The organism is Allobosea sp. 10L417 (assembly GCF_056395485.1).
Genome location: NZ_JBFTJP010000005.1, coordinates 222579 through 337921 on the forward strand (window position 1 = coordinate 222579; position 115343 = coordinate 337921).

At 64.4% G+C, this 115343-nt stretch carries 97 protein-coding genes, 1 tRNA gene and 1 pseudogene (1 of these 99 only partly in view); 50 read left to right on the plus strand and 49 right to left on the minus strand.

Features of this window, described 5'->3' with window-relative positions:
• Window positions 1-42 precede the first annotated feature (42 nt).
• From AC1DE3_RS15185 to AC1DE3_RS15255, 15 genes are all read left to right on the plus strand, one after another.
• Window positions 43-810 carry a DeoR/GlpR family DNA-binding transcription regulator gene (locus AC1DE3_RS15185; RefSeq protein ID WP_476778437.1) on the plus strand — a complete coding sequence of 256 codons (768 nt, stop codon included), beginning with the start codon at window positions 43-45 and terminating at the stop codon, window positions 808-810.
• Window positions 811-926: 116 nt separating this feature from the next.
• Window positions 927-1916: a phosphate/phosphite/phosphonate ABC transporter substrate-binding protein gene (gene phnD / locus AC1DE3_RS15190; protein ID WP_441513181.1), complete on the plus strand. Its 990-nt coding sequence runs from the start codon at window positions 927-929 to the stop codon at window positions 1914-1916.
• Between the two features lie 41 nt (window positions 1917-1957).
• Window positions 1958-2773 carry a phosphonate ABC transporter ATP-binding protein gene (phnC, locus tag AC1DE3_RS15195; protein ID WP_476778768.1) on the plus strand — a complete coding sequence of 272 codons (816 nt, stop codon included), beginning with the start codon at window positions 1958-1960 and terminating at the stop codon, window positions 2771-2773.
• On the plus strand, window positions 2770-3576 hold the full coding sequence (phnE, locus tag AC1DE3_RS15200; protein WP_476778438.1) for a phosphonate ABC transporter, permease protein PhnE: 807 nt from the start codon (window positions 2770-2772) through the stop codon (window positions 3574-3576). The genes phnC and phnE (AC1DE3_RS15200) overlap by 4 nt, the downstream gene beginning before the upstream one ends.
• Window positions 3573-4403 (plus strand): phosphonate ABC transporter, permease protein PhnE, encoded by an 831-nt coding sequence (gene phnE / locus AC1DE3_RS15205; protein ID WP_476778439.1) that lies wholly within the window; start codon window positions 3573-3575, stop codon window positions 4401-4403. The genes phnE (AC1DE3_RS15200) and phnE (AC1DE3_RS15205) overlap by 4 nt, the downstream gene beginning before the upstream one ends.
• On the plus strand, window positions 4381-5361 hold the full coding sequence (locus AC1DE3_RS15210; protein ID WP_476852516.1) for a TIGR01459 family HAD-type hydrolase: 981 nt from the start codon (window positions 4381-4383) through the stop codon (window positions 5359-5361). Before phnE (AC1DE3_RS15205) ends, AC1DE3_RS15210 begins: the two co-directional genes overlap by 23 nt.
• Window positions 5355-6683 (plus strand): ABC transporter substrate-binding protein, encoded by a 1329-nt coding sequence (locus tag AC1DE3_RS15215; RefSeq protein ID WP_476778441.1) that lies wholly within the window; start codon window positions 5355-5357, stop codon window positions 6681-6683. The genes AC1DE3_RS15210 and AC1DE3_RS15215 overlap by 7 nt, the downstream gene beginning before the upstream one ends.
• A gap of 150 nt (window positions 6684-6833) precedes the next feature.
• Window positions 6834-8549, plus strand: coding sequence for an ABC transporter permease (locus AC1DE3_RS15220; RefSeq protein WP_476778442.1), 1716 nt, complete (start codon window positions 6834-6836; stop codon window positions 8547-8549).
• A 2-nt stretch (window positions 8550-8551) separates the two neighbouring features.
• Entirely contained in the window at window positions 8552-9625 is a 1074-nt protein-coding gene (locus AC1DE3_RS15225; RefSeq protein ID WP_476852517.1) for an ABC transporter ATP-binding protein, read from the plus strand.
• 355 nt (window positions 9626-9980) lie between these two features.
• On the plus strand, window positions 9981-11480 hold the full coding sequence (gene pdxR, locus AC1DE3_RS15230; protein WP_476778444.1) for a MocR-like pyridoxine biosynthesis transcription factor PdxR: 1500 nt from the start codon (window positions 9981-9983) through the stop codon (window positions 11478-11480).
• A 113-nt stretch (window positions 11481-11593) separates the two neighbouring features.
• Complete coding sequence (locus AC1DE3_RS15235; RefSeq protein WP_441513173.1) at window positions 11594-12367, plus strand: ABC transporter ATP-binding protein; 774 nt, start codon at window positions 11594-11596, stop codon at window positions 12365-12367.
• 31 nt (window positions 12368-12398) lie between these two features.
• Entirely contained in the window at window positions 12399-13181 is a 783-nt protein-coding gene (locus AC1DE3_RS15240; RefSeq protein WP_476778445.1) for a transporter substrate-binding domain-containing protein, read from the plus strand.
• Window positions 13182-13226: 45 nt separating this feature from the next.
• Window positions 13227-13925, plus strand: a complete 699-nt coding sequence (locus AC1DE3_RS15245; protein WP_476852518.1) for an ABC transporter permease — start codon at window positions 13227-13229, stop codon at window positions 13923-13925.
• A complete protein-coding gene (locus AC1DE3_RS15250) occupies window positions 13922-14653 on the plus strand; it encodes an ABC transporter permease (RefSeq protein ID WP_476778446.1) in 732 nt (243 codons plus the stop codon). Before AC1DE3_RS15245 ends, AC1DE3_RS15250 begins: the two co-directional genes overlap by 4 nt.
• The gene (locus AC1DE3_RS15255) at window positions 14640-15425 is read left to right on the plus strand and encodes an inositol monophosphatase family protein (RefSeq protein ID WP_476778447.1); all 786 of its coding nucleotides are present in this window, start codon (window positions 14640-14642) and stop codon (window positions 15423-15425) included. The genes AC1DE3_RS15250 and AC1DE3_RS15255 overlap by 14 nt, the downstream gene beginning before the upstream one ends.
• 29 nt (window positions 15426-15454) lie before the next feature.
• Here AC1DE3_RS15255 and AC1DE3_RS15260 read toward each other — a convergent pair whose 3' ends face one another.
• The 18 genes from AC1DE3_RS15260 to AC1DE3_RS15345 form a co-directional block, all read right to left on the minus strand.
• Complete coding sequence (locus AC1DE3_RS15260; protein ID WP_476778448.1) at window positions 15455-16408, minus strand: ABC transporter ATP-binding protein; 954 nt, start codon at window positions 16406-16408, stop codon at window positions 15455-15457.
• 21 nt (window positions 16409-16429) lie between these two features.
• Window positions 16430-17065, minus strand: a complete 636-nt coding sequence (locus AC1DE3_RS15265) for an ABC transporter permease (RefSeq protein ID WP_476778449.1) — start codon at window positions 17063-17065, stop codon at window positions 16430-16432.
• A complete protein-coding gene (locus AC1DE3_RS15270; RefSeq protein WP_476778450.1) occupies window positions 17062-17694 on the minus strand; it encodes an ABC transporter permease in 633 nt (210 codons plus the stop codon). The genes AC1DE3_RS15265 and AC1DE3_RS15270 overlap by 4 nt, the downstream gene beginning before the upstream one ends.
• Window positions 17695-17784: 90 nt before the next feature.
• Window positions 17785-18600, minus strand: coding sequence for a phosphate/phosphite/phosphonate ABC transporter substrate-binding protein (locus AC1DE3_RS15275; protein ID WP_476778451.1), 816 nt, complete (start codon window positions 18598-18600; stop codon window positions 17785-17787).
• 8 nt (window positions 18601-18608) lie between these two features.
• A complete protein-coding gene (locus AC1DE3_RS15280) occupies window positions 18609-19613 on the minus strand; it encodes an ornithine cyclodeaminase family protein (RefSeq protein ID WP_441513164.1) in 1005 nt (334 codons plus the stop codon).
• 199 nt (window positions 19614-19812) lie between these two features.
• Window positions 19813-20700 (minus strand): glycine betaine ABC transporter substrate-binding protein, encoded by an 888-nt coding sequence (locus AC1DE3_RS15285; protein ID WP_441513163.1) that lies wholly within the window; start codon window positions 20698-20700, stop codon window positions 19813-19815.
• 107 nt (window positions 20701-20807) lie between these two features.
• A complete protein-coding gene (locus tag AC1DE3_RS15290; RefSeq protein WP_476778452.1) occupies window positions 20808-22322 on the minus strand; it encodes an HAL/PAL/TAL family ammonia-lyase in 1515 nt (504 codons plus the stop codon).
• A gap of 95 nt (window positions 22323-22417) precedes the next feature.
• Window positions 22418-23269: a MaoC/PaaZ C-terminal domain-containing protein gene (locus AC1DE3_RS15295; RefSeq protein ID WP_476778453.1), complete on the minus strand. Its 852-nt coding sequence runs from the start codon at window positions 23267-23269 to the stop codon at window positions 22418-22420.
• On the minus strand, window positions 23266-24072 hold the full coding sequence (locus AC1DE3_RS15300; protein ID WP_476778454.1) for an SDR family NAD(P)-dependent oxidoreductase: 807 nt from the start codon (window positions 24070-24072) through the stop codon (window positions 23266-23268). Before AC1DE3_RS15300 ends, AC1DE3_RS15295 begins: the two co-directional genes overlap by 4 nt.
• Entirely contained in the window at window positions 24069-25619 is a 1551-nt protein-coding gene (locus tag AC1DE3_RS15305; protein ID WP_476852519.1) for an acyl CoA:acetate/3-ketoacid CoA transferase, read from the minus strand. The genes AC1DE3_RS15300 and AC1DE3_RS15305 overlap by 4 nt, the downstream gene beginning before the upstream one ends.
• Window positions 25620-25960: 341 nt before the next feature.
• Window positions 25961-27145, minus strand: coding sequence for a LysR family transcriptional regulator (locus AC1DE3_RS15310; RefSeq protein WP_476852520.1), 1185 nt, complete (start codon window positions 27143-27145; stop codon window positions 25961-25963).
• Window positions 27146-27459: 314 nt separating this feature from the next.
• The gene (locus AC1DE3_RS15315) at window positions 27460-28275 is read right to left on the minus strand and encodes an ABC transporter permease (RefSeq protein WP_476852521.1); all 816 of its coding nucleotides are present in this window, start codon (window positions 28273-28275) and stop codon (window positions 27460-27462) included.
• Window position 28276: 1 nt separating this feature from the next.
• Complete coding sequence (locus AC1DE3_RS15320; RefSeq protein WP_476852522.1) at window positions 28277-29191, minus strand: ABC transporter permease; 915 nt, start codon at window positions 29189-29191, stop codon at window positions 28277-28279.
• Window positions 29188-30327 carry an ABC transporter ATP-binding protein gene (locus AC1DE3_RS15325; RefSeq protein WP_476778458.1) on the minus strand — a complete coding sequence of 380 codons (1140 nt, stop codon included), beginning with the start codon at window positions 30325-30327 and terminating at the stop codon, window positions 29188-29190. The genes AC1DE3_RS15320 and AC1DE3_RS15325 overlap by 4 nt, the downstream gene beginning before the upstream one ends.
• Entirely contained in the window at window positions 30324-31379 is a 1056-nt protein-coding gene (locus AC1DE3_RS15330) for an ABC transporter substrate-binding protein (RefSeq protein WP_476778459.1), read from the minus strand. The genes AC1DE3_RS15325 and AC1DE3_RS15330 overlap by 4 nt, the downstream gene beginning before the upstream one ends.
• A gap of 171 nt (window positions 31380-31550) precedes the next feature.
• Window positions 31551-32861: an NAD(P)/FAD-dependent oxidoreductase gene (locus AC1DE3_RS15335; protein ID WP_476778460.1), complete on the minus strand. Its 1311-nt coding sequence runs from the start codon at window positions 32859-32861 to the stop codon at window positions 31551-31553.
• A gap of 9 nt (window positions 32862-32870) precedes the next feature.
• On the minus strand, window positions 32871-34358 hold the full coding sequence (locus tag AC1DE3_RS15340) for an aldehyde dehydrogenase family protein (protein ID WP_476852548.1): 1488 nt from the start codon (window positions 34356-34358) through the stop codon (window positions 32871-32873).
• 2 nt (window positions 34359-34360) lie between these two features.
• A complete protein-coding gene (locus AC1DE3_RS15345; protein ID WP_476778461.1) occupies window positions 34361-35467 on the minus strand; it encodes a mandelate racemase/muconate lactonizing enzyme family protein in 1107 nt (368 codons plus the stop codon).
• Window positions 35468-35600: 133 nt separating this feature from the next.
• Here AC1DE3_RS15345 and AC1DE3_RS15350 point away from each other — a divergent pair, with 133 nt between their 5' ends.
• A complete protein-coding gene (locus AC1DE3_RS15350; RefSeq protein ID WP_476852523.1) occupies window positions 35601-36344 on the plus strand; it encodes a GntR family transcriptional regulator in 744 nt (247 codons plus the stop codon).
• On the opposite strand, the gene ligD is transcribed toward AC1DE3_RS15350, so the two are convergent.
• Window positions 36286-37230: a non-homologous end-joining DNA ligase gene (gene ligD, locus AC1DE3_RS15355; RefSeq protein ID WP_476852524.1), complete on the minus strand. Its 945-nt coding sequence runs from the start codon at window positions 37228-37230 to the stop codon at window positions 36286-36288. The genes AC1DE3_RS15350 and ligD overlap by 59 nt on opposite strands.
• Before the next feature lie 409 nt (window positions 37231-37639).
• Between ligD and AC1DE3_RS15360 the strand changes: the two genes are divergently transcribed.
• Window positions 37640-38338, plus strand: a complete 699-nt coding sequence (locus tag AC1DE3_RS15360) for a L,D-transpeptidase (RefSeq protein WP_441513144.1) — start codon at window positions 37640-37642, stop codon at window positions 38336-38338.
• A 424-nt stretch (window positions 38339-38762) separates the two neighbouring features.
• Here the strand turns inward: AC1DE3_RS15360 and AC1DE3_RS15365 are convergent, their stop codons facing one another.
• The 4 genes from AC1DE3_RS15365 to AC1DE3_RS15380 form a co-directional block, all read right to left on the minus strand.
• Window positions 38763-40109, minus strand: a complete 1347-nt coding sequence (locus AC1DE3_RS15365; protein WP_441513143.1) for an HlyD family type I secretion periplasmic adaptor subunit — start codon at window positions 40107-40109, stop codon at window positions 38763-38765.
• A 48-nt stretch (window positions 40110-40157) separates the two neighbouring features.
• Window positions 40158-42326 carry a calcium-binding protein gene (locus AC1DE3_RS15370; protein ID WP_476852525.1) on the minus strand — a complete coding sequence of 723 codons (2169 nt, stop codon included), beginning with the start codon at window positions 42324-42326 and terminating at the stop codon, window positions 40158-40160.
• Window positions 42323-44143, minus strand: coding sequence for a type I secretion system permease/ATPase (locus AC1DE3_RS15375; RefSeq protein WP_476778469.1), 1821 nt, complete (start codon window positions 44141-44143; stop codon window positions 42323-42325). The genes AC1DE3_RS15370 and AC1DE3_RS15375 overlap by 4 nt, the downstream gene beginning before the upstream one ends.
• A 91-nt stretch (window positions 44144-44234) precedes the next feature.
• Window positions 44235-51875 (minus strand): peroxidase family protein, encoded by a 7641-nt coding sequence (locus AC1DE3_RS15380; protein ID WP_476852526.1) that lies wholly within the window; start codon window positions 51873-51875, stop codon window positions 44235-44237.
• A 262-nt stretch (window positions 51876-52137) separates the two neighbouring features.
• On the opposite strand from AC1DE3_RS15380, the gene AC1DE3_RS15385 reads away from it, so the two are divergent.
• On the plus strand, window positions 52138-53547 hold the full coding sequence (locus AC1DE3_RS15385; RefSeq protein ID WP_476778471.1) for a sensor histidine kinase: 1410 nt from the start codon (window positions 52138-52140) through the stop codon (window positions 53545-53547).
• A gap of 49 nt (window positions 53548-53596) precedes the next feature.
• Here AC1DE3_RS15385 and AC1DE3_RS15390 read toward each other — a convergent pair whose 3' ends face one another.
• Both AC1DE3_RS15390 and AC1DE3_RS15395 read right to left on the minus strand, forming a co-directional pair.
• Window positions 53597-54274 carry a response regulator gene (locus AC1DE3_RS15390; protein ID WP_476778472.1) on the minus strand — a complete coding sequence of 226 codons (678 nt, stop codon included), beginning with the start codon at window positions 54272-54274 and terminating at the stop codon, window positions 53597-53599.
• A gap of 410 nt (window positions 54275-54684) precedes the next feature.
• Complete coding sequence (locus AC1DE3_RS15395; RefSeq protein ID WP_476778473.1) at window positions 54685-55617, minus strand: LysR substrate-binding domain-containing protein; 933 nt, start codon at window positions 55615-55617, stop codon at window positions 54685-54687.
• Window positions 55618-55773: 156 nt separating this feature from the next.
• Here AC1DE3_RS15395 and AC1DE3_RS15400 point away from each other — a divergent pair, with 156 nt between their 5' ends.
• From AC1DE3_RS15400 to AC1DE3_RS15435, 8 genes are all read left to right on the plus strand, one after another.
• The gene (locus AC1DE3_RS15400) at window positions 55774-56730 is read left to right on the plus strand and encodes a hydroxymethylglutaryl-CoA lyase (protein ID WP_476778474.1); all 957 of its coding nucleotides are present in this window, start codon (window positions 55774-55776) and stop codon (window positions 56728-56730) included.
• Window positions 56730-57986, plus strand: a complete 1257-nt coding sequence (locus AC1DE3_RS15405) for a CaiB/BaiF CoA transferase family protein (protein ID WP_476778475.1) — start codon at window positions 56730-56732, stop codon at window positions 57984-57986. Before AC1DE3_RS15400 ends, AC1DE3_RS15405 begins: the two co-directional genes overlap by 1 nt.
• On the plus strand, window positions 57983-58705 hold the full coding sequence (locus AC1DE3_RS15410; RefSeq protein WP_476852527.1) for a PIG-L deacetylase family protein: 723 nt from the start codon (window positions 57983-57985) through the stop codon (window positions 58703-58705). Before AC1DE3_RS15405 ends, AC1DE3_RS15410 begins: the two co-directional genes overlap by 4 nt.
• Complete coding sequence (locus AC1DE3_RS15415) at window positions 58702-59400, plus strand: 4-carboxy-4-hydroxy-2-oxoadipate aldolase/oxaloacetate decarboxylase (protein WP_476778477.1); 699 nt, start codon at window positions 58702-58704, stop codon at window positions 59398-59400. Before AC1DE3_RS15410 ends, AC1DE3_RS15415 begins: the two co-directional genes overlap by 4 nt.
• A 100-nt stretch (window positions 59401-59500) precedes the next feature.
• Window positions 59501-60562: an ABC transporter substrate-binding protein gene (locus AC1DE3_RS15420; protein ID WP_476852528.1), complete on the plus strand. Its 1062-nt coding sequence runs from the start codon at window positions 59501-59503 to the stop codon at window positions 60560-60562.
• A gap of 28 nt (window positions 60563-60590) precedes the next feature.
• A complete protein-coding gene (locus AC1DE3_RS15425) occupies window positions 60591-62348 on the plus strand; it encodes an ABC transporter permease (protein WP_476778479.1) in 1758 nt (585 codons plus the stop codon).
• The gene (locus AC1DE3_RS15430; RefSeq protein WP_476778480.1) at window positions 62341-63426 is read left to right on the plus strand and encodes an ABC transporter ATP-binding protein; all 1086 of its coding nucleotides are present in this window, start codon (window positions 62341-62343) and stop codon (window positions 63424-63426) included. Before AC1DE3_RS15425 ends, AC1DE3_RS15430 begins: the two co-directional genes overlap by 8 nt.
• A gap of 79 nt (window positions 63427-63505) precedes the next feature.
• A complete protein-coding gene (locus AC1DE3_RS15435; protein ID WP_476778481.1) occupies window positions 63506-64396 on the plus strand; it encodes a type 2 periplasmic-binding domain-containing protein in 891 nt (296 codons plus the stop codon).
• Between the two features lie 198 nt (window positions 64397-64594).
• Here AC1DE3_RS15435 and AC1DE3_RS15440 read toward each other — a convergent pair whose 3' ends face one another.
• Both AC1DE3_RS15440 and AC1DE3_RS15445 read right to left on the minus strand, forming a co-directional pair.
• On the minus strand, window positions 64595-65587 hold the full coding sequence (locus AC1DE3_RS15440; RefSeq protein ID WP_476778482.1) for a substrate-binding domain-containing protein: 993 nt from the start codon (window positions 65585-65587) through the stop codon (window positions 64595-64597).
• A 56-nt stretch (window positions 65588-65643) separates the two neighbouring features.
• Entirely contained in the window at window positions 65644-66687 is a 1044-nt protein-coding gene (locus AC1DE3_RS15445) for a Gfo/Idh/MocA family protein (protein WP_476778483.1), read from the minus strand.
• A 334-nt stretch (window positions 66688-67021) separates the two neighbouring features.
• Here AC1DE3_RS15445 and AC1DE3_RS15450 point away from each other — a divergent pair, with 334 nt between their 5' ends.
• From AC1DE3_RS15450 to AC1DE3_RS15495, 10 genes are all read left to right on the plus strand, one after another.
• Window positions 67022-68065: a cupin domain-containing protein gene (locus AC1DE3_RS15450; protein WP_476778484.1), complete on the plus strand. Its 1044-nt coding sequence runs from the start codon at window positions 67022-67024 to the stop codon at window positions 68063-68065.
• A gap of 45 nt (window positions 68066-68110) precedes the next feature.
• Window positions 68111-69376: a flavin-dependent oxidoreductase gene (locus AC1DE3_RS15455; protein ID WP_476778485.1), complete on the plus strand. Its 1266-nt coding sequence runs from the start codon at window positions 68111-68113 to the stop codon at window positions 69374-69376.
• Between the two features lie 62 nt (window positions 69377-69438).
• Window positions 69439-70494, plus strand: coding sequence for a Bug family tripartite tricarboxylate transporter substrate binding protein (locus AC1DE3_RS15460; protein ID WP_476778486.1), 1056 nt, complete (start codon window positions 69439-69441; stop codon window positions 70492-70494).
• A 62-nt stretch (window positions 70495-70556) separates the two neighbouring features.
• Window positions 70557-71345, plus strand: a complete 789-nt coding sequence (locus AC1DE3_RS15465; protein WP_476778487.1) for a hypothetical protein — start codon at window positions 70557-70559, stop codon at window positions 71343-71345.
• Between the two features lie 2 nt (window positions 71346-71347).
• On the plus strand, window positions 71348-71797 hold the full coding sequence (locus AC1DE3_RS15470; RefSeq protein ID WP_476778488.1) for a tripartite tricarboxylate transporter TctB family protein: 450 nt from the start codon (window positions 71348-71350) through the stop codon (window positions 71795-71797).
• Window positions 71798-71802: 5 nt separating this feature from the next.
• Window positions 71803-73302 (plus strand): tripartite tricarboxylate transporter permease, encoded by a 1500-nt coding sequence (locus AC1DE3_RS15475; RefSeq protein WP_441513121.1) that lies wholly within the window; start codon window positions 71803-71805, stop codon window positions 73300-73302.
• A gap of 26 nt (window positions 73303-73328) precedes the next feature.
• Window positions 73329-74033 (plus strand): protocatechuate 3,4-dioxygenase subunit beta, encoded by a 705-nt coding sequence (gene pcaH, locus AC1DE3_RS15480; protein ID WP_476778489.1) that lies wholly within the window; start codon window positions 73329-73331, stop codon window positions 74031-74033.
• A gap of 18 nt (window positions 74034-74051) precedes the next feature.
• The gene (gene pcaG, locus AC1DE3_RS15485; RefSeq protein ID WP_476778770.1) at window positions 74052-74615 is read left to right on the plus strand and encodes a protocatechuate 3,4-dioxygenase subunit alpha; all 564 of its coding nucleotides are present in this window, start codon (window positions 74052-74054) and stop codon (window positions 74613-74615) included.
• 183 nt (window positions 74616-74798) lie between these two features.
• Window positions 74799-75371: a MarR family winged helix-turn-helix transcriptional regulator gene (locus tag AC1DE3_RS15490; protein WP_476778490.1), complete on the plus strand. Its 573-nt coding sequence runs from the start codon at window positions 74799-74801 to the stop codon at window positions 75369-75371.
• Between the two features lie 183 nt (window positions 75372-75554).
• Window positions 75555-76430: a fumarylacetoacetate hydrolase family protein gene (locus AC1DE3_RS15495; RefSeq protein ID WP_476778491.1), complete on the plus strand. Its 876-nt coding sequence runs from the start codon at window positions 75555-75557 to the stop codon at window positions 76428-76430.
• Between the two features lie 263 nt (window positions 76431-76693).
• Here the strand turns inward: AC1DE3_RS15495 and AC1DE3_RS15500 are convergent, their stop codons facing one another.
• Genes AC1DE3_RS15500 through AC1DE3_RS15530 form a run of 7 tightly spaced genes read right to left on the minus strand, consistent with a single transcriptional unit; the run spans window position 76694 to window position 84030 of the window.
• Window positions 76694-77497: an MBL fold metallo-hydrolase gene (locus AC1DE3_RS15500; protein WP_476778492.1), complete on the minus strand. Its 804-nt coding sequence runs from the start codon at window positions 77495-77497 to the stop codon at window positions 76694-76696.
• A 9-nt stretch (window positions 77498-77506) separates the two neighbouring features.
• Entirely contained in the window at window positions 77507-78307 is an 801-nt protein-coding gene (locus AC1DE3_RS15505) for a TatD family hydrolase (protein WP_476852529.1), read from the minus strand.
• A complete protein-coding gene (gene metG / locus AC1DE3_RS15510) occupies window positions 78307-79866 on the minus strand; it encodes a methionine--tRNA ligase (RefSeq protein ID WP_476852530.1) in 1560 nt (519 codons plus the stop codon). The genes AC1DE3_RS15505 and metG overlap by 1 nt, the downstream gene beginning before the upstream one ends.
• Window positions 79867-79887: 21 nt before the next feature.
• A complete protein-coding gene (locus AC1DE3_RS15515; RefSeq protein WP_476778494.1) occupies window positions 79888-80958 on the minus strand; it encodes a DNA polymerase III subunit delta' in 1071 nt (356 codons plus the stop codon).
• Window positions 80958-81608, minus strand: coding sequence for a dTMP kinase (gene tmk / locus AC1DE3_RS15520; protein ID WP_476778495.1), 651 nt, complete (start codon window positions 81606-81608; stop codon window positions 80958-80960). The genes AC1DE3_RS15515 and tmk overlap by 1 nt, the downstream gene beginning before the upstream one ends.
• A 10-nt stretch (window positions 81609-81618) precedes the next feature.
• Window positions 81619-82839, minus strand: coding sequence for a D-alanyl-D-alanine carboxypeptidase family protein (locus AC1DE3_RS15525; protein WP_476778496.1), 1221 nt, complete (start codon window positions 82837-82839; stop codon window positions 81619-81621).
• 48 nt (window positions 82840-82887) lie between these two features.
• Entirely contained in the window at window positions 82888-84030 is a 1143-nt protein-coding gene (locus AC1DE3_RS15530) for a septal ring lytic transglycosylase RlpA family protein (protein ID WP_476852531.1), read from the minus strand.
• Window positions 84031-84400: 370 nt separating this feature from the next.
• Between AC1DE3_RS15530 and AC1DE3_RS15535 the strand changes: the two genes are divergently transcribed.
• Window positions 84401-84490: transfer RNA gene (locus AC1DE3_RS15535), tRNA-Ser, on the plus strand.
• Between the two features lie 75 nt (window positions 84491-84565).
• On the opposite strand, the gene AC1DE3_RS15540 is transcribed toward AC1DE3_RS15535, so the two are convergent.
• The 3 genes from AC1DE3_RS15540 to AC1DE3_RS15550 all read right to left on the minus strand — a co-directional run bounded on the left by AC1DE3_RS15540 (window position 84566) and on the right by AC1DE3_RS15550 (window position 87644).
• Window positions 84566-85246 (minus strand): DUF4145 domain-containing protein, encoded by a 681-nt coding sequence (locus tag AC1DE3_RS15540; protein ID WP_476765184.1) that lies wholly within the window; start codon window positions 85244-85246, stop codon window positions 84566-84568.
• A gap of 417 nt (window positions 85247-85663) precedes the next feature.
• Entirely contained in the window at window positions 85664-86014 is a 351-nt protein-coding gene (locus tag AC1DE3_RS15545; protein WP_476852532.1) for a hypothetical protein, read from the minus strand.
• Between the two features lie 439 nt (window positions 86015-86453).
• Entirely contained in the window at window positions 86454-87644 is a 1191-nt protein-coding gene (locus AC1DE3_RS15550; RefSeq protein WP_476765186.1) for an AraC family transcriptional regulator, read from the minus strand.
• Between AC1DE3_RS15550 and AC1DE3_RS15555 the strand changes: the two genes are divergently transcribed.
• The 5 genes from AC1DE3_RS15555 to AC1DE3_RS15575 all read left to right on the plus strand — a co-directional run bounded on the left by AC1DE3_RS15555 (window position 87613) and on the right by AC1DE3_RS15575 (window position 91749).
• Window positions 87613-88437, plus strand: a complete 825-nt coding sequence (locus AC1DE3_RS15555; RefSeq protein WP_476852533.1) for a hypothetical protein — start codon at window positions 87613-87615, stop codon at window positions 88435-88437. The two genes, AC1DE3_RS15550 and AC1DE3_RS15555, sit on opposite strands and share 32 nt — an antisense overlap.
• 180 nt (window positions 88438-88617) lie before the next feature.
• On the plus strand, window positions 88618-90069 hold the full coding sequence (locus AC1DE3_RS15560) for a DUF1254 domain-containing protein (protein ID WP_476852534.1): 1452 nt from the start codon (window positions 88618-88620) through the stop codon (window positions 90067-90069).
• Between the two features lie 204 nt (window positions 90070-90273).
• Window positions 90274-90630: an HdeA/HdeB family chaperone gene (locus AC1DE3_RS15565; RefSeq protein WP_476765189.1), complete on the plus strand. Its 357-nt coding sequence runs from the start codon at window positions 90274-90276 to the stop codon at window positions 90628-90630.
• Window positions 90631-90689: 59 nt separating this feature from the next.
• Window positions 90690-90911, plus strand: a complete 222-nt coding sequence (locus tag AC1DE3_RS15570) for a hypothetical protein (protein ID WP_476765190.1) — start codon at window positions 90690-90692, stop codon at window positions 90909-90911.
• A 112-nt stretch (window positions 90912-91023) separates the two neighbouring features.
• A complete protein-coding gene (locus tag AC1DE3_RS15575) occupies window positions 91024-91749 on the plus strand; it encodes an outer membrane protein (protein WP_476765191.1) in 726 nt (241 codons plus the stop codon).
• Window positions 91750-91806: 57 nt separating this feature from the next.
• Here AC1DE3_RS15575 and AC1DE3_RS15580 read toward each other — a convergent pair.
• From AC1DE3_RS15580 to AC1DE3_RS15625, 10 genes and pseudogenes are all read right to left on the minus strand, one after another.
• Window positions 91807-92210: pseudogene (locus AC1DE3_RS15580) on the minus strand (transposase); the annotation flags it as partial.
• A 579-nt stretch (window positions 92211-92789) separates the two neighbouring features.
• Window positions 92790-93485, minus strand: coding sequence for a hypothetical protein (locus tag AC1DE3_RS15585; RefSeq protein WP_476852535.1), 696 nt, complete (start codon window positions 93483-93485; stop codon window positions 92790-92792).
• Window positions 93486-93948: 463 nt separating this feature from the next.
• Window positions 93949-95601 carry a virulence-associated E family protein gene (locus tag AC1DE3_RS15590; RefSeq protein ID WP_476852536.1) on the minus strand — a complete coding sequence of 551 codons (1653 nt, stop codon included), beginning with the start codon at window positions 95599-95601 and terminating at the stop codon, window positions 93949-93951.
• Window positions 95602-95697: 96 nt separating this feature from the next.
• A complete protein-coding gene (locus tag AC1DE3_RS15595) occupies window positions 95698-95895 on the minus strand; it encodes a hypothetical protein (RefSeq protein WP_476852537.1) in 198 nt (65 codons plus the stop codon).
• A gap of 240 nt (window positions 95896-96135) precedes the next feature.
• Window positions 96136-96495, minus strand: a complete 360-nt coding sequence (locus AC1DE3_RS15600) for a hypothetical protein (RefSeq protein WP_476765195.1) — start codon at window positions 96493-96495, stop codon at window positions 96136-96138.
• A 49-nt stretch (window positions 96496-96544) separates the two neighbouring features.
• Entirely contained in the window at window positions 96545-97696 is a 1152-nt protein-coding gene (locus AC1DE3_RS15605) for a hypothetical protein (RefSeq protein WP_476852538.1), read from the minus strand.
• On the minus strand, window positions 97693-98022 hold the full coding sequence (locus AC1DE3_RS15610) for a helix-turn-helix transcriptional regulator (protein WP_476765197.1): 330 nt from the start codon (window positions 98020-98022) through the stop codon (window positions 97693-97695). Before AC1DE3_RS15610 ends, AC1DE3_RS15605 begins: the two co-directional genes overlap by 4 nt.
• Before the next feature lie 319 nt (window positions 98023-98341).
• Window positions 98342-99580: a tyrosine-type recombinase/integrase gene (locus AC1DE3_RS15615; protein ID WP_476765198.1), complete on the minus strand. Its 1239-nt coding sequence runs from the start codon at window positions 99578-99580 to the stop codon at window positions 98342-98344.
• Between the two features lie 505 nt (window positions 99581-100085).
• Window positions 100086-101318, minus strand: coding sequence for an anion transporter (locus AC1DE3_RS15620; protein ID WP_476778509.1), 1233 nt, complete (start codon window positions 101316-101318; stop codon window positions 100086-100088).
• Between the two features lie 4 nt (window positions 101319-101322).
• Window positions 101323-102633 carry an MFS transporter gene (locus AC1DE3_RS15625; RefSeq protein WP_476778510.1) on the minus strand — a complete coding sequence of 437 codons (1311 nt, stop codon included), beginning with the start codon at window positions 102631-102633 and terminating at the stop codon, window positions 101323-101325.
• A 358-nt stretch (window positions 102634-102991) separates the two neighbouring features.
• On the opposite strand from AC1DE3_RS15625, the gene AC1DE3_RS15630 reads away from it, so the two are divergent.
• From AC1DE3_RS15630 to AC1DE3_RS15650, 5 genes are all read left to right on the plus strand, one after another.
• Complete coding sequence (locus AC1DE3_RS15630) at window positions 102992-103741, plus strand: Crp/Fnr family transcriptional regulator (protein WP_476778511.1); 750 nt, start codon at window positions 102992-102994, stop codon at window positions 103739-103741.
• 33 nt (window positions 103742-103774) lie between these two features.
• On the plus strand, window positions 103775-104032 hold the full coding sequence (locus AC1DE3_RS15635; RefSeq protein WP_441513108.1) for a DUF6894 family protein: 258 nt from the start codon (window positions 103775-103777) through the stop codon (window positions 104030-104032).
• Window positions 104033-104200: 168 nt separating this feature from the next.
• Window positions 104201-105697: a sensor histidine kinase gene (locus AC1DE3_RS15640; RefSeq protein WP_476778512.1), complete on the plus strand. Its 1497-nt coding sequence runs from the start codon at window positions 104201-104203 to the stop codon at window positions 105695-105697.
• 26 nt (window positions 105698-105723) lie between these two features.
• Entirely contained in the window at window positions 105724-106137 is a 414-nt protein-coding gene (locus AC1DE3_RS15645) for a response regulator (protein WP_441513506.1), read from the plus strand.
• A 22-nt stretch (window positions 106138-106159) separates the two neighbouring features.
• A complete protein-coding gene (locus AC1DE3_RS15650) occupies window positions 106160-107227 on the plus strand; it encodes a histidine kinase dimerization/phosphoacceptor domain -containing protein (RefSeq protein WP_476778513.1) in 1068 nt (355 codons plus the stop codon).
• Window positions 107228-107248: 21 nt separating this feature from the next.
• Here AC1DE3_RS15650 and AC1DE3_RS15655 read toward each other — a convergent pair whose 3' ends face one another.
• Together AC1DE3_RS15655 and AC1DE3_RS15660 are read right to left on the minus strand one after the other, a co-directional pair.
• Window positions 107249-109783 carry an HWE histidine kinase domain-containing protein gene (locus AC1DE3_RS15655; protein ID WP_476852539.1) on the minus strand — a complete coding sequence of 845 codons (2535 nt, stop codon included), beginning with the start codon at window positions 109781-109783 and terminating at the stop codon, window positions 107249-107251.
• Complete coding sequence (locus tag AC1DE3_RS15660) at window positions 109780-110325, minus strand: biliverdin-producing heme oxygenase (protein ID WP_476778515.1); 546 nt, start codon at window positions 110323-110325, stop codon at window positions 109780-109782. The genes AC1DE3_RS15655 and AC1DE3_RS15660 overlap by 4 nt, the downstream gene beginning before the upstream one ends.
• Before the next feature lie 182 nt (window positions 110326-110507).
• Between AC1DE3_RS15660 and AC1DE3_RS15665 the strand changes: the two genes are divergently transcribed.
• From AC1DE3_RS15665 to AC1DE3_RS15675, 3 genes are all read left to right on the plus strand, one after another.
• On the plus strand, window positions 110508-111740 hold the full coding sequence (locus AC1DE3_RS15665; RefSeq protein WP_476778516.1) for a putative DNA modification/repair radical SAM protein: 1233 nt from the start codon (window positions 110508-110510) through the stop codon (window positions 111738-111740).
• Window positions 111737-113179 (plus strand): UdgX family uracil-DNA binding protein, encoded by a 1443-nt coding sequence (locus AC1DE3_RS15670; protein ID WP_476778517.1) that lies wholly within the window; start codon window positions 111737-111739, stop codon window positions 113177-113179. Before AC1DE3_RS15665 ends, AC1DE3_RS15670 begins: the two co-directional genes overlap by 4 nt.
• Before the next feature lie 85 nt (window positions 113180-113264).
• A protein-coding gene (locus tag AC1DE3_RS15675) for a response regulator (protein ID WP_476852540.1) crosses the window boundary here: on the plus strand, window positions 113265-115343 show its 5' portion. The gene runs 330 nt beyond the window's last position; 2079 of the gene's 2409 nt are visible here — the first part of the coding sequence; the start codon lies at window positions 113265-113267; the stop codon falls past the right edge of the window.

The following is a 115343-nucleotide window of genomic DNA, read 5'->3' on the forward strand; positions in this document are numbered from 1 at the left end:
AGGGCTCGGAATCGAACTTCCCCCCATTGCCGGTGGAGCTATATGCCGACGCTCGGCCTCACCTCTCGCCAGAAACAGATTCTCGCCGTTGTGCAGGAAGTCGGCTTCACGACGATCGAGACTCTCGCAGCTCGCTTCGGCGTGTCGACCCAGACAATCAGGCGCGAAATCATCCGTCTGCAGGAACAGAATTATCTGCAACGCTTCCATGGCGGCGCCGGCCTGGCGTCGGGCGGCATCCGCTCGGCCTACGCCCAGAAACTCACCATTTCCCCCAAGGGCAAGCAGCGGATCGGAGCGGCTCTGGCGGACGTCGTTCCACCAGGCGCTTCGGTGTTCCTCGACGTTGGCACCACTGTAGAAGCCGCAGCCCGTGCATTGCTAGGGAAGCCGGGACTGCGTGTCGTGACCGCAAGTGTTTCGGTCGCACAGATCTTCTGCCAGGGCGGCGTGTTCGAGGTCGTGGTCACAGGCGGAATCACCCGCGGTGCCAACGGGTCCCTCGTTGGCCAGCAGGCCATCAGCATGATTGCGGGTTTCCGCTTCGACTATGCGATTCTCGGCGCCGGTGGTTTCGACGACGACGGTGCGCCGATGGACTTCGATCTCGAGAAGATTGCCGTTCGTCAGGCGGCGATGGCCCGGTCTCGTCAGACGGCCGTGCTCGCAGACCACAGCAAGTTCGGCCAAGTCGGCACCGCCAGGATCGCCGAGCCAGGCATGGTAGACCTGTTCGTCGTCGATGCCGCACCGACCGAGCCGCTACGCCAAGCCTGGCTCAAGAGCGGCAGTCGCTGGCTGGTCGCCTAGGAGGCGCAGTGGCATCTGAGTAGCCGGCAACCCTTGTCACGCTGATCGATATTGATCAGGATGGAAGAAATCTTACACGAGCGCTGTTCACAGGCGCCGCTTCCGGGGAGGTTGCCATGCTGCGCGTCAAAACCGCGTTCCTTTGCCTGTTCGCTCTTGGTGTCGGGCTCGCGGGCTCCGCGCAGGCGCAGGATTGTGCGAACCGCGGGACGCTCGATGCACGCTATTGCGACGCCAATCGCGACTTGCTCGCCGACACGCCGACCGATGCGGCGAAACAGAAAGACCCCGATACGCTGATCTTCTCCTACACGCCGGTCGAAGATCCGTCGGTCTACGAAAACGTCTTCGCCGACTTCCTCGCCCATCTGAGCAAGGTCACCGGCAAGAAGATCAAATGGTTCGGCGCCGAGTCCTATGCCGCGCAGGTCGAGGCGATGCGCTCCGGGCGCCTTCACATCGCGGGCGTCGCCAGTGGACCGACGCCGTTTGCGGTCAATCTCGCAGGCTTCGTGCCGATTGTCGCAATGGCGAAGAAGGACGATTCGATCGGCTACACGCTCCAGCTCATCGTGCCGAAGGATTCGCCGATCAAGAGCATCGCTGATCTCAAGGGCAAGCGCGTGGCCCATGTCGCGCCCTCGTCGAACTCCGGCGACACCGCGCCGCGCATCCTGTTCAAGGAGAAGGGCGTCGTACCCGGCAAGGACTACGAGGTCCTCTATTCGGGCAAGCACGACAACTCGATCATGGGCGTGGTCAACAAGGACTATGACGCGGCGCCGGTCGCCTCCAGCGTCGTCGAGCGTATGGCCGATCGCGGCATGTTCAAGCGCGACGACATCCGCATCGTCTATGAGTCGAGCCCGTTCCCGCGCACGGCCTTCGGTCTCGCCCATGACCTCAAGCCCGAGCTGCAGGCCAGGATCAAGCAGGCCTTCCTGACCTTCGACTTCCTTAATTCCGCGCTCGCCAAGGAGTTCAAGGACACCAAAGGCTTCAAGGAGCTCAGCTACAAGGACGCCTGGAGCGACATCATCCTGATCCAGAGCAACAGCGGCATCACCTATACCCAGGACGGCCTCTCGAAGCTGAAGGGCGATTGATGTCGGCGGCGTTCGGGGCGGCGGCAGGCAGCGGCGCGCCGCTGCTGGCCGTCGAGGGGCTGACCAAGGTCTATCCAACCGGCAAGAAGGCCCTCGGCGGGGTCGATGTCGTGATCGACAGGCCGCAGCTCGTGGCGGTGATCGGCTCCTCGGGGGCCGGCAAGAGCACGTTCATCCGCTGCATCAATCGGCTGGTCGAGCCGACTGCGGGCAGCGTGCGGCTCACCGGCGAGGATATCGTCGCGCTCGACCGGCGTGGCCTGCGCGCCGCACGGCGCCGCATCGGCATGATCTTCCAGGAATACAATCTGGTCGAGCGGCTCAGCGTCATGCAGAACGTGTTGTCGGGGCGGCTCGGCTATACCGGCCTCCTTGCCTCGTTGCGCTACCGCTTCCCGCCCGAGGACATCCAGGCGGCCTTCGCCCTGCTCGACCGCGTCGGCCTCGATGGCTACCACAACCAGCGGGCGGACGCGCTCTCCGGCGGGCAGCGCCAGCGTGTCGGCATCGCACGCGCCCTGATGCAGCGGCCGGACCTGCTGCTCCTCGACGAGCCAACCGCGAGCCTCGATCCCAAGACGTCGCGCCAGATCATGCGCCTCGTGCGCGAGCTCGTCGCGGAGCGCCAGACGCCGGCCATCATCAATATCCACGACGTCGCGCTCGCCCGCGCCCATGCCGACCGCATCATCGGCATGAAGGACGGGTTGGTCGTCTTTGATGCGGAGGCCCCGGCCCTGACCGATGCGGCGCTGACGCGAATCTATGGCGAGGAGGACTGGTCGAGCCCGACGGACGAGGAGGCCGAGACTTCTCCCGCGAGCGCTACGATGGCCCCGCTCGGCGCACTGTCATGACGGTGGCGGCAGCCTCCCATCCCAGCAAATGGCGTGCGCCCAGCATCTTTGGCAGCCCCGGCCGGCGGCTGGTATTCTGGATGCTGGTGGTTGCCTATCTGGTCTGGTCGCTCTCGACGCTCAATGTCGACACGGCCCGCATCCTCGCCGGCCTGCCGCGCGCCTGGACGATCCTCGCACGCATGGTTCCACCTGATTTCGGCCGCTGGCAGCTATTGCTGACCGGCATGGTCGAGAGCGTGCAGATCGCCATCGCCGCGACGATCATCGGCGCGGTGCTGTCGATCCCGATCGGCATCGCGGCCGCGGCCAATCTCTCGCCCCGGCCGCTCTATCTGCTGGCACGTGCCTTCATCGTCACGGGGCGGACCTTCCACGAGGTCATCATCGCGATCTTCTTCGTGAAGCTGTTCGGCTTCGGCCCGGTCGCCGGCTTGCTGACGCTCGCCTTCTCCTCGGCGATCTTCCTCGGCAAGATGCTGGCCGAGGATATCGAGAACATGAAGCCGGGCCCGGTCGAGGCGATCCGTGCCACCGGCGCAAGCTTCGGCCAGACCTTCTTCTACGCGGTCGTCCCGCAGGTCCTGGTCAAGACGCTGGGCGTGCTGATCTACCGGCTCGATTCCAACCTCCGGCATTCGACCGTGATCGGCATCGTCGGGGCCGGCGGCATCGGCCAGACGCTGTCGGCCTCGTTCTCGCGCTATGATTTCGACTTCGCCAGCGCGATCCTGCTGACGATCGCGGCGATGGTCGCCTTCGGCGAATGGTTCAGCGACTGGGCCAGGCGGAGGCTGAGATGACGGCGCATCAGCTCCCGCAGGACCGCGCGCCGATGCGCCGCTATCCCGACCAGTGGGAACGCTATTCGCTGCGCGAGCGCATCGTGCACTGGCTCTGGCTCGGCGGCATCGCGGTCGCTGCGGCGTGGTCGGTCTCGGCGCTCGACATCGAGTGGGCCTTCTTCGCCGATGCCCACGAGCAGGCGGCCGACCTGATCTCGCGGATGTGGCCGCCGCGCTGGTCCTATCTGCCGCGCATCGTCCAGCCGCTGATCGAGACGCTGCACATCGCGACGCTCGGCACGATGATCGCCATCGTCTTCGCGCTACCGGTCGCCTTCCTCGCGGCGCGCAACACCACCTACAACCAGGTGACCTGGCTCATCGGACGCTCCATGCTGGTGCTGTCCCGCTCGATCAACACGGTGATCTGGGGCCTCCTCTTCGTCGCGATCTTCGGGCCGGGGCCGGTCGCCGGCATCTGCGCGGTGGCGGCCCGCTCGATCGGCTTCATCGCCAAGCTCGTCGCCGAGGCGATCGAGGAGGTCGATGGCGGCCAGATCGAGGCGGTGGAATCGACCGGCGCAAGCACCTTGCAGGTCTATGGCATCGCGATCCTCCCGCAGATCCTGCCGGTGCTGATCGGCACCTCGATTTATCGCTGGGACATCAATGTGCGGGAGTCGAGCGTGCTCGGCTTCGTCGGCGCTGGCGGCATCGGGCTCCTGCTCTACGCCTCGATCAACCAATTCGCTTGGTCGCAGGCGATCGTGATCCTGATCGCCATCCTCGGCATCGTCATCATCAGCGAGGCGCTTTCGGCCTATGTCCGCTCTCGCATCGTCTGATCTGCATGGGCAGACAATCTTCGTGGAGGGCGTGGCGCAGCTGGCCAGGCGTTACGACGGTTTCCTGCTAGATCAGTGGGGGGTGCTGCACGACGGCGCTGCCGCTCACGAAGGAGCCGTGGCCTGCCTTCGGGCGCTCCGAGCAGCCGGCAAGCGCGTCATCATCCTCTCGAACTCGGGACGCGGAGGCAGCGAGAACGACGCGATCCTCGCCAGTATGGGCTTTCACCGCGACCTCTACGACGTTGTGGTTTCCGCCGGCGACGATGCCCGGGATGCGCTGTTGAGGCGTGATGAGCCCGGCTACCGAGACCTCGGCCAGCGTTGCCTGCCGCTCACGCGGCCCGGCGAGCAACATCTCGCCGACGGCCTGGGCCTCACCCTCGTGGAAGCCCCCGAGGAGGCGGATTTTCTCTTCACGCTCAGCATCGATGCCGAGAGGCAGTCGTCCGCCGGGTGGCGGCCCGTACTCGAACGAGCTCTGCGACTGGGGCTGCCGATGATCTGCGGCAACCCGGATCGCCACCGTATCCATCCGGGCGGGCGTCTGCTCGAGGCGCCCGGAGCAGTCGCTCTCGCCTATGAGCGGATGGGCGGGACGGTGCATTATCACGGCAAGCCGGAGGCGCGCATCTATCGCACCTGTCTGGAGCGGCTGGGATTGCCTCCCAGCCGCCTGCTCGCGATCGGGGACTCGCTCGAACACGACCTGGCCGGCGCGGCGCGCGCCGGCGTGGATTGCCTCTTCATCGCCGGCGGCATTCATCGCGACGAACTGAGCTGGAACGAAGGCAGCCAGGCGTTTCGGCGAAGCTGCGAGGACCTGTTCGCCCGCAACGCCGGCGCGCCGCGCTATTGCCTGCCGACATTCGCCTGGGAGCCGGACAGTGGAACAATGAGCAGTTCCGCCGGGCTCATCCCAACCAACAATACCTCGGAGGGAGATTCACAATGTTGACGCGCCGTTTCGTGATCGCCGCCGCGCTGGGCGCGGTGAGCCTGCCTGCAGTGGCCTTCGCCCAGACGTCGTCGGGCAAGGTCACGGTCGTGACCTCATTCTCGAAGGATGTCACGGATCCAATCAAGAAGGCGTTCGAGAAGGCGGTTCCGGGCGTCACGCTCGAAGTGCAGAACCGCAACACCAATGCCGGTGTGAAATATGTCGAGGAGACCAAGGCCAACAACCAGGTCGACCTGTTCTGGGCCTCGGCGCCCGACGCCTTCGAGGTGCTGAAGGGCAAGAAGCTGCTCACCGCCTACAAGCCCAAGGCGACCGGCATCCCCGACAAGATCGGCTCCTATCCGATCAACGATCCGCAGGGCTACTATTTCGGCTTTGCCGCCTCCGGCTACGGCATCATGTGGAACGACCGCTATGCCAAGGCCAACAAACTGCCCGAGCCCAAGGAGTGGCAGGACCTCGCCAAGCCGATCTTCTACGACCATGTCGCGATCGCGGCGCCGTCGCGCTCCGGAACGACCCACCTGACGATCGAGACGATCCTGCAGGGCGAGGGCTGGGACAAGGGCTGGCGCACCATCAAGGAGATGGCCGGCAATTTCCGCTCGATCAACGAGCGCTCCTTCGGCGTGCCCGAACAGGTCAATTCCGGCCAGGTCGGCGTCGGCATCGTCATCGACTTCTTCGCCTTCTCGGCCCAGGCCTCGGGCTTCCCGGTGAAGTTCGTCTATCCGAGCGTGACGACGGTGGTCCCGGCCAATGTCGGCATCGTCGCCAACCCGCCGAACAAGGCGGCTGCCGAAGCCTTCATCGAGTTCCTGCTCTCGCCCGCCGGCCAGGAGGTGCTGCTCGAGCCCGGCATCCGCCGCCTGCCGGTCAATCCCGCCGTCTATGCCAAGGCCGGCGTCGACTACCCGAACCCCTTCACCGATCCGCGCTTCCAGAAGATGATCGGCTTCGATGTCGACAAGTCGGAGCAGCGCACCGCGGTGGTCGACACCTTGTTCGACCAGTTGATCTCCTTCCAGCTCGATGCGCTGAAGGGCGTCAGCAAGGTGCTGCACGAGGTCGATGCGGCCCTGGCCAAGAAGCCGAACGACAAGGCCAAGGCGCTGGCCGAGGAAGCCCGCGTGCTGCTCGCCGCCATGCCGGTCAGCGAGGCGCAGGCCGCGAGCGCGGAGCTGCGCGGCGCCTTCACCGGCGCCAAGGAGAAGGGCGCCCGCCAGGCCGAGGTCGAGAGTCAGTGGGCGAGCTTCGCCCGCGACAACTACGCCAAGGCCAGGGCCAAGGCGGAGGAGGCTCTCAAGGCTGCGAAGTAAGCTCTCCCGCGCATGTCATCCCGAGCGCGCTGCGGCGCAGATGCGGGACCGCGTGACGAAGAGGCGCCTTTCCTGAAGACGGTCCCGTGTCTGCGCAGCGGCATTTTCATGCCGCGGCGCGCACGGGATGACAGCCCGCGCAGCGATCTCATGACAGCCAATCCGACCTCGGCTCCCCGCCCCCGTCGCATCGCCGGCACGCCCGGCCAGATCGCACTGGCGCTGGCGATCGCCGCCTTCCTCCTGATGTTCCTGGTGCTGCCGGTGGCGACGGTGATCTATGTCGCCTTCACCGAGAAGGGCACCTCGACCTTCACGCTGGTGAACTTCTACGACTTTGTCCGCACCGAGCTGTTCATGCGCTCGTTGTGGAACTCGTTCTATGTCTCTGCAATGTCGGTGGTCTGGGCCTCGGTCTTCGCCCTGCCGCTGGCTTATCTCACGACACGGTTCGTCTTCCGCGGCGCGGCCATCGTCCAGACACTCGGCTTCCTGCCGCTGATCATGCCGCCCTTCGTCGGGGCGGTGGCGATGCAGCTCTTCTTTGGCCGCAACGGTTCGATCAACCTGCTGCTCGACGACTGGTTCGGCTTCAAAATCGACTTCATGGAGGGGCTGAACGGCGTCATCTTCGTCCAATCCGTCCATTATTTCCCGTTCATCCTGATCAATCTCTCGGCGGCGCTCCGCAATGTCGACCGCGCCATGGAAGAGGCCGCGCAGAATCTCGGCTCCTCCGGTTTCCGGCTGTTTCGGCGGATCGTCTTCCCGCTCGCCATGCCGGGCTATCTCGCCGGCGCCTCGCTCGTCTTCGTCAAGGTCTTCGACGACCTCGCGACCCCGCTCCTGCTCAACGTCAAGGACATGCTGGCGCCGCAGGCCTATCTGCGGGTGACCTCGATCGGCATCGCCGACCCGATGGGTTATGTCATCTCGGTCGTTCTGATCGTCGCCTCGGTCACGGCGATGTGGCTCTCGGCAAGGGCGTTGAAGGGGCGCGATTACGCCACGACGCAGCGCGGCGGCGGCGGCCTCGCCAAGCGGGTGATGACGCCGATGGAGGCCGTGTTCGGCTACGGCATCGTCATCCTGATCCTCGCGCTAGTGCTGGCACCGCATCTGGGCCTGCTGCTGCTCTCCTTCGCGACGATCTGGTCCTATTCGCCCCTGCCCGACGCCTTCACGACGGCGCATTACGCCCGCGTCTTCGGCGAGAGCTCGGTCTACATCAAGAACACGCTGATCTACGCGACGATTGCCGGCGGCATCGACGTCGTGCTCGGCGTCGCCATCGCCTATCTCGTGCTGCGGACCAAGCTCGTCGGCCGCGAATGGCTAGACTGGATGGCGACTGCCGCGCTTGCGATCCCCGGCGTGGTGCTCGGCATCGGGTATCTCAGGACCTTCTACGGCATCACCCTGCCGGACGGGACGCCTCTCGCCGCGCTCTGGATCACCATCGTGATGGCGCTCGCCATCCGGCGCCTGCCCTATGCCCTGCGCGCCTGCTATGCGGCGCTCCAGCAGATCTCGGTCTCGCTCGAGGAAGCCGCCGAGAACCTGGGAGCTACCACGGCGCGCACGGTCCGGCGCATCGTCGTGCCGCTGATGGCTGGCGGCATCCTTGCCGGCTTCGTCACCTCGTTCTCGACGGCGGCCGTCGAGCTCTCGGCGACGCTGATGCTGGTGCAGTCCAATTCCGACGCGCCGCTGGCCTATGGGCTCTATGTCTTCATGCAGTCGGCGGCGGGGCGCGGCCCCGGTGCGGCGCTCGGCGTCGTCGCGGTGATCCTCGTCGCGGCCTGCACCTTCCTCTCCCATCTCATCATCGAACGCAGCCAGAAGGCCAAGGGAATGGGCCACTGATCATGAACGCGACCGTCTCCCTGACCACACCCGCCGTCTCAGTCGACATCGAAGGCGTCAACCTCTCCTACGGCACCAACCATGTGCTCAAGGACATCAACCTGGCGATCAAGCCTGGCGAGTTCTTCGCCTTCCTCGGCCCCTCCGGCTGCGGCAAGACCACGCTCTTGCGCCTGATCGCCGGCTTCAACCATGCCGATGCCGGCGAGGTCCGGATCGGCGGCAAGCCCATCACCGACCTGCCGCCGTGGAAGCGCGACGTCGGCATGGTCTTCCAGTCCTATGCGCTGTGGCCACATATGACGGTGCGCCGCAACGTCGCCTTCGGGCTGGAGGAACGCGGCGTGAAGCGCGCCGAGGTCGAGCGTCGCGTCGAGGCGGCACTGGGCCTCGTCGGCCTCGCCCATCTCGCCGAGCGGCGGCCCTCGCAGCTCTCCGGCGGCCAGCAGCAGCGTGTCGCGGTCGCCCGTACCGTCGCGGTCGAGCCCAAGGTGCTGCTGCTCGACGAGCCGCTCTCCAATCTCGATGCCAAGATGCGGGTGCATGTACGCCGCGAATTGCGCGATCTGCAGCAGCGTCTCGGCCTGACCACGATCTTCGTCACCCACGACCAGGAGGAGGCAAACACGATCTGCGATCGGATCGCGGTCATGAATGACGGGATCGTCCAGCAGGTCGGGACGCCGATGGAGCTCTATGAGAATCCAGCCAATCTTTTCGTCGCGAATTTTCTCGGAAGCGCAAACATCCTCGATGGACGGACCACTGCCGACGGCCGAGGCTTCGAGCTTGCCGGAGGCCTCGTTCTGCCGGTTGGCCATGAGGTCGCTCCCGGCGCCAAGCTCGTCTTTCGCCCGCAGCATGCGACTCTGGCTGGGAGTGCCGACGGCATCTCGCTACCTGGCTCCGTAGCAGGGCGCGAATTCCTCGGGGCGAGCGTCCGATATCTCATCAGGGTTGGGGAAACGGAGGTGGCGGTGGATACACCGTTTCAATCCGGTCGCGAGATCTTCCAGATCGGGCAAGAGTTGACGGTTTCATTGTCCCGGACGTCACTTCTCTGGCTGAAGGAGTGACGACCCTTCTCAATCGGGAAGCCGCCAAAGCGGCGCCTGTGCGAGTTCGCCGGAATTTACTTGGGCACCTGACGTTGCCAAGCTCCGCAAAGGGCCGGTGATGCACCCGGTATTCCAGGCGCTGATGGACCTGCCGAGCTTCGACAAGCATCGTGCATCCTCCGACGGGATGCCGCATCAACCGGCCGCGAGGTCCCAGAGATAGAGCTTGGCGCGGGAGGACCAGAAGCCGTCGAAGCGGCCTTCGGCGACATAGGCCCTCGGCCTCACGCTCGAAAGCGGTTCCGCGAAATCCGCTTGGAGAATCCGGCGTCCGCGTCCATTCGGAAGGAGCGTGTCAGCCTGACGAGGGCGAATGGCCAACCAGTTCAACTATCCCGTCTGGAACCTGATCAGGCTCGAGCGCGATAGCGATATCCCGCTCTATGAGCAGATCTTCGCCCGGTTCCGCGCCGGCATTGTCGAGGGGATGCTTCCGCGCGGCACGCGACTGCCGCCCAGCCGCATCCTGGCCAAGGAGTTATCGCTCGCACGCAATACGGTGGTGCAAGCCTATGACCGGTTGGAGGCGGAAGGCTATGTCTGGCGCGCCCATGGCTCCGGTACCTTCGTCGACAAGATCCTGCCCGAGGATCACCAGACACGAGCTACGCCCGGCTTGTCCACACCGCCGTCCGGCGAGACCGTGTTGTCGGAACGTGCGGCCCGTTTGATCGAATTTCGCCTCCCACCCGAGCGCTCGGAGATGCTGGGCCTCAGTCCGGGCATGCCTGCGCTCGACGAATTTCCCTATGAGATCTTCAGCCGGATCGCGGCGCGGCACTGGCGTTCGCGCGCCATCTCGCAAACGGGCTATGGCGTGGGCCATCCTCGCGCCGGCCTCACCCACCAGATCGCCGCCTATCTGGCAGAAGCGCGAGGCCTGGCCTGTGCGCCGGAACAGGTCATCGTCATCGGCAGCACCCTCCAGGCGGCTGCGCTCGTTGCCCATGTCCTGCTCGACGTCGGCGACACCGTCGCGGTCGAGGACCCCGGCCACCTGGCCGAGCTCGCCACCTTCGAGCTCAGCGGCCTGCGCATCCACCCCCTTCCGGTGGACGAGATGGGGCTCGACGCCGCCGCGCTCCCGACCCGGGCTGAGGTCGGGGCGCTGCCGAAACTGGTCGTCATCTCTCCAGTCGAGCAATACCCGTTCGGATGCTCGATGCCGCCGGCACGGCGCCAGGCGCTGCTCGCCTGGGCACAGACCCATGGCGGCTGGGTGCTGGAGGACGATTTCAACAGTGAGATCCGCTGGTCGGGAGAGGCACAGCCACCGCTCTTCGCCGCTGGTCCCCATGCCCGCGTCATCTATACCAGCTCGTTCAACCGCGCTCTGGCACCGGGCCTCAGGCTGGCCTATCTCGTTGTGCCGCCGAACCTGATCGAAGCCTTCACCCAGGCGCAGCGCGTCTTCTCGCTCTACGCGCCGCAGCCGGACCAGGCGCTGGTCGCCGCCTTCATGGCGGAGGGGCATCTGGCAGCGCATTTGCGGCGCATGCGGGCGATCTACCGGGAGCGCTCGCTCTTGCTCGGCGAACATCTGCGGCGGCGCCTCGGCGATCGCTTCACTGTCCCGCAGGTCACGGCGGGTCTGCATCTCACGATCAGGTCCCGGGTCCCGTTCGACGATACCGCCGCCGCCGCGTCGCTTCTGAGCTGGGGCTTAGACTGCCCGGCTCTGTCGCAATATTGCCGCGGCCCGGCCCGGCGCGGACTCGTCATCGGCTTCGGCAATACCGGCACCGAGAAGCTGCCGGCCTGCGCCGAAGCGGTGGTGCGTGCCGTCGAGGCGGCCTGCGAAACCGTCAAGTAACGGCGCTTGCGCGCTTTCGATCCAGGCCGAAACTGGACCCCAGCGAAATCGCAAAATTGGACCTTGGGAGGTCCTTCCCCGCCCCGCATGTTCTCCGCACCAGCGGAGTTCTCATGAACGTCGAACGCAGCACAGTCCTGGAAGTCGAGGGTGTCAGGAAGAGCTTCGGGGACCTTGCCGTCCTCAAGGGGCTTGATCTGACGGCGCGCAGCCACGACGTCGTCACGATGATCGGTGCCAGCGGCTCGGGCAAGAGCACCTTCCTGCGCTGCATCAATTTCCTCGAGTTTCCCGATGCGGGCACCATTCGCTTCGAGGGCGAGACGGTCCGCCTGACGCAGCAGGGCGCCGGCCAGGGAAAGCTCGACCGCAAGCAGATCAACCGGATGCGCAGCCGTATCGGCATGGTGTTCCAGAGCTTCAATCTCTGGACCCACCTGACAGTTCTGGAAAACATTGCGGTGGCGCCGATCAAGGTGCTTGGGCTGAGCCGCAAGGAGGCGACAGAGCGCGCCGAAGCCTATCTCGAAAAGGTCGGGCTGATCGAAAAGCGCCACGCCTATCCCGCCCATATCTCCGGCGGCCAGCAGCAGCGCGTCGGCATCGCCCGAGCCCTCGCGATGGAGCCCGCGCTGCTGCTCTTCGACGAGCCGACATCGGCGCTCGATCCCGAGCTTGTGGGCGAGGTGCTCGCGGTGATGCGCACGCTCGCCGCCGAAGGACGCACGATGATCATCGTGACCCATGAGATGGGCTTCGCCCGCGAGATCTCCAGCGAGGTCCTGTTCCTGCACCGCGGCGTCGTCGAGGAGCGCGGCCCGCCCGAGCAGGTCCTCGGCGATCCGCGCTCCGAGCGCTGCCGCGCCTTCCTGCAGCGCATCCTGTGAATCGAGCCGTCAGACAAAAGGGGAGATCGACATGCTGAAGCCATTTCTCGTCGCCGCTGGATTGCTCGGCGCCTTCACCGCGGGCGCAGCGGCGAAGGACGTCAAGGTCGGCAGCGAATGTACCTACCCGCCCTTCAATTTCCGCGACGCCAAGGGTGAGCTTCAGGGCTTCGACATCGACGTGGCCCGCGAGATCGGCAAGCGCCTCAACGTCAATCTCATCTTCGTCTGCCAGCAATGGGACGGCATGATCCCGGCGCTGCTCGCCGGCAAGTTCGACCTGATCGTGGCGAGCATGTCGATCACCGACGAGCGGAAGAAGTCGATCGACTTCAGCGTGCCCTACCGCTCCTCGACCGCCCGCTTCGTCGGCGCCAAGACCCTGAACGTCCAGCCGGTCTCGGCTGACGGCAAGCCGGACCCGAAGGCACTGGCCGGCAAGACCGTCGGGCTCCAGCGCTCCTCGACCTACGAGCAGTTCATGACCAAGGAATTCCCCGGCGTGAAGCTCGCTCAGTACGACACGGTCGACAACCTGCTGCTCGACCTGCAATCGGGCCGGATCGACCTCGCCTTCGCCGGGCCGATCAAGCTTGACGGCGATTTCCTGCAGAAGCCGCGGGGCGAGAAATTCCATTTCGTCGGCCCTGAGATCAACAACGTCGCGCTGTTCGGTCCCGGCGTCGGCGTGGCGCTGCGCAAGGAGGACAGCGCGCTCCGCGACGAGATCGACGCGGCGCTGAACGCCTCGTTCAAGGACGGCTCCTTCAAGGCGATCAACGACCGCTACTGGTCGTTCAGCGTCCTGCCCTGATCGCCTGCAAACGGGGCAGCCGACCGGAGAGCCGCGGAGGTGGCGATGGATATCCTGATGGGCTGGGGCGGCCAGCTCCTGCACGGTGCGCTGACCACACTCGAGGTCGCCGTCGCCGCACTGGCGCTCGGGCTCGTCTGGGGCATTCTCGGCGCGCTCGCCCAGCTCTCCCGCTGGTGGCCGGTCCGGCAGCTCGGCTTCCTGTTCACCCTGGCGATGCGCGGCACGCCCGAGCTGCTGATCATCCTGATCATCTATTTCGGCGGTTCGGTCACGCTGACCGGACTCGCGAAATCGATCGGCGCGGCGGCAGGTTTCGTCGAGATTCCCGCCTTCGCGGCGGGCGTCTTCGCGCTCAGCCTCGTCTTCGGCGGCTATGCCGCGGAGGTGTTGCGCGGCGCCTTCCTCGCCATTCCGAAAGGCCAGATCGAGGCGGCGGAAGCCTTCGGCTTCTCTTGGTGGGATGCCTTCACGACGGTGCGCCTGCCGCAGATCTGGCGCTTCGCCCTGCCGGGCCTCGGCAATAACTGGATCTCGCTGATCAAGGACACCTCCCTCGTCTCTGTCGTCGGGCTGGAAGAGGTCATGCGGGTCAGCACCATGGCGACCGCGGTCACGGGCGAGCCGTTCCGCTTCTACCTGATCGCCGCGATCATTTTCTACGCACTGACCACCAGCAACGGCCTGCTCGTCGCCCAACTGGAACGCCGCGCCAGCCGCGGCGAACGGGAGCTGGCGCGATGAACCCGGCCCTGATGATCGAGAGCCTCCCCGCCCTGATCGAGGGCACCTGGCTCAGCCTGCAACTCCTGACGGCCGCCCTCGTGCTCGGGTTGGGGCTGGCCGTGCCGATGGCGATCGCCCGGCTGGAGGCGCCCGCTCCGGTCCGCGCGGTCGTCGCCTTCTACATCTCCTTCTTCAGGGGCACGCCGCTCCTGGTCCAGATCTTCCTGGTCTACTACGGCCTGTCGCAGTTCGACTTCATCCGCGAGAGCGCGCTCTGGCCCTTCATCCGGGAGCCGTGGTTCTGCGCGGTCCTGACCTTCGCGCTGCACACCGCCGCTTATACGGCGAATATCCTGCGTGGCGCGATCCAGGCGGTGCCGGCCGGGGAGATCGAGGCGGCCCATGCCTGCGGCATGTCCGGACCGATGACCTATCGCGTCATCATCCTGCCGCGCGCCTTCCGCCTCGCTCTTCCGGCCTATGCCAACGAGGTCGTCAGCATGCTCAAGGCGACGTCGCTGGCGAGCACCATCACGATCATGGAGCTGACCGGCACCGCCAACACGATCGTGGCGCGCACCTTCGCGCCCTACGAGCTCTTCGTGACCGCAGCCGCGATCTATCTCGTCATCGCCGCCATGCTGACCGCAGCCCTGCGAGCCCTCGAATACCGGCTCGCCAGACACCAGCGCGCGCCCGCCAAGTCCACGGCGGTCATCGCCGGAGAAGCCCATGTCCAAACCTGACATCCACGCCTTCGCGGGCTTCGCCGCGCGGCTCGCCGACGTGAGCGGCGCAATCATCCGCGACGCGATCGCCAGGGGCCGCAGCTTCGACACCAAGGCTGATCGCAGCCCGGTCACCGAGATCGACCGCCGCGTCGAGGACCGCCTGCGCCGCGAACTCGCCTCCGCCCACCCCGATCACGGTATCCTGGGCGAGGAATACGACTCCTTCGGCCTCGACCGCGACTTCGTCTGGATCATCGATCCGATCGACGGCACCAAGGCCTTCATCACCGGTATTCCGACCTTCGGCACGCTGATCGCGCTGGCCTACAAGGGTACGCCGATCCTCGGCATCATCGACAACCCCGTCACGGCCGAGCGCTGGATCGGCGGCGACGGGCTGCCGACGCAGCGCAACGGCGAGGCGGTGCAGACCCGCAAGGGCGCGTCGCTGCCCGATGCCATTCTCGGCAACGGCAATCCCGAACCCTTCGATGCCGGTGAGCGGGCGGCCTTCGAACGACTCCGGAACGATACGAAATGGTGCGTCTATGGCGGCGGCTGTCACGCCTATGGCCGTGTCTCGGACGGAGCGCTCGACATCAGCGTCGACGGCGGGCTCGACCCCTTCGACTACTGCGCGCTGACGCCGATCGTGCGCAATGCCGGCGGTGCGATCACCGACTGGGAGGGCCGGGAGCTCACGATCCATTCCGGCCATCGCTGCGTCGTGGCAAGCGGCAGCCTGGCGCTGCATGGAGCGGTCCTGGAGCGACTGAGCTGCCATTGATGAATTGGATCGTCGGACCGGGGCGAACTTCAAACCGGATGAGGTTCAACGTTACAGGCAAGGATGGCATCTCGGTCGAGATAACCGACGACCGTGCCGTCCGGTGCCTTGACGTCCAAGCCTTGGAGATTTTTGCCCAGGATGGATGCGAGCGCCACATGCAGGTTGGCATCCGGCGAGATCTGAGGGCCCTCGGCGAACGAACGGGGCGGCGCCATCACGCTCGCGACATCGATCAGGCTGAGCCGCTTGATGGTCCGATCGGGACCGAGGAAGTTCTCGACGAATTCATTGGCCGGATTGGCCAGGATCGCCTCGGGGCTGTCGTATTGCAGCAACCGACCGTCGCGCATGATCGCGACGCGATCGCCCATCTTGATCGCTTCGTCGATGTCGTGCGTGACGATGACGACGGTCTTGCTGACCTTCTTCAGGATCTGCCGGAATTCGTCCTGGAGACGGACTCTGGTGATCGGGTCGATGGCGCCGAAGGGCTCGTCCATCAGCATGATGGCGGGATCGGCAGCCAGGGCCCTGGCGAAGCCGACACGCTGCCGCTGGCCGCCCGACAGTTCATGAGGCAGGCGATCGCGCATGACGCTCGGATCAAGGCTGACGAGTTCGAGAAGCTCGTTGATGCGCCGGTCGGTCCGCGCCTTGTCCCAGCCCAGCAGGCGGGGCACGGTGGCGATGTTGCGCGCGATCGTCATATGCGGAAACAGACCGACCTGCTGGATGACATAGCCGATGGTTCGGCGTAGCTGCTTCGGATCTGTGTCGGCGACGTTGCGGCCGTTCACCAGAACCCGGCCGCGGGTCGGGGTCTCCAGGCAGTTGATCATGCGCATGGTGGTCGTCTTGCCGCAGCCCGAAGGGCCGATCATGGCGACGGTCGTCCCGGCTTCGATGTGAAGGTCGAGATTGTCCACCGCAGGGCGATCGCTGCCGGCAAAGTTCTTGGTCACATTTTCGAGGCGTATCATCTTGGTATCCCTGTTCCGCAGTCAGAGCCGGTAGGAAACGCTGCGCTCGAGCCAGCCGAACGCCAGCTCCGCAAAGATCGCCAGAAGCGCGATCGGGATCGCTCCCACCAGGAGACGCGGCATGTCCATGATGGCGATGCCCGCGTTGATGAAATCGCCCAGGCCGCCGCCGCCGATGAAGGATGCGAGGGCGGCTCCGCCGATGACCTGGATGGCCGCCGTGCGGACGCCGGAAAGGATAGAGGGCACGGCCAGCGGCAGTTCGATCTGCCAGAGAATCTCCGCTCGCCCCAGTCCCATCCCGTTGGCGGCATCGAGGACAGCCGGATCCACTTCCCGTATGCCGATGATCGTATTGAGCAGCAGCGGCGGGACGGCCAGAACGACCAACGCGATCACCGATGGCCAGAGGCCGATGCCCATGATCGGCATGGCGGCCGCCAGAATGGCGAGGCTCGGGATGGAGCGTGCGGCGCCGGCGACGTTGACCGTCACGAAGGCGGCGCGCGGCGATCTTGCCACGGCGACGCCCAACGGAAGGGCTATAGCCAGCGCGACGCCCAGCGAAATCAGGCTCATCGCCATATGCCGGTTGAACGCACCGGTGAACGTGCCGAGATTTGCGGCGATCCACTGAAAAGCTTCGACGACGATCATCGGGCTTGCCTCCCATTGCGCCGGCGCAACGCCTTTTCCATCAATGTGAGGAAGTAGTCGGCCGACAGCGCCAGGACCGAGGTCAGCAGACCGCCGGCGATGATCTTTTCGGGGAACCTCTGGTCGATGCCCTGGAAGATGATGACGCCGAGACCGCCGGCATTGATGTAGGCGGCGACAGTCGCGATGCCGATGACCGTTACGACCGCGAGGCGGATTCCGCCGACGATGTACGGCATCGCGAGCGGCAGCTCGACCTCCCAGATCCTGCGGGCAGTCCCGTAGCCCATGCCGTGCGCCGCCTCGAGGATTTCATCCGGGATCGCCTGGAACCCCGTGCCGATGTTGCGGACGAGGATCATCAGGGAATAGGCGGCGAGCCCCAGGATCGCAGGCGCCGGCCCGATGCCCATCACGGGGATGAGCAAGGCGAACAGCGCGAGGCTGGGTATGGCGAAGAGGATGCTCGTCACCAGAATGATGCTGGTGAAAGTTCTTGGACGCCGGGCGGCCCAGATGCCGACGGCAAGCGAAATCACCAAAGCGATCCCCACCGAGGAGAAGACCAGGTACAGATGCTCCATCAATGCCTCGGCGAGCCGAGGGATATTCTTTGGAACCCAAGTCAAAACGATGCTCCTAGCTCTCAGGTCCCCTGGGAGACCCGCCCGTTACCTCTGCCGATCAAACGACGCAGCTCAGGCTGGTTGGCTCTGGCGTCACCACGCGGCGAGCCTCCGGTCGACCGCATCCGCGCGTTCGGCGAGGATCCGGTAGTCGGCCACGTCGGGATGCGCGAACCGCGCCAGGCCGAGCTGGCGCAGCAGCCCACGCCCGTCCTCGCACTCATGCGCCCGCAGCAGCGCCTGCCGCAGCGGGGACAGCATCTCGGCGGGCACGCCGGGAGACGAGACGAGAGGCGGACAGGGTGTCGGTTCAGTTGTCGCGACGATCCGCAGCCCGGCCAATGCGTCCGGCTGATGCATCGCCAACAGTTCGTAGGCGTAGGCGTCGATCGGGCCCGCCTCGATGCGGCCGCAGCGCAGCGCCTCCACCACGCCGGAGGGGTTCAGTAGTGGCCCCACCGGCGACCGCCCGAGCAATTTCCCTTGCAGGAGGTCGGCAAGGAAGCCGCGCGGCGCGTGGTAGCCCGACTGCGAATCCCGCACCGTCCATCCCCAGGTTGCGGTCCCAAGCTGCGCGGCCGATCTGATTGGGCCGTCTTCGGTCACGACGATGTGGCTGGCATAATAGGGGCGCCCGCCGGCCCACGGCGCTTCCGCCACGGGTGCGGCCAGGATGGTCGGACGCTGCGCCTCGCACCAGCGCGACAGGGGGAAGCCACACATGAACACGGCCCCCATGTCGCGCCTTTCCCAGAGTTCGGCGAGCGGCGCGGGGGAAGCGTGAGCGACGATGTCCAGCGCCACACCGGCCTCTTGGCTCAGCCACGCGAACAGGTCGTCCCACCGGGCGCGCACGCCCGCCGAGACATTGTACATTCGCGAACAGGCGATGAGTTTGGCGTCGCTCATGATGCGGGTCAGGCAAAACGGAGTTTCTGGCCGAGGTTCATGCGCTTCGCCTTCGCGACGATCGCCGCGCCCAGCGCCACGTCCGTGCTGCTTAGTCCGCGATGCCAGAACAGGATGGTCTCGTCGTCGCTCTCGCGCCCCGGCTTGGCGCCGCAGACGATCTGTCCCATCTCGGCGTGCAGCGTCTCCAGGGTTACCTTGCCCTCGTCGACATGTCGGCGCAGCGCGCCGAAGGGACGCCCCGGCTGGCACTGGCCCCAGTCGTCGACGACGACCTTGTCCATGATGTCCGTGAGATCGAACTCCAGCGCGCTCATTGTCCCGTAGGGAACCACGAAGGCACCCTTCTTGACCCAGCTCGTCTTGAACAGCGGCGTGGGCTCGGGCAGGCGACTGGCCTCCACCATGATGTCGGCGCCCTTCAGGCAATCCTCCCAGTTGTCCGTCACGATGATTTTCTTGCCGAGATCCTTTTCCAGCCGTGCGGCAAAGCCCTCGCGGCTCTCGGGGCGGCGCGAATGGACACGGATCTCGTCGAAATCGAACAGGTGGTCGAGCAGGCGGACGTTCCAGTAGGACGTGCCGCGCGCGCCGACATGGCCCAGGATCTTGCTGTCCTTGCGCGCCAGATGCTTGGCGCCGAGCGCGGTGATCGCGCCGGTACGCATGTCGGTGATGGCCGTCGCGTCGATGATGGCCTTGGGCATGCCGGTGCGCGGATCGAACAGATTCAGCACTGCCATTTCGGAGGGCAAGCCGACCTTGTAGTTGTCGACGAAATCGCCGACCACCTTCACGCCGGCGTAGTCGAGCGGCTTCACATAGCCGCGCAGCACGTTGAAGTGCCCCTTGTCGGAGCTCTCGGGAACGAGGTGAACCCTAGGCTCGATCACCGTCTCGCCCCGCCCCTGCGCGGCCAGCGCTTCCGACACCGCATCGAGGATTTCGTCGTTGGTCAGCTCCAGCGCCTTGGTGTCCAAGGCGTTGATGTAGTCGATCCAGATTTCCTGCATTTCTCGTCTTCCCAGATTTCAGTTCGAATGGAAGGTCGCGCCCCCTCCTCTGCCGGGACTGCACCCGGCAGGGAGATCGGCATGCGCGTTCGCTGCCGGCCGCAGCCAACCGATAGGGGCCGGTTGCCGTGCTGTCGGGGTCGACGTCAGGGACGGTCCCTTGCCGACCGGGAGGTCCCGGCCGGCAAGGGACCGGGCGTCAGCGGAGCAGGCCCTTGTCCTTCAGGAAGGACACGGCGACATCGCGAGGCTCTTCGCGGTCCTTCTCGACGCGGGCGTTGAGGGTGCGCATCGTCGCGTTGTCGATTTGCGTACCGACGGCCTCGAGCAGTTCGGCGATTTTCGGATTGGCCTCGAGCGTCTGACGGCGAACCACCGGGGCAACGTAGTAGGGTGGGAACAAACCCTTGTCGTCGTCCAGAGCCACGAGGTTTTGCGATACGATCTGCCAATCCGTCGCAGCGCCGTTCGCCCCGTCGATGTCCTTCTGCTGCAGCGCGTCATAGCGCAGGCCGAGCTTGGCGAACTGCTTGAATTCCTTGAATACCGCACCGTAGACCAGCTTCAGGCCCGGGAGGCCGTCCTTGCGTTCGGGGAATTCGGGCCCACCGCCGAAGACCATCGAACCTGACACCTTGGCAAGGTCGGAGAGGGTTTTGAGCTGGTTCTGCTGAGCCGTCTCGCGGCGCACGACGATGACGTAGCCGTTGTTGACCCCGGTTGGCCTCAACCAGATGAGGTTGAATTTCTTGGCGTAGAAATCCTTGACCTCATCATAGACCTTCTGCGGGTCGGTCGATGTCTCGCCCTTCACCACGGCCGACAGCGCCGTGCCGGTGTATTCCGGATAGAGATCGATCTGACCTGTGGTCAGCGCCTGGTGGGCGATGAGGGTGCCGCCGAGATTGATCTTGCGCTCAACCTTGAAACCGGCCTTTTCCAGCACGGCGGCATACATTTCGGCCAGGATGTACTGCTCGGTGAAATTCTTGCTGCCTACTTTGATCGGTTCCGCCGCAGCCAGCTGCAGTGTCGCTGCCGCCATCGCGATGGTTGCGACGATAGCCTTCGTGGTCCACTTCTTCATTGTTGTTTCCCTCTGTATTGCAGCGTTGGGTAGGCGTCTCCATTGGACCGGCCGGCTGCGCCTGGCCGTCTTCCTCCCGGGTCCTGCGGCTTCGTTCGGCCGTCCTGTCAGTCCCTCCCCGCCGGAGCGGCGTGCGAAATGGCGTCCGCGAGGCACATGAAATCCGGCCCCTGCGCCCGGTCCTCTCCCAACGGCTCGACCAGGCTGCGCACGAAGCGGTAGGCATCGCCCGACCCGGCGCCGAGCTGGTCTTGCACGCCCCGGAGATCGACCGCCTGGGCGGAGGCTATGAGTTCGATCGCCACGAGGTAGCGCAGCCGCTCGACGATGGTCGCCGTCTTCGCCAGAACGCTCGGCGCCATCGAGGCCTGGTCTTCGACGCCGTCGGCGACAGGGATCGGCGTGAGCGAGACCGGCGCGGCAAGATGGCGGATTTCCGCCTCCAACGCCGACACGGTCTTCTGGACGGTGGCGAAGCCGGAGCGGTTCTGGCCCATCGAGGTCAGGAAGCGCGGCAGGTCCGACATGCCGGGCGACATGATCTTCATGGTTCGGTAGGCCGTCGCCGCGGCACAATGCGCCAGCGCCTGCCCCAGCCGTTCCCAGGCCAGAACGAAGGCCGTCAGGTCGAAGTTGGCGTGCGAGAGGATGAGCCCCTCCGAAGCCAGGACGACGGGGTTGTCGCCCGAGCTGGAGAGCTCGATCTCGGTCGCTTCCCTGGCCTCCGCCATAGCATGTGACAGCGCCCCCCAGACCTGCGGCGCGCAGCGATAGCTGAGCGGGTCCTGCAGGCGCCGCGCCGCCCCCTCCGCGAGCAGCGAACTGCCTGAAAGGAGTTCGCGCAGGCGCGCCGCGACGGCCCGCTGACCGAAGGCGGGCCGTGCCGCGAGGGCGCGGTCGTCGAAGGCGGTCGTGTTGGCGCGGAAGGCTTCGAAGTTCAGCGCCACCGCCAGCAGCGACCACTCGAACAGGCGTTCGATGTCATGGAGGACGAGGCAAGCCTGGGAGACCGACAGGCTGTTGGCGACGACGATCGCATGGCCGTCCTTCGGCCCAAGCGCGAGCGGCTCCAGGCCCGCCCTCTTCAGTGCTTCGAGGGCCGGCATCACCTCGCCGCCGAACTCCGCCTCGCCATAGCCGAGAAGCGCCCGCCCCATATGCGCGAGCGGGGCGAGGTCGGCGGCGCCGATCGAGCCGAGCGAGGGAACGACCGGGTGGAAGCCGGCGTTCAGCGCCGCGACCATCGATCCGACAATGCGCGGCGAGACGCCCGAGCCACCCGCCGCCATGCCGGCGACCCGGACTGCCATCATCGCCCGGACAGCCTCGCGCGGCAAAGCCGCTCCGACGCCGACGGCGCGCGCCTGCGGCACCCTGATCTGGAAAGTGACGAGATCGTCGGCCGCGAGGCGCGTGTCCACACCGGCGCCGAGCCCGGTCGTCAGCCCATAGGCGGGCAGGTTCAGCTCGGCATAACGGTCGACGACAGCCCGCGCGGCTGCCATGCGCCGCTCGACTTCGGGCGAGATTTCGATGCGGGCATCATGGCGCGCGATGGCGACGATGTCGCCGATCGTCGCCGGAGGGGTCTTCAACACCACGGTTTCGGGCGCGCTGGTCATGCTCTCGTTTCTTTCCGCCGGAGGCTGCCGCCGTCCGTCTTCGTCGAATGGACTCGGAGGCGGCGCTTCTCGAACCGAATAGGGAAATTGGCTGGTCATGCGAGCCGCGCCACGCCGTTGTCGAGAACCGTCGCGCCGCGCGACGGCACAATGCATCGGAAGCGGATGTCCTGGCCGGAGCGCCACATCTGGAATTCCAGCGTGTCCCCCGGAAATGCCGGTGCGGTGAAGCGGGCGGCAATCGCGGCGAGCGCGGCAAGCCCGGAGCCGGAGGCCATCAGCGACAGCGCGTAGCCGGCATGCCCGAACGTGCATAGCCCGTGCAGGATGGGCCGGCGGAAACCGCCCCTTTCGGCCGCCGCGGGATCGACGTGCAAGGGATTGAGATCGCCGTTCAGCCGGTAGAGAAGCGCCGCGTCCTCGGCGACGGCCAACTGGCAGGAGACGTCGGGTTGCCGATTGGGCACCGGCGGCAGCGGTTCGGGCGGCGTACCGGCGGAGCCACAGCCGCCGTCGCCCCGGCAGGCGTTGGTCTGCACGATCGACGCCACCGCCTCGCCGGTCGCCTCGTTCGACACGACGCGTTCGAATGCCGCGAACATGCCCTTGCCGGCACCCCGGTCGACCACCGACAGGCTGCGCGTATGTGACACCAGCGGCGTGTCGAGCGGCATCGGGCTATGGATGGTCAGGCGGTGCTCGGCGTGCACGACCTGGCTCCAGTCGACGCCCACCTGCTTCATCCATGGGCCCGCATGCGCCACGACGTTGGCGAGCGTCGGCGCCGTCGCCAGATCGGCCTCGTAAAGGAAGCGCAGATGCGCCGGGTCCAGCGGTGCGCCGCCGTAACCCACAGACAGGGCGTAGAGGATCGCGTCCCTCGCCGTGACCGTCTGGCGAGTCTCGGGGATGGCGAAATCCAGGATCGAGCCGGCAGGAAGGCTCACGAACCGTCACCCGTGCGCGGCGCCTGCTTGCGCACGCCGCCGCCCAGCCGCACCCCGCCATCGACCGACAGCAATTCTCCGGTGACGAAGCCGGCGCCCTCGACCAGCCACACCACGGCGCCGGCGACATCGTCGGGCGTGGCGACGCGGCCCAGTGGCGCCGTCTCGGAAAACCGCTGTGCCAGCGCCGAATAGGCCTCCGTGCCGAGCGTCTGGCGCATCCAGCGCGTGTCGATCACGCCGGGGCAGACCGCGTTGACTCGGATGTCCGGCCCACAGGTGCGCGCCAGCGCCAGGGTCAGCGCATTCAGCGCACCCTTCGACGCGGTGTAGGCGAGCGAGCTGCCGCCCCCGGTAAAAGCGACGTTGGAGGAAACGTTGACGATGGCGCCGCCGCCGCTGGCCCGCATCGGCGGGATCGCCGCCCTGCACATCTGGTAGGCACCGATGACGTTGACGGCGAAGACGTCGTGGAAGTCGCCGGCGGACAGGGTTTCCAGATCGAAGGGATTCGACTTCACCGTCATGGCGGCGTTGTTGACCAGTGCGTCCAGCCGACCCCAACGCTCCACGACCGCGCCGACCATCGCCCGGCAGGCGCCGTCATCGGCGACGTCACCCTGCACCACGATGACCTCGGACCCGAGCGCCCGGCAGGCATCGGCAGTCTCGTCGGCCTCGGCCTTGCTGCGGTTGTAGTTGACCGCGACGCGCGCGCCCCGCTCGGCGAACTGCCGGACGGCGGCCGCGCCGACGCCCGTGGCCGAACCGGTGACGATGACAACTGCCTCGCGAATGTTCATGCGGCGAAGTCCTTCATTGCACGCGTCGCGTAGAGACGGGCATCCATCGTTGCGAGGTGATCGGCGATCGCGACGCCGTCCGGCAGCCGCTCGAGGACATGCTTCCTGACGTCGATGCCGGGTGCCACTTCGGTCAGCGTCAGCCGGCCGTCCAGGACCTTGAAGACCGCCCGTTCGGTGACGACGATCTGTGCCTGCCCGGCGGGCGCGAAGGTTGGGTCGGAGCTGACCTGCGCCACCCGATCGACGATCTTGCACAGCCGCCCGTCGTTCACGATGGCGAGCCTGCCGTCGCGGATCTCGATCTCGGTGCCGCCGGTCGAGAACGCGCCGACATAGACGATGCGGCGCGCCGTCTGTGAAATGTTGGTGAAACCACCGACGCCGACGATAGACTTGCCGAAGCGGCTGACATTGACCGCTCCGCGCACGTCCACTTCGGCCATGCCGAGGAAGGCGATGTCGAGGCCGCCGCCGTCGTAGAAGTCGAACTGGGAGGCCTGCGGGATCACCGACGATGGATTGATCGCAGCGCCGAACGACAGTTCCTCGGCGGGCACGCCGCCGATGACACCGGATTCGATGGTGACCGTATAGCCGTCGAGCCCCTCTTCGCTGGCGATCCGTCCGATGCCAGCCGGGATGCCGATGCCGAGATTGATGACCGGGCGATCGAGCCCGAGCAGTTCCTGGAAGGCGCGGCGTTGGATGACCTTGTCCACCGACAGCGCAAGCGGCTCGAGACTGCCGGCGGCGGCTTGCAACCGGCCGGTATAGGAGGGGTTGTCGGTCTCGCCGAAGCTGATGCCGTGCTGGGCCGGATCCTCGCAAACCACGACATAGTCGACCAGGGTGCCGGGAATGCGCACATCGCCGGGCGCCAGCGAACCGCGCCGGGCGACCTGCTTGACCTGCACCATCACCACGCCGCCGGAATTGCGCCCTGCCTGGGCCATCGCCAGCACGTCGAGCGGGAACGCTTCGTCCTCCATCGTAACGTTCCCGTCCTCGTCGGCCGTCGTGCCACGCAGCATCACGCAGTCGAGTGGCATGGACGGGTAGAGCAGCCAGTCCCGGCCGCGCAGGGACACGCGCTCGACGAGGGTCTCGCGCGTCGAGGCGTTCATCCTCCCGCCGCCGCTGTTCGGGTCCATGAACGAGCCCAGCCCGATATGGGTGATGACGCCCGGCTGGCCGGCGGCAATCGCCCGATACAGCTGGGCGATGACCCCTTGGGGCCAGCAATAGGCTTCGACCTTCTCTTCGAGGGCGAGATTGCCGAGACGCGGGGTTCCGCGCCAGCCGCCGGCTATGACGCGCTTGACCAGCCCCTCATAGCCAAAATGGCCCATCCCGCGGGTCTTGCGGTCGCCGGCACTGGCGGCAAAAAGTAGGGTCAGGTCGCGAGGCGCGGCTTCGGCGAGGAACCTGTCCTCGACCGCGGCGGTGATCGCCTCGGGATGGCAGCATCCTCCGAAACCGGAGACAGCAACGCTCATCCCGTCGCGCAGCCTAGCGGCCGCCTCGCGGGCAGTTATGATACGCATTGGTTCCCCTGAAGGTCTTCTTATCGGGGTAGCCAAGCACAGCTTCCGACCGCTGAGAAGGCCCCTATGACCTCGCGTCAAGGTGTATATGTTTTGGGATATCCCAGAATCTGCAGACTAGCGTACGGTATGCACCATCGCGGCCCATGTTTCGATTCATTTTCGAGCAATATCAGCTACTTAGATGAAATGAGCATAGTTCGGCGCAGCATTGGGAAAAATTTCGAAAATCGCCAATTGGAAGGGAAGATCGTTCTAATCACCATGTCCGAACGATAGGGCGAAATGCGCAGCCGTCCGCTCCCACGGCGATGCCGATCGTACCTCCCAACCTGCTGCCGCTATTTCGCCTTGTCGCCATAGCCCAGCCCCGCGAGCACCTTCAGGATGGCGCGGGCGGTCTGGCGTCCACTCTCGTTCTTGCCGCAGACGAGCCAATAAGGCAGAGCCAATTCGGAAGGCAGCGGGATTTGGCGCAGGTCGCCGCGGATTCGGGCGACCGATTCCGACGGCAGGACCGAAACAGCCCCGTGATGCAGAACCAGATTGATGATGACGGGCATCGAATCCAGCTCGATCACCTTCAGCCTGTCGAGCTCGGTTTCGGTGAGGGTTTCAGCCAGCAGGCGATTGATGATCTGGCGTAGCCCGCTTCTTGGGCTCGGGACGGCGATGGGTGAGCCAAGCACGATCCTGGCCAGGTCGTCCCTGCCCTCCCCCAGTTCGATGACCTCCGACGGACCAACGAGCGACAGCGGCGACCGGGCGATCAGATAGCTATCGAAATCCGTCGGGACGGTGACGCTGTTCAGGAGAACCGCATCGTAGGTGCCGCTCTTCAGGCCGGCGATGAGCCCTTCGGTCGTCGTGCTGGCCACCAGCAGGGGTTGGCGGGGCTTGTCGTTCATCCAGGTCGCGACGAGCGAGGCGAGCAGCGTGGCGACGAAGCTGTCGTGGCCCATGGGGATGATCGAGCCGAGCCGGATCGTCGCGGCACTGCGGCGGGAACGTCCGGCGGCCGAATGTGCAAGTTCGCTCCATATCGCTTCGAGAGCGCGTGTCGACCTTACCAGCCGCTTTCCCGCCTCCGTCATCCTCGAGCCGGCGACGTGGCGATTGAGCAGACGACAGCCGAGCGTCGCTTCGACATGCGCGATCTGGCGGGCAAGCTGGGGTTGGCCCAGCCCAAGAGACTTGGCCGCCCGGCGGATGCTGCCGGTTTCGGCGACATGCGCAAAGCGGGTCAACGCGCTCAGGCTCAGCGAAATGTCGCGCCGATTGCCGATCGCCATGATGTCCTGGACGTGGTCGGCGAGCTGCTTGATGGCAGGAGAAAGCCTCTCAGCCTCGAGGGTCAGGACAACGCTCGTCCCGGCCTTCTGCACAAGCGGCACCGAAATCTCGCTCTCAAGCCGGTCGACCGCCGCGGCAATGCTCGAAACCGGCTTCCTCATCACCCGGGCAGTGCCCCGGATGCTCCGTTCGCTCATCACCCTATGGACAATTTGAAGCGTAGAAGTATCCATCCCTAGACCTGTCAGCGCCTGTGTTGCCGAGAATAGCCCCTGCTGCTCAATCTTGTTTTAGGCCGGACCAGGTTCTGGAATCACATTGGCGCACGAACGGGAGTGATCCGGGTTTGACCCGCCCCCCACCCGTCCGGCCCGATGCGATTGTTAGTGGACGGTCTGCCTCGGCGCCAGCGCCGGTCTCGCGGGCGGCAGTTCTCGATCGAGGACGGCTTCGGAGCGAATTCTCGCCTTCCGATGGGATGACGTCGACCATGCGGATGTGAAGGGATCGCGGACAGGCATGCGATTTCGCACGAGCCGCACGATCGCTAGACGTCCCGTTTGCCGACGAACTGCGACACGGCCAGCAGCAGCGACGTCATCACGATCATGATCGTCGAGATCGCCGCGATGGTCGGGTCGATCTGATCGCGCAGCGCCAAAAACATCATCCGCGTCAGAGTCGCATTGTCACCGCCCGAGACGAACAGCGCAACGACGACCTCATCGAAGGAGGTCAGGAACGACAGGACCGCGGAGGTGACGAGGGCGAAACCGATCTGGGGGGCGGTCACCTGCAGGAAGGCCTGCGTCCGCGTGGCGCCAAGGCTGCGCGCGACCCGCTCCYGATCGAGATCGAAGCTCTTCAGGGCCGAGCCCACGATCATCATGACGATCGGCACCGCCAGCATCGTATGCGCCAGCACGATGCCGAGGAAAGAATTGACCATCTTGAGCTGCACATAGGCATAGAACAGCGCGATGCCGACGAGGATGACCGGCACGATCGTCGGCGTCAGCAGCGCAAGGATCGCAAGCCCGGCGAAGCGCAGCCGCGAGGCGTGCAGGCCGTAGGCCGCGAGCGTGCCCAGCGGCGTCGCAAGCAGCGCCGTGCAGAAGCCGGCCTTGAAGGAGGTCGCGGTCGCCGCCATCCAGCTCGATGAGGAGAAATAAGCCTCGTACCAGCGCAGCGACCATTCCCGCGGCGGGAATTCCAGATATTGCGACTGGGAGAAGGACATCGGGATGACGATCAGCGTCGGTATGGCCAGGAAGGCCAGGACCAGCGCGCCGAGCCCATAGAGCCAGAGCCGCGCGCGATGGCTGATTTGCGTGTCGCTGGCGGGACGATCGAGCCAGCTCATCTCAGTGCCCTGCCCCAAACAGGCCGGCACCGCGCGACAGGCGCGCCGCCACCACCAGCACGGCGAGCGTGATCACCAGGAGCACGACGCCGAGCGCGCTCGCAGCACCCCAATTGAAGAAGAGTTCGATATCGTTGGCGATGCGGTTCGAGACCATCGTTACCTTGCCGCCGCCGAGCATGGCGGGCGTCACGTAGAAGCCGAGGCAGAGCACGAAGACGAGCGAGGCGCCAGCCGCGAGCCCCGGCAGCGAGAGCGGAAAGAACACCGTCCAGAAGCCATGGACCGGCGTCGAGCCGAGGCTGGCGGCAGCGCGCAGCAGGTTGCGGTCGATCGCGCGCATCGTGCCGTAGAGCGGCAGGACCATGAAGGGCAGCATGATATGGACCATGCCGATCAGCGTTCCGCCGAGATTGTGCACGAGTTGCAAAGGTTCGCTCCAGAGGCCGAGCTTCATGCCCCATGTGTTCACCAGCCCGCTGCGCTGGAGCAGCACGAGCCAGGCATAGGTACGCACCAGAAGCGACGTCCAGAACGGCAGGAGCACCGCGATCATGCAGAGATTGGCGGCCCGTCGCGGCAGCTGCGACAGGAAATAGGCCAGGGGATAGCCGAGCATGATGCAGATCAGCGTGGTTGCGAGGCTGATCTCGAAGGTGGTCAGGAAGGTCCGGCCATAGGAGGGCTCGGCCAGCATGCGCCGGTAATTCTCAAGGCTCAGCGCGCCGCTATCGTCGAGGAATGACAGGCCGAACAGCCAGCCGACCGGAACGAGCATGGTGATGGTGACGAGCAGGAGCGCGGGCGCGGCCAGCCCCGCCAGCCCCATGCGCTCGCGCCACTGGTCGCGCCGCAAGCCTGCGGCGTGGTCATCCCCGGCCGGGCCGGCGGACGCGAAAGTGCCAGCGGTCGTCACGACGCGCCCCGCGCCTCGCCCGGCAGCAGCACGGTGTCGGAGACGGCGATGCCGATGCGGATGGGCGTCCCGGGTGCAGGCGGCGGCCCCTCGCCGCCGCGGGTCGTCAGGCGCAGCGCAACCGGGCTGCCGTCGCCGAGCGCCGCCTGCAGCAGCAGCGTGTCGCCTTGGTAGACGGCGCCGGTCACGCGGCCGTCGAAGCAGTTCATCCCCTCGCCTTCGCCTGGCCCCAGCCGATGCAGACGCTCCGGCCGCAGCACCATCGTGCAGCGCCCGTGCTGCATCGGCAGGTTCTTGGCGCGGATGGTCGCGCCGCCGGCCCTGGCGGCGCCGTCGGTCACCGCGACGTCGAGGAAGGAGGATTCGCCGATGAACTCGGCGACGAAGCGGCTGCGGGGATCGTCATAGATCGCGCGCGGGGTGTCGATGCGGGCGATGCGGCCGCGGTCGAGGATGGCGACGCGGTCCGACATGGTCAACGCCTCGCGCTGGTCGTGCGTGACATAGACGGTGGTCGTGCCGAGGCGCTCATGGAGCTGGCGCAACTCTATCTGCATGCGCTCGCGCAACTGCTTGTCCAAAGCCGAGAGCGGTTCGTCCATCAGGATGATGCGCGGCTCGAAGACGATGGCGCGGGCGAGCGCGACGCGCTGGCGCTGGCCGCCGGAGAGCTGGTCGATACGGCGGCTGCCGAAGCCCCCGAGCTGGAACATCTCAAGCGCAACCTCGACCCGACGCGCAGTCTCGGCTGCCGGCACGCGCCGCAGCCGCAAGGGGAATCCGACATTACCAGCGACATCCATATGCGGGAACAGCGCGTAGTTCTGGAAGACCATGCCGATCTCGCGCTTGTGCGGCGCGAGACGCACGACCTCGCGCTCGCCGAAGCGAATGCTGCCCTTGTCGGGCCGCAGAAAGCCGGCGATCGCCATGAGCAGCGTCGTCTTGCCCGAGCCGGACGGGCCGAGCAGGGTCAGGAACTCGCCGGGCCGGACATCGAGATCGATCTCGTCCAGAACCGGCACCGCGCCATAGGCCTTGCTCAACCGGCGGACCGCGATCGGCAGGGCCGTCGCGGAACCCGGCACTTGAGCGGCCGCATCGCGCGGCCGCTCGTGATCGCCGGCCAGCCTCATTCGGTCAGCATGTTCTGGTAGGCGGAGGAGGCCTGGGCTTCGTACTTGATGTACCAGTCCAGATCGATCGTCAGCTGCTTGCCGGCATTGTCGGGATGGGACGGCAGCGTCTTGGCATAGGCCGCGTCGATCGCGCCGCCCTCATAGGCCTTGTTGTTGGTCGGGCCGTAGGTGATGTATTTCGTGAACTCGGCCTGGTATTGCGGTTTGCTGATCTCGGCGAGGAATTTCATCGCCAGGTCCTTGTTCGGCGCGCCTTTGGCGACCGCGAAACAGTCATAGTCGAGCAGGCCCTGGTTGAAGGTATAGGCGACCTTTGCGCCGTCCTTCGCGGCGACGTCGAAACGGCCGTTCCAGCCGGTGATCATGTCGACCTCGCCGTCCTTCATCAGCTGGGCATGCTGCGCGCCCGAACTCCACCAGACCGCAATATGGGGCTTGAGCTCGCGGATCTTCTTGATCGCGCGCTCGATGCCGCCGGGCTGGGACAGGACCTCGTAGACCTTCTCGGGCGGTACGCCGTCGGCCATCAGCGCCGGCTCCAGCGCGCCGGCGACGCCCTTGCGATAGGAACGCTTGCCGGGGAATTTCTTGACGTCCCAGAAATCGGCCCAGCTCTGTGGGCCGTTCTGGCCATAGGTCTTGGTGTTCCAGGCCAGCACGGTCGAGAAGACGTCGCCGCCGACGCAGTAATCCTGCGCCGTACCGGGCAGGAAATTCGAGGTGTCGATGACCTTGTAGTCGAGCTTCTCCAGGATGCCCTCGGCGCCGGCGCGGGCCGCGCTGCCCGAGCCGCTGGCGACGACGTCCCAGGTCACGGCGCCGGCCTTCACCTTGAGGCGCAGATCGGCGATGCTGGTATAGGTCTCCTCCTTGATCTTGATGCCCAGCGCCTTGGCGGCGGGCTGGAACAACGCCTTGCTCTGCCCCTCCTGATAGGAGCCGCCGAAGGAGACGACGGTCAGTTCCTGCGCCAAAGCGGGCGCAGCGCTCAGCAGGCCCAGGATGAGGGCCAGGGCGGTTCTCGTCGGCGTCATCGGCTGGCGCGGCATGTGTCGGTTCTCCCTTTGAACGATGCGTTCTTGTTCAGTGCGTTCCCTGGCAATGTGAGCGCGGTTGGCCCGGCAAACGGCGTCCACACTCCCTGCCTTATGCAGAGTTCGGCAAAATTGGTCTGGCGATAAGGTCCACTCTGAGAATTCGGGGCGGCCACTCCAGCTGCGTCAGCGGGCCATTCGATCAAGCAGGTTGTAGTAGAGCACCGAAGGCGCGAGGAACCACGGATTGCCGCTGTAGAAGGGGCGCGTCTGGAAGGTGAGGCCGTCGAAGGCGGTCTTGCCCTCAGCCAGGCCGAGCACCTGCTGGCCGAGCCGCATGCCGAGATAGCTCGCCATGCCGACGCCCGAGCCGCAATAGCCCATCGCATAGTGCATCCCGTCATGGCGGCCGATATGCATCAGCTCGTCGAAGCTGTAGGCGACGAAGCCGCACCAGGAATGGCTGATCTTGCTGACCGCGAGCTCCGGGAATATCCCGCTCATGGCGGCGTGCAATTTCGGCCCGCTGCGGCGCGGATCGGTCTCGCTCAGCGAGACGCGGCCGCCGAAGATGATCCGCCGCCTGTCCGGCGAGGCGCGATAGTAATAGACCACCTTGCGGGTGTCGCTGACGATGCGGTTGCGCGGGATCAGCCTGTCGACCAGCCCCGGATCCAGCGCCTCGGTCGCGATGACATAGCTGCCGATCGGGATGACGCGGCGGCGCAGCCAGCCGGTCAGCGGCCCCGTATACCCGTTGGTGGCGATGACGACGTCGCGGGTGCGGATCATGCCGCGCGGCGTCTGGACCAGGAAATCCTCCCCGATCCGCTCGATGCCCGTCGCCGGGCAATACGGCACGAGTTCGGCACCGGCCGCGACGACGCGCTGCAACAGCCCCTGATGGTAGCGGGCCGGGTTGATCGAGGCGTGGCTCTCATAGACGACGCCACCATGGTAGAGATCGGAGCCGATCTCCGTGCGCTGCTCTGAACGCGGCACGACATGGCAGGCGACTTCGAGCCCCTTCGGCTGGGTTGCGGCACTGCGGGCCAGCTCCTCATATTTGCCCGGCGCATGCGCCGCGTGGAAACGGCCAACGACGCCGAAATCGCAGTCGATCTCCTCGTCGCGGACGAAGTCGCCAATGAAGCGCAAGGAGTTCCGGCCCTCCTGCATGATCGCGAAGGCGCGCTTCTCGCCATGGCGCCGAACCAGCTCGGCATGGCCGGGCTTCACGCTGGTGGAGATCTGCCCGCCATTGCGGGTACTGCAGCCGAAGCCGGCGGCCTCCGCGTCGAGCACGACGGTACGACGCCCGCCACGCGTCGTCTGGAGCGCCGCCTGCAGGCCGGTATAGCCGGAGCCGACGATGACGACCTCCGCCTGTGCAGGGGGATCGGTCCGCGGCAGGTCGGGCCGGGGCACCTCATCCCACCAATAGGGCGCAGCCTTGAAATCGCTCGCGAACAGATCGCTCGGCATCGTCTTCGTCATCCCCCCGGATCAGACTCGCGCCACTACACTCTTGAGCTTGCAGTAGCTGCGCAAGCCCGCCATGCCTTTGGCGCGACCGAAGCCGGACTTGCGATTGCCGCCGAAAGGCATCGCGATGCCGCCGGCAAAGAACTCGTTGATGTAGACCTGGCCAGCATCGACCGCCCTTGCGAAACGCCAGGCCTTGGCGTGATCGCGCGTGTAGATGCCCGCCACCAGAGCATAGGATGTGGCATTGGCGGCGGCGATCGCTGCCTCGACATCCGCAACGATCTGGACCGTCAGCACCGGGCCGAAGATTTCCTCCTGCACCAAGGGATCGTCAGGGCCATCAGCGAGCACGATGGTCGGCTGATAGAACCAGCCGCCACCGCAATCCTCCGGCGGCACGATTGCGCCTCCGGTCAGGATGCGGTTGCCGGCGGCGCGGGCGCGGTCGACATGGGCATCGACGCGCGCCAGCTGCGCCGGCGAGTTGATGGGCCCGATCCCGGCATCGCTCAGGCCATGGCCCGGCCGCAATGCCTGCGCGCTTGCGACGAGGCGTTCGAGCAGGGGCTGCGCGATCGCTTCCTCGACGATCAGGCGCGAGCCGGCCGAGCAGATCTGCCCGGCATTCTCGAAGATCGCTTCCATGACCCCGGCAACGGCCGCGTCGATATCGCAATCGGCGAGCACGACGAGGGGAGACTTTCCGCCAAGCTCCAGCACGAGCCGGGTGACATGCTCGGCCGCGGCGCGCATCACGCGCTGCCCGGTCGCAACCGAGCCGGTGAAGGTGATGTGATCGATGCCGGGATGGGCGACGAGGGCTGCGCCCGCCCCAGTGCCGGTGCCGGCGACGACATTGAGCACGCCTTCCGGCAGACCGGCCTCATCAAGCAGCTCCGCCAGCATGAGCGTGGTGAAAGGCGTCTGCTCGGCTGGCTTGACCACGGGTGAGCAGCCGGCGGCGAGCGCTGGCGCAATCCCGCGCGCGGCAGTCGAGAGCGGGTAGTTCCAGGGCACGATCTGGGCGGCGACGCCGACCGGCTCCTCGATCGTCAGCCCGACATGGTCGGGACCGAGCGGCATGCTGTCGCCATGCAGCTTGTCGGCCGCGCCGGCATAATAGGCGAAGGCCTTCACGACGCCGCCGACATCGCCCTCGGCCACAACGAGCCGCTTGCCGGAATCGAGGGTCTCGACCACGGCGAAATGGGCCGAGCGCTCCGCGATCAGGCGGCTTGCGCGCATCAGAATTTCGCCCCGCGCGGCCGGGCCGAGACGCGACCACGGGCCGGAGAGAGCCCTACGCGCCGCCGCCACCGCACGGTCGATATCCTCGGCACCACCGGCTGCGACCGAGGCGAAAACCTTGCCCCGACCGGGATCGAAGCTCTCCATCCGCCGCCCGGAGACGGACTCGACGAAGTGCCCGCCGATGAAATGCCCGCTCGGCAGGCCGGCAAGCGTACCCGTCCGCAGGGCTTCGCCGATGAGCTCGGCGCGGTCCATGATCACGTGCCGATCTCCGTGACCTGATAGGCGGCCTTGTCGAGCCAGGACGGCTCAATCTCGACGCCCCAGCCCGGCCCGTCGGGGATCGCGACCATGCCGTCGCGCGCCTGCGGCGGGTTGCGCAGAAGACCCTGCTCCCAGGGGTAATAATCCGGTCCCTCGATGGAGAACTCGATATAGGGCCCGGCATTGGCGAGCGCGCCCATGATGTGCAGCGTGAACACCGTCACCAGTGACTGATTGGCCGAATGCGGCGTCACCGGCAGGCCGGCGGCCTCGGCCCAGCGCGCCACTTTCAGCATCCGCCCGACGCCGCCGATATAGCAGATGTCCGGCTGCACGACGTCGACCACGCCACCGTCGATCATGGCGCGCCAGACGGCGAGGTCGCAGTCCTGCTCGCCGCCGGTCACGTCGAGATCGAGGGCGTCGCGGACCTCGCGCGTCCAGGCATGCTCCCAATAGGGGCAAGGCTCCTCGAAATGGACGATGCCGTGATCCTGCAGCATCTTGCCCACAGCAATGGCCTTGGCCGGCGAATAGCCGCTGTTGCCGTCGACGAGCAGCGTCGCCTCGGCGCCGAGCGCCCGCCTGATCTGCGGCACGATCGCGTCCGTCCGCCCCGGCCACTCGTCGATATCGCGGCCGCATTCCCGCCCGACCCGGAACTTGAAGGCGCGATAGCCGTGGGCGTCGCGCAGGCGCCGGAAGCGCTCGGCCTCCGCCTCCGGCGTGATCTCGCCGCGCTTCATGCTGGAGGCGTAGACCGGGAAGGGACGCGGCGAGCCGCCGAGCAGTTCGCAGACGCTCTTCCGCTCGATCCGCCCGCGCAGGTCCCATAAGGCCGTGTCGAGCCCCGTCATGGCGCGGCAGAGATAGGAGCCCGGGAACTTGTGCTCGCGCTCGCTGATGGTCGCGACGAGTTCGTCGATGGCGAAGGCGTCTTCGCCGACGGCCCAGCGCGCCACCTGCCGGTGGAAGACGGTCGCGGTGATGTCGGCATTATAGGGCGAGAACTGGCCCCAGCCCTGGCTGCCATCCTCGCATGTCGCACGGACGAAGCCGACGTCCTGGGTCGTGAAGCTTTCGAGCCGGGTGATCTTCATCGCTGCCGCTGTCCCGTTTCGCGATCGCCGACCGGCGAACCGCGGACAGCTTCGGCGCAAGGAGGGACTTGAATTGGCCTGATCCCAAGGTCCATTCTCGTCAAACTGACAGTCCACTCTCAAACGAGGCGCCATGGTCAAACGCGAGGAAGGCGCCCTGCTCCAGTCGATCGTGCTGGACCGCGCGGGCGAGCATGGGCTCAGCGTCCAGATCTGCGCGGGCTTGCGCGAACTGATCCTCGGCGGCACCCTCAAGGTCGGCGAGCGCCTGCCGGCGACGCGCACGCTGGCGCAGGAATTCAGGGTTGCCCGCACCACCATCGTCGAGAGTTTCGAGCGGCTCGCCGCCGAAGGGCTGATCGAGACCCGCGTCGGCTCCGGCACCTATGTCAGCCAGGCGCTGGCGAACGAGCGCCCTGCTCCGGCCGCCGCGGCCGTTGCGGCGCCCACCGCGCGGGTCAAGCTGGCGCAGGCGATGAACACGGCATCCAAGCTGTTCGGCACGCGCCTGCCGCACCAGCCGCGCGCCTTCACCACGGCGATGCCGGCCTTCGACGCCTTCCCGATGGCGCAATGGGCGCGGCTTTCCGGGAAGCACTGGCGCAAGGCGCGCCATCAGGTGCTCGGCTATCCCGATCCGCACGGTGCACGGCCGCTGCGCCAGGCCATCGCCGCGCATCTGCGGCTCAACCGCGGCATCGCCTGCGAATGGCAGCAGGTCTTCGTGGTGGCGGGAGCTCAGCAAGCTTTCCACCTGATCGCGGCCACGCTGCTCGATCCCGGCGACAAGGAAACGCGCCGCCAGCGGGCCGGAGTGCTTACTGATCCGACAGCTCGTAGATCGATGCCTCGTCGGCGCGCTCACGCAACCCCTTGAACGATGCGTGGCGCAGCTTGCCGTCGTCGGTCCAGGCCCGGAATTCGATCTCCGCGACCAGCTCCGGCTTGATCCAACGATATGCCTTGCTCCGGCCGGTCATGTTCACAGCGGGCTTTTCGGTGAGAATCCGGTCCATCTGCCTCCGCAGGGCCGTTGCGCTGGCTTCGGAAAAACCAGCCAGCACGCTTCCGACATAGACGAGATGGCCATCCTCGCGAGCCGCGACCAGTATGCGGCCGACGCCGCCGAGAGCCTCGTTCGAAGGCTCATAGCCGATGATGACGAAGCTCTCCGACTGGACGCACTTGATCTTGAGCCAATCTCCGCCTCGCCCGGATCGATAGGGAGCGGAGCGCCGCTTCGCAATGATGCCCTCCAGCCCCATCTCGCCGGCCAGGCGCAGCAATGCCGGCCCATCCGCGTTGATGTCCTCGCTCAGATGGACGGAATTGTGAGGGGAATCGCCCAGAATGTCCTCAAGAATGCCCCGTCGCTCCTCGCAGCTGAGCGCACGGATATCATGGCCGTTCAGATAAAGCAGGTCGAAGGCATAGAAGATTGCCCGGGAAGCGCTCTGCGTGCCGCCGAGKCTGCCAAGAGCCTTCTGCAGCGCGCCGAAATCCGGGGCGCCGCGGTCGTCGACGATGACCGCCTCCCCGTCCATGATGGCACTGCCGACACCAAGTTGCAGGGCGTCGCGAGCAATGACGGGAAAACGCAACGTCCAGTCATAACCGCCGCGCGTGATGATCCGAACCCGCTGGTCGGGCTCGATGTGGACAGCGAGGCGGTAGCCGTCCCACTTGATCTCGTAGGACCAATCGCGCCCCGTCGGCGCCTTGCTGCTCAGCAGGGCGAGACAGGGCTCGACACGCTCAGGCATCGGATCGGTGAAGAGGCGCTCTAGCTTCCGTCGTCGGGTAAGCGGCCCCTGAAGCGTATGTCCGCTCAGTCCGGCTCTGAGAATGCGCCGCGCACACATGGCCCCAACTCCACACGCACAACTATAAACGTGTGACGCGAGGAATCGTTCCAGGACAGCCGCCTCCAGGCGGGGCCAATCCGATCCGCCGCGGAAGGCCTCGAGAGGCATCGCCGCGCTATCGCAGTCTCCTCCGATCGCGCCGGGCCGGGTGCCGCGCAGGTCGAGATTGAGCGATCGCATCGACTTTTGCCGGTGCCGGCGAAAGCCCGGCGCTGCGAAAGCCACGCTTGCCAGCCGCGCCATGTGACGGCAATGTCGGCCCAGAAAGACGTTGAGTGGGTAACGGGACATGGAAAACGGCCAGATCATGATCACGCGCGGTGGGAATGCCGATGTCGGCGAGACGCGAAGGATGGCGGGGCCTGGACTTCTCGATCGCCGATCGTTTCTGGTCGGATCGGCCGTTGGCGTCGGCGCGCTCGGGCTCGGCGGTTGCGCGGTCTCTGACGGCATGAGCTTCGCCGAAGCGCAGAGACTCTACGGGCCGGCGCCTGAGGAGAAATTCCCGATCCCGGCGGCGGATATCAGCAAGGTCGATCCGAAATATTATCGCCGGACGGTGCGCTATGACACCAAGGAAGCGCCCGGCACGATTATCGTCGATCCCGGCAACTACTATGTTTACCGCGTCGAGGAGGGTGGAAACGCCACCCGCTACGGTGCGAATGTCGGCCGCGACGGGTTCCGGTGGAGCGGTGACGCCTATGTCGGGCGCAAGGCCGAATGGGCGACCTGGACACCGCCCAAGGAAATGATCAAGCGCCAGCCCGAGGCGGCAAAATACGCCCGCGGCATGCCGGGCGGCCTCGAAAATCCGCTCGGTGCCCGCACACTCTATCTCTATCAGAACGGCGCCTATACGCTCTACACGATCTATGCCAGCAGCGAGCCTGAATCGATCGGCTCAGGCATCACGAGCGGCTGTGTCGGCCTGCTCAGCCAGGACATGATCCACCTTTATTCGCAAACGCCGGTCAAGACGAAGGTGGTCGTCCTGCCGGCCTAGGCTGCGGCATCGCCCCCCGGACCTGGGCGCTGCCCGTGCGGGCGGTCCAAAGGACAAATGGTGTCCTGGCGATTATACGCGTGACGATATCTGGAAGGTCGATGCGACCTTCCAGGCCGGCGGCCGCCCCGGGCGACGCCGGCATCCAGATTGCTGAAGAGCGCTGTCCGGTCGGCAGGGACTTGGGAATTGGCGGTCCAGCTCTCTGCCTTGGCCAGCTTGCTCCCGGTGTCGGCCAGCCGGTGTCTCAACCGCTCACGGCCCGGCCCGATGCCGCGCACTGACGCACCTAACGGTCCCCGAAAGCAGGCACGAGCTTGACCTCGAGGCCTTCGGGCGGCTCGTGGAAGGAGACACCCCGTCGGCATCCGAATATCAGGCTGGTGGTTTCCAGCGCGCGCATCCGGCTCCGAACCCCGAAATCCTAGCGTTCTCGGAACACACGTTCCGCATGGTCCATGAGTGGTTTGATCAGATAAGACAATGCCGTGCGATCTCCCGTCGAAATGAAGACCTCGACAGGCATGCCGGGCAGCAATTGCCGGTCGCCGAGGGCGATCGCCGCGTCTTGGATCTGGACCTCCCCGATATAGAAGCTCTGCCCGCTCACCGGGTCCTTTGTCGTTGCCGGCGAGAGATGGACCAACTTTCCGGACACCTCCGGCGTGGTGTTGCGATTGAAGGCGGAGAAGCGCATGCGCGCCGTCTGGCCGACATGAACCTGGTCGATATCGTTCGGCGCGACGCGCACTTCGACCATCAGCGTCGAGTTCCGTGGCACGACAGTCGCAAGCCGAGCTGCCGGCGTGATGACGCCTCCCACGGTGAAGATCATCAGCTCATTGACGGTGCCCGCGATCGGCGCCCGGATCTCCATGCGCGCGAGCCGATCCTCGTTGGCAACGCGGCGGTCGCTCAGCTCGGACAGCTTGGCCTCGACCTGGCGCAATTCGCGCTGGGCTTCGGTCCTTGCCGTCTCGTCGATTGCGATGATCTGCAGGCGGGCATCGCTGATGCGCAGCTTGGCGCGGGCGAGCGTCGCGTCGATCTCGCCGCGCTCGCCTAGCAGACGGGCCCATTCCCGGTTGATGTTGAAGACCTTCACGCCATCGATGAAACCTTTCTGGAAAAGGCTGAGATATTTGGCGCGCTCCAGCTCGACGAGGCGGATTTCCTCGACCTTCGCGACCTGGCGCGCCTCCAACCCACGGATCTCCTCGCCGGACTGGACGATCGAGATTTCAAGCTGTTCCTTGCGGCTGTCCCGGTTGGCCTTGTTGCCGGTGAACAGGCGCGTCTCGCCTTCCAGGATATGGTCGACCTCGTCGGAGAGCCGCGCAATCTCCGGCGAATAGGCGACACTCGCGAGATTGTCGCGCTCGGCGAGCAACCTGGCCTTGCGGCCGAGATTCTCGGCGAGCTGCGAATGAATGATCGAAAGCTCGGCGCGCGTCTGGACATCGTCGAGCCGGAAAAGCACCTGGCCCTCCGCGACACGATCGCCCTGCCGCACGGCGATCGACTGGACGATGCCGCCGTCACGGTGCTGCACCTCCTTGAGATTCTGGTCGATCTTGACCGTTCCTTGCGTCACGACAGCGCCATTCAGCGCGGCAGTCGCGGCCCAGCCGCCGCAGCCGAGCACGAGAAGCAAGGCGAGCGCCGAACCGACGACGACATGGCTGCGCAGCCGGAAATTCAGGCGGGCATCCTGCGTCTCGTGCGGGGACTTTGCGAAAGCAGCGGTGAAATCGTGATTATGGGCGTTCATCGGCGCGTTCCCCATGCCGGCCGTTCAATGCGGCCGGCTTTTCTGCGTTCAGACGTAATAGAGCTTGTGACTGCCGTAGATTTCGATCGAGAAATCCTTCGCTTCCGCCTGCTCGACATAGACGTCGACATAGGTGCGCTCGTGCTCGCCGATCTTTTCGATGCGGAAGCGGAAGGGGCGGCTGTCGTTGCCGTCGCCATAGGCTTGGCCGAAACCGTCGCCATCCTGATCATCATCGCCGTCATCATCGTCATCGCGTGAGCGAAGCTGGTACTGCTTGATGACGATGCGGTCGCCGGCCTCGAGATCGAGGATCTGATGGACGAGATCGTCGGTTCGCTCGGGGTCGTCCTCGACCGCAAAGACGAAACGGTCATCACCCTCCCCGCCGCTCAACGTGACGGCCTTTTCCCCGACGATCAGGCAATCGTTGCCGCTGCCGCCGAGAATGGTCTCGAAATCGACCACCGTGTCGGAGCCGATCTCGATGCCAAGCGCCTTGCCACGCTTCAGATCGACGGTGACGCCGTGCTCGGTGGCGGAGAGATCCAGCGTGTCCTGCCCCTCCCCGCCATCATAGCAATCGGCAGCGGCATCGCTCGTCGCCACGATCCAGTCGTTGCCCGCCCCGCCTGAGACATGATCGCTGCCGGCGCCACCGTCGAGCACGTCGTTGCCGGCGTCTCCGAATAATTGGTCGCAGCCCTCGTCGCCGAAGACGCGGTCGTCGCCGCCGCCTGCGCTGACATGGTCGTTGCCCGTCCCGGCGCGGACGACATCGTTGCCCCCACCGAGCATCACCCGGTCGTCGCCGGCTTCGGCGAGCACGATGTTGTTGCCGCCATCGGCCGTCACGATATCGTCGCCCGGCCCCGCGTGGACGGTGTTGTCGCCGGGGCCGGCATCGATCGTATCGTTGCCCGGCCCGGCGTCGATGATGTCGTTGCCGGCGCCACCGGTGATCACGTCGTCACCGTCTTCGCCATAGATCGTGTCGTCGCCGTCGCCGCCGTGCAGGCTGTCGTTGCCGGCACCGCCGCGGATGACGTCGTTCCCGGCGCCACCGAAGACGATATCGTTGCCCGCTCCCGCGTCGATCCGGTCGTTGCCGGCCCCGCCGACGATGTGATCATCGCCCACTCCGGTCACGATGACGTCGTTCCCGCCGCGTGCGTCGACGATATCGTTGCCGCCGAGCCCCGTGATCCGGTCGGCACAGTCGCTGCCGAGCAGCGTGTCATCGCCGGCGGTGCCGGCCAGATCGAGGAATTCGAGCACGCGAAGCGTGGCCGTCTGCTGCACATAAGCCTCGCCGTCGCTGATCCAGTAGGTCAGCGTGACCGTGCCGTACCAGCCGGCTTGCGGCTTGAAGACCCAACCAGCTTCGGCCGCGGTGAGTTGACCATAGGAAGCCTTGAGGCCAACCACCACGAGCGGATCGGCATCGGCGTCGGTCGCTCCCGCGAGCAGAGCGAGGCTCGCGATCATCAGGGTCTGGCAACCGCCGATATCGGCGAGCTGGACAGGGCCGGCTACGCGCGGGGCGCGGTTGCGCGGTTCTTCCGGCGGGTCGTCGCCGTCATCATCGCCGGGCCCGGGCTTCGGCCGGGGGTCGCCAGGCCCCTCCCGGTCCTGGGTGCCGGGGCGCGCGGATTGGCCGCCACCGTCCGTGCTCGCGCGCGCCGGCGCGCCGCCACCGGAAATCGCAGCCAACGAAAAGCTGCGCCAGCCATTGTCGTTATTCGCCGAAAACCCCAGTCCGAACTCGAAGATCGGTGAGGGATAGCGCGGCAGGGGTAGCAGCTCGTAGTCGATCAGCCGCGAGTCGATATTGAGGAAATCGGGCAGGCCGGGCACATCAGGCCCCGCCGCCCCCGAACCGACGGCCCTGGCAGCGGCCGGCTCGTTGCCCAGCGCCCCCGTTTCGTCGACCTGCTCGCCGGAGGCCGGCGACGCCTCATCCCCTTCAGCCAGGGATGGCTTGCGGGGCGCTTCCCCAGCCTGCGCGTCATCTTTCGCAGCGGGGGGCGCCGACGCATCGGTTCTCGCCTCGCCTGGGAACAGGCTTTTCAGATAGAGCACGACCGCCGTCACGGCGAGAGCGAGCACGCCGGGCCAGCGTGGCGCCGCAATCGCCGCATCCTGCGCCTTGCGGTAGATCTGGGCGGAGTCGGGAAGCTGCTGTTCCGCCGATTTTGCAGCCTTGATCGAGATCATGCCGTCACCCGTCCGTGAAGAGCTGCCGGATGTTCGCCGATCCCCACCGCCCGCGGCATGAAGGCGGCGCGCTCGGCTGTTGCCTGAACCGCAGCCGGGGCGCTGGGCGAAGCGGCGGTACGCGGCTGAGCCGGTGCGAGGATCTTGTCGCGCGGGCCGAAGGCGACGAGCTTGCCGGCCTGGATCAGTCCGACATCGTCCACGGCCTGAAGCGCGCTGGGGCGGTGGGCGACGATGACGACGATCCCGCCGCGCGCCTTCACCTGCCCGATCGCGGCGGTCAAGGCGGCCTCGCCTTCCCCGTCGAGATTGGAGTTGGGCTCGTCCATGACGACAAGGAAGGGATTGCCATAGAGGGCGCGGGCAAGCCCGATGCGCTGGCGCTGGCCGGCGGATAGCGCGGTGCCCTGCGGTCCGAGCTGGGTCTTGTAGCCCTGGGGAAGACGCAGGATCATCTCATGGATGCCGGCGACCATCGCCGCCTCGACGACCTCTGCCGGATCGGCATTCTCGGCCAGGCGCGCGATGTTCTCCTCGACAGTGGCGTCGAGCAGCGCGACCTCCTGCGGCAGATAGCCGAGATGGCGGCCGATTGTCTCCTCCGGCCACTGCTCCAGCTCCGCGCCGTCGAGGCGCACCGCGCCGCGCAGGATCGGCCAGATGCCGGTGATCGCCCGGACGAGCGTGGTCTTGCCGCCGCCGCTCGGGCCGATGATGCCGACGGCCGTGCCGGCCTGAACATCGAAGCTCGCCTCGCTCAGCAACACCTGGCCGCTGCCCGGTGCGGCGACCGTGATCTTGTCGATCTTCAGCGTCCGGCGCGGGGCCGGCAGTTCCATCGGCTCGACCGCCTTGCTCAGCGCGGTCATGGTCTCGCGCAACCGCTGGAAGGCCATGCGCGCGGCGACGAAGGGCTTCCAGTTTGCGATTGCCTGATCGACCGGCGCAAGCGCGCGGGCCGAGGCGACCGAGGCGGCGATGATGGCACCGGCGGAGAGCTCGCCCTTGATGGTGAGATAGGCGCCGAGCCCCAGCGTCGCCGATTGCAGGACCATGCGCAGTACGCGCGAGATGGCGCCGAAGGTGCCACCGAGATCGCTGGAACGCGTCTGGAGCAAGAGGTGCTCGCGATTCACCGCGTCGAAACGCTCGACTGCACGCGGCGCGAAGCCCATCGCCTTGAGCACCTCGGCGTTGCGGGCATTGCTGTCGGCGATTGCCCCGCGCGCGATCGCCGCCTGCCGGGTCTCGTTGTTGATGCGCCGGGTCGTCACCTCGCTGAGCAGCGTCAGCATCGTCAGCACGACCGCTCCCGCCAGCGTCAGCGCACCGAGCCAGGGGTGCAGCAAATAGACGAAGGCGAGGTAGAGCGGGATCCAGGGCAGGTCGAACAAGGCGCCGGGCCCCTGCCCGCCGAGGAAGCTGCGCACCGTGTCGACGTCGCGGCCCCTCTCCGTGGCCTCCACCGTCGAGAAGCCGAAGCGCGGCATATCGATCGTGACGCGATGCGCGATCGGCGCGATCTCGTTATCGAAGCGCGCACCGACACGCACCAGCACCTGCGAGCGGATGATGTCGAAGCAGCCCTGGAAAAGGTAAAGTCCGATGGCGAGTGCCGAGAGCGCCGCCAGGGTCTGGATGCTGCCGCTGGTGAGCGCCCGGTCGTAGACCTGCATCATGTAGAATGAGCCGGTCAGCGCCAGCACGTTGATGAGGCCGGAGACGGCGAACAGGAAGAGCGCGACGCGGCGCAACCCGTGGGTCAGCCGGGCGGCGTCGCGCTTGCGGGCGGAGGAAAGCGTCTTGGACGGTGCCATTATGGCCCCCGAAAATGCGAGTGCGAGGACTATCGAGTGAAGAAGGATCGGGCGGGCGGCCCCCCGGTCCGCCCGCCCGCCGCCGGTTCGATCAGACGATGAAGCTGCCGGCTGTCAGGTTGTGACTGCCCTTCAGGTTGATCTGGAACTCGGCATCCGTCGCCGCATCGACATTGCCCTTGACGATGGTGTAGTCGCCATCCGCACGGGTCTCGTAGGTGACCGTAAGCTGGGCCGAGGCGGTGAAGCTTCCGCCGTTGGCCAGAGTGAAGCTCTGGTTGCCGGCCTGGCTCGCATCCGCGTCGATCGCGCCGAGATCGAGCCGGTCTCCGGGCTGGAAGTCGAGGATGGTGTCGCCATCCGCGCCCTGCGTGCTGAGGAAGCGGAAGGTGTCGTTGCCCGAGCCGCCTTCCATCACATTCACCGCATCGCTCGCCGTGATCGTGTCGTTGCCCGAGCCGGTCGCCACATTCTCGATGCTCCACAGCGTGTCGGTGCCGGTCTGGCTGCTGACCGCGCTGCCGCGACCAAGCGCTCCGTTCCCAACATCGACGGTCAGATTCGCCGTGATCGTCGAGAAATCGAGCGTATCCGAACCGCTGCCGCCGTCGATCTCGTCACCGAAATAGGTGTCGTCGTCGTCGCCGGCCGTGCCGATCATGAGGTCGTCCCCACTCCCCCCGACCACGGTGTCCTTGCCGGCGCCGGCATCGATCAGGTCGTTGCCCGCCCCGCCGAAGATCCGGTCGTTGCCGGCCTCGCCATAGAGCATGTCGGCCCCGCCACCGCCGAAGACCTGATCGTCGCCCGCTCCGGCGAAGACCACGTCGCGGCCGTCGCCAGCATCGACGAAATCAGCCCCTTCGCCGGCCGAGATCGCATCGGCGCCGGCCTCGCCGGTGAGCGTGTCGTCGCCGCCGAGGCCGATGATGTTGTCGGCACCCGCCGTGCCGATCAGGACATCGGCCGCCGCTGTTCCGCTGCGCAACGTACCGCCGCTCGCTGGGTTCGGATTGGGCGCCGGCGTCCCCGGGCCGTCATCATCATCGTCGCAGCCGCAGGACGGATCGTCATCGTCGTCATCGTCATCGCCGCCGGAGCCGACCGGTTCCTCGTCGTCGTCGCCGGGATAGGTCGGCGCGTCGTCATCATCGTCGTCATCGTCCGGGTGATTGCCGGAGCCGAACTGGGGCAAACCCTCGTCGCCCGCCGTAAAGCAGATGCTGTGCGTCGCGCTCGTCATCGTCGTGACGCCGTTCTCGTCCGTCGTGAATTCATAGTCCTCCGGCACGGCGCCGCCGGGGAGCTCGATCACGTCCTGCGGCCGCAAAGTCCCGACAATCGTGTCGTTGCCGCCATTCGACCGGAACACGATGCGGTGTGCCGAGGCCAGCGACGAGATGTCGACGGTGTCGTTGCCGCCGTCGCCGTTGATGGTGATCGTGTTGAAGTTGAGGCTGGTGGGCGAGAAGTCGCCGACCGCCTGGACGGTATCCGCACCGAGGCCCGTATTGATGGTGATCTCCTCGATATTATCGAGCTCCGCGATCACCGTGCCGTTGCGCGTGATCACGATCTCCGTCTCGGGGCGCAGCGTCGCGACGATGGCGGCAGGCGCCGCAGCGCGGGCATAGACTACGAAGGTCTCGGCCAGGATGCTGCCATTGACCACGAAACGATCGAGCGTCCCGGCGCCGCCATCGACGAAATCGCGGCCGTCATTGGTGAGGACGCCCGCCGACCAATTGATCGTGTCGTTGCCTGCTCCGGCCAGGATGACGTCGTTGCCGCCGCCGCCGACGAAAGTGCTGTTGCCGCCGTCCCCGATCAGGATGTTCGCCGCAGCCGTGCCGTCGATCGTGCCGGTGGTGTCGCGGGTGATCGTGACCTGGGCGGTATCGGTCGCGGTACCGTCGCTGGCAGTATAGGTGAAGGTGCCGCCCGCCTGGGCGTTGTCCGTCACCGTGACGGAGCCAGGATTCGCCGTCAGGCTGATCGCAGCCAGGCTCGCATTGTTGATCTGGGTCGCCGTGATGTCGAGCGCAGCGCTGTCGGCATCGGTGTCGTTCGCAAGCAGCGCCCATTCGGGGATAGCGAAAGGCACCGTGGCGAAGTTGGTGATGACCGTGTCGTTCGAAGCCACGGGGGCGTCGTTGACAGGCACCACATGGATCGTGCTGACCGCGACATTGCTGCTGAGCAGCGTGTCCGTGACACTCACATGGACGACGCGGTCGACAGCGCCCGGGTCCTGCGAGCTGTTGCTGAAGGTGACCATCTGAATGGCCGCCTGGTAGTTCGCGACCGAAGCGGCGCCCGTCATCCGGATCGTGACGACACCGGGAACGGAGGTGTCGATCGTGCGCGTGATGCCGCCCGGCAAGGTCGCAGGCGCGGAGAGAGAATCGCCGGCCTGCGCATTGGTGAGCGTGACTGTGGCCGCGTTGATCGTGCCGCTGTCCTCCGTGATCCCAGGCAAGGACGCGATTGCCACGCCGGCGCCACCTTCGGTGAAGGTCGCCTGGTGATTGACAGTCGGGGCGACCGCCGGGCGCTGCAGGTCGATCGACAGGTTGTCGATCGACACCAGCTCGTTGGCGGCGCTGATGTTCGAGGCCACGAAGCGCAACGCGGCCGTCGCGGTGAACGGCCCCGCCAGCTCAAATGAGTGCTGCGTCGCGCCGCCATCGCCTGTGATGGTGGCGAGTTCGACGAAGTTGACGCCGTCAGCGGCGAAGAAGACCGCGACCTGCTCGCCCGCATCGAGATTGTCGGGATTTGCCTGGAAGCTCAGCCTGGCGAAGGAAGCCGCACTCAGGTCGACCGCACGCTCCAGCGTGGCGCCGTTTCCCGCATCGAACTGCAGGGTTCCGCCGTTGATGCGGATCTGCCCGTTCGCACTCGTCGCGCTGCCGTCATCGCCGGTCTCGACCCAGTCCGGTCCCCAGTTCAGGCTGCCATTCGAGTTGCCGTAGTTGGCGGTGCCGAAATTATCCGCGTAGTTGCCGCCGGGATCGTAGGCGTTGAGGCTCAGCTGCGGCGCCGACAGGCTGACGGTCCGATCGGCAAATCGCAGTTGCTCGATGTTCCAGAGTTTGTCCGTTCCGTCGGAGGTGAGGCCGACCGTCACTGTGTCGTGGCTGACGAGCAGAGAGCCGTCGCTGTCGCGGGTAATGGTGTAGTTGGCGAAGTTGTCGCTGAAGACCGCCGTGTCGACGTCGCCCGCGCCATTCGTCGCGCGAATTTCGCGGACGATGTTGAGCTGGACCGGGTTGATCGCGCCGGACAGCATCAGCGTGTGGAGGGGCTCGCCGGCCCAGCCCTGGTAGCCGAGCGCCAGCCCGGCCTCGGTCAGCACGATCGGCTTGGCGAGGCCGTCGGTCGTGGCGATCTCGACGCCGTTGGTGTCGCGGATCGCGATGCGCACGTTGAGCCAGGCGTCGCCGTCGATCACGTCGTTGCCGCCGCGGCCTTCGATGGTGTCGCTGCCGCCGCCGCCGAGCAGGATATTGCCGTCGTCGAAGGCGACGATCTGCTCGCGCTGCTCCGCAGTCGAGCCGGCCGGCGCGGCGGCCACCCAGTTGCCGAGCACGTCCCTCAACCCCGCGATGCGGTCGACGCCCGCCTGGGTGAGCTGGTGGCCGGTCATCGTATTCTCGGCGCCGGCAAGTCCGCCGCCCCCCTCGCCGCCCAGCGCGGGATCGGCGCGGTTGTCGCCCTTCAGCGTGTCGTTTTTGTCCCAGCCCGAAAGCGCTTCGACTGCGTCAAAGCGGTCGCGCAGGATGTCCTGCTGGTCGGTTGTGAAAATCGGGACGAGGAGATCCGATTCCGCGTTCTGATTGTTGCCCTTGTGGATCGCCCAATCGAAGCCGAGCATGCCCTCGTTGCGCATGACGCTTTCGCCCTGGACCATGATGTCGTCGCCGGATTCGGCGTCGAAATCATGCTCGTCGGTCCCGGCGAACATCACGTCGTGGCCGATGATCGTCGAGTTGAAGAACAGTTCGGAATTGTCGCCGGCTGTGGTGTCGAAGCCGCCGCCGCCTTCGATCCAGTCGTCGCCCTCGTTGCCGAGCAGGAAGTCGCCGCCCTCGCCGCCGAGAATGAAGTCGTCTCCCAGGCCGCCGAAAGCCTCCTTGCCGTCGGGGCCGGCGATGAGGACATCCTTGCCCTCGTTGCCGAAGAGCAGGGCAAGGCCGCTGCCGCCATGGATGACGTCGTTGCCGGCTTCGCCGTGCAGCATGTCGACTTCGCCGATATCGGTGCCGCTGTTGGTGATGATGTCGTCACCGTCGCCGCCATGGATCTTGTCGACGCCGTAGCCGGCCTCGATGCGGTCGTTGCCCCCTCGTCCCCAGACGCTGTCGTCGCCGCCCCCGGCGATGATGACGTCGTTGCCGTTCGTGCCCTGGATGAGGACGTGGTCGTTGCTGTTGACGCGCAGATGGGGAGCGATCTGGCCGGCCCCCTGGCTCCCGGCCGCGACGATGACGTTGCCGGCCTGATCACGCACGAAGGTGCCGTCGGGGTTGCGCTCGTACTCGATCAGGTTTCCGGCGGCGTCCCGGCGCTCGACGAAGCTCGACAGCGCCTCGAGGAAGGGATCGTCGTTCTCCGGTTCCGCGATGCCGAATTTCGCCTGCTCCCTGGCGTCCAGATAGATGACATGGTCCGGCACCGAGAAGATGTCGCCCGGCACCGCGTAGCCCTGCGCACCGAGATCGGTATTGGCGAGAACCATCTTGGCGAAGGAGTTGTTCTCCAGCTCGTTCAGGAAATTGAGCCCCTGGACGCGCGACAGGTAATAGAACCGGTCACCATTCTGCAGGTTCTCCAGCTGCAGCTCGAAGATGAAGGAGAAGGTCGAGCCGAGCATGCCTCCGAACGCCATCTTCTTCTCGGCGAGGCCCCCGACCCAGAGATCGACATCGTTCAGGCCGCCGAGGCTGCCGCCGGCATAGACTCCCTTTGCATTGAGGAAATCGAGCCGGTCGGCGGGAGCCCCGGTGCCGCCGAAGACCAGCTTCATCGCGGCATCGCGCTTGGCGTCCGTCGTGGTGGCGGCGACGATCGTGGAATGCGTGCCATAGGCCGCAATGAAGTTCACGATCGAGGCCGGATTCTTCAGGTTGAGCGCGAAGTCGGTCCAGCTCGTGTAGGGGTCCAGCTGGGTGTCGCCGTTGGCGACCTCTTTGAATTGTGCGCGCGCCTCGTTCAGCGATGGAATTCCGGCCTCCCGGCCGCGGGCGATGTTCAGCGCCGCCAGATCGAGCGGAATGCCGACGAGTTGGTTGCGCAGCACATGGGTGACGAATTCGTCGATCTCGTTGCCGACCTGGCTGGTCATGCCGCGCACGATCGCGCCTGCGGCAGCCGCATGATCCACCGTCGCAGAACCGAAGGCGAGCGGGTTCAGGAAGGCATCGAACAGCGCGAGACTGCCGTCCGAACCGTCGGCGTTGGTGACGGCGATCTCCTCGCGCAGCATCGAGTGGCCGAAGCGGTAAACGACATGCGCGAACTCGGCGAAGATCGCGGGATTGATATCCGTCGACGGGTTGAAGACGAAGGCGTCCACATCCGGCTGGATCTTGCGGGCGAACTCCTCGAAGACGAGGTGCTGGTACTGCATCTCCGTCGAGAAGCGGGCAGCCTGGAACAGCCGTTCGCCGTCCCACTGCAGCGCGGCGATCGCTTGCGGATTCGTCGGCAGCGCGGCGACGTCGGTGAGCAGCCATTCGTTCAGGAAGACAAGGTCCGCGGCGGCCAGCGCCTTCTCCTTGATCTGCTGGACCGTACGGTTGTGCTCGGAGTGGAAGATGTGGTGCACCGCCGACAGGCCGATATTCTCGTTTCCGCGCCCGTCGCCGGTGATGTAGTGCGCGTCGAGCAGTTCGTTGTCATAGGTGACGGCGACGCCGAACTCGTTCACCGGGATCTCGTTGCCCGCAGCGTCATCGGTGTCCGCCGTCTTCAGGATCATCGGGGTCGCCGGATTGCGGTCATGGTCCACCAGACCCGGCACGGCGGCGTGCGCGATGTCGTCGAGGAAGGCGTGCCCGGTGCGGACCGCGCCTGCCGTGGAGATCGGAGCGGACGGGTTACCTTCGACGACCGTGTCGGCATCTGCGCCGCTGCCGCCGAACTTGTTGTCGGCCCCTAGGCTCGTGACCATCTGCGGGAAGCCGTTCGGGCCCCGAACGAACTGACCGTAATCGTCCATCACGAAGAGCGGCACATTGAGCACATCGCTATCGGCCAGCTCGATGCCGAGAACGGCCCTGGCCTGCGCCTTGACGTCGGCCCAGGTCGCCAGGCCGCCGTGCTCGCCCTGCGGCTGGCCACGCGTGCCTTCCAGCAGCTTGCCGGTCGCGACCGGAACCAGCCCCGGGAAATCCGGGTCCGAGACCATCGCGTATTCGCGTAGGAAGAGCTGGTGCGAGCCGGAGGAGGTGTAGGTCTGGTTCTGATCCACCCAGGGGGTCGTCAGATTGGTCGCGTTCGTCGGCGCCCTCGTGAGCACCATGAAATTGGTTTCCGGGTGCGCCGGGTCATAGAGCGGGTCATCCGGCTGCAGCGGGATGTAGATCGTGCCGTTGCCGCCCTTCTGGACCAGATCGAGGCCGTGATCGAAGAACTGGCCAAACAGCGTGAACCAGGAATTGTAGGGCGCCGACAGCCCCTCGTCGGGTGCGACATTCGGGATGATGACGGTGTTGCCCTCCATCTCGACGCCATGCGTCTGGAGCAGCGTATCGAGCTGCGTCTCGGCCAGCTCGACATGCTGGGCGGCCGCGAGATTGGCCTGCGCCGTGGCGAGCGCGGCCGTCGCTGCGAGCACGGCGGCATTTGCCTGAACCACGACGGATTGTGCGCCGGCCACGGCTGATGCTGCGGCATTCGCCTCGGCCTCGGCCTGATCCTCGGCGAGTTGGGCGGCCTGCCAGGCAGCCAATGCCGCCTGCTCCGCAGCCTGGCCCGCGGGCGAGTTGTCGCCATCCGCCATCAGAGCGCTGAAAGTCGCCTCCGCTTGCGCGGTGGACTGCTGTGCGGCGGCGAGTTCATCCTGCTCGACAGCGCTCGCGGCCGCAGCGGCCTGAAGAGCTGCGGCGGCATCGGCGGCATCGGCCTGGGCGTCGGTGAGCGCACCGCCAGCGGTGGTGACCTCGGCCTGGAGCGCGGCGATGGTGGCCGCCTGGCCGGGCCCAGCCGCGATCGCCGCATCGAGCGCGGCCTTGGCCTGGACGATGGCCGGGAGTGCAGCGTTGAGTGCGCCGCCGGACAGGCCGGCATAGACGAGAGCCGCATAGATGGCGGCCGGATTGTCCAGCGTCTGGTCGACGATCAGGTTGGAGATGATGCGCGGATCCGCATCGGCAACCGAACCGGTCGGACCGTAGTTCCCGCCGACGGTCCCGCCGGGGCCGAAGCTGATGCTGTCATCGCCTTCGGCGCGATAGGACGGCGTCGTGATCCGCGGGAAGCTGTTGTCGGCCGCCCCCCACTCCTCGCGTCCCGCGACGAGGTTGTTGTAGCTGCCATCCACCGTCCTGAGGCCGTAGGGCGCGAGCGGATGGCTGATCGCCAGCACGGCGCCGGCCGTTCCTTCCGGAACGATATCGCCCTGATCATTGACGTAGATCTGGTCGAGCGGCGTTCCGCTCGAATGCGCCTCGGCGATCTTGATCTGCCGCAGGATGAACTCGAGATCGTGCCTGACGATATTGACCATAGCCGGGATCTCCCAAATCGGCGCGCGAAAGCCCAACTGCGGAAACCACCTTCCGCAGCGTTAACCTAAAGACAAATTTCGCGATCTAATGTAGATTTTGCCGATCGACGCCGTCTTGCCTCGCGTCTTCGTACAAAACAGACCGCAGACATCCCCGATTTAATACTTTGTTAAGCAACAGAGTGCCTGACGGATGCTCAACCCGGTAGATGGAAAGGTCGAGAAAGATTTAGGGCCCGAAGTCGGGGGCGATACATCGACCTTGGATGGCGCCGAGTACCGACGAAAGTCCGTATCCGCTCTCGACAGGCTGCGGCGGCGATGGACCGCGCAAAGCCTGGAGCGTCGCTTCACCATCGCCGCCTCGCTCGTCGTCGGGCTGTCGATGATTACCCTTGGCTATTGGGTCGAGCGCCGCATTCGCAATGGCTGGGAGCAGGGCATGGCCGAGATCGGGGCCCATTACCTCGAAGCCCTTCTCGCCCCCCATGTCCTCGAACTCGAGCATGCCGACGCGCTGACGGAAGAGAGCAAGCAGAGAATCCAGGCGTTGATCGCCGATAGCCGGCTCGGCCAGCGCGTGACCATGATCAAGATCTGGAGCCGATCCGGTCAGCTCGTCTACAGCACCGGCCAGGCGAAGGAGGCGGCGCGACTTCAACCTTCGCGGCTCGCCACGCTCCTGGAAGGCCGGGTTCTGGTGTCCATCCAGAACGACAGCCACGGCGATGGTCGGGACGATCCGGGTCTGCTCGAAAGCTACGCGCCGATCTACAAGCCCGGCACCCGGACAATCGTTGCCATCGGCGAATTCTATGAGGTGAGCCACTCGCTCGACCGCGAAGTCGTGCAGTTGCGCTACGCGACCTGGTTCCTGATTCTCAACGTCGCGATCATCATCGGTTTCCTGCTCTACCTCACGATCAGGCGCGCCAGCCGGACCATCAGCTCGCAGCAATCGCTCCTGGCAGCCAATCTGGCGCGTGCCTCCGCACTGGCCAGACGGAACAACATGCTCCGCCGTGCTGCGGACCGGGCCCGGCTCGACTCGGCCGTCTCGAACGAGGTCTATCTCGCCCGCATCGGCGCCGACCTCCATGACGGGCCGATCCAGATGCTCAGCCTGCTGATGCTCCGGCTCCCCGACAAGCCTCCGGAGCTGCGGGCACAGCTGGAGCGCCTCATCCAGCAGACGCTGGCCGAGCTGCGCAATCTTTCCGCGGGGCTGGTCCTGCCCGAAATCCGCGACCTCTCGCCGTCTGACACGATCGAGGCCGCGATCAAGCGACATGAGCAGCAGACCGGTACGGCCGTCGGCCGAAACCTCGTCGATCTCCCCGAGCAGATGCCGGAGGCGATCCGCTTCTGCGCCTTCCGCGTCGTTCAGGAGGCTTTGATGAACGGATACAAGCACGCACAGGGACGCGGCCAGCATGTCGCGACGCGCTTTGCTGCCGAAACGCTGGAGATCGTGATTTCCGACGACGGCCCCGGAAACGAGGCCCAGCAGCCCGAGCCCACCCTGCAGCGGCCGCGGCTCGGCCTGCGGGGGCTGGAAACCCGGGTGAAAGCCCTGCGCGGCAGCCTGACCATCACGCCGCAACCGCAGGGCGGACTGCAGCTCAGGGCGCTGCTGCCGGTGCGCCGACGCTCACCGACGACGGGGCTTTAGCGGGCAGAGACGAGCAAGCTCGGTCCAAGCAAGCTCGGTCGAAGCCGCCTCAGCGCCCCGCCGAGGAGAAATCGCCCGGCTTCATCTTCTGGGCGGCGATGACGACCTCGAGCCGGTTGCGCGCCCTGAGCTTGGTCATCAGATTGGTCATGTAGCTCTTGACCGTCTTCTCGCTCAGCTCGAGGCTCCGGGCGATCTCGCGGTTCTGCTTGCCGCATAGCAGCAGGCGAACGATCTGCTCCTCGCGCACGCTCAGTTTCGTGCTGATCACCGCTTGCTTCTCGGCGGCCTTGCTGTTCAGGGCGCTGATCACCTTCGCCGCGAAGGCGGGAGTGATGTAGACTTCGCCGCGCAGTGCAGCCTCCACCGCGTCGAGCAGCTCGCTCGCGCTGCTGCCCTTCAGCACATAGCCGGCGGCTCCGGCACCAAGAGCCCTGACTGCATGATCGGTGTCGGTCGAGGCCGTAAAGACGACGACGCGACAAGCAGGCGCGATGTCACGCAGCGCGGCCAACGCACCGAAGACATCGCCGGGCATGTTGAGATCGACGATCAGCACGTCGCAGATCCGCCGGTCGACGATATCAATAATGTCGGCCGCGCTCGCGCCGATCTCTGCCACGACAAAATCGTCGCGGCGCGACAGAACGGTCGCGATCCCTTCCGCCAGCAGCGGATGGTCGTCGACGATCGCTATCGATATCCGGGGACGGGGCTTATCCTGCATGTCCCAATACTCTGCCAGTTTAGAAACTCAGTAAACAAGCGAATTAACATACGGTTAAATCAGCAAGACGATGCTTCCACTACGTCAGCTATATGGCGCACAAGGCGCATCGGGAGCCGGCACCTATCCAGTCTCCGGCGTTTTTTTTCGATCGGTCGGTGCTTTGGTCGGCCGGGGGCGTTGGTCTGCACTCTCAGGCGCCGCATTTTTAGCGGGGCTCAAGCGCATTCTGTCCGCCTCGGCCCAAAGCCGGAAGACAGCGCGTCGGCAGAGAACGCGCGCAGCGTCAGAAACGTCTTCGCGGTCCCCTTCTCAGGGCCAAATCGGCAGAAGAGCTCCCTGAGCAGGTAGCCTGGAACGTCGTGCGGATCATCCCTTTCAAAGCAAGGGCTTATCGACCGGATCGTAGCTCAGCCAGAGGGTGGCTTCGCCCGATCATCCGAGCCCGCATCACGAACCTCTTCCACGAGGCGAAGGAAGCGCTCCGCGAGAGGCGCCGTCTTGTTCAAGGTCTTCGCCAGGGCTATTCCGGTATTCGCATCGCGCGCGCGCAACTCGCGATGGTCGATCCCCGGCAACCCTTTGGAAGCGTAAACCCGCGGCAGGATCGCGATGCCCAGGCCCGCGCCGACGAAGCCGAGCAACGCGCCGCCATCGCTGCTCTGCTGCACCACCCGGGGCACGAAACCCGCACGTCTGCAGAGTGCCAGCGTGTGCTCGAACAGGCCGCTGCCGACCTGCCGCTTGAACGCGACGAAGTCCTCATCCGCGAGGGCGTCGAGCTCGACCGGGCCGTCGCGGCGGGAAAGAGGATGATCTGCCGAGAAGAAGACCTCGAGCCGGTCGCGCCATAACTCGATCATCTGGATGCTCCGGAGCGGCGAGCTTGGCACGAGCGGGCGCAGAAAGCCGAGATCGAGCTGATCATTCGCCAGCATCTGCAGCTGGGTCCCGGTCGGCAGGTGAGACATGTCGAGCGCAACATTGGGATAGCGCTGGCGGAACGCTCTCAGAATGCGCGGGAACATCTCATGCATCGGAACCGACGCCAGAAAGCCGATGCGAAGCCGGCCGGCTTCTCCGCGGCCCGCGGATTTCGCCAAGGCGAGCGTGTCGTTGAAGCGATCGAGAAGGTCCCGGAACGGCTCGAGCAGAAACTTCCCGGAGGTCGTCAATTCCACACCATGCGTGGTGCGGTGAAACAGCGTCGTCCCGAACTCCTTCTCAAGGTCGCGGATCTGGCTGCTCAGCGGGGGCTGACTGATGTTCAGCCGCTCCGCTGCACGCCGAAAGCTTGCTTCCTCCGCCACTGCCAGAAAATAGCGCACATGCCGGATTTCCATGGGGATCAGCCTCGATGATGTCGGCCCAGTGATACGTTGAAGCTTTCACGAGGCCCCTTAAAATATATTGGACGATATCGCTCCCGGCACGCAACTTGGCGGCAACGAACTCGCGGCGCCACTGACCGCCGAGTCTTACGGGAGGTTTCCGGGCGCATGGCTGATCTTCCAGCCTCCATCGAGATTCACGAGGAAGGCCCGCGCGAGGGCTTCCAGATCGAGCCGGGGCCGATCGCGACAGCCGATAAGGTGCGGCTGATCGAGGCGCTGGCCGAGACCGGCCTCAAGCGCATTCAGGTCTGCTCCTTCGTCAATCCACGGGTCGTTCCGGGCTGGGCCGACGCCGACGACGTCGTCGCGCAGATGAAGCCCAAAGACGGCGTCAGCTATACGGCGCTGTGGTTCAACGAGAAGGGCCTCGACCGCGCCCTCGCCGCTGCCGACAAGCTCACGCTCTACGGTTCGATCTCGCTGACGGCTTCGGAAGCGTTCACGCGCAGAAATCTCAATCGCAGCCATGCCGAGCAGGTCGAGGCGAGCCGCCGGCAGACGGCTCTCCACATCGCGCGCGGCGTACCCGTCAAGCGGGTCGGCGTGATGGCCGCCTTCGGCTGCAACTATCAGGGAGACGTGCCGCGCGAGCAGGTGATCGCGACGCTGCAGGACGGCTTCGGCGTCGCCGCCGAAGCCGGTGTCGAGATCGAGCGGATATCGCTGTCGGATACGATGGGCTGGGCGACGCCGCCGCGCGTCGAGGCGCTTGTCGGCGAGGTCCGCGCGAAATGGCCCGACAAGCGCATCACGCTGCATCTCCACGACACCCGGGGTCTCGCGGTCGCGAACGCCTATGCGGGCCTGAAAATGGGCGTCGACTTTTTCGACTCCACGGTCGGCGGGCTCGGTGGCTGCCCCTTCGCCGGCCAGAAGGGCGCGGCCGGCAACATCAGCACCGAGGAACTCGTCCTTCTCTGTCACGAAATCGGCGTCGAAACGGGCGTCGACCTGGATGCCCTGATCGAGGTGGGGCGGATGGCCGAAGCCATCGTCGGCCACACCCTCCCCAGCGAACTGATCCATGCCGGTTCGCTCGACGCCCTGCGAGGTTCCGCCTGATGTCCGCCAAGCCGTTGCGAGGGCTCAAGGTCCTCGAATTCAGCCATATGATCATGGGGCCGACGGCGGGTCTCCTGTTTGCCGACCTCGGAGCGGACGTCGTCAAGATCGAGCCCGCGCCGGAAGGCGACCACACCCGCAGCCTGCCGGGATTTGGCGCGGGGTTCTTTCCGGGCTTCAACCGCAACAAGCGCAGTCTCGCGATCGACCTGAAGAATCCGGAGGGACGCCGGGCCGTCCACCGTCTCGTCGCCGGTGCCGATATCGTCATCGAAAACTACGGCCCCGGAACGATGGAGCGGCTGGGCTGCGGCTATGAAGAGCTGAGCGCGGTCAATCCACGTCTGCTTTATCTCGCCTTGAAGGGCTTTCTCGGCGGTCCCTACGAGAGGCGGCCGGCACTCGACGAGGTCATCCAGTTCCAGACCGGCCTCGCCTATATGACCGGCCCGCCCGGAAGGCCGCTTCGGGCGGGATCGTCGATCACCGACATTCTTGGAGGGATCTTCGGGGTCACCGCCGTCCTCGCCGCGCTCTCGGAGCGCAATCGCACCGGCAAGGGCCAGAAGGTCGGCAGCGCCCTGTTCGAAACCGGCGCCTTCCTGATGCTGACGCATATGGCGGGTTTCGCCGCGACGGGCAACGACCCTCGCCCGATGCCGATCCGGCATGGAGCCTGGGCCATCTACAACGTGTTCGACGTCGCCCGCGGCGAGCAGGTCTTCATCGGCGTGACCAGCAACATGCAATGGAGCCGCTTCATCGAGATGTTCGGCCTGCAGGAACTCGCTGGCGATCCGCGTCTGGCGAGCAACGCGTTGCGCAACGCCGAACGGAGCTGGTTGCTGCCGCGCATCCAGGAAGCGCTGCTGCCGCTTGCGCGCGACACCGTGCAGGAGCGCTGCGTGGCCGCCTCGATTCCCTTCGCCCCGGTCGGCAAGCCCACCGATCTCTTCGATGACGCGCATCTGCTCGCAAGCGGAGGCTTGCTTGACGTCGCCGTCACCACACTCAGCGGGGATGCCAGGACCTTCGGCCTCCCTGCCCTGCCGGTCGGCTTCGATGGCGCACGCCCCGGCATCGAGCGCCAGCCGCCGACGCTCGGCGAGCACACCGTCGAGATCCTGACGGAGATCGGGCACACGGCCCAGGAAATCGCCCTCATGGACAAGGCGGGCGTGATCGCGGGCCCTGACCTCAACCGGCTTTTGTCTTCGGCCGATCTCATCGGCGCAGTTTTGGAGAGCAAGACGTGACGGCACCTGCAAGCGGATTGGTGGTCAGCGCCCACCCCGGCGATTTCGTCTGGCGCGCCGGTGGCGCAATCGCCCTGCACGCCCGCCGCGGCGTGCGAATGAAGATCGTCTGCCTCTCCTTCGGCGAGCGGGGCGAGAGCCAGGGCGCATGGAAGCAGCCCGGCATGACGCTCGAAGCCTGCAAGAGCGCGCGACAGGCGGAAGCCGAGGCTGCCGCGGCCGTACTCGGCGCCGAGATCGAGTTCTTCGACGCCGGCGATTACCCGCTGCATCTGACCTCCGCGATGCTCGACCGGATGATCGATATCTATCGCGAGCTCATGCCCTCCTTCGTGCTCACGCATGCCGATGCCGACCCGTACAATGTCGACCATCCGGAGGCCGCCCGCTTTGCCCGCGAGGCGCGCATCGTGGCGCAGGCGGCCGGTCACAAGCCCGGTCCGCAGGTCAGCTACAATGCGCCCCAGCTCTGCGCCTTCGAACCGCATCAGCCCGAGCAATGCGGCTTCCGGCCCGACCGGATTCTCAACATCACCGAGGTCTGGGAGGTGAAGCGCAGGGCTTTCGAGGCCTTGCCGGCGCAGCGGCATCTCTGGGACTATTATGAGCGCGTGGCCCTCAACCGCGGCATGCAGGGCGGGCGCAACTCCGGGCGGCCGATGACCTATGGCGAGGCCTTCAGCTCCGCCTATCCAGAGGCCGTGGAGGCCTTCGCATGAGCGAGCTCGGGATCGTCGTCACGGATATCGAGCGCGCCGCCGGAGCGATCATCGACGAGCTCGGCAAATGCGGCGTCGCGACGTCGCATGAGGCAGCCGGCCGCGCGCCGGGCTTGATGGACCCCTATCTGGGGCCGATCTTTCCGGGAGCCGCGATTGCCGGCTCGGCCGTGACGGTTCTGGCCCAGCCCGGCGACAACTGGATGCTGCATGTCGCCGTCGAGCAATGCCAGCCCGGGGACATCCTCGTGGTCGCCTGCACCGCCGCGAATAGCGATGGCATGTTCGGCGATCTGCTTGCGAGCTCGCTTCAGGCGCGGGGCGTGAGAGGGCTCGTCATCGATGGCGGCGTCCGGGACGTCAGCTCGCTGACGGAGATGGGCTTCCCGGTGTGGTCCCGCGCCATCTCGGCCCGCGGCACGGTCAAGGCGACGCTGGGGTCGGTGAATGTGCCGGTGGTCTGCGCCGGAGCTCATGTGCAGCCCGGAGACGTCGTCGTGGCGGATGACGACGGGGTTCTGGTGCTGCCGCGTCAGCGTGCCGAAGCGGTGCTGGCGGCGGCGCGCAAACGGATCGCCGGCGAAAGCCAGCGCCGCGCGCGCCTCGCGGCCGGCGAACTGGGTCTCGACATCTACGAGATGAGGCCGGCGCTGGCGCGGGCGGGTTTGAAATACGTTTCCGCGAAGGAGCGATGAGCTCTCGATCCTACTAAACATCTCCAAAGATAAAAAAATGGGAGGATGACCGATGATGGACAGGCGTGGTTTCTTGCGGATGGGTGCGGCCGGACTGGCCATGTCCGCGACAAGGGCTTCGGCGCAGAACATACCTGCGAATTATCCGCCCGATTACGCGAGGCTTATCGAGGCCTCGCGTGCCGAACCGGATCTCATCGCGTACTCGAACATGTCGCCGGGCCAATGGCGCCCGACGCTTGAGGCCTTCAAGGCGGCGTATCCCTGGATCTCCGTCCAGACATTGGACATCAACGCCAACGAAGCCATGGAGCGCTACTTCGCGGAATCCGCGACCGGCAGCCGCACGGCGGATCTCATCGTCACCGTGGCGCCCGACGCCTGGATCGACATGATCGATCGCAACCAGATCCTGGCTTACGCCTCGCCGGAAGCCGGTGCCTATCCGGTCTGGAGTCGTCCGAGCCCCGGACTCTACACAGCCGCTCTCGATCCGCTCGTCTTCCTCTGGAACAAGGCGCTTCTGCCGGAAAAGCTCTGGCCGACCAGTTTCGCCGATCTCGTCGAGAAGGTGAAAGCCAATCCTGGCATATTTCGCCGCAAGCTCACGAGCTACAGCGCCAACCTGACATCCTACGGCTACAACGCCCACTACTTTTTCGCCAGGCACCATGGCGACAAGGTCTGGGACTGGTACCGCACTCTCGGCCCGGAGACGCGGTTCGAGCGCTCGGCCGGTCCGATGGTCGAGAAGGTGACCACCGGCGAATATGTCCTGGCTTATTTCTGCGGATCTTCGGCCGCCCGCATGGCAGTCCGCGATCCCGCGCGCGCGCGCATCGTCGGCATGAGCTATATCAGCGACGGCACGCCGACGGTCTTCCGGGGCCTCGGCATTCCCATCAAGTCGGCGCGCCCGAATTCGGCGAAGCTGCTTCTCGACTTCATGCTCTCGGAGACCGGGCAAAAGGCGCTGGCGGCAGGCTCGCGCACGCCGGTCAGGCCATCCGTCACGTCCGAGAGCGTCGGCGGCGCCGAGACTTTCTCGCAGATCGAACGGGAAATCGGCACGGAAAATGCGATCCTGGTCAATTACGACCGCGGCCTGGTGAACGACCACGAAGCCTTCGTGCGGAAATGGCGCGAAGCCAACCGCGCCTGACCGACGGTACGAAACGAATGGAACCGTCATGAGCCAGCTGGACATCCCCGCATTCGACGCGCGCGCGATGCAGCGCCGGACCGGGCTCGCCTCGGGGCTGGCGAACCACCCCGCGCGCAGCGTCATCCTGCAATACGTCATCGCCGTCATGGCGCTGGTCCTGGTCGCAGGGCCGATCCTGCCGCTGTTGTACCAATCCGTGCTGGACCGGCCGCTCTATGACGAGCAGGCGCAGCTCAGCATCAGGAACTACTCCGATCTGTTCGGCTCGGAAGGCTTCGGCACGATCATCTACAACACGCTGGTCTTCGCCTTCATCTCGACGATCGTGTCGCAGTTCTTGGGCGTAGTCAGCGCCGTCCTGATCGGCCGCACGAATGTGCCGGGGCGGCGCCTTTTCGGGAGCATGCTGCTTTGGCCCTTGTTCATCTCCCATCTGATCCTGTCGTTCGGGTGGTTTCTGATGTACGGCCCGGCCGGGTACATCACCTTGTGGGTGCAGGGGATCGTCGGCGAGCAGCCCTGGAATCTGTATTCGCTGGGCGGCATGGCGCTCGTCGCCGGCATCTCGCAATCACCCCTGGCGGCACTCTATTGCCTGGGCTCGACCAAGCTCGCCGATCCCGCCCTCGAAGACGCGGCACGCAGCTGCGGCGCGGGTGCGGTGCGCACGCTTGTCTCGATCACCTTGCCGCTGCTCACGCCGGCGATCCTCTATGGCAGCGTGCTCAGCTTCACCAGCTCCCTGGAGATGCTGTCGATCCCCCTCATCTTCGGCGAGCCGGGCGGCATCACGCTTCTGACGACCTATCTCTATTCGCAGGGGGTGGCGGCCCCGCGCCCGAACTACGGCCTGGTTGCGACGGCGGCGACGCTTCTGCTGGTCATCGTGTCCATCCTGGTCTTCCTTCAAGGACGGATGCTGCGCAATGCGCGGCGATACGTCACCGTCGGCGGCAAGGCCTCGCGCAAGCGGCTCTTCGATCTCGGCGCGGTGCGCTGGATCGCCTTCGGCTTCCTCTTCACCTATACGACGCTGTTCATCGTGCTTCCGCTCGGCGTGCTGGTGCTGCGTGCCTTTACGCGCTTCCTCAGCCCGCTCGTGCCGATGGCGGACGTCCTGACGCTCGACAATTTCGCCGCTGTCTTCTCGTCAGAAGCCAATCTCCGCGCGATCGGCAACACCCTCGTCATCGCGATCGTCGGCAGCGCCGTGGCGATTGCCTTCATCGCCGCATTGACCCTCGTCGTTCACCGCTCCGACTTCCGCTTCCGGCGCGCGCTTGAATATGTCGCGCTGTTCCCGCGCGCGATCCCCGGCCTGATCGCCGGCATCGGCTTCTTCTATGCGATGGTCTTCATTCCGCCGCTCGGCTGGCTGCGCAACAGCATCGTCGTCCTGATGGTGGCCTACACGATGCGCTATATTCCTACGGCCTTCGCGAGCCTCTCGCCCGCCCTCCTTCAGATCGGCCCGGATCTCGATCGGGCCGCCCGCGTCGTCGGCGCGGACTGGCTGACGACGGTCCGCGCCATCGTCCTGCGCCTCATCAAGCCGGCGATGTTCTCGGGCTTCGCGATCCTCTTCATCCACTTCCTCAAGGAATACTCCATCGCCATCTTCCTGATCGCGCCCGGCAGCGAGGTCATCGGAACGACGCTCCTCCAATACTGGGTCCTCGGCGAGATGGGCACATTGTCGGCTCTGGCAACGGTCCAGATCCTGCTGACGGTGCTGTTCATCTTCGCTGCGCGGACGCTCTTCAAGGTCAAGCTTTATGACTGAGCTCATCATCCAGGGACTGACCAAGCGCTTCGGCGCCGTGACGGCCCTCAGCGACTTCGACCTTCACATTGCCGATGGCGAATTCGTGACCCTTCTCGGCCCGTCGGGCTGCGGCAAGTCGACGACCCTTGCGGCGGTTGCGGGGCTCGACCAGCCGACGAACGGTTCGATCCGCACCGGCGAGACCGTGCTGTTCGATGGACAAAACGGCTTTTCTCTGCCGGCGGAACAGCGCAATTTCGGGCTCGTCTTCCAGTCCTATGCGTTGTGGCCCCATATGAGCGTGCGCGACAACGTCGCCTTTCCGCTCAAGCTCAGGAAGGTCAAGGGCGCCGAGAAGGACCGGCGGGTGACCGAGGCGCTCGGACTCGTGGAAATGGAAAGCTATGCCGATCGCTATCCGCATGAGCTTTCCGGCGGACAGCAGCAGCGCGTCGCGCTCGCCCGCACGCTGGTCTACAAGCCGGACGTCCTGCTCCTCGACGAGCCGCTCTCCAATCTCGACGCCAAGCTGCGCGAGCGCGCTCGCGTCTGGCTCGGCCAGCTCAAGGATCAGGTTCGGCTGACCACGATCTATGTCACCCATGACCAGAGCGAGGCGCTGGCGCTCAGCGACCGCATCGTGGTCATGAACAAGGGCCGCATCGTCCAGATCGGCACCCCGCATGAGATCTACGCCAGCCCCGCCGACCCCTTCGTGGCCGACTTCATCGGCACCAGCAGCTTCTTCCCGGGCCGGGTCGTCGGAAACGACACCGCCGACGGCAACGTCGTCAGCATCGGCGAAGACCAGTTCCTGCGCCTGAAAAGCCACCGGACCCTGCCGCTGGAAAGTCCAGTTCGCATTTCGGTGCGCCCTGACAGGATGCGGTTGCTGCAATCGAAGGAACAGCGTCCGGGAGAAGATGGCGCCGTCCTGTCGGCCCGCGTGCTGTCATGCAGCTATCTGGGCGCTCGTTTCCAATATGAACTCGACGTCGCTGGATCGATCGCGAAGGTGGAAGCGCAGGCCGACGTCGCGTCCTCGCAGGTCTATCTCTGGGTCCCCTCGGAAGGAGCCGTGCTGTTCGCGGCCTAGGATCGAGCGCGACACCTGCCTCGTGCATGGGCGCAATTCGCACTGGCAGGCCGGCGTTCAGACAGGAGTCCAAACGATCATGATCTCACAATCGCCACGGTGGCGGCCCGTGCTGCAGGCGCTGTTGGACGACACGCCGCGCACAAAGGCAGTCAAGAGCGGCGCGCTCCGCTCCGACATGTTCGACATCTCCTATGTCCAGGCCCAACCGATCCAGGATGGCTTCAAGCAATTCCTGAACGATCCGGGCTTCGCCTTCGGCGAACTTGCCCTGGTGACCTTCCTGCAGGCGTATGAGGCCGGCCGGCCTCTCAGCCTCCTGCCGATCACGCTCAACCACCGCGTTCAGCACCCTGCCCTGGTCCATGATCCGCGCCGAGGCAAGCTGTCGCCGGGGCAACTCGCCGGCAAACGCATCGGCGTCAGAGCCTATGCGCAGACGAGCCCGGCCTGGGTCCGCGGCCTGCTTGACGAACTCTGGGACCTTCCGGCCGACGCCGTCGAATGGGTCACGGTCGAAGAGCCCCACCTGCCCTCGGCCAATCCTCCGGCGACGGTACGGCGCGCTCCCGCCACATCCGGGCTGCGGGACATGCTGCTCGCCGGAGAGCTTGATGCGGCGCTCCTCGTGCCCTCCGAGCGCGCCGGTCTCTCGGCCGTCATCGACAATGGCCTGCCTCGCGATCCCGCGGCCTGGCACCAGTGCTTCGGCCACTACCAGATCAACCATGTCGCCGTCGTATCCGACCGGCTCGTCGCGGATGAGCCGGGCGCGGTCCAGGAGATCGTGCGCCTCCTGAATCAGAGCGCGGATGCTGCGCCGGCCGACCCGAATACGCCAAATATCAATGGCGCGGAAGCGATGCGCTCATCCATCGAGAAAATGATGGAATACTGCGTTCGGCAAGGAATTATATCAAAATCACATGCGGTAGACGCTCTCTACAAGAGCGCTCTCAAGCTGATTTGAAATAAAGCCGGCGACGATGAACTGAGTGCCCCGGCCCTTTATCGTTGTTTGACATCGTCCAGCTTTCTTACCCCCGACGTGCCGCAGTTCCGCGCGCTTGATGGGAGCCTCATGCGCACGGAACGGTGTGCTGCCCTGGCCGGGACCGGCGCAGGAGCCGATGCCGCGGCCGACCGCCGGGTTAATTGCCGGTTCGGGCTAGATCTTATGGGCGTCCAGGGTCGAGGGATGGAACACCTCCTCAAGCGCTACCCGTCGCGACGAGAGCCCCTGCCTGTGGTGATGGTCGAGGAACGCCTCGATGGTAGGGCGGTTCGACGCGACGCCATAAGGCCAGAAATCCGGCCCCATCAGATCCCGCGCAGCCTTGAGCTGTTCCTCGACGAATGGCAGGGTGACTTTCGTCGCCGACGTGTCCGTCAGCTTCAGGATCGCGGCATTCTTGGAGCTCTCGAAGGCCTTGAGGCAGGCCGCCGGCAACCAGGGCTGGGCCTCGACCAGTTCGCGACGGACGCCGATGACGTGCATGATCGGGAAGATGCGCGTGTGCCTGAAATAGCTGATCGCCGCGGCCGTCGGATCGGCGAACAGGCGCATGACCAAGGGGTTCCCCTGATCATATGACGACGGAGCGCGAGGGCCGATGAACGCGTCGATCTCGCCGCTGAGGAGGAGACTGTTGAGCGATCGTCCTTCGGGAGCGTTCTCGATACGGATCTGCGAGGGGAGATCGAGTCTGATCTTCTCCGGCCGCCCCGGCTCTTCGATGCCACCTCGCACCCAGACGACATCGGACGGTTTCACGCCGAAATCGTCCTCGAGGAACGCGCGGGCCCAGACGCAGGCAGTGAGCTGATACTCGGGGATGCCGATGCGGCGGCCGATCAGGTCGCGCGGTTCCCGGATGCCTCGGTCGGACCGGACGTAAATCGACGTGTGGCGAAAGGCGCGCGACACGAAGGCGGGCACGCCCACATACCGGCTGGTTCCCTGAGCCAGCTTGACCACGTGGCTGCTGAAGGAAAGCTCGCAGATGTCGAACTCCGTATGACGGAAAGCGCGGAAGAAGATCTCCTCCGGGTCGAGCGTCATGAAGACCGGGTCCACCCCGTCAATCTTGACCTCGCCATCGATCAGGGGGCGGTTGCGATCATAGCCTCCGATCGCGACGGACAATCGTAGTTTACTCAAGACATGTCTCCCGGGAACGTCTTTGTGTCATTTGGCATGGTCGCGCCAACGGCGCGCTATCCATGCAGCTCGGCGACACCGTAAGCTTCGTCGATGAGCTTTACGGCCCGATAGCAGTCGTAGACATCCACCTCGGGTCGATCGCCGGATTTCCAACGGCGGAGTGCTTCGGCAATGACCTCGTAGCTCGGATTTGTCGTCGGAGTACTTGGGGCGGTCTCTTCATCGTCCGACGTGACGAGGCGCAGCGCGCCGTCTTTCGACATGAGCAGCGCATCCCGGCCCGAAACCTTCCATTCGCCATCCGCACCGTCCAGAAACTTGTCGCGGCTCGGCCCCTTGTACGGGCCGCCTTCCGCGGTGCGACGCGGATAGGCGTTGCCGACCTCCAATGTCCCGAGCACACCGCTTTTCGAGCGAATCAGCACAGACGCGTAATCGTCGACCGAGGTTCCCAAGGCACGCCGGCTGATCTGGGCACCGGTGATCTCGGCGTCCTCCCCGGTCAGATGCAAGAAGGCATCGAAGCCATGGGCGCCCAGATTGCGCAGCGCGCCGCCGTTCGACTGGGACGGGTCGAGCATCCAGGCCGAATTCCACGCGACATAGCGAGCCGATGAGAAGCGATTCATGCGCATGTAGATATGCGACAGCGGCCCGAACCTGCCCTCGTCGATCATCCCCCTTGCCTTGCGCACGAAGGCGGAATTGCGCTGCGGCATCGGCACGGCGGCAAAGCCGCCCTTCGCTCGTGTCTTCTCCGCCAGCGCAAGCACCTCCCGGGCATCGAAACCCATCGGCTTTTCCATGAGGAAAGGAAGCCCCTCGTCGAGAAGGTGATGCCCGACCTCCGCCATCGCGCTGTGGCGCCCGAGCGCAATCACGAAATCAGGCTTCACCGCGCGCAGCATCTCGCGATAGTCGGTGAAAACCGCCACTCCCCCGCCCAGTTGCGCCGCTGTCCATGCGGCGACGTTCGGGTCGGGATCCTGCAAGCCGGCGAGTTGGACGTCCGGCATTTGGTGAATCTGCCGCAGATAGGCGGCATCATAAAGCGCATGCCAATGACTGACTTCAATGGCGGCGACACGGATTGTCATTGCTTTGCCCCCCTCAGTGCTTCCGGGCGAGATTGATTGTAGCGCGCAAGCTGTCGGCATTCCCGCGCATGACAAGGATGCCCTGCTGTGTGCCGGCCCCTCGCAGGCCGATGATCTGACATCGCGCCTGGGATTCGGCCTGCGCCCGCGAACGGTCGGCCTCCATTCGCTTCGCGGTCGGGCACCGATCGCGACTCTGTGACATTGGCGTGACCCCCAGCTCTTCTTTCGGCTCGAAGAACCGCTTGACAAATTAGTTGGTACGCCAATTATTGGTGATAGTCCATACTGAGGCAAGCCCGGCGACACAAAAAGCCGGATCGGAGGAAGAGCGATGAGCGAGCGACGTGGTTTGGCCGAGCGGCCCGATAGCGCGGACAGCAAGTCCGGTCTCCTGGAGGCGATGGAGGCTGTGAACGTTCAACCGCTTTGGGACCGCTATATGCGTCTCAACACGCGGGAGCCGCAGTACTACGAACCCATCATCTGGCCGTGGGCATCGATGTCGGAGCTGATCGAGAGGTCGGCGCGCGAGATCAGCATGCAGGAGGCTGAACGCCGGGTGCTGCTCCTCACCCACCCCGCCTTCCCGGGAACCGTATTCTCGACGCCGACGCTATCGGGCGGCCTTCAGATTCTCGAGGCGGGAGAAGCGGCGCATGCCCATCGCCATACCCTCGCCGCGCTGCGGCTTGCCATGATGGGAGACGGCGCGGTCACGGTCGTCGACGGCAAGCCCTGCCCGATGGAGCCGGGCGACCTCATTCTCACGCCTGCCTGGAGCTGGCACGAGCACCATCACTCGGGAAAGACCCGGGCCGTCTGGTTCGATGGACTCGACTACCCGCTCGCGCGCCAGCTCGGCACCGTCTTCTTCGAGGTGGGGCCTGGCCCGATCCCCGATCGCGGCCTTGCACAGATGGACGATGCAAGTCTGTGCGAAGGCGGCGTGCTGCCCGAGGGCGACGTCACCGTCCCCTACTCGCCACTTTACCGTTACTCGTGGAGCCGTGTGTCGGGAGCCCTGAAGGCGATGCCGCCCGCGGCGGACGGGTCACGTCGCTTGCGTTATATCAACCCGGTCGATGGCGGTCCGATCATGCCGACTCTCGATTGCTTCGCCCTCGGCCTGACGCCGGGTAGTGCGACGGTGCCGATGCGCACGACCGCGACGGCCATGGTCGTCGTCATCGAAGGTGAGGGCGTCAGCCAGATCGGCGATACCCGCTTCGAGTGGAAGCAGCATGACGTCTTCACGCTGCCGCGCTGGCAGTGGATCGAGCACAACGCCACCTCCGGCCCTGCGACACTCTTCCTGATGACGGATCGCGCGCTGACCGACCGTATTGGCCACCTGCGAGAAGAAACGCGTCGGTGAGCGCTGGTCATCACTGGCTGCTGTCGACCTGAAACGGGGGGAAGAATGGCTCAAAAACAGGATCTGGACGTCCTGATCATTGGAGCGGGCATTGGTGGGTTGACACTCGCCTTGGCGCTTCAAAGGGTAGGGATCAGGTGTCGGCTCTATGAGGGCGCACCTGAGTTCAAGCCCTTGGGCGTAGGGTTGAATTTGCTCCCGCATGCCATCCGGGAGCTGGGTGAGCTCGGGATCGTCGAGCGCCTCGTCGAAAAAGGGATTCCGACGCGGGAGTATTGTTTCTACACGAGCCATGGCCAGCATGTTTACTCGGAACCCCGCGGTCAATTCGCGGGCTATGAATGGCCGCAGGTCTCGATCCATCGTGCGGACCTTCATACCGTTCTCGTCGAGGCGGTCCTGGACCGTCTCGGACGCGACGCGATCACCTTCGGCCACCGTTGCGTCGCGGTCGATCAGGCTGGCGACGAGGCCATCGTGCATTTCGGGGATGCAGCCGGCGTCGTCATCAAGACAGTGCGGGCCAGCATCGTCATCGCCTGCGACGGCGTCCATTCCGCCGCGCGCAAGCAATTCCATCCCGAAGAGGCGAAGCCACGCTATCAGGGCACCACGCAGTACCGCGGCGCGACCCGATGGAAGCCGTTCCTGAGCGGCGCCAGCATGGTCTATATGGGGACCTATGAGACGGGTAAGCTCATTACCTATCCCATTCGCAACGACATCGACGGCGAAGGCAGGCAGCTCATCAATTGGGTGATCGAACTGTCACGCCCGAATGAGCAGACGCGCGACTGGAACCGGGAGAGCAGCGTCGAGGAATTCATAGGCCATTTCGAACATGCGCGGTTCGATTGGCTGGATATTCCCGCGATGCTCCGTGCCGCCGACGTGATCCTGGAATATCCGATGGTGGATCAGGATCCTCTGCGGTTCTGGACTGCCGGGCGCATTACCCTTCTCGGCGATGCCGCTCACCCCATGATGCCACGCGGCTCCAATGGCGCTGCCCAGGCGATCATCGACGCCAACACGATCGCCGTTCTCCTGGCCGGCGGGGACGATCCGCTCGCCGCCCTCAAGGAGTACGAGTCGAAGCGCCTGAAGGCCACCGGCGACGTCGTCATCGCCAATCGCAGCCAGGCGCCGGACGCCATCCTCCGAGTCGTCGAGGAACGGACAGGCGGAAAGCGCTTCGACCACATCAACGACGTCATATCGCAGACAGAACTCGTGGCCTGGCAGGATCGCTATCGCAAATTGGCGGGCTTCTCTGCGGAAGACCTGCAGTCGCCCCGCAAATCCGCGTGAAATCATCGCGAAAGGCAATCAGGAAGCACGACACCTCAGTTCATCTCGGTGCGATCCACTGAATGTGGCGCAAAGGATTCGAAGGCCCCGCCGGYATCGGATCGAAACAAAAAAGGCGGACTTATTCCAGTTGGGAGAGAAACCACATCATGTCAAAGCATCGGGGACTAGCGCTCCTTACCACCCTTGTACTCGCCGCAGGCATCGCCTCCGCAGCGGCACAGGATTTCCCGTCAAAGCCGGTCACGATCGTCGTGCCGTTTCCTCCGGGAGGCGTCGCTGACCAAGCAACGCGGCTTGTCGCGGCCAAAGTATCCGACAGCATTGGCCAGCCGGTGGTGATCGACAACCGGCCCGGCGGCGGCGGTCAGGTCGGCGCGATGGTAGTCAAGCAGGCCAAGCCGGATGGCTATACTCTGTTCTTGGCAAATATCGGCAGCCACGCCATCAACCAATCCCTCTATGCCAAGCTCTCTTACGACCCGGTGAAGGATTTCTCGCCGGTCACTGAAATCTTCAGCATGTCGCATGTGCTGGCTGTGCCGAAAAACAGCGCGGCCAAGACACCGGCTGATCTTGTCGCGTTGTCCAAAGCGAAGCCCCTCTCCTTCGCTTCGCAAGGCATCGGCAGCGGCGGCCATTTGCTCGGAGAGATGTTCAAGTCCGGGACGGGAAGCAATGTCGTCCATGTGCCGTACAAGGGCACGGCACAGATCCTTCCCGACCTGCTGGCCGGCCGGCTCGATCTCATCTTCGACGGTATTCCCGGCTCTGGTCCGCTGGTCCGCGACGGCAATCTCAAGGGGCTGGCCGTCACCGACAGCAAGCGCTCGGCGATGCTGCCGGACGTGCCGACCATGGCCGAGGCGGGATTTCCTGGCTATGAGCTCAGTGCCTGGTTCGGCATCGCGGCGCCGGCGAATACGCCCGCGCCGGTGATCAACAAGCTCAATGCCGAATTCATCAAAGCACTGAAGCATCCCGATGTCGTCGCTCGCATGACGGAATTCGGAGTGAACATCATCGGCAACTCGCCCGAAGAGTTTGCCGCCGTCATGGCGTCTGAAACCACGCGTCTTGGCCAGGTCGTCAAGGCCTCTGGCGCGCGCGCCGAGTAACGTCTCGGCGCAGCCTGCTGCGCCGTTCTCCCAAACCTCAGCTCGATGAGATGGAGCAAGTCATGCCTTTGCTGGGCAAGGGTGCGCTCGTCATGTGGTGCGACATCGCGCCGGAACACCATGCTGCGCATGACGAGTGGCATTCGAACGAACACTTCCTGGAACGCCTTGGTATTCCGGGCTTCCTGCGCGCCAGACGGGGCGTCTCGATAAGTGGCAACGCCCCGCGATACTTCGTTCTCTACGAAGTCGACCAACTCGCGACAATCGCCTCACCCGCCTATCTGGCCCGCCTGAACAATCCCTCCGTATGGACTCGTTCCATCATGGCGTTGGTCCAACGCCTGAGCCGCACCCCGAGCCAGGTGACCGCGAGCCACGGATCGGGAATCGGCGCCTATATCCAGGCCGTTCGCCTGACCCCGCGCGACGATGGCGCGGGCTCAAGCGAACTTCGCCGGTGGCTCGTCGAAACCGCACTGCCGTCGCTCATGTCGCAACCAGGCGTCGTAGGCGCGCATCTCCTCGAGCATGCGCCCGCTTGGGCGCCGCAAGCTACGCATGAGCAGGCGCTGCGCGGTCGCGCCGACGACACCGCCGATTGGATCCTTGTCGTCGAAGGCTATAGCGCCGCAAACCTGGAAAGCGCGACCGCCAGATTGCTTCCGCCGGACGAGGTGATCCGGCGCGGCGCCGCCGGTTCACCCGTCTCAGGTTTCTATCAGATCGCCCATATGGTGACGCCTGCGGATCTGCCCCCTTCGGAACCCACCGTGGTGGACGCAGACGAAGACGAGGCCCGGAATCACTGGCGGTCCCAACAATTAGCAGCCATCGCGGAAGGAGCATGAGCATGCGGCTTCATCTGAATCAGGAAGTCCTCGCCGGCCTCATCTTCGCCTCATTGGGGGGTCTCGGCCTCTGGCTTGGAAGCAACTATCCGGTCGGCTCCGCGCTACGCATGGGGCCGGGATATTTGCCAACGCTGTTGTGCTGGCTCCTCGTCGGATTGGGGGCGACCATCGCGATCCGCGGCGTGGCGATCGGCGGCGAACCGATTACCCATTTCAACATTCGCTCTTTGATCCTGATTGTCGCGGGCGTCCTCGCCTTCGCGGCCCTGGTCGACCGTCTCGGCCTGGCCATCGGCACAATCGCCGTGATCATGATCGGCGCCCTCGCCGGCCACGAATTCAAGTTCCGGGAGATGGCCGCCCTCTCCATCGGCCTCGCAATCGCAGCCTCGGTTCTGTTCGTCTTTGTTCTCGGACTGCCGATCAAAATCCTTGCGGGTTGGAGGTAGAACCCATGGAAATCTTCGACAACCTGGCCCTCGGCCTCTCCGTCGCCTTCACCCCCATGAATCTTCTCTTCTGCTTTGTTGGCGTTCTGATTGGAACGCTCATCGGCGTCCTGCCGGGGATCGGCCCGGTGGCGACGATGGCGATGTTGCTGCCGATCACGTTCTATCTGACTCCGACGGCGGCGCTCATCATGCTGGCGGGGATCTACTACGGGGCTCAGTACGGCGGGTCCACCACGGCAATTCTGATCAATACGCCCGGTGAATCCACCTCGGTCGTCACCTGTCTAGACGGGCACGCCATGGCACGTCGCGGTCGCGCTGGCGCTGCGCTTGCGGTCGCCGCAATCGGCTCCTTCTTCGCCGGCACCGTCTCGACGCTGCTCATAGCGCTGGCCAGCCCGCCTCTGACCCGCGTCGCGCTGCAGTTCGGCCCGGCAGAGTACTTTTCCTTGATGGTGCTGGGTCTCGTCGGAGCCGTCGTGCTTGCGCAGGGCTCGCTCCTGAAAGCCCTCGCCATGACCTGTCTCGGCCTGCTCCTGGGACTCGTCGGAACCGACCTGAATACGGGTGACCTTCGCTACACCTTCGACATTCCCGAATTGATCGACGGCATCGGCTTCATGCCGATTGCGATGGGGCTTTTCGGCATGTTCGAGATCATCAGCAATCTCGAGCATCGGCACGACCGGTCCGCGAGCAGGGTCATCGGCTCGCTGATGCCGTCGCGCGATGAAATGCGCGCGTCGATCATGCCCATCCTGCGTGGCACGGGCATTGGCGCGATCCTCGGCGTTCTGCCTGGTGGCGGGGCCTTGCTGAGTTCCTTTGCGGCCTACGCCATCGAAAAGAAGATCGCCAAGGATCCGTCCCGTTTTGGACATGGCGCGATCGAGGGCGTAGCGAGCCCTGAATCGGCCAACAATGCCGGTGCGCAGACCTCGTTCATCCCGATGCTGACGCTCGGCATCCCTTCGAACCCCGTCATGGCGATGATGCTGGGCGCGCTGATGATCCAGGGCGTTGCACCGGGCCCGAGCGTCATGACCCAGCAGCCCAGCCTGTTCTGGGGCGTCATCGCCAGCATGTGGGTCGGAAACCTGATGCTCGTGGTGATCAATCTGCCACTCGTCGGCATCTGGGTCCGGTTGCTGACAGTTCCCTATCGCTTCCTGTTTCCCTGCATTCTCTTCTTCTGCGTCATCGGCGTCTATACCGTGAACAACTCCGCGTTCGAGGTCGTACTCGCCGCGATTTTCGCCACGCTCGGATACGTATTCTTCAAGGTTGGCTGCGAGCCCGCGCCGATGCTGCTCGGGTTCATCCTCGGGCCGATGATGGAAGAGAATCTGCGCCGGGCGATGATCCTTTCCCACGGCGACCCGACCGTGTTCACGACCGAACCTATCAGCCTGGGCCTGTTGATCGTCTCGGCCGCGTTGCTCGCCGCCGTCGTGCTCCCCGCCCTGCGCCGGACACGAGAAGAAGCATTCAAGGAAGCCTGACGGCGCCAAGACGGAGATCGCTCACAATGACCACGCTCGTCCGCTATCGCCGGCCATCGGCCGGAATTCACCCGCCTCACCTCTACCCGGACTACACATCCACCATAAAGCGGGCCCCCAAGCAGCCTCTCGTGCTGATCCCGCACCAGCTTTCGGAGATCACCGGCCCTGTCTTCGGTCATGGACGCATTCGCGCCGAAGACCACGATCTGACCCGCATGCATGCGGCCGAGCCTCTCGGAGAGCGGATCATCGTGACCGGCCGCGTGCTCGACGAGGATGGGCGCCCTGTCCCTCACACGCTCGTCGAATTGTGGCAGGCCAACGCCGCCGGCCGGTATCTCCACAAAAATGACCAGCATGCCGCACCGCTCGATCCGAATTTCAGCGGCGCCGGGCGCACGGTCACCGACGCAACTGGGCAATACCGCTTCGTAACGATCAAGCCGGGCTCCTATCCCTGGAAGAACCACGCCAACGCCTGGCGCCCCCAACATCTGCACTTCTCCGTCTTCGGGCCGAGCTTTCTCACCCGCATTGTCACCCAGATGTATTTTCCCGGTGACCCGCTGATGGCTTATGACCCGATCTACAACAGCATCCATGACGAGAAGGCGCGTGAACGCCTGATCGCGCGATTTGACCTCGACGTGACCGAACCCGACTGGGCCCTGGGCTACCGCTTCGACATCGTTCTGCGCGGGCGCGACGCGACCCCCGAGCACCACTGAAGGAAGCCGCCCGTGACCATGACGCTGACAGCATCCCAAACCGTTGGGCCGTACTTCCACATCGGGTTCGAAGCCCTTTACACGACCGACCTGACACTTGCGGCGGCGCAGGGGCAGAGCATCACCGTGACCGGGACGATACTGGACGGAGACGGCCAGCCGATTCCCGATGCGGTTCTGGAGCTCTGGCAAGCGGATGCGACCGGACGCTACCATCATCCCGAAGACCGACGAAACGAAGAGCCGGATCAGTCCTTTTTCGGGTTCGGCCGGATTCCCATGCGTGACGATGGCTCCTTCAGCTTCAAGACGATCAAGCCCGGGCGCCCAGAAAGTACCGACGGTCGCCATCAAGCTCCGCACATCAACGTGACCCTGTTCATGAGAGGGCAGCTCACGCATCTCGTGACGCGCATCTACTTCGGCGACGAGCACGCGAACGAGCAGGACCATGTTCTGGGATTGGTCGATCCACAACGGCGCCACACGCTGGTCGCGCGCCTGTCGTCAACGACGCCATACGAATACCGATGGGACGTTCACATGCAAGGTGCAGCAGAAACCGTCTTTTTCGATGTGTGATGGCGGCATGGCCTGTCGGGTCGGAGCGGGCTCGGAGCTGACCGGTCGATTCCGGCCTGAGCATAGTCCTGCCTGAGCCTAGTCCTCTGCGACGTTGAACGATAACATTCGCGATTCTTGGGTCGCCTTGAAGGCGGCTTCCGCTGCAAAGATTGTCCGAAGCTTGTTCAGGCACGTTCCGAAATGACGCTTGAAGTTTTCTACTCGCGAGCCGGCCACCTGATCCGCCGCATGAACCAGATTGCCGTCGCGATCTTTCTTGAGGAGACGAGCGAGCTCGGTCTGACAACCGTGCAATATGCAGCACTGCATATGATCGACGAGATCCCCAACGTCGATCAGGCCAGTCTGAGCAGCATGATCGCCTTCGACAAGACGACGATCGTCAAGGTCTTGGACCGCCTCGAGGAAAAAGGTCTCATCACGCGAGAGCGTTCCGAAACGGATCGACGGCGCCAGCTCCTGAACGCCACGAAGCGCGGCCAGGAGGTCGTCAGGCAGATCGAGCCCATGATCAATCGCTGCGAGGAGCGCATTCTCGCCCCTCTCAGCGCGCCGGATAAGCGCCGTTTCATGGAAATGTTGACCCAGATCGTTCGGGTCAACAACACGTTCAGCCGCGCGCCGCTCAATGACGAGCTGCTCGAGGATTTCGCGGCACGCAAGAACATCTCGCGGCCGAAAAAGCCGATCGACGCGAAGGTCGCCAAGCCGAGCAAAACCTCTCGAAAGCGCGACGCGTCCGGGCCCGCTTGACGCTCTGATCGGCGCGGGAGCGCGCCGCTCGTATGGGGGGCGGCGCGTATAAGTCGCACGCTATTTGACAGCATACCAACTATTGGTATACTTTCTTATATCCGGTTCGCCATTGCATGCGCTGAGCACCATCCTGGGCAATTTCGGCGCGGCATACGGCGGCACGCAAAGAAGAAGGATTGAATGATGAAGCTGTGCCGCTTTAATGACGACAATGTCGGCGTGGTATCGGACGGCAGGGTTTTCGACGTTACCGAACTGGCCGAGAGCTTGTCATCCAGAATTGCCGCTGATGATTTGGGCGATCCTTTCGTATGGAGCATACGAGACCTTCGCAAAGCATTGCCGGACAGTCTGACGAGCTTTCGTTCCTTTTCGCTGGACAAGGTCGATCTCCTGTCTCCAGTGAAGTTTCCCGGCAAGATTGTCGCGGCCCCCGTCAACTACATGGCCCATATCCTGGAGATGCAGGCGAGCAACATTTCACCCGGCCATAATATTCCCGAGATTGGAAAGGCGGGTCTGTTTCTGAAGGCAACGTCTTCTCTGGTCGGCCCCTCGCAGGGGATCGCCCTTCGTTTTCCCGATCGACGCACGGATCATGAAATCGAACTCGTCGCCATCATCGGCGAGACGGCGAGTTGTGTTTCGCGCATGGACGCTCTTGACCATGTCGCCGGATATTGCCTCGGCCTGGATATCACCGTCCGCGGAACGGAGGACCGCAGCTTCAGGAAGTCGATTGACTCCTACTCTGTTCTTGGCCCCTGGCTGACCACGGCCGACGAAATTCCCAGCCCGAACGATCTTGAACTGACCTTGCGTCGGAATGGCGATATCAAGCAACACACTTCGACGGCCGACATGATCTACGATGTCGCGCGCATCATCGAATTCGCATCCTCATTCTATACGCTCTATCCCGGCGACATCGTTTATACCGGGACACCCCAGGGAGTTGGACCTATCGAGCCGGGCGATCGCCTCCATGCGGAATGCCCGGCTTTGGGCGCCATGAGCGTGACGGTTCGCGCATATTCGGAGCAAAGACCCGTGTAGGATAATGGCGCCTCGGGCTACCACGCTGCGCCGGACAATTGCGATGTGACGCTGCAGCCGAGCGCCCCCGACCTCATTTTGCCCGATGTGCAGCTTCGCCCGGTGCCGAGGCCGGCCATCGCGTGGCATTGCTGCCCCAGAAATGCCCAGCAAGCCTCGGCCATATCCTCGGCGGCCACCACGCCGCCGGGAGAGCCCGGTGTCGGCCCATTCCGAGGACGCACCTCACCATTTGGGATCGCTTGAGCGCCGGGATGGTTGCCCTATTCGGCAATCGTCAGCGTCATTCCATCGAATGCCACTGCGATATTGTCCGCCAAGCGGCTGGCGAGGCTCGCATAATCCAGATCGACATGGAGATTGGTCAGGATCGCGCGTCGCGGCTTCAGCGCGGCGATGGCATCGAGCGACTGAGCCAGATGGAAATGGCTGGGATGCGGCGTCTCGCGCAGGCAGTCGAGAATCAGGATATCGAGGCCGGCCATGGCTTCCATTGCTGCCGGCGGGATCAGGCTGACATCGGGCAGATAGGCCAGCGAGCCGAAACGGAAGCCGAGCGCTTCATAATTCGGCCCGTGCTCGACCCGGAATGGCAGCGCTTCGATCAGTCCGCCGGCGCCGTCGATTGTCTGGCTACGTCCGGCAGTGATCTGGTCGAGATCGAGGATCGGCGGGTAGTAACTGCCTGCCGGCGTCTCGAAGAGATAGCCGAAGCGTGTGCGCAGCGAGGCTTGTGTGGTTGTATCGGCATAGATGCGGATGCGCTGGCGCATATGCAGGACAAGCGCGCGCAGATCGTCGATGCCATGGCTATGGTCGGCATGGTCATGCGTCATCAGCACGCCGTCGAGCGCCTCCACCTCGGCGGACAAGAGCTGTTCACGCAGGTCCGGAGAGGTATCGACGAGAACCCGGGTCGTACCGTCCGGTCCCGAACGCGTCAGCAGAATCGAGCAGCGGCGCCGGCGATTCTTTGGATTGCTCGGGTCGCAGGCACCCCAACCGGAGCCAGGCCTTGGCACGCCACCCGAGGAACCGCAGCCGAGGATCGTAGCCGTCAGCGTCATGGCGCGGGATCAGGCGACCCGCGCAACCGGCGCGGCGTGGTCCATCTTCCAGTAGCAGCGCCGGGCGTTTTCGGTGGTGATCCGAGCGGCTTCGTCGAAGGGAACGCCGATCGCATCCGCCAGAACCTTCGCCGTTTCAACGACATAGGCCGGCTCGTTGCGTTTGCCCCTGAACGGGACGGGAGCCAGATAGGGCGCATCCGTCTCGACCAGCAGGCGCTCGCGCGGCACCATCCGCGCGATGCGGCGCAGGTTCTCCGAGGTCTTGAAGGTCAGGATGCCGGAGAAGGATACGTAGAAGCCGAGTTCGACACCGGCCATGGCGAGCGCCTCTCCCGCCGTGAAGCAGTGCAGAATCGCCGGGAAAGCGCCCTTCCCGGTTTCCTCCCGCAGAATCGCGATCATGTCGTCATCCGCCTCGCGGGCGTGGATGACGAGCGGCAACTGCGTCATCCGGGCGGCCGCGATGTGGGTTCGCAGCCCGTGTGCCTGCGCATCGCGCGGGCTGGAATCGTAGTGGTAGTCGAGCCCGGCCTCCCCGATCGCGACACAGCGCGGATGGCCCGACAGTTCCGCCAGCCGCTCGGCCGTGATGTCGAGCTCCTCATGCGCCTGATGCGGATGGGTGCCGACCGAGAACCAGACCGACGGGAAGCGCTCCGCGATCGCAGCATAATCAGCCAAGCGCGCGACGCGGGTCGAGATCGTGACCATCCGGCCGACGCCCGCGGCTTCGGCCCGCGCGATATAAGCCGGCAGCTCCGCCGCGAAGTCCGGAAAGTCGAGATGGCAGTGTGTGTCGATGACCATCACGCCGCCTGACCATCCTCGGGCTCGACATAGCGCGGGAACACCGCGCTCGGCGCCGGCAGCGGTGTCCCGCTGGCCAGACGTCCGATCTCGCCGAGCGCAGCAAAGCTGCGCGCCTCAGCAGGCACGCCGAGCAGGTCAAGCAGTTTGCCCGCTGCCTGCGGCATTACCGGCTGCACCAGGATCGCGACTTGCCGGATCACCTCGATCGTAACGTAAAGCACGGTGTCGCGGCGCGCCGGATCTGTCTTGGTCAGGCGCCAGGGCTCGTTGGCGGCGAAATAGCGGTTCGCCTCCGCCACCACCGCCCAGATATCGGCCAGCAGGCTATGCAGGGCGAAATCCTTCATCATGTCGCGGGCCTTCGCGAGCGCGCCGTCGGCCATGGCGAGCATGGCCTTGTCCGCCTCGGTCAGCGTCCCGCAGGGTGGCACCCTGCCCTCGCAGTTCTTGGCGATCATCGACAGCGAGCGCTGCGCCAGATTGCCGAGGTCGTTGGCGAGGTCGGCATTGATCCGCCCGACAATGGCATCATGGCTGTAATTGCCGTCCTGGCCGAAGGAAACCTCGCGCAGGAAGAAATAGCGCAGCTGGTCGACGCCATAGGTCTCGGCGAGGTCGAAGGGATCGACCACGTTGCCCAGCGACTTCGACATCTTCGTGCCCTTGTTCAGCAGGAAGCCGTGGCCGAAGACGCGCTTCGGCAGCGGCAGCCCCGCCGACATCAGGAAGGCCGGCCAGTAAACCGCATGGAAGCGCACGATGTCCTTGCCGATGATGTGGACATCGGCCGGCCAATAATGCGCGCGGGGGCTCGCGGGATCGGGGAAGCCCGTCCCGGTGAGGTAGTTGTTGAGCGCGTCGACCCAGACATACATGACATGCTTCGGGGCGCCAGGAACCGGCAGGCCCCAGTCGAAGGTCGTGCGGCTGATCGAGAGATCCTCAAGGCCTCCCTTGACGAAGGAGACGACCTCGTTCCTGCGCGTCTCCGGCGAAATGAAGTCCGGGACCTCATCGTAGAGCTTCAGCAGGGCGTCCTGGTACTTGGCGAGGCGGAAGAAGTAACTCTCTTCCTCCACCCACTCGACCGGCGTCCCCTGCCCCCCCAGGCGCGTGCCGTCGGGCTGGAGGGTCGTCTCCTCCTCGCCATAGAAGGCCTCGTCGCGCACCGAATACCAGCCGGAATACTTGGCGAGATAGAGGTCGCCATTGGCCTCCATGCGCCGCCAAAGCTCGTCGGTCGAGACCTCGTGGTCGGGGTCGGTCGTGCGGATGAAGCGGTCGAAAGAACAGCCGAGGCGCTGCTCCATCTCCTGGAACCGCGCCGCGATCTTGTCGACGAACTCCTTCGCCGACAGGCCGTTCTGGGCCGCCGTGCGCTGAACCTTCTGGCCGTGCTCGTCCGTGCCGGTCATGGCGAAGACGTCGTAGCCGTCGAGCCGCTTGAACCGCGCGATCGCGTCGGCCGCCACCATCTCATAGGCGTGGCCGATATGCGGCGGCCCGTTGGTGTAATGGATCGCGGTCGTCAGGTAGAATTTCGGGGCGGTTGCCATCATCTGTCCGAGAGCTTCGCTTCACGCTGCGCGCGAGCGGGAAACCGCAGCCGACAGATCATGAAACATCGTCATCACCAGCGGTCGACGGTCGAGGTTGTACGTCTCGACCTCTCGCGCCTGCTGTCCAAGCTTTTCCCATACCTCCGCAAGTGGTGCAAGACGCGCCGGTTGCGCTGCAGCATGCGCGTGCAGGTGGTCGGAGATCCAGCCTTGCACCGTCTCGATCATCACCGCGAAATCGCGCTCGCCGGCCTTGCCGGCGACGTCCTCGGCCAGCGCCAGCAGCGCCGGGGTGTCGACATGCGGCAGCGCGTCGAGGCGCGCCCTCACCGCTTCGACCAGGGCGAGCGTCTCGGGATCGACATAGGTCAGCGCCCGCCGCACCGAGCCTTCGGCAAGGCTCGCGGCTCGCCGCAATGCCGAGCCGTCGAGCGGCGCCTGCATCCGCTCCAGCGCCAGGCTTCCGGCCTCCATCACTCCGGCTTCGTCGAGCGGGGCGAAGGTCAGGAGGCGGCATCGCGAGCGGATCGTCGGCAGCATGCGGCCCGGCGCATGGGCGACGATCAGGAACAGCGCCCGCGGCGGCGGCTCCTCCAGCAGCTTCAGCAGCGCATTCGCGGCGGAGCGCTCCATATCCTCGGCGGAATCGACGATGCAGACGCGCCAGCCGCCCTCGGCAGCGCTCGCGCCGAAGCGGTCGATGACCCGTCGCACCGCATCGACCGGGATGTTGCTGGTGTAGCTCTTGCCGTCCGGCTTGGGCACCCGCCGAAGCACATGCAGATCGGGATGCGACTGCGCCATGACGCGCCGCGAGGCGGGGTCGCTCTCGGGCATGGCGAGATCGCGCTTCTGCGCGGCGCGCATCCGCGGATCGCCGGCAGCGAGCATGAAGCGCGCCGCCCGATAGGCGAAGCTCGCCTTGCCGATGCCTTCCGGCCCACCGAGCAGCCACGCGTGATGCATCCGGCCGGACGAGACCGCATCGAGAAAGGCCCGCTCCTGTGCCTCGTGGCCGATCAGGCTCAGCGTCTCGCGCGGATGCGGCGTAATCGGCAGCCGGTCGGGTTCGTCGCTGGTCTCTCGCATCACGCTTCCGGTCTGGTTTGCAGGCGCTCGCCCACCGCCTTCCACGCCGCTTCCGCAAGCGCCTCGGGGGGCAGCGTTGCATCGAGCAGGACGCAGCGCCGCGGCTCCCGGGCGGCAATGTCGCGATAGGCTTGGCGCAAACTGCGGTGGAAGGCCAGCGTTTCGCCCTCGAATCGATCGACCGCCTCTCCGGGCCGGCGCCGTTTTGCGGCACGGGCGAGGCCGATATCGGGATCGAGATCAAGGATCAGGGTGAGATCCGGCATCAGCCCGGCGACGGTCACGGATTCGAGCGCGGCCAGCAGAGCCGGGTCGATCTTGCCCAGCACGCCCTGATAGACCCGCGTCGAATCGATGAAGCGATCGCAGATCACCCATTCGCCCCCTTCGAGCGCAGGGCGGATTAGGCTGTCGATATGGTCGATCCGTGCTGCCGAGAACATCAGGGCCTCGGCGAAGGCGCCATAGTCCTTGGCCTGCCCCGCCAAGATCATCTCGCGAATAGCCTCGGCCTTGGGCGAGCCGCCAGGCTCGCGCGTCGTCCGGGCCACAAAGCCGGCCTCGCCGAGCCGCCCCGCCAATGCGCGCGCCAGCGTCGATTTGCCGGCGCCCTCGCCGCCCTCGAGGGTGATGAATCGTCCCTTGTCCATGTCGATCCGCTCAGCTCCGGCCCAGCGCCTTGCGGACCCAGCCGGTCGTGGCCTCGAACAGCGCATCGAGCGCGCGGCTCTGCAGCGTGCCGGCCTGCACCGTTTCGGCCGCATAGAGGGGCACGTCCAGCGTTTTGATATCGCCGCGCGTCACGATGAGACGGGCCACTTCCGCCCCCTCCTGGACGGGAACGATAAGCGGGCCGCGATAGACGATACGCGCGGCGAGGCGCTCCGTGCTGCCCCGCGGCAGGAGGAGGCTGATGGCCCCCTTGCTGCGCAGCGCGACGCGCCCCTTCTCGCCGCCATAGACGCTAGCCTCTCCCACGGTCTCGCCATTGGCGAAGAGTTGCCGCCGCTCGAAAGCGCGGAAGCCCCATTCCAGCAGCTTGCGGGCTTCAGCCGCCCGGTCCCGCGCTGTCTTGAGGCCATTAACGACGACGATGAGGCGCTGGCCGTTCTGGACGGCCGAGCCGACGAGGCCAAAGCCCGACTCGTCGATATTCCCCGTCTTCAGCCCGTCGGCGCCGATATCCATCGTCAACAGCGGGTTGCGGTTCTGCTGTCTGATCTTGTTCCAGGTGAATTCGCGCTGGCCGAAGATCTTGTAGAGTTCCGGATAGGTCTTGATGATGTGGTCCGCGAGCAGGGCGAGCTCGCGCGCCGTCACACGTTGCTGCGGATCAGCCATGCCGGTTGCATTGCGGAAGACGGATTTGGTGAGCCCCAGCGCCCGCACCCGCTCCGTCATGATCCGTCCAAAGGTCGCCTCGTCGCCGGCGATCGCTTCGGCCAGGGCGATCGAAGCGTCGTTGCCGGACTGAACGATGATGCCCTGCAGGATATCGGACAGCTTGATGCGGCTGTTGACGATGGCGAACATCGCAGAGCCACCCGAAGGCGCCCCGCCCTTGCGCCAGGCGTTCTCGGAGATGCCGATCTCGCTGTCGAGCGACAGGCGGCCGGCGCTGATGTCCTGAAAGGCGACGAGCACCGTCGCGAGCTTCGCCATGCTCGCCGGGACCATTAATTCGTCGGCCGATTTCTCGTAGAGGACGGCGCCTGTATCCGAATCGAGCAAGACCGCAAAAGGCGCCTGCGACTGGAAGTTCTGGGCACGAACCGGAGCGGCAAGAATGAGAGCCCAGAGCAGGACAACCACGCCGGCGCCCAACCACCGAACCGGCGGCAGAGCCGCAGCAGACAGGTTCGCATAACGAAAGGCGCTCATGCCTCGATGTGAAGCAGAGCGCCCGGCATCAGGTCAAGAAAATTGGCTTCAGTTGCGCGTCGGCGGCAACACGGCCTGGAAAGCGAGCCGGTTGACCAGCTGGGTCCTGGCGAGCCCCTTCTCGGGCACGTTCAGCAGGCTTGCGGACGTGCCGCGCGGCGGCGGCAGCGTGGAGCGCAGCGCAGCGGGAACCGCAACCGGCTTTCCGGCGTTGGCGATGATATCGAGATCGAAAGGCCGGCTCGGCGGCAGCGGGGCGGCACGGACCGGCGTGGCTGCGGAAGCCGGGGGACCGGCGGATGCAAGCGTGGCCATGACCGGCGACGACGGCGAGATCACACGCGTCGTTTGAGGAGCATAGGCCTGCGCGACGGGCTGGCTGACCTCGGGAACCGTAACGGGCTCCGGCTCCGCCACCGGGGCGGGAGCATCGATATCGGCGCTGCGCGTGCGCGTCGTGGCGACCCCTTCTGTGCTGGCGACCATCGTCCGTGCGCTGGTGCCCGGAATCGGCGCCTGGCTGCCGTCGGTGCGGAGCGTTGCGAGCAGGAGATTGTCGTCCGAGCCGGCGAGCGAGGCCTGGCCGAGATATTCCATCTTGATGCGCGCCGTCCCGAGATGGCGGAAGGCAAGCGCATCGGCAGTCTTCTGCGAAACGTCCATCAGGCGATTGCCGTGATAGGGGCCGCGATCGTTGACGCGTACGATGATCGAGCGATTGTTCAAAAGGTTCGTGACACGCGCATAGGCCGGCAGCGGCATCGTCGGGTGCGCGGCTGAGATGCTGTTGCGGTCATAGACCTCGCCATTGGCCGTGCGGCGACCGTGGAAGGCCTCGCCATACCAGGAGGCCAGGCCGACAGCGGCATAGCCGACAGGCTTTTCGTAGGGCACGTAGCGTTTGCCGGCGACCGAATAGGCCTTGCCGACGAGTTGGCGACCGCCGCCCTTCGGCACCTCCTCGCCGTCCGCGACGACGCGCGGGCTGGCGGGGCCGTATTTCCACTGCGGGAAAGCGCCGATCTCCTTGGAGCGACGGCCGGCGGTCTGATTGCCGGCGCAATTGGCGACGAACAAACCAGCCAGCACGACGCAGCCGAGGCGCGCAATGGACGAGACGGAAGAAGACGCTGGCGGCGATCCGGTCACGCTGGAGGAGAGCTCCTTGGCCGAAAAGCTAGCGTCCCGCATCGTTTTGCTCTTCCGCTTTCTGCGCCAAAAACCACGGCTTCGCCAAAGCCGCACGCGCGGCTTGACCGAGTTTTCGGTCAATTCCTTTAAGGGATCATTAAACAGCGAAATACCTGCACCGAGGATCCGCCGAACAGGAGTCCCTGTCTTTGAGCGGGCACAAAGGTGTCCGAACAGTGGCGCATGTCAACCTGCGCGACAGACCTTCGCCATCTTTTCCACCGAGCGTGACCTTAACGCCACTATTGCCGCACGAAGCCAGGCGCATCGGCTTCGCCTGGGAACTATGGCTCGTTTCATCCGAAAACTGCGGTCTAAACCTGACAGCCCCCTTGCAAATCGGCGGCCCCGATTGCATTGAACCATGGCCGGAAGGGTGGCCGAGTGGTTTAAGGCAGCGGTCTTGAAAACCGCCGTGGGTGCAAGCCCACCGTGGGTTCGAATCCCACCCCTTCCGCCAGAATCCCATATTTCATAGGATTATCTGGGCATCTGACCCGCGAACCCACGTTTTACCCACAACGCGAATCAGGGCCTACGGCTGGGTTTTGCCGACGATCTGCCGTGGTGGGATGGCGCTAGACAGCTTCGCAGCGCTTCGCTCGTGAAAATATATCGCTGCCACCAAGCCCTCGGTGATGTCGAGCAGGGTCGATAAATGCTCAGTGGTCGGCTTAAAGCCACGATGCATGGCGGCGTGCCCGGCTTCGATTAGCGCTGCCTTGAAGCTAGGCTGTTGATGTAGCGCGACATATCCGAGCTGAAAGAATTGAGTGATATTGCCGGTGAAAGAGCCGGTGTCGCCGCCGATTTTGTCGATCATCATTATCTCGACAACGGCGCGAATGCCCATCGCAGCTAGTCGGTTCGATCCGTTCTGAAGGGCCGTATAGACCTCGTTCAGGAGCTGACCGATGTCGGTTTCAAGCATCCAGATTGCATTCGGGAAACCCGACATCCAGTCCGGTCGTCGACGCGACAATGGCGGCGGGTAGTAGACTGTGTCGACGATCGGGTTTCCGTCGCCGTCCGACATCTGCGTATAGTCGGTTTCGTGCTGAAGATGAATTCGATCGCAACCCGCGCACTTGATGAGTCTATAGGTGGAGATCAACACCCATTCATCATCGTCACTCACGTCAACTTCGGTGTGAAGAACCAGATGGTTCTTCCTCCCGCCGCAGGTGTTGCAGTGCGCCTTGATCTTCTCGTCCATCCGACACGTGCCCTAAAGTCGATCGCCGGAAGCTATCACGCAACAATCGATCGCGACACGGCACCGATGGCGCCAACCACAAGCTATTGGATGGGCGCTCGACGTCTGCGGTTCTCCCGACTGCTCTCAGCTTTCGGAAAGCTCAGAAGGGTACCCGGCACGCCGTACTTCACCCTTTTCCACTTCCCTGTAAGACCATTGTCGATGCGAATCAGCCGCCCCTCGCTGGCGAGATATTCGCAGACGGCCAGCACGTAGGCGCGTTGACGTTCCTCGGTCAGACCGCTGTTCGTCCAAGGGATAGCGTGGCGGACGTAATCCATCGCGACAGCACCACTCTTATGCTTGGAGGCGTAGGCCAGCACTGCGGATGGCGGTCGAGTTCAACGCGGTCGATCGGGTTCATGATTCGCGCCCCTAATGACGGACGGAGCTGCCACCGGGGGCCGTCATCACAGCCGGGGGAACGCCGAGCTGCACAAGGGAGAGCGTGTCGACCGGGGGCACGAGAAACCGCTTACCGTCCGGCGACATCATCAGGAGGTTCAGCTTATCGGCGACGTACAGAGCTTCTGCGTTCGCAGCGCCGATGGCGTCGACCATCTGGCCGAGCGATACGCTCCGGTCCGCTGCGTCGTCACCCTTACGAGCCGACACGATCTCAAGCGCGAAGCAGTATGCTTTCAGCGCTAGCGCCTGCTGTGTGCGCAGCGTCTCTTCGGCAATCATGCTGACGAGCAGTTCGGTCCGGTCGATGTTCATGTGCATTTCGTGCTCCTGTGGCGCTGAACGGGGTGCTTTTTCGTGGGTCATCCGGGCGGTAGTCGCCAAATCGCCTAGCGGGGATAGGCGTTCGGGCGGAGGATCACGCAGTTTTGCGGGCGAGCGAGATCAGCCACTCCAGTTCCGACAGCGGGAGGTCATTCAGGGGCGGCTGCCAGCGCTGCATTTGTGGTGAGCGCGCGGCGCTCGTGGCATGGTCTGAGCCCGGGTCAATTGTTCGCGCCGGTCAGGAGCGCCTACACACTTGCCTCCTGATGAGGTCAAGGGTGTCTGCGCCGGAGGCGAATGCCGGTTGCCTCGGTCACTTCGGTACTGTGGCGCTTGAGGCGCAAATCGTTGCAGATGGCCCAAGCGCGTAGGTCGCATACCAATCGCCGAGTTTCGGCAATGCCGGCAGGCTTGGACATGCCCGGAACTCTTTATGCTAGATTTTCGAGCGAAACGCCCGGGGTGTTCGGCCGGTCGCCTTTTGGAAGGCGCGCGCGAAATTGGCTGGAGAGGAATATCCCATCTCTGCCGACACACGGGTGATCGAGCCATTCGTGTGCCTGAGCAACTCGGTGGCCCGCTGCACCCTTGCCGCATTCGCCAGGCTGCGAAAGTCGGTGCCAGCCTGACTTAGCTCACGTTGCAGCGTTCGGACGCTGGTAGCCATCGGTCGCGCCACGCGATCGATCGATACGCTGCCGGTGAGGACCTGAGCCCGGACCTGCTCCATGACGACGTCGAGCAGATCGCGTGGAGCGCCGCCGGGCCGGTCTCGGGCCACGTCCTCGATGGTGACGATGGGCCATGCCCCACGGTTGGGAGCAGCCGACAAGAGGTGGCGTTCCATGACGATCGTCACGGCGGGCGCGTTGAACAGGACGGGGCACTGGAAGAGATCTTCGAACAGCCCGATCTGGCGCGGCCGGTTGATATTGAACTCGACGCGCAGTGGCCGCCAGTCAAAAGGCAAATAAGCCCTGAGGACGCTGAGCAGAACGCCGGCAGCCGCTCCGGCGATCATGTCGTAGCCCGTGTGGCCAGCCAAGGCAAAGACGTAGCTATAGCGCGCCTCGTCCCCGACGACGGCGACGGACATCCTGTCATGGGTGCTGTGATAAGGCAGCGCCGCAATGGCCCGCTGGATGGATTGGCCGAGGGTATCGGCCCCCAGAACGTAGCGCCCGAAGCTGCCGTAATTGCCTGCGCTCATCATCGGCGCGATCAGGAGCCCGAAATTGGGCTCACCAGCTGCCCTCGCGGCGGCATTTACGAAGCCGAGGACTGCGGCATGGGGGATGAAGCAATTGCGGCCTTCGGTCAGCTCAAGATCGAAACCCGCCGCGCGGTTTGCCCGTAGAAGCGCGCTTTCCCCGATTTCATGACGCAGGAATGCCGGCAGTCCGTGCAGGATGTGGCTCGAGATGACTGGGATCTCAGCCACGAGCTGGACGCTCCGGAATACTGCAAGGTTGGCGCAAAATGAGTGGTCCCGAAACCCGATTGCTGCTTTGTCGCACAGTATAAGTGCCGCCGGCAAACGGGAAAACCGGCCTTCGTCGTCGTCAATTTTATTATAGTTGGGGGAATTTCGGGCCGTGAGCGCGAGGACGTTGATCAGGCTAGCCATACTGACACTCTTCGCGACCTTGTCGTGCTCAGGAGTGGTGCTGGCGGAAGATTCAACGGGCAGCCCTGGCGATCTGGCTAAAGCAGCGCAGAACCCCGTTGCCGACATGATCAGCGTGCCGTTCCAGAACAACTTCAACTTCAATGTCGGTCCGCACAAGCAGCTGCAGAATGTCCTCAACATCCAGCCCGTGATCCCGATCACGCTCAGCAAGGACTGGAACCTGATCACGCGCTGGATCACGCCTGTGATCTCGCAGCCGGCCCTGACGGTGAATGGCGATCGCGAGTTCGGCCTCGGCGACATCAATCCCAGCTTCTTCTTCTCGCCGAAGCAGCCAACTCACGGCATCATCTGGGGCATCGGGCCGACCGTCGTACTCCCCACCGGCACCGACAAGACCCTCACGTCCGGCAAGTACTCGGCGGGGCCGGCCTTCGTAGCCTTGGCAATCGAGGGACCCTGGGTTGTCGGCGTCCTCGTCAACAATGTCTGGTCCTTCGCGGGCAAGAACAACCGCAGCACGGTCAATGCAATGACGCTGCAGCCCTTTGTGAACTACAACTTCCACGGCGGCTGGTACCTGACATCGTCCCCCGTCATCACCGCCAACTGGGAGGCGGACCACGGCGATCGTTGGACGGTGCCCATCGGAGGCGGTTTTGGGCGCGTATTCAAGATTGGCCATCAGCCCGTCAATGCGCAGCTCGCAGCCTACTACAATGTCGCAAAGCCCAGCGGCGCCGCCGATTGGCAGCTGAGGGCCCAGCTCCAGTTCCTGTTCCCGAAATGATGGGCGAACAAGCCGCTCACGGGGCGCCTCTCGGATGTCGTGTTCGCGCCAAACGCCGACATAGAGGGGGCTCTGAATTGGCCGTTCCTGCATTGTCAATCATCGCCGACGTCGCGTAACTTCATCTTGCTACCTATGCGCGCTCAGCCACAACACTGCGAACCATAAGGAAGTGTTCGAATGATCACGAAACGCGATCTGCTTGGCTCTGCTGCGCTGGCGGCGCTCACGGCCACGATGGCGAAGGCCGACATCGTCTCCCCCCCGGTCATTGAGCAGAACAATTCCGAGTGGCCCAGCCTGTTCGAGGCCAAGGACATCGCCGAAGAAGGCTTCATCTACGGCCTGCCGCTGGTGATGTATTATGCGGTGATGCAGGAGTTCGCCGTCGACAGGAGCTCGGGACAGTTCAAGGCCCCATTCAACGAAATCAAAAACCTGAACCATGTCGCCACCCCGGCGGACACGGCAATCATCACGCCGAACAGCGACACCCCTTACTCGTTCATCTGGATGGATTTGCGGGCTGAACCGATGGTGATCTCGGTGCCGGCGATCGAAAAGGAGCGCTATTACTCGGTCCAGCTCATCGACGGCAACACTTACAACTTCGGCTATATCGGCACGCGCGCCACGGGGACCGAGCCGGGCGACTATCTGGTCGTCGGGCCGGACTGGAAAGGTGGAACGCCCGCTGGGATCAAGAAGGTCTTCTCATCGACGACGCCGTTCCCGCTCGCGATTTTCCGCACCCAGCTTTTCAATCCCGGCGACATGCCGAACGTTGAGAAGGTCCAGGCCGGCTACAAGGGGCAACCGCTTTCCGCCTTCCTCAAGCAGCCCGCCCCGCCCGCCGCGCCCAAGCTCACCTTCGTTCCCGCCAGCACCGCCGGGATCAGGCATAACTTCTTCGAGTATCTCGACGCCGCCCTGCAATTCGTCCCCGAGACGGCAAGGGACAAGGCGGTTCGCGCGAAGCTTGCGAAAATAGGCATCGGCCCCGCCAAGACCTTTGCGTTCAAGGATTTGTCGTTCGAGCACAAGGCCGAAATCCTGGTGGCCATGAAGCAAGGCAATGGCAAAGTCGACAAATGGCTGGCCGGTGGAAACAAGAACATCAACGGCTGGAACATCGGCTCGTTCTTCGGCGACGAGGTCTTCTATAACGGCGATTGGGTGATGCGAGCCGGCTCTGCAAAGGGCGGCCTCCTCGGCAACGATGCCGTGGAAGCCATGTACCCCTACACGCGAACGGACGCGACCGGTGAGCCGCTCGACGGCAGCAAGCACAAATACACCATCACCTTCGCGCCTGGCCAGTTGCCGCCAGTGAATGCGTTCTGGTCGGTTACGATGTATGATGGAAAGAGCCAGTTTCTGGTGAAGAATCCGATCGATCGCTACCTGATAAACTCTCCGATGTTGTCCGCGATGAAAAAGGACGCGGATGGTTCGCTGACGCTGTACCTGCAGAAGGACAGCCCTGGCGCCGACAAGGAGGCAAACTGGCTTCCGGCGCCGGATGATAAAATCTATCTCGTGATGCGCCTCTATTGGCCGAAGCCTGCACCGCCTTCGATCCTGCCGGCGGGCACAGGAACATGGCAGCCACCGGGCGTGAAGCGGGTCTGATAGTAGACGAAAGACTTGGTGCACGCTCCCTAGTCGCAAGGTCATTGCGATAACGCGGTTGTCTACCGTGCCGTCTACAAATTTCGGCATAATATTCAATCGGAATTATCGCCAAGGCGACCCGAAACTGGGTCGCCTAATATGATCGGCTTGCCATTTTCGCTCAATACCTGCGGCTCTTACACTTTCAAACAGGAGATCATTATGTCCAAAACTTTCGCTGCCGTGGCGCTTTCGCTCGTCTGCGCAGCCTCGTCTTCGGCGACGGCCCAGGTTCCGCTCACGAGCTATGTCGACGCCAAAGGCTTCATCGATGTTCAGGCCCTGACCTGCGCGCAACTCGCCGCGACCTTCCAGGAGGACGCCGACGCACTTTCTGCCTGGTATAGCGGTTGGTATAACGGCCTCGCCAAGAAGCATTTCCTTGACCTGAAGAAGGGCAAGGTCGTCGAGCACGAGCTCATCGTCTACTGCAAAGCCAATCCCGATAAGAAGATAATCGAGGCGCTTGCGGTCGTGTTCAAGGATGAGCGCGCCAAGCTCGGAATTCACCTGAAGTAAATATTTGAAGCATCGRCAATCATTTCGGGCAGCTCCAATCTCAGCCAGGATAGAACGTCATGAGCCCATATATCTCAGTCGGGATTGCGCTATCACTCGGACTGATCCTTGCAGGCTGCCAAACTTCGCAATCAAGGCAAGAGCAGCTTGCCGCGATTTGTGCTGATCCGGCCAACCGGCAGCCCAATACCTTCTACTGGGCAGAATGTCAGTCGCTTTATCCGTCGACGAGCCGGCAGTTGCAAAAGGATTACGCGCTTGGCGCTCCGACAGGCGACTGAGGTCGGGACCGGGCCGTGCTGAAAGAGAACGAGCGCGAGCCAGAAAAACCTCGCGAGCATATCAATATTGCATAGCCCCAGTCTCTCCACCCTCTCAAAGGATTCATTCGATATGCCACTCCGCACTATAAAAATCTTTGCCGGAATTGCCTTCGCAGCATGCTCGATCACCGCGCAGGCCGCCGACCTGCCGTCTCGGCGGATCGTACCTGTTGCTCCTTTGCCGCCCGCCTTCACCTGGACCGGTTTCTATGTCGGTGCCCAGGCCGGCTGGGCGCAGACCAGAACCGAACTGACGCCGGGCGCCGTGATCGCCGGGCGGGCTGCCGTTGCTTCATTGCCGAGTCTGAACCGGGACGGCGCTGCGGTCGGCCTGCTGGCGGGCTACAACTACCAGATCGGTCAGCTGGTCCTCGGCGGCGAGATCGACGGCGCAGCCCTCATCACCGGCAAGCAGCGCTTCACCGCGCTAACCGGCGATTTCATCACCGCGCATACCAATTGGGTAGGCTCGGCCAGGCTGCGAGTCGGTTATGCCTTTGATCGCTTCATGATCTACGCAACTGGCGGCCTGGCATTGGCCGAGGCCAAGTCGACGGTGACGGGGACAGGTTATTCCTATGGCGCGGGTGACGGCGCCCGTGTTGGCTGGACGCTTGGTGCAGGCGCCGAATATGCCATCACGAACAATTGGATCGCGGGTCTGGAGTATCGGTACTCGCAGTTCGAGGAGGATACCTACACCTATCCGGTCGGCGTTGGCGGACTCGGGATCATCGGCTTCAAGCAGCAACTGAGCACCAATCAGGTTGTCGGGCGGCTGCTCTACAAGTTCTAGCCCTCTCGGACACACGGCGTCGTGCCGACCGAGCCATCGGCGGACCTTCGGACTCTAATGGGCGGCGTGGTCGTCGAGGATCACGGGGACGATATTGCCGGCCGGCCCCTCAGCCTCGATGGCGTTGAGGAAGCGGATGTACTCCTAGTGCCGATGGCGCTGCATGTTGCGGTCGACGCTGCCGTCGAGGACGTTTAACGCGGCGAACAGGTCGCGGTGCCATGGCGTTTGTATTCGTGGGTCATGGTGCCGGGCCGGCCCTTCTTCAGAGGTAGGCCCGGCTCCGTGAGGTCGAGCGCATGGATCTGGCTCTTCTCATAGACGGACATCACGATGGCATGGGCTTGCGGCTCAACGTAGAGGCCGACCACGTCGCGCAGCTTCCGCAGAAAATTCGGATCTTTGGACAGCTTGAACTGCCGACAGCGATGCGACTGCAGCCTGTGCGCCTTCCAGATGCGCGGCACCGTGCTGGCGCTGGACCATCGGTCGGAGCATGAGGCTTCAGGCGGCATCAGGGTGTGACCAATCATATCTGCCGCGCGTAATCCTTAGCGGGCGCCGGTCTCTGCTGGCAGTCCACGATCAGCGCCCCCTCGTTGACGATTACGCTCGTCTAACTCGGTAGGTTCGCCGGCCGGGCGCTTGGCGCCGAATAATCTGAACATGGTCACATCCCGTATTTGGCAAGAAAGGCGGCGTCTGGGTCTTCCGGGGGCTGCCACCGGGGCGCCTCCTGGGTGACCGCTGTCGGCGCCGAGCGTTCGGGCACCGGACTTGGCGGGGCGTCGACTAGCTTCGGGCGCCGGGGCGGGCTGATCGGACCTGACCGGGGGACCGGCTCAAGCGGCCGGAACAGGAACTTGCCTGACGGGACCGCAGCGACGGTGAGAACATGCTGCGCTGTAGCCGGGTCGCCATGTGTCGGCAGTTGCCCGCCGTCCGCACCGAAGAGCCGGATATGAACGCCGCTCGCGTTCAAGCGGGCGTGCTCAACTGCGAGACTGGTACGCAGTGACTTCTGTGCAGTAGGATTCAGGTTAATCTTCATACCCGTCAGCCTCGTAAGGGTCTTTCGCCGTCTCGGCAGGCTTCCCGGTGACGGTACCGAGGTAGCGCGATGCCAGATCGACGTTGACGGCGTTCGTCCGCCAGTCGAGAGCCTTCAGGGAGTTGTCCGCCTGCTCGCGTGTCAGCTCGCCGGTCAGCATCAGCTCGGCGACGCGAGCAATGGCATCGGTTAGCGACAACGAGAGAAGTTCATTCGCCGTGGCTTTTGTTATGTTAGGATCAGATCGCCTCATGTCCGCCAGTAGCTTCTGCGCCTTCGCCTGTCGATCAAAGTCGTAAGCCGGACTGAGTGCCTTAATTGYAAGCAACTGTATCATGCTCGCGTTAGTGATACGCAGGGTCTTGCTGGCGAGGCGCTTGCCAAGCTGTTCGGCATGCTTCGTTGCCTTGTCGAGCAACATGCGTTCGAACGGGTCGAGCACTTCGCCGTCATCGACTTTACGCCGCACGCCAGCTAGCTTTAGCTTCTCATCAGCGGTCAGGGCATTCAGGCCCTCTTCTGCCGCGACGGCCTGCCCTAGTTGGTGCATGCCCTGTTCAAAGATAGCGAGTTCAGCAAGACGCGTCTGTATGTAGGCGCGCTTAGTGCGCTTGGCGATATCGCGTTCTTCATCGGTAGTTTGATGCTGACGATAGCTAGGATCGACATTGCGAGTAGGAAGCATCTGTAGGTCCGTTCATAGGTTACAACGGACTAGCGGCGAATTGTACTAAGGCTGCTAGCCTGTCTGTCGGAAGGTCGCTCCGACGAGTTTGTCTCGGGTCGGCCGGCAGGTACACTCGGTCACGTCGCCAGTACCGCATCGCTACTGGCCTGTTGCCCCGGGGGCGCCCTGATCGGGTCAGAACCCTATGTTTACTAGGGCGCGAGGCAGTGTGTGGTGTCTCGTGTGCCGTGTCGGCCGGAAATTCCCCTTTGTTTTCAGTGACGTGTGGTAAGTTAGGTAAGTTAGGTCTAGTCAAAACATCAAAGAGGAAATAGGTATAGGTGGGATATGTGTTCTCCCTTTTGGGGTTTTGGCGAACAGGACGCCTCACGCCGCTCTTCGCACACGTCCTTGGTTTCGTAGGGAAATCCCGGTTTTCGGACGCCTCACGCCCCGAAATACGCCACGCGCCCTAGCCCAGCTAGGATTTTCCTCGGAAAACCCAGGCATAAAACGTCGCTCCACCGCCTTCAGACAGCAACGGACGATACGTTTGACCACGATATCCAAGCTTCTTTAGTATCTTACCCAGCGCGTTTAACACTCGCTTATCGTTATGCTTTTCAATGGGTGTGTTGAGAGCTTCCGTTAGTATTGTAGCAATTTTAACGTAGCGGCGAGGCTCACTGAGTTTCTGGCGCGGAGTGAACTTACCATCATGTGAGTGACCCTCGTGCGTAACGTAGGTTTCAACGATATCGTCCCAGCTACCGCGCTCGTATCTCTTCTCGGCCTCTTCCTTTGCAGGGACCGTGAACCACGTATCCTCGGTGTCGACCCACCACTTTTCGCCAGCGTTAAACAGAACCATTGCTTCGGCCCAGAGCTGATCGCGGTCAACCGCCAGCGCATCGATATCAATCACCCCGGTGGCAACAGGCCAGAACCGCCGAGCACCGGTTTCGTCCTTCAGGTAGGTGTCATTGTTGGTCGATCCGCCGAACACGCATTGGCGAGGATGACGAACGGCGAGCTTGGCGTAGGGTGACCGGTAGTCGTCAGTCTGACGCGACAGGAACGACTTGACGGCGTCGATTTCACGCGGAGCAAGGCTGGCGAGTTCCGAGAATTCAAATATCCACATACCTTCCATAAGTATGAGTGTATCCTTGTTCGTAATATCGCCGCTGAATTCCATGAAATACTCATTGCCGGCCAAGGTGCGCCAGACCTGAGATTTCTTCTTGCCCTGCTCGCCTTCAAAGATCAGCATGGTATCGACTTTGACGCCGGGTCGCATAACACGCGCTACAGCAGAAAGCAGCCAGAACCGACCGACAGCCATTGTGTAATGACTTTGATCGACGCCAACATACTTGGTCAGCCATGTATTGATCCTGCTCTTATTGTCCCAACGCAGCCCGGTCAGGTAGCTCTTAAGTACGTTGGTCGTATTGCGCTTTGCCGCGACATGAAGGCATGATGCTACGATATTTTCGCGCGCCGGGATGTTCCGCGTTTGAAGCCAGCCGGTGAACAGCGTATAGTCTTCGTTCCCCAATAGCCGGGGCTTCCAAGGTTCATGGCTTAGTGGCTCGTATGGCGGACGACGGAGAAGCGTGATCTTCTGTGTGAATTCGTCGTAGCTGACAAGATTCTTCACGGCCTCGTCTTCGCTGAGCACGATAAGAACGTTCGCCTCGTTCCCGTAAACATCGCCGGTGGTGCTCGTGACAAGGCGGTCGCGGTAGTCATCGGAGTTGTCGCGAACGTCGTTTGCGCGTGCTCCGCGTGCGAAATTCATGCCCTCCCGCAAAGTCGTCAGCCCTAGTCCGGCCTTCCCCTTCGTGGCTTGAACTATCGCTTCGCGCTGAACTGGCGAAAGCGCCATGCTAGCTGCCGTGTAAAACACGTCGTCGATAGCAGCGGCAGGAGCGTCCGCAGGAAGGCTAGCAGCTTGCTCAAGCAGGGTGTGGTAGTTCACACGCTCGGCTGGTGCATCCTGGGTCTCGGCGTATGCCAGCGCAGCGACAGCGGCAGCGATCACGTCGTCGTCCGAAGTCAGGGCCGGCCCGTAGGTTTCGGCAGGCTCGGCGCCGAAAGGCTCGGCGGGGATAGGCGTGAAGGCGGTCATGGCAGCAACTTTCCGTTTGAGATATCGCCGGAAGTGCCTCAAAAGCTTGACCTGCTTGGGGTCGCTTTCGGGTGACGCACTTCCTGTTAGTACAACTCAGAGCGTCCCGCTGTCGCAAGCGGGGCGCTCTTCTCGTTTCTGGGTATCGGACGGCTGGTCCGAGACCTTGTACAGCCCGAAGGCATATCCGGGCATCACTTCAGCGACCAGCTTAGCCAAAGTATCAGGAGCTAGGTCGGCAGACCCACCGTTGATAAACTTGTGAATTGTCTGCGGAGCGCGTCCGATGTTCATGGCAATCCTATGACCAGTCAGCGGTGCATTGATGACCGCGCGTCGGATCGTCTCGATATCGGGATGTGTTGAATTTCGTTTCACTGTAAAACCTCTTGCGCTGCACTTGCCCGGCGCTGGTCTCAACTTTCGGGAAACCAGCGCCACAAGCAAGTTCGCCTAGCCCGCTAGGGAAAAACATGAGTTCGCCAGCCGGGTCAGGGCTGGCGAGAGGGCTGGTCGAGCTGCCACCGGGGGCGATCAGGGCACTAATGACAGCGCCACGGCGAAACATGCGCACCACACCAGCAACGGCGCGAAGCCAGTATTCGTCACCTTGATGCGATGAAATATGTACAGCGGGACGAAGATCAGCCCGGCTACCCAATTTGGTTCAAAACCGGATTCACGACAGCGGCGAGTATCGGCGTAGCACAACGCCACGTATATTACCAAACTCACGACTGTTTGCAGTATAAAGAGCTTGTCGGTTCGCATGCCGATGACCAGTTTTTCGACGATCCGGTCAGTAAGGAATCCGAAGATAGGCGATACCGCCAGTGCAAAGAAGTACGAATTGTCGATGGTGGCCGTGGTCTTGGTCTCAGTAATCGTGGTCATGGTAGTCTCCGTCTAAGTTAGGGGTCATGGCGCCCCGGTGGCAATACGTTTAGGCTAGTCCGTTTTGTCTGCGCATCTGTTGCGCAAGCTCTCGCAGGTATTGGCGTTCCTCCAGTTTCGATCGGTTTCCTGTCCGGCAGCTCGCCAACTGCTCGTCAAACAGACGCAAGCGCATCGGCATACGCTCAGTGATCTGAATCACGCGTCCGTCTCTATCGACGCGCTCGCTGAACCCCGCGTTCAAGAGGCATGGCGAGCCGAAGAGGATGCGTTTGACCTGTTCCGGGTCGCCGCTGATCTTGTCGAGATCGCCTAGCAGGTCGCGATAGTCCTCGGACCAGTTACCTTTCCTACCCGGTCCGCCGTGCAGAAACCGGTGCGAGTGCTTGTTGGTCGTTAGCAAGATTGCGATCACTTCGGCGTCCGTCAGGTCGAGCCTGCGGCCTAGCTCGGTCGTGCGCTCAAGCATGCTCGGCCCGCCCTCTTGAACGGCCACGCTCTTCAGCACGCCGCGCTTGGTCAGATCAGCCAGAAGCGCGATCAGCGCGGATTCAGCGAACGGCAGGTCAGCGCCCGAACCCGGCAGCTTGCGGCCCGTTAAAGCGACGTATTGCCGGGCGCCGTATACCGACCCGCCGAACGCCAGTTCGTAACGCGGGAACAGCATGCGACCACGTACGAAGATGTGCGCGCCGTTGCCGGACATGCTGGTTTCCATCCATGCGCCGACTTCGCATGCCCAGCGATAAATGCGGTTCATGAACCCGTGTGCTATTGCCAGCCGATCGGCACGGACTGCTGGTGTTGCCTCGGACCACCACCACGTTCGCGCTAGGGTACGCTCCGGCTTGTCGAGGTCGAAACACACCACGTCATCGGCCGGCGTGATGTAAAAGCCGGGGCCGGCTAGGAATTCATTTGCCGGGGCAGTACGCAGCGCGGCCCACGAACACCACGACGACGGGTCATTGGTTCGGGCGGCGTTGCGGTCATCCGGCTCATGCCATGGTCGCCAATTGTTCTTCGCAGCGAACAGCGAGCGGGGCAGCTTCTTCGTCGTGTAGAAGCACCACTGGTCGAGCGTGCGAAGGTACGGCGGGATGTTGTCCCACTGCGTAGCGCGCGCTGCGGCATTCACAGCGTCTTGCTCAGCCTCGGCCACCATCGCCAGCGCAGCCGCGTTCAAGTCATCCTGGCTCATGACTGCGGCTCGGTTCCGTCGACCTGAGCGATCAGGGCACGGGCGGCGGCGATCAACGCAGGCGGGACGACAGGCGCGGCGAGCGCAGCCTTGACGGTGTCCTTGATCAGGTCCGGTCGATAAGCCGCGCAAGCCCCGCGCTGCTTCTCGGCCCTAGCTGCTGACCACGCGTCAACTTCATGCTCAACCCAGCCGACCCGACGTGGCGACAAAACCACCTGTGCCGGGAATTCCTTCCGCTGCATCAGTTCGTACAGCGTGGTGCGAGTTAGCGCTGTGCGACGAAGCACTTCGGGCAGGCGAATAAAGGTGTTCTGTTGCGACATGGCGTGGCTCCGTTGTGTTGAAGCCATAAATGGTCCGGGAAGGCTCGGGAAGTCAAGCAGAGTACCGGAGCCATGGAAGCAACGCGATGCCTAATACTATTTCTGTACTTTGCAGCGATACGTCTCTTTGCTGAAATCGCGTGCCTAATACTACTTCGCGGAATCCCAATCGATACGCATCGCGATGCAGGATCGAAGCGATACGCCTAAACGCAGACGGGCCGCCCGATAGGACGACCCGTGTGAATGCTGCCTCTATGTCTTCCCGGCTGATTAGCGCCGATACGTCTTCCGTGTGGTCATCATCCGAGACCCCCGTTCAAGCCCGGATCGCTACGACATTGCCACCGGGGGCAGCAGTGTCAGCCGTCGGGGCGCTAAGGAAATCTTCCCACGACTGCATCAGCCTGCGCCGCTTTTCGAGGGCGTCTGAGCGTCTGTAGGCTGCTTCAGTCTTGTCCTTCAGCCCGTGCGCCAAGGCAGCTTCGATCACTTCGCGAGGGAACGAAGTCCGGTCACCGGCCCAATCTCTGAACGACGACCGGAACCCGTGCACGGTGAGACCTGGCGCCATACCCTTCAGAAGCTCAAGCAGGGCCATGTTGCTCAGACCCCTCGTAGGCTTCGCACCGCAGAAGAGATGCGCATTGCCGGCCTCCCTCGGGACCGTTGCCAGGATTTCGAGCGCCCGGTGGCAGAGCGGCACTCGGTGTTCCCTGCCCGCCTTCATACGGTTAGCAGGTATCACCCAGACGCTAGCATTCCTGTCGATCTCGCTTTCCGTCGCGCCGATGACTTCGCCCGTGCGAGCGCCTGTCAGGATGCAGAATTCAAGCGCCCGCGCCGAGACGCTGGTCAGCTCTCGCAGCTTGGCGATAAACGCCGGCAGGTCGTCGACGTTCATTGCCTCGTGGTGCTTCACCTTCGCGATCTTCGCGCGGCTCGGTAGGATGTGGTCAAGATGACCCTTCAGCCTCGCAGGGTTCTCGCCCGTGCGAAGATGCCGGGCCTTCGCCCAATCGAGCACCGATTCAATCCGACCCCTGACGCGTCCTGCAGTTTCAGATTTCGTCGTCCAAATAGGCTCTAGAATCTTCAGGACGTGCGACGTTTCGATATGCGCCACGTCAAGCGAACCGATCACCGGAAACGCGTAGGTGGTCAGCGTCGCTAACCACTGCGCCCCATGCTTCACGGATTTCCAGCCCGCCGAATGTGCGGAGATGTACTTCTCCGTCGCCTGCTTGAACGTCGTCGCCTTGATGACGTTCGCTACAGCTAGGCTGCGCGTGATCGCCCTCTCGTCAATCGGGTCAATTCCGTCTGCAACCTTCTGACGCGCCAGCCGGGCGCGCTCGCGTGCTTCTGCCAGCCCRAAGTCGATGAACCGGCCAAGCCCCATCTGACGCGCCCTACCGTTCAGTTGGTACTTCAATGACCATGACTTGGCGCCTGTCGGACCTACCTGTAGGTATAGTCCCGAACCGTCGTGATACATGCCCGGCTCAAGCGCCTTGGTTATCTTCGTCACTGACAGTCGATTGATTGTCTTAGCCATGTTGTCCCCCGGTCTGACCCATAAAGCACCCTCGGTTCTTGTCGGACGTTGCCGGACGACTCAAGTACTAATCTGAACTGAGAGTGCTTATGTTTGCTGGCCTTTTCAGACGTGACCGGACGTTACCGGATGAACACTATGCCGCCACCCCTTCCGCCAGCACGCCTCCAGGTCTTTGTGCCACCCTAAGGCTATGGTGTCGCAAGGAAAATCCCGCAGGCACGCCGATGGCAAAACGAGGTGCGTGAACGCCTCCTGGAACATCGTCGACGGCCTCCCGCCCCTCTGCCGCGCATTCTGCGGGCATGCGCGCATCTGCCCGCACTGCACCTCCCCGCATCCGCGCGAGAACTACCGGCCGGCTGGGCATGCGTCTAAGCCCATCGGCAGCAGCCAAAGCGATGCTGAGTTCAGATGCGGTCCCGCGCTATGAGCGGGGCCTGGCTCTCGGCCCGAAAGCAGACCTTGGCACATCGCGACGTCGGCGCTGCAGCCGGCCGCGCCGTCAAGAAAGCAAGAGTATTCCAACGGTCATCGTGACGAGGGTCAGCGGCGCGCCGATTCTGAAATAGGTCCAGAAATCGATCATGATACCGTCCTTGGCCGCGCGCTCGGCGACGATCAGGTTCGCCACGGATCCCAGCAGGGTGAAGTTGCCGGCAAGCGTCGAAGCCATTGCCACGACGATCCAGGCTCTCTGTGGCTCCTGCAACTGCTCGATGAAGGGTTTCAACACGAGCACGGCCGGAACGTTGCTGACGAGATTCGACAGCACGGCAGTGACGCCGGTCAATACCGCGACATTGCCGAGGTCGAAATGYGCCGCCTGGGCGACGACATCCTTCGTCAGCACTGCATGTTCCAGCCCGCGCACGACGACGAAGAGGCCGGCGAACATAAGCAGCAGCGTACCGTCGATTTCGGCATAAACCTTTCTCGGTGCGATCCGGCGGGTGAGGAGAAGCAGCGCGGCTGCGCAGATCGCCACCTTTGCGACGGGCTGGCCCAGGAAGAACAACACGATCATCCCGAGCGCGACGAGCGCCGATTTGGCGGCCAGCCAGTTATGATAATGCGCCGGCACCGATACGCTCGGCAGCGTCTGCCTGGTGACGTATTCGCTGGGGTTGAGAGCTACGACGAGCAAGATCGTCAGGAGGAGGCCGAGCGCGGCGACCGGCGCCAACGCTCCCGCAAAAGCGCCATAGGAGATCCCCGACAGGTTGCCGATGATCATATTTTGGGGGTTGCCGGTGATCGTCGCCGTCGATCCGACATTCGAGGCGAGCGCCACGGCCACGAGATAGGGCACGGGGTTGCGGCCGAGTGCGCGTGTCAGGGTTATCACGATCGGCGTCATCACCAGGCAGATGGCGTCGTTGACCAGGAAGGCGGAGAGGACGCCCGTCGTCACCACGACCGCCGCCAGCAGCAGCGCCGGGTGGTGGGCCCTTCCGACCGCCCAGCCGGTGGCCATGCGGAAGAAGCCGGAGAGCCGCAGATTGGCGACGACGATCATCATGCCGAGGAGCAGCGCGATGGTGTCGAGATCGACAGCGCGGTAGGCCTCCTCCAATGGGAGCACTCCGCAAGCGACCATGAGAGCGGCGCCGATGAGGGCCGCACCCGCCCGGTCGACGCGCAAGCCTGGCATCCGGCCGATGGCGATCGCGACATAGGTGACGATAAAGATCGCTATCGCTGCGATCTGCGTCGCGCCGAGGCCCCAGCCGGTCATCCGCTTACACCACCCTTTCGCTGATCGCAGCCCCGGACGGAGCTGCGCCACGGTCGGTTGGAGGCTGATAGCTGCGTGTCTCGGGCATGGCCAGGAGATAGAGGACAAAGCCGCAACCGGCTATCGTGGCCAGCGTCAGGAAAGCTGCCGAATAGCTGGCCTCGACAATGATGATGCCCGCGAGCGAGGCCGAAAGCGAGGCGCCGACACCCTGGAACGTCGCGACTGCGCCCTGAGACACGTTGAAGCGGCCGGTACCGCGGGTGAGATCGGCCACGACGACCGGAAAGAGTGCGCCGAAGATGCCGGCTCCCACTCCATCGAGCGCCTGAACCGCGACCAGCCAGAACGGATCGTCGGAGACGACATAGAGCGCGCCGCGCAGGGCGAGAACACCGAAAGCGGCGAGGAAGATCGGCTTGCGGCCCCAGGCGTCGGCCTTGGCGCCGACCATCATCGCCATCGGCACCATGACGCATTGCGCGATGACGATACAGATGGCGATCAGGGACGTCGCCTGCTCCTTGCCGACCACATGTGTCAGCAACTGGCCGACGGAGGTCAGCATCGCGGCATTGGACAGATGGAAGATGGCACAGAGCAAGGCGAACAGCATCAGGTGGCGGTTCTGCAGAAGCGCCTTCAGCCCGGAGGGCTGCTCGTCGTCGACCGTCTCGTCAAAGCCACGCGCGACATCATCGTCGATCTCTTTCTGCGGTACCAGCAGCATGGCGCCAATGCTGAAGACGGCGAGCACGGCCATCAGCCAAAACACCACGATCGGGCCGAAGACATAGGCCGTCGCCCCGGCGATCGCCGCCGACACGGCGTTGCCGAGATGGTTGAAAGCTTCGTTTCGGCCGATGCGCCTGGAAAACAGCTTCGGCCCGACGAGGCCCAGCGTGATCGCGGCCAATGCTGGCGGAAAGACCGCACCCGCCACCGCCGCGACCGATTGCGTGCCGATCACGAGATAGAAATTGCCGATGAACGGCAAGGCCAGGCAAGACAGCGTCACCGCTACGGCCGAGGCGATGATGATCGCCGGCTTGTTGCGGCTCCTGTCGATGAGCGCGCCAGCCGGCGTCTGAGCGATGAGCCCGACAATGCCGGCAATGGTCATGACGAGCCCGGTCGTCGCCTCGTTCCAGCCTTGTGCGGGGCCTCGCACGGCGATGAGATAGATCGCGAGATAAGGCCCCAGCCCGTCGCGCACGTCGGCGAGGAAGAAGTTCAGGGCGTCCAGGCCGAAGAGTGCCCGATGGGACGGCGAATGCTCAGCCGATTTTTCCGTATTGCCTGCCGGACTTCGCATGGGCACCGCTCGCTAGTGGAGAATCCGGGTGACAGCGCCGGCGCGAGGCGGCGATACAGCGCTCCCATCGGAAGGCGCCGCTTTAACAGCGTGACCGCGCAATGGTTCCGACAGGCGCCGATATCGCTGAAAAGGCCGTCGCCGCGCCCGGTGCGAGGCCCTGATTCAGTCGTCTCGAGGCGGCGGACAGGGGACGCCGTCCGGAGGCCCCAAGGGGCGGTGTGGGATCAGGATGCCGGACATGTGGCGGTGCTGGACAAGGCGTATGGTTGCGTTCCGCTAGGCGCGGAATTTGACGTGCACATGAAACTGAATGGATATGTCTTGGCATAGCGCCACCTGAAACGGCAGGGAGCGAATGGAGAAGCGGCAATATCTGGAACGGCTCGTTCTGAAGCTTGAAACGCATGTCCCCCTGCCTGCTGTCGAGAGGGAGAAGCTGCTGGATTTGCCGCTCACCTTGAAACGCTTCGAAGCCAGCCAGGACATCGTCAGTGAAGGAGAGGTCACGAAGCAGTGCTGCCTCGTCGCCGAAGGGCTCGTTTGCCGCTACAAGATTGTCGGCGATGGTGCGCGTCAGATCTTGTCGCTCCACCTCCCGGGCGACATTCCCGATATCCATTCGCTGCTCATCGAGCGCATGGATCACTGCCTGGGAGCGCTCACGCCGGCGATCGTCGGCTTGATCCCTCATGATGCCGTCCGAGCACTCACGCGGGCATCTTATCGAATTTCCGAAGCGTTCTGGCGCGAAACGCTGATCGAAGCCTCGATTTACCGCGAATGGATGGTCGGCATTGGGCGGCGCTCGGCACCCAGCCGCATCGCCCACCTGTTCTGCGAGTTCATCACCAAGATGACAGCCATTGGCTTGTCAGACGGCGTGACCTGCAATCTGCCTTTGACGCAGCCTGAAATCGCCGATGCGCTCGGCCTTTCCACAGTTCACATGAACAAGAAGCTTCGAGAAATCCGGGAGGCCAGGCTTGTTCGCATCCGGGCAAATCGCCTGACGGTTCTGGACTGGAAGGGGCTCTGCCGCTTGGCGGATTTTGATCCGGACTATCTTCATCTCCAGCCGGGCGCCGCCAAAATCGAGGGCGATTGAGGAACAGGTTGGCCTCGGCTGCATTAGGCAGGCATGCCCAGCTACTTCTTTCACACGCGCGACGGAGAGAAGCTCGAAATCGACGAGGAAGGCACCGATTTGCCCGATGACCAGTCCGCGCGAAATGCAGCCAAGGAACTGCTCGCCGCATTGAACCGCGAAAAGCTGCCAAATGGCGACCACATGTCGCTTTCGGTCACCGTCGAGGATGCGGAGGGGACGGAAATCTACATGGCCAGTTTGCGCCTGGAGGGTCTTCCCGCGGCCTCAGATCCCAAGAGACGAGGTTGAAGGGCAGGCTCTGTACGCGGCCGCGCTCCAAGCCGATGCTCTCTTGTTGCGATCGCCACATCCACCTCTGCGCGATGCACAAGGATGAAGGCGTGGCAATGTCATTTGATATTGCTCTTGGCACTTTGATTGGCGCAGAGAGGTGAACCTCTCCCGCTGGTCCTCTGCATGCCTATCTCCCAGGCGTTCTTCCAACGCTCGAACGCCCTGCTTCTGGCCATCGGCATCGCCGTATTGGTCGTCATCGTCGCAACGTCGCTTTGGCTGACGACAGCAAGCGAGCGCTATTTCGGCGAGGTGACCGCGGCGCGCGCGGTGCGAAGCGCCACCGCCGATCTGCTGTCTCTGGTGCAGGACGCGGAGACGGGTCAGCGCGGCTACCTGCTGACGCGCGACGAGAGCTATCTTGCTCCCTACAACACGGCGTTCTCCCGGCTTCCGGACCAGCGCGCCCGGCTTGAACGGGCTGCAGCCAGGCTGCCCGAGATCGGCCCGATCCTGCAGCGGGTCGACAACGAGCTCGACCAGAAGATGACGGAACTTGCCGCCACGGTCGACGCGACCCGCAAGGGCGACACCGAGACGGCGCTGAGCCTGGTCCGCAGCGGCACGGGCAAGCGTTTGATGGATGATTTGCGCTCAGATCTCGCCGCGATTCTGGCGGTTTCGGAAACGGAACTCAGGGAGGCGATCGACGCGCAGGTCACGGCCTCGACCCGGCTGCGCTGGACCACGATCGTCGGGGCGCTTCTCATCCTGGCGATGGCTAGCGCGGCGAGCTGGACGATCATCAGCTACACGCGCGAACTTGTCGCCGCGCGCCGGGAAGTCGAGCTTCTCAATGCCGGCCTAGAGGAGCGCGTGCGCGAACGTACCGATGCGCTCGTCAAGGCGAACGAGGAGGTCCAGCGCTTCGCCTATATCGTAACGCATGACCTTCGGGCGCCACTGGTGAACATCATGGGCTTCACCAGCGAGCTGGAAGCGATGTTCAAGCCGATCGATGCCTATGTCACGGCCGGAAACGCAGCCTCCCCGGAGCAGAAGGCCGCGGCGCAAGAGGCGCTGAGCATCGATGTCGCCGAGGCGATCGGCTTCATCCGCTCATCGACGCGCAAGATGGACGGGCTCATCAACGCGATCCTCAAGATCTCGCGCGAGGGCGGGCGCGAATTGCGGGCCGAGAGCGTCGACCTCACCGCGCTCATCGAGACGGCGGCAGCCGCGGTCCACCATCAGGCCAGCGCGGAGGAAGGCGGCGGGATCGAGATCGATTCACAGGTTCCCCGCCTCGTCAGCGATCGCCTGTCGCTCGATCAGATCATGGGCAACCTTCTGGACAATGCCATCAAATACCGGGCTCCGGATCGCCCGATCCGGATATCCGTGCGGAGCCGACGGGAGCGCCGCGGCTGGGTGAAGATCGAAATCGAGGATAATGGACGCGGCATCGCGGGGACCGATCACGAGCGCATCTTTGAGCTCTTTCGCCGCTCCGGCGCGCAAAATACGGCTGGCGAAGGCATCGGCCTCGCCCATGTCCGCACGATGGTGCGCAATCTCGGCGGCGACATTGCCGTGCGCTCAGAACTTGGAAAGGGCACGACCTTTACCGTGACCCTGCCCCCCGACCTTGCGGCCTACAGACGGAGTGCCAAAGCGTGACCAATGGAACGCCCGTCTCGATCATCATGATCGAGGACGATGAAGGCCATGCCCGCCTCATCGAGAAGAACATCCGCCGCGCCGGCGTCAGCAACGAGATCATCCCCTTCGCCAACGGGACGGATGCGCTGAACTACCTGTTCGGCGCCGACGGCTCCGGCGCCGTCAGCGCCGGCCGCCAGTTGCTCATCCTGCTCGATCTCAACCTGCCGGACATGGGCGGCGTCGACATCCTCGAGAAGGTGAAGGCGAATGCCCATACCAGGCGCTCGCCGGTCGTCGTGCTCACCACCACCGACGACAGCCGCGAGATCCAGCGCTGCTACGACCTTGGCGCCAACGTCTACATCACCAAGCCCGTCGACTATGACGGCTTCGCCCATGCGATCCGCCAGCTCGGGCTGTTCTTCTCCGTAATCCAGGTTCCGGAAACACCATGACCCGCTTGCGTGGCCGCCGCTGATGCCGAACCGGCCGATCAACGTTCTCTATATCGACGACGACGCGACGCTGGGGCGGCTCGTGCAGCGCATGCTCGCGCGCCACAACTATGTCGTCGAGCATGTTGAGACTGCCGAGGCAGGTCTCTCGCGCGCAGAAGCCGGCGGGATCGATGTCATCATCCTCGACCACGATCTCGGCACGGCTTCCGGCCTCGATGTCCTCGCAGCGCTTTCCACCGACGCCGCTTCTCCGGCGATCATCTACGTTACGGCATCGTCGGAGTTGTCGATCGCGGTGACCGCGCTCAAGGCCGGCGCCATGGACTATGTCGTCAAGACGGTCGGCGATGATTTCGAGGTGCTGCTGCGGGCAGCGCTGGAACATGCCGTCGTCAAGACGCGCCTGACTCGCGCCCGCGAACAGGCGGAGCAGGAAGTCCGGGCGGCGCGCGACCGGGCGGTGACGCTGCTGGCCGAGGTCAATCACCGCGTTGCCAACAGCCTGTCATTGGTCGGCTCGCTCGTGCGGATGCAGGCCAACTCGGTCGAGGACCTCGGCGCGAAGGCAGCGCTCGCCGAGACGCAGGCCCGGATCACTGCGATCGGCAACCTCCATCGCAGCCTCTACACCTCCGACGATGTCCGCTCCGTCGATCTCGCCGGCTATCTCCGCTCCCTGCTGGAGGAATTCGCGCAGTCGCTGGCAGGCTCGGGCCAGATGCCGACGATCCGCTTCGAGGCGGAACCCGTGCTGGCGAAAACCGACAAGGCGATCTCGATCGGGCTGATCGCGACCGAGCTGGTCACCAACGCACTGAAATACGCGTATCCGAGCGGCAACGGCGAGGTTCGGGTGAGCCTCTCCGGCGACGGCGACAAGGTCACGCTCACGGTCGTCGACGACGGCGTGGGCTGGAGCGGTACGGGTCCGATCAGGGGAACCGGTCTCGGCAGCAAGATCGTCCGCGCGATGGCCAAGAGCCTCGCCACCGAGCTGCGCTACGAGGATACCGGCGGCCGTGGCACCCGTGCCGTCATGGACCTCTCGCTGGCCGAGCTGGCGCCTCCGCATTCCGACACGGCCTGAGCCGCGCCGAACGCCCGCAAGCTAGACGCCTCCCGAAAGCTTGCGGAGCGCGGCCTCGAGCGAGGCGACATTGTACGGCTTGCGCAGCGTCGCCGCTTCGGCGACCCCGAGGATCGCGAGATCGTCATAGCCTGTCGCGAAGAGGAAGCGCACGCCGAGCTCGCGCAGGCGATTGCCGATCGGCTCCGAGGTTTCGGAACCGAGATTGACGTCGAGGATCGCCAGATCCGGCACCGTCCGGCTCAGGAACGACAAGGCCTCGGAGACGTTCGCACAGACCTCGACCTGCCTGGCGCCCAGCCTCGCCAGCATGTCCTCGCAATCCATCGCGATGATGAACTGGTCCTCGACCAGCAGCACGCATTTGCCTTCGAGCGGCCGGCCGGGCTTGCCGCGGACAGGCGCAGGAGCATCGACCGGTACGGTCGTGTCCTCGGTCCAGCGGACGAATTTGGCGGGAATGCAGAACTTGGCCGTGATGCCCTCGGGCTCGAAGGTCAAATCGCTGCGACCGCCGAGGTCGAACGGAATGCGGCGATCGATCAGGATGCTGCCGAAGCCCTGACGCGACGGCGGCTTGACCGGCGGCCCACCGCGCTCCTTCCAGACGATCTCGCAATCGCCTCCGGCGCTGGCCGACCAATCGACGGTGAGCTCGCCGGTCTTGACGGAAAGAGCGCCATACTTCGCGGCGTTGGTGATCAATTCATGGATCACGAGAGCGACGACCGAGAAGGCGCGAGCGTCCAGGGAGGCGGCCGGACCGCGAACCGCGATCGTGCCGCCGCTTGTCCGGTAGGGCGAGGCTTCCGCATTGACGAGATCGAGCAGCACCCCTCCCCCGCTCGCTCTCATCGCCTGGTCATGCGCGATGGCGAGCGCTTCAATGCGCCCCTTCAGCGAGGTCACATAGGCTTCGATCGTCGCCCCCTCAGCGAGCGGATGGGCGACGATCGACCTGATCAGGGCGAGGATATTCTTGACCCGGTGGTTGAGCTCCTGATTGAGCATCTTCTGGCGGATCTCGGCCTTGTTCCGCTCGTCGGCGAGAAGCTCGCTCTGTCGCAATACGACTTCGATCAGGGTCCGGCGCGCCGATTCGGCCAGCTCGCGCTCGACCGGCGTCCAGACCTTGGAATGGCCGGCCACCGTCTCCTTCCAGACCGCGAAGCTCTGCCGCGGCGTCAGGCGGTCGCCATGGGGGCCGGTCGTGTAGGTCTTGTTGGGGTCGCCGCCCCATTCGATCGTATGGACCAGCTCCCGGCGAAAAAAGAAGAGATAGTCGCGCGGTATCTGGGAGAGCGGAATGGCGAGAATGCCGGCAAAACGATCGGCATGGGCGCGCGCGGCGGGCAGCGCCTCGGCCAGCGCCGTCGTTGCCCAGATGCGCCCTTCGCAGACCTCGCCGGCGAAGGCTGCGAGTTCGTCCGCGAATTCGGCCGGTGGCGCGCTCCCTTCGGCACGCCACTCGCCCTGCACCCAGACACCGACGCCGTCGCTTTCCACCAGATTGCGGAATTCGGCGAGATGCTGGCCGAGGAAGCCCGAGGCGTCGGTCACATGCGCGGCGGACGAGAGCAGGCCATTGAGAAAATCCCGCGCCCGTTCAGCTGCGAGCAGCATCTGCTTCTGTGTGAGCGCACCGAGCTGGAGCGCGAAGAACTCGCCGAAGATCTCCGCCGCTATCCGGCGGTTCATCGAGAGCGAGCGCGGGCGATAATGGTGACAGGCGATCAGTCCCCAGAGCGCGCCGTCGACGATGATCGACACCGACATCGAGGCCGAGACGCCCATGTTCCGCAGGTACTCGCAATGGATCGGCGAGACGCTGCGCAGATGGGCATAGGAGAGGTCGAGCGGTTCCCCGGCCGCATCGAGCACCGGAGTGATCGGGAAGCGTTCGCCGCTCGAATCCGAAACGACGCGGATGGGATTGAGGATATAGAGCTGCCGGGCCTGCTGCGGGATGTCGCTCGCTGGGAAATGCTGGCCGAGGAAGCTCTCCAGGTCCGGTCGCTTCGCCTCGCTGAYGACCTTGCCGGAACCATCGTGCGCGAACTGATAGATCATCACCCGGTCGTACTGGAGCACGGCCCTGAGCAGACGCGCCGCATTCTTGATGAGCTGGGCCGGGTTCGTGACATCGGAGAGCCGCCCGACCAATGTCCGCGCGAATTCGAGCGGCGAGCTCGGCCCGGCCGGGACGCTCGCCTCGAACTCGATGATGGCGTTGCCTTTGAAGGAATGGATCGAGATGTCCAGTTCGCGATCCAGCGCGGCCAGGCGATAGCGCGGCATCAGCCCAGCCCGCGGCGGCACCCCGGAGCGGGCGAGCGCATTGCGCATCTCGTGCACGACCGGCCCACCGAGGATTTCTTCGAGCTTGCGCCCGACGAGCTCGAACTCCTTGAGGCCGAGGAAGGCGCTCGCATTGGTCGAATGGCGCCTGATCGTCACCACCTCGGCATCGCAAACGATCATGCAGCCATGAGGCTGCACGCTACCGGGAATATGGATCGGCTCGCGATCGCAGTTCGTCAGGTCAACGGTCGTCATGCGGGAGAGAGTACTTCCGATCTGAAGGCCTGGATGGCGTGCAGGAAGACGGCTCTCGCCGATTGCGCTGCAGCACCCCATCCCTGCCGGTCGAGCCCCTCGAGCGCCGCCAAAAGTTCGCGCCAGCTATCGAGCGAGGCGGCCTGGGCCGAGAGATAGCGTGCGCCAAATTCAGGTCCGAACCCGAGGCCCTCCACTCCCTTCACGAGCACGCGAGCCCCCAGAGCCGAGCCTTCGAGAACATAGGCGGCCCCCAGGAACGCAGCCATGTCATTTGACAGATGGAAAGGTTCGGTCGTCGGCAAGGGGATGGACAGGCCGGCGAGGTCCGCCTTCAGCTCGGGCAGGAGCGTGCGGGGCCACCGGGAGGAAGGCTGCGCGGTGCAGCCTAGCAATGCGGCCTCGACCGGCGCGCGATGGCAAAACGTGCCTTGCAGGAAGCGGGCGTATTCGGCGCGGTTCGAGAATCCTCCGACGATGGCGTCGAGTTCACGATGAAGCTCGTTGGTCTCGTCGCGTAGGAAACGTCTGATCTCAATCATTCCGCGAGCATCCAGAATCGTACCGTATCGATACCGCCATAATGCAAAATCCGCGGATGCGGCGCTGCCTTCAATGCTGATTTGTTTGGCTGCCCCGATCCAGCGATACGATCATCCGCCAGGTTGGCTTGAATCCAGATTCGGGGCACGCTAAGAACATATAGGGAACGAAAGGAAAGACGATGGCGCAGCTTTCGGTTCTGGAGAAGCTCGAAATCCTCAGCGACGCCGCGAAATATGACGCTTCCTGCGCATCGAGCAGCACCACCAAACGGGATTCGCGTGACGGGAAGGGCCTGGGCTCGACCACGGGTTCCGGCATCTGCCACTCCTACGCGCCCGACGGCCGCTGCATCTCGCTGCTCAAGATCCTGCTGACGAATTTCTGCAGCTTCGACTGCGTCTTCTGCATCAACCGTTCGTCGAGCAATGTCCGCCGCGCCCGCTTTTCGGTCGAGGAAGTCGTCGCGCTGACCCTGAATTTCTACCGCCGCAATTATATCGAAGGTCTCTTTCTGTCCTCGGGCATCATCCGCTCGGCCGATTACACGATGGCGGAACTGATCCGCGTTGCCGAAACGCTGCGCCGGCGCCATGCGTTCCGCGGCTATATCCATCTCAAGCTGATCCCCGGCGCGAGCCGCGATCTGATCGAGCGCGCCGGGCTTTTCGCCGACCGGGTGTCGATCAATGTCGAATTGCCGAGCGAGGCGGCTTTGACGCGCTTCGCCCCCGAAAAGCGCGCGGCCGAGATCAAGAGCGCGATGGGCGGCCTCAAGCTGAAGATCGACGAAGCCCGCGAGCAGCGCGACAAGGGTACGAAGGCCCCGGCCTTCTCGCCTGCCGGGCAAAGCACGCAGATGATCGTCGGCGCCGACGGCGCGAGCGACGCCGCCATCCTGAAGCGCAGCGCCTGGCTTTATGGCAGCTTCGGCCTGAAGCGCGTCTATTATTCGGCCTTCAGCCCGATCCCGGACGCCTCGCGCCAATTGCCGCTCCAGCCGCCGCCCCTGATGCGCGAGCATCGGCTCTATCAGGCCGATTGGCTGACGCGCTTCTATGGCTTCGAGACCGAAGAAATCCTCGGGCGCAGCGAGATGCTTGATCTCGATATCGACCCGAAGCTTGCCTGGGCGCTGCGCGAACGCGGCCGCTTCCCCGTCGATGTGAACCGGGCCGGCCGCGAAACCTTGCTGCGCGTGCCGGGGCTCGGCGCGCGCAGTGTCGATCGCATACTGGCCTCGCGCCGTTTCCGCCGGCTGCGGCTGGAGGATGTCGCGCGGCTGACGCGTTCGCTCGCGACGGTCCGGTATTTCATCCTGGCGGAGGGCTGGCAACCGAGCAGCGCGCTCGAAGACCCCAATCTGCGCGCCCGGTTGATGCCGCCGCCGCGGCAGCTGACGCTGTTCCCGTGATCGCGGCCCGGCTGAACGGGCCTGCCGACTTTGCGGGATGGCGCCGCGAGGCGCGCCGGCTGGCGCTTGCTGGCATCCGGCCGGAGGCCGTCGCTTGGCTGACGGGTGAAGACGGTGCCGACTTGTTCGCGACGGAGCGCATCCCGCCGGCCGATGCCGAATCTGCCGCGCTTACCGTACCCCGCCGCTTCATTGAGCTTGCCGAGAGTGTCATCTGCCATCGGGATGCCGGCCGTTTCGCCCTGCTTCACCGCCTGCTGTTACGCCTGCAGCGAGAGCCGCGGCTGCTGGAAGACAGTGTCGATCCCGATGTCGCGCGCGCCGACGCGATGGCCCGTTCGGTTCGTCGTGACCTGCACAAGATGACGGCCTTCGTGCGCTTCCGCGCCGTATCGGGTGCGGGCGAGAACGGACCCTTCATCGCCTGGTTCGAGCCGGAGCACTTCATCCTCGAACGGGCGGCGGCATTCTTCACGGCGCGCTTCGGCACGATGATCTGGTCGATCATGACGCCGCAGGGATCGCTGCATTGGGATGGCACGGTCCTGCAACTCGGCGCAGCCGCCTGCAAAGCCGACGCTCCGGACGGCGATGCCATGGAGACCTACTGGCTCACCTACTACGCCAATATCTTCAACCCGGCCCGCCTCAAGCCGCAAGCGATGAAAAGCGAGATGCCGGCAAAATACTGGCGGAACCTACCCGAGGCCGAACTGATTGTGCCTCTGATCGCAAGCGCAACCCGGCTAGCAGAGGATATGGTCATGCGCGCCCCGACGCAGCCACCCGAACGACATGTCAGGCAGCTTCGGCGCCGGCCCGAGCTCTCCCCCGACGAGACGGCCATCACGTCCTGGCAAGAAGCAGCCATGGCGGCGCAACGATGCAGGCGCTGCGATCTTCATTGCAACGCCACGCAAACGGTTTTCGGCGAAGGCCCGCTGGACGCGCCCGTCCTCTTCGTCGGAGAGCAGCCGGGTGACCAGGAGGACCTTGCGGGTCGTCCGTTCGTCGGGCCAGCGGGGCAGTTGTTCGATCGGGCGATGCGCGAGGCGGGCCTTGATCGGAGCCGCGCCTACGTCACCAATGCGGTGAAGCACTTCAAATTCCAGCTGCGCGGCAAGCGCCGCATTCACGAGAAGCCCAATGTCGCGGAGATCAGCGCTTGCCGCTTCTGGCTCGATCTCGAATTGCAGTTCGTGAAGCCCCCGCTCGTCGTGGCGCTGGGCGCTACGGCTCTGCGATCGCTAACGGGGCATGCCGGCTCGCTGGCGAGCGCCCGGGATCGCGAGATCGCGCTTCAAGACGGCACGCCGCTGCTGGCGACCGTTCATCCGTCCTTTCTTCTCCGCCTGCCGGATGAGGAAGCCCGATCTCGTGAGTATGCGCGCTTCGTTGCCGATCTGGAGCGTGTCGGGCAACGGATACTCCGGCACTAGACTATCTCGATCGGGCTGAGGCGCTTTGCCGGGGCTCGCAGATACCGTACGACCGATCAACCACTCTGCTTTCAGGAAAACGGCCTTGCCCGCCAGCGACGTCAATATCGCCTCGCTCCTCTCCGAGATGTTCGATCAGGCGCCGACCTTCATGGCGCTGCTGCAGGGGCCGGACCATCGCTTTCAGCTGGCGAATCCGAGCTATCTGGAATTGGCGGGTGGTCGCGATCTTATCGGCAAGACCGTCGCCGAAGCGCTTCCCGAAGCGGACGCGCAAGGCTTCGTCCGGATCCTCGACGCGGTTTATCGATCGGGCAAGGCGTATACGGCGTCTGGCGCAAGATTCGTGATTCAGGCTCGGCCTGGCGGCCCGATTTCGGAGCGTTTTCTCGATTTCGTCTATCAGCCGCTCGTCGGTCCGCAGGGCAATGTGACCGGCATTTTCGTGCAGGGAAGCGACACGACGGAGCGAAGCCTGGCCGAGCGCCTTCTGTCCGAGAGCACTGCCCTCTACAAGGGCCTTTTCGACGCGATCGACGAAGGCTTCTGCATCATCGAGTTCTTCGATGGACCGCACGGGCCCGACAGCGACTACATTCATATCGAGGCTAATGCCGCCTATGCCCGGCATGCCGGGATTCCAAATGTCGTCGGTCAGAGGCTGCGCGAGATGGTCGGAGCTGAAGCCGATGCATGGGTGGAGCGCTATGGCGCCGTCCTCCGAACGGGCACGCCCATTCGCTTTCAGCAGGAGCTCGTCGCCACCGGACGCTTCCTGGAGCTGGCAGCGATCCGGATCGAGCCGGCTAGCAAACGACAGGTCGCGGTTCTCTTTCAGGATATTACGGCGCGTCGCCAGGCCGAGCTGGCTTTGGCCAAGCTGAACGAGACGCTCGAACAGATTGTTGCGGAACGCACGCAGAAGCTGATCGCTGCGGAAGAGGCCTTGCGCCACAGCCAGAAAATGGAGGCGATCGGCCAGCTGACCGGCGGGGTGGCGCATGACTTCAACAATCTGCTGCAGGTGATTTCGGGCAACTTGCAGCTCCTGGCCAAGGATGTCGCCGGGGACGAAAAGGCCGAGCGCCGCATCGCCAATGCCATGACGGGCGTTGCCCGCGGTTCGAAGCTCGCTTCGCAATTGCTCGCTTTCGGCCGGCGGCAGCCGCTCGAACCCAAGGTGGTCAATCTCGGGCGTCTCGTTCGCGGCATGGACGACATGCTCAGCCGCACCCTCGGCGAGGGCATCGAGGTGGAGACGGTCGTGGGCGGAGGGCTGTGGAATTCCCTGATCGACCCGACGCAGGTCGAGAACGCGCTGCTCAACCTGGCGATCAACGCCCGCGATGCCATGAACGGTTCGGGGAAGCTGACGATCGACCTCGCCAATGCGCATCTCGATGACAGCTACGCCGCCAGGCACCGCGACGTGGCGGCAGGTCAGTATGTCATGCTCGCCGTGAGCGACACCGGCTCCGGGATGTCTCCCGAGGTGTTGGCGAAAGCCTTCGACCCGTTTTTCTCGACGAAGCCGGAGGGAAAAGGCACCGGGCTCGGCCTCTCGATGGTCTATGGCTTCGTCAAGCAGTCTGGCGGCCACGTCAAAATCTATTCGGAACTCGATCACGGAACCACGGTCAGGCTCTACCTGCCCCGATCGTTCCAGAAGGAGGCCGTCGAAACGGCCGTCGACAACAGCCCGATTGCCGGGGGCACCGAGACGGTTCTGGTGGTCGAGGATGACGAGCAGGTTCGCGGCACGGTGATCGAGCTGCTGACCGATCTCGGCTATCGCGTTTTGCGGGCCAGCGACGCGACAAGCGCGCTTCACGTCATCGAAAGCGGCGTCCCCATCGATCTGCTGTTCACCGATGTGGTGATGCCCGGACAATTGAAGAGCCCCGAGCTCGCCAGGCTCGCGCGCGAACGCCTTCCGCATCTCGCCGTGCTGTTCACGTCGGGCTACACGGAGAACTCCATCGTTCATGGTGGCCGTCTGGATGCGGGCGTGGAGCTCCTGTCCAAGCCGTATACGCGGGAAGCATTGGCGCGAAAGATCCGCCTGGTGCTGTCGAGCCAGAAGGCACGTACTCCCCAAAAGACGGATCAGGCGCCACGTGAGGGCGGCGGAGCAGAACCTGCCGCACCGAAACCTGCGAGCGTC

Bases quoted from the DNA above. Each gene is read 5' to 3' on its own strand.
- AC1DE3_RS15370 (WP_476852525.1), bottom strand. From the start codon at position 42,326: ATGATCTCGATCAAGGCTGCAAAATCGGCGGAACAGCAGCTTCCCGAC.
- AC1DE3_RS15645 (WP_441513506.1), top strand. From the start codon at position 105,724: ATGATCGAGGACGATGAAGGCCATGCCCGCCTCATCGAGAAGAACATC.
- AC1DE3_RS15430 (WP_476778480.1), top strand. From the start codon at position 62,341: ATGACTGAGCTCATCATCCAGGGACTGACCAAGCGCTTCGGCGCCGTG.
- AC1DE3_RS15525 (WP_476778496.1), bottom strand. From the start codon at position 82,839: ATGAGCGCCTTTCGTTATGCGAACCTGTCTGCTGCGGCTCTGCCGCCG.
- AC1DE3_RS15650 (WP_476778513.1), top strand. From the start codon at position 106,160: ATGCCGAACCGGCCGATCAACGTTCTCTATATCGACGACGACGCGACG.
- AC1DE3_RS15640 (WP_476778512.1), top strand. From the start codon at position 104,201: ATGCCTATCTCCCAGGCGTTCTTCCAACGCTCGAACGCCCTGCTTCTG.
- AC1DE3_RS15635 (WP_441513108.1), top strand. From the start codon at position 103,775: ATGCCCAGCTACTTCTTTCACACGCGCGACGGAGAGAAGCTCGAAATC.
- AC1DE3_RS15380 (WP_476852526.1), bottom strand. From the start codon at position 51,875: ATGGTCAATATCGTCAGGCACGATCTCGAGTTCATCCTGCGGCAGATC.
- AC1DE3_RS15350 (WP_476852523.1), top strand. From the start codon at position 35,601: ATGGTCAAACGCGAGGAAGGCGCCCTGCTCCAGTCGATCGTGCTGGAC.
- AC1DE3_RS15565 (WP_476765189.1), top strand. From the start codon at position 90,274: ATGTCCAAAACTTTCGCTGCCGTGGCGCTTTCGCTCGTCTGCGCAGCC.
- AC1DE3_RS15250 (WP_476778446.1), top strand. From the start codon at position 13,922: ATGAACCCGGCCCTGATGATCGAGAGCCTCCCCGCCCTGATCGAGGGC.
- phnD (WP_441513181.1), top strand. From the start codon at position 927: ATGCTGCGCGTCAAAACCGCGTTCCTTTGCCTGTTCGCTCTTGGTGTC.
- AC1DE3_RS15470 (WP_476778488.1), top strand. From the start codon at position 71,348: ATGCGGCTTCATCTGAATCAGGAAGTCCTCGCCGGCCTCATCTTCGCC.
- AC1DE3_RS15450 (WP_476778484.1), top strand. From the start codon at position 67,022: ATGAGCGAGCGACGTGGTTTGGCCGAGCGGCCCGATAGCGCGGACAGC.
- AC1DE3_RS15255 (WP_476778447.1), top strand. From the start codon at position 14,640: ATGTCCAAACCTGACATCCACGCCTTCGCGGGCTTCGCCGCGCGGCTC.
- pdxR (WP_476778444.1), top strand. From the start codon at position 9,981: ATGGCCAACCAGTTCAACTATCCCGTCTGGAACCTGATCAGGCTCGAG.
- AC1DE3_RS15240 (WP_476778445.1), top strand. From the start codon at position 12,399: ATGCTGAAGCCATTTCTCGTCGCCGCTGGATTGCTCGGCGCCTTCACC.
- AC1DE3_RS15265 (WP_476778449.1), bottom strand. From the start codon at position 17,065: ATGATCGTCGTCGAAGCTTTTCAGTGGATCGCCGCAAATCTCGGCACG.
- AC1DE3_RS15275 (WP_476778451.1), bottom strand. From the start codon at position 18,600: ATGAGCGACGCCAAACTCATCGCCTGTTCGCGAATGTACAATGTCTCG.
- AC1DE3_RS15325 (WP_476778458.1), bottom strand. From the start codon at position 30,327: ATGAGGCTGGCCGGCGATCACGAGCGGCCGCGCGATGCGGCCGCTCAA.
- AC1DE3_RS15475 (WP_441513121.1), top strand. From the start codon at position 71,803: ATGGAAATCTTCGACAACCTGGCCCTCGGCCTCTCCGTCGCCTTCACC.
- AC1DE3_RS15415 (WP_476778477.1), top strand. From the start codon at position 58,702: ATGAGCGAGCTCGGGATCGTCGTCACGGATATCGAGCGCGCCGCCGGA.
- phnE (WP_476778439.1), top strand. From the start codon at position 3,573: ATGACGGCGCATCAGCTCCCGCAGGACCGCGCGCCGATGCGCCGCTAT.
- AC1DE3_RS15575 (WP_476765191.1), top strand. From the start codon at position 91,024: ATGCCACTCCGCACTATAAAAATCTTTGCCGGAATTGCCTTCGCAGCA.
- AC1DE3_RS15500 (WP_476778492.1), bottom strand. From the start codon at position 77,497: ATGACGCTGACGGCTACGATCCTCGGCTGCGGTTCCTCGGGTGGCGTG.
- AC1DE3_RS15390 (WP_476778472.1), bottom strand. From the start codon at position 54,274: ATGCAGGATAAGCCCCGTCCCCGGATATCGATAGCGATCGTCGACGAC.
- AC1DE3_RS15310 (WP_476852520.1), bottom strand. From the start codon at position 27,145: ATGGATACTTCTACGCTTCAAATTGTCCATAGGGTGATGAGCGAACGG.
- AC1DE3_RS15290 (WP_476778452.1), bottom strand. From the start codon at position 22,322: ATGACCAGCGCGCCCGAAACCGTGGTGTTGAAGACCCCTCCGGCGACG.
- AC1DE3_RS15245 (WP_476852518.1), top strand. From the start codon at position 13,227: ATGGATATCCTGATGGGCTGGGGCGGCCAGCTCCTGCACGGTGCGCTG.
- AC1DE3_RS15300 (WP_476778454.1), bottom strand. From the start codon at position 24,072: ATGAACATTCGCGAGGCAGTTGTCATCGTCACCGGTTCGGCCACGGGC.
- AC1DE3_RS15215 (WP_476778441.1), top strand. From the start codon at position 5,355: ATGTTGACGCGCCGTTTCGTGATCGCCGCCGCGCTGGGCGCGGTGAGC.
- AC1DE3_RS15490 (WP_476778490.1), top strand. From the start codon at position 74,799: ATGACGCTTGAAGTTTTCTACTCGCGAGCCGGCCACCTGATCCGCCGC.
- AC1DE3_RS15235 (WP_441513173.1), top strand. From the start codon at position 11,594: ATGAACGTCGAACGCAGCACAGTCCTGGAAGTCGAGGGTGTCAGGAAG.
- AC1DE3_RS15445 (WP_476778483.1), bottom strand. From the start codon at position 66,687: ATGACAATCCGTGTCGCCGCCATTGAAGTCAGTCATTGGCATGCGCTT.
- AC1DE3_RS15305 (WP_476852519.1), bottom strand. From the start codon at position 25,619: ATGCGTATCATAACTGCCCGCGAGGCGGCCGCTAGGCTGCGCGACGGG.
- AC1DE3_RS15605 (WP_476852538.1), bottom strand. From the start codon at position 97,696: ATGAGCCAGGATGACTTGAACGCGGCTGCGCTGGCGATGGTGGCCGAG.
- AC1DE3_RS15590 (WP_476852536.1), bottom strand. From the start codon at position 95,601: ATGACCGCCTTCACGCCTATCCCCGCCGAGCCTTTCGGCGCCGAGCCT.
- AC1DE3_RS15505 (WP_476852529.1), bottom strand. From the start codon at position 78,307: ATGGTCATCGACACACACTGCCATCTCGACTTTCCGGACTTCGCGGCG.
- AC1DE3_RS15545 (WP_476852532.1), bottom strand. From the start codon at position 86,014: ATGCACATGAACATCGACCGGACCGAACTGCTCGTCAGCATGATTGCC.
- AC1DE3_RS15335 (WP_476778460.1), bottom strand. From the start codon at position 32,861: ATGACGAAGACGATGCCGAGCGATCTGTTCGCGAGCGATTTCAAGGCT.
- AC1DE3_RS15550 (WP_476765186.1), bottom strand. From the start codon at position 87,644: ATGGCTAGCCTGATCAACGTCCTCGCGCTCACGGCCCGAAATTCCCCC.
- AC1DE3_RS15360 (WP_441513144.1), top strand. From the start codon at position 37,640: ATGATCACGCGCGGTGGGAATGCCGATGTCGGCGAGACGCGAAGGATG.
- phnE (WP_476778438.1), top strand. From the start codon at position 2,770: ATGACGGTGGCGGCAGCCTCCCATCCCAGCAAATGGCGTGCGCCCAGC.
- AC1DE3_RS15375 (WP_476778469.1), bottom strand. From the start codon at position 44,143: ATGGCACCGTCCAAGACGCTTTCCTCCGCCCGCAAGCGCGACGCCGCC.
- AC1DE3_RS15285 (WP_441513163.1), bottom strand. From the start codon at position 20,700: ATGAAGAAGTGGACCACGAAGGCTATCGTCGCAACCATCGCGATGGCG.
- AC1DE3_RS15515 (WP_476778494.1), bottom strand. From the start codon at position 80,958: ATGCGAGAGACCAGCGACGAACCCGACCGGCTGCCGATTACGCCGCAT.
- AC1DE3_RS15345 (WP_476778461.1), bottom strand. From the start codon at position 35,467: ATGAAGATCACCCGGCTCGAAAGCTTCACGACCCAGGACGTCGGCTTC.
- AC1DE3_RS15185 (WP_476778437.1), top strand. From the start codon at position 43: ATGCCGACGCTCGGCCTCACCTCTCGCCAGAAACAGATTCTCGCCGTT.
- AC1DE3_RS15495 (WP_476778491.1), top strand. From the start codon at position 75,555: ATGATGAAGCTGTGCCGCTTTAATGACGACAATGTCGGCGTGGTATCG.
- AC1DE3_RS15595 (WP_476852537.1), bottom strand. From the start codon at position 95,895: ATGAACATCGGACGCGCTCCGCAGACAATTCACAAGTTTATCAACGGT.
- AC1DE3_RS15560 (WP_476852534.1), top strand. From the start codon at position 88,618: ATGATCACGAAACGCGATCTGCTTGGCTCTGCTGCGCTGGCGGCGCTC.
- AC1DE3_RS15570 (WP_476765190.1), top strand. From the start codon at position 90,690: ATGAGCCCATATATCTCAGTCGGGATTGCGCTATCACTCGGACTGATC.
- AC1DE3_RS15600 (WP_476765195.1), bottom strand. From the start codon at position 96,495: ATGACCACGATTACTGAGACCAAGACCACGGCCACCATCGACAATTCG.
- AC1DE3_RS15465 (WP_476778487.1), top strand. From the start codon at position 70,557: ATGCCTTTGCTGGGCAAGGGTGCGCTCGTCATGTGGTGCGACATCGCG.
- AC1DE3_RS15405 (WP_476778475.1), top strand. From the start codon at position 56,730: ATGTCCGCCAAGCCGTTGCGAGGGCTCAAGGTCCTCGAATTCAGCCAT.
- pcaH (WP_476778489.1), top strand. From the start codon at position 73,329: ATGACCACGCTCGTCCGCTATCGCCGGCCATCGGCCGGAATTCACCCG.
- AC1DE3_RS15530 (WP_476852531.1), bottom strand. From the start codon at position 84,030: ATGCGGGACGCTAGCTTTTCGGCCAAGGAGCTCTCCTCCAGCGTGACC.
- AC1DE3_RS15210 (WP_476852516.1), top strand. From the start codon at position 4,381: ATGTCCGCTCTCGCATCGTCTGATCTGCATGGGCAGACAATCTTCGTG.
- AC1DE3_RS15630 (WP_476778511.1), top strand. From the start codon at position 102,992: ATGGAGAAGCGGCAATATCTGGAACGGCTCGTTCTGAAGCTTGAAACG.
- AC1DE3_RS15455 (WP_476778485.1), top strand. From the start codon at position 68,111: ATGGCTCAAAAACAGGATCTGGACGTCCTGATCATTGGAGCGGGCATT.
- AC1DE3_RS15435 (WP_476778481.1), top strand. From the start codon at position 63,506: ATGATCTCACAATCGCCACGGTGGCGGCCCGTGCTGCAGGCGCTGTTG.
- AC1DE3_RS15660 (WP_476778515.1), bottom strand. From the start codon at position 110,325: ATGATTGAGATCAGACGTTTCCTACGCGACGAGACCAACGAGCTTCAT.
- AC1DE3_RS15400 (WP_476778474.1), top strand. From the start codon at position 55,774: ATGGCTGATCTTCCAGCCTCCATCGAGATTCACGAGGAAGGCCCGCGC.
- tmk (WP_476778495.1), bottom strand. From the start codon at position 81,608: ATGGACAAGGGACGATTCATCACCCTCGAGGGCGGCGAGGGCGCCGGC.
- AC1DE3_RS15665 (WP_476778516.1), top strand. From the start codon at position 110,508: ATGGCGCAGCTTTCGGTTCTGGAGAAGCTCGAAATCCTCAGCGACGCC.
- AC1DE3_RS15330 (WP_476778459.1), bottom strand. From the start codon at position 31,379: ATGCCGCGCCAGCCGATGACGCCGACGAGAACCGCCCTGGCCCTCATC.
- metG (WP_476852530.1), bottom strand. From the start codon at position 79,866: ATGGCAACCGCCCCGAAATTCTACCTGACGACCGCGATCCATTACACC.
- AC1DE3_RS15395 (WP_476778473.1), bottom strand. From the start codon at position 55,617: ATGGAAATCCGGCATGTGCGCTATTTTCTGGCAGTGGCGGAGGAAGCA.
- AC1DE3_RS15610 (WP_476765197.1), bottom strand. From the start codon at position 98,022: ATGTCGCAACAGAACACCTTTATTCGCCTGCCCGAAGTGCTTCGTCGC.
- AC1DE3_RS15225 (WP_476852517.1), top strand. From the start codon at position 8,552: ATGAACGCGACCGTCTCCCTGACCACACCCGCCGTCTCAGTCGACATC.
- AC1DE3_RS15365 (WP_441513143.1), bottom strand. From the start codon at position 40,109: ATGAACGCCCATAATCACGATTTCACCGCTGCTTTCGCAAAGTCCCCG.
- AC1DE3_RS15420 (WP_476852528.1), top strand. From the start codon at position 59,501: ATGTCCGCGACAAGGGCTTCGGCGCAGAACATACCTGCGAATTATCCG.
- AC1DE3_RS15625 (WP_476778510.1), bottom strand. From the start codon at position 102,633: ATGCGAAGTCCGGCAGGCAATACGGAAAAATCGGCTGAGCATTCGCCG.
- AC1DE3_RS15425 (WP_476778479.1), top strand. From the start codon at position 60,591: ATGAGCCAGCTGGACATCCCCGCATTCGACGCGCGCGCGATGCAGCGC.
- pcaG (WP_476778770.1), top strand. From the start codon at position 74,052: ATGACGCTGACAGCATCCCAAACCGTTGGGCCGTACTTCCACATCGGG.
- AC1DE3_RS15280 (WP_441513164.1), bottom strand. From the start codon at position 19,613: ATGCAGGAAATCTGGATCGACTACATCAACGCCTTGGACACCAAGGCG.
- AC1DE3_RS15220 (WP_476778442.1), top strand. From the start codon at position 6,834: ATGACAGCCAATCCGACCTCGGCTCCCCGCCCCCGTCGCATCGCCGGC.
- AC1DE3_RS15340 (WP_476852548.1), bottom strand. From the start codon at position 34,358: ATGGACCGCGCCGAGCTCATCGGCGAAGCCCTGCGGACGGGTACGCTT.
- AC1DE3_RS15260 (WP_476778448.1), bottom strand. From the start codon at position 16,408: ATGATACGCCTCGAAAATGTGACCAAGAACTTTGCCGGCAGCGATCGC.
- AC1DE3_RS15540 (WP_476765184.1), bottom strand. From the start codon at position 85,246: ATGGACGAGAAGATCAAGGCGCACTGCAACACCTGCGGCGGGAGGAAG.